General features: G+C 59.3%; 120 protein-coding genes and 4 tRNA genes (1 of these 124 cut by a window edge). 90 read left to right on the forward strand and 34 right to left on the reverse strand.

From position 1 onward, the window contains the following. Positions 1–210: 210 nt before the first annotated feature. The 49 genes from birA (at position 211) to bfr (ending at position 35,634) form a co-directional block, all read left to right on the forward strand. Positions 211–1,170, forward strand: a complete 960-nt coding sequence (gene birA / locus J1G35_RS13445) for a bifunctional biotin--[acetyl-CoA-carboxylase] ligase/biotin operon repressor BirA (RefSeq protein ID WP_223015197.1) — start codon at positions 211–213, stop codon at positions 1,168–1,170. Continuing rightward, complete coding sequence (locus tag J1G35_RS13450; protein ID WP_223015198.1) at positions 1,160–1,909, forward strand: pantothenate kinase; 750 nt, start codon at positions 1,160–1,162, stop codon at positions 1,907–1,909. Before birA ends, J1G35_RS13450 begins: the two co-directional genes overlap by 11 nt. Before the next feature lie 7 nt (positions 1,910–1,916). Beyond that, positions 1,917–2,360, forward strand: a complete 444-nt coding sequence (locus tag J1G35_RS13455; RefSeq protein WP_053138321.1) for a hypothetical protein — start codon at positions 1,917–1,919, stop codon at positions 2,358–2,360. A 142-nt stretch (positions 2,361–2,502) separates the two neighbouring features. Then, a tRNA-Tyr gene (locus J1G35_RS13460) sits at positions 2,503–2,587 on the forward strand. A 23-nt stretch (positions 2,588–2,610) separates the two neighbouring features. Continuing rightward, a tRNA-Gly gene (locus J1G35_RS13465) sits at positions 2,611–2,684 on the forward strand. 25 nt (positions 2,685–2,709) lie between these two features. After that, positions 2,710–2,785: transfer RNA gene (locus J1G35_RS13470), tRNA-Thr, on the forward strand. A 161-nt stretch (positions 2,786–2,946) separates the two neighbouring features. Further along, positions 2,947–3,022, forward strand: a tRNA-Trp gene (locus J1G35_RS13475). Positions 3,023–3,067: 45 nt separating this feature from the next. Next, complete coding sequence (secE, locus tag J1G35_RS13480; protein ID WP_053138319.1) at positions 3,068–3,436, forward strand: preprotein translocase subunit SecE; 369 nt, start codon at positions 3,068–3,070, stop codon at positions 3,434–3,436. Positions 3,437–3,445: 9 nt separating this feature from the next. Continuing rightward, positions 3,446–3,979, forward strand: a complete 534-nt coding sequence (gene nusG / locus J1G35_RS13485; RefSeq protein ID WP_053138316.1) for a transcription termination/antitermination protein NusG — start codon at positions 3,446–3,448, stop codon at positions 3,977–3,979. A 117-nt stretch (positions 3,980–4,096) separates the two neighbouring features. Then, a complete protein-coding gene (rplK, locus tag J1G35_RS13490; protein WP_003176435.1) occupies positions 4,097–4,528 on the forward strand; it encodes a 50S ribosomal protein L11 in 432 nt (143 codons plus the stop codon). After that, positions 4,528–5,223, forward strand: coding sequence for a 50S ribosomal protein L1 (rplA, locus tag J1G35_RS13495; RefSeq protein ID WP_003176434.1), 696 nt, complete (start codon positions 4,528–4,530; stop codon positions 5,221–5,223). The genes rplK and rplA overlap by 1 nt, the downstream gene beginning before the upstream one ends. Positions 5,224–5,422: 199 nt before the next feature. Beyond that, a complete protein-coding gene (gene rplJ / locus J1G35_RS13500; RefSeq protein WP_003176433.1) occupies positions 5,423–5,923 on the forward strand; it encodes a 50S ribosomal protein L10 in 501 nt (166 codons plus the stop codon). Positions 5,924–6,001: 78 nt separating this feature from the next. Then, complete coding sequence (gene rplL / locus J1G35_RS13505; protein ID WP_053138313.1) at positions 6,002–6,367, forward strand: 50S ribosomal protein L7/L12; 366 nt, start codon at positions 6,002–6,004, stop codon at positions 6,365–6,367. 219 nt (positions 6,368–6,586) lie between these two features. After that, positions 6,587–10,660, forward strand: a complete 4,074-nt coding sequence (gene rpoB / locus J1G35_RS13510) for a DNA-directed RNA polymerase subunit beta (protein WP_053138310.1) — start codon at positions 6,587–6,589, stop codon at positions 10,658–10,660. A gap of 64 nt (positions 10,661–10,724) precedes the next feature. Then, positions 10,725–14,924 carry a DNA-directed RNA polymerase subunit beta' gene (gene rpoC / locus J1G35_RS13515; RefSeq protein WP_053138307.1) on the forward strand — a complete coding sequence of 1,400 codons (4,200 nt, stop codon included), beginning with the start codon at positions 10,725–10,727 and terminating at the stop codon, positions 14,922–14,924. Between the two features lie 216 nt (positions 14,925–15,140). Beyond that, positions 15,141–15,512 carry a 30S ribosomal protein S12 gene (gene rpsL, locus J1G35_RS13520; protein ID WP_002555494.1) on the forward strand — a complete coding sequence of 124 codons (372 nt, stop codon included), beginning with the start codon at positions 15,141–15,143 and terminating at the stop codon, positions 15,510–15,512. 118 nt (positions 15,513–15,630) lie between these two features. Continuing rightward, complete coding sequence (gene rpsG / locus J1G35_RS13525) at positions 15,631–16,101, forward strand: 30S ribosomal protein S7 (protein ID WP_002555493.1); 471 nt, start codon at positions 15,631–15,633, stop codon at positions 16,099–16,101. Positions 16,102–16,131: 30 nt separating this feature from the next. Continuing rightward, positions 16,132–18,237 (forward strand): elongation factor G, encoded by a 2,106-nt coding sequence (fusA, locus tag J1G35_RS13530; protein WP_003210087.1) that lies wholly within the window; start codon positions 16,132–16,134, stop codon positions 18,235–18,237. A gap of 30 nt (positions 18,238–18,267) precedes the next feature. Then, positions 18,268–19,461: an elongation factor Tu gene (gene tuf, locus J1G35_RS13535; protein WP_027605166.1), complete on the forward strand. Its 1,194-nt coding sequence runs from the start codon at positions 18,268–18,270 to the stop codon at positions 19,459–19,461. 157 nt (positions 19,462–19,618) lie between these two features. Next, entirely contained in the window at positions 19,619–19,930 is a 312-nt protein-coding gene (rpsJ, locus tag J1G35_RS13540) for a 30S ribosomal protein S10 (RefSeq protein WP_003186070.1), read from the forward strand. Between the two features lie 81 nt (positions 19,931–20,011). Beyond that, complete coding sequence (rplC, locus tag J1G35_RS13545; RefSeq protein WP_053138304.1) at positions 20,012–20,656, forward strand: 50S ribosomal protein L3; 645 nt, start codon at positions 20,012–20,014, stop codon at positions 20,654–20,656. Positions 20,657–20,668: 12 nt separating this feature from the next. After that, positions 20,669–21,271, forward strand: coding sequence for a 50S ribosomal protein L4 (gene rplD, locus J1G35_RS13550; RefSeq protein ID WP_003176424.1), 603 nt, complete (start codon positions 20,669–20,671; stop codon positions 21,269–21,271). Then, positions 21,268–21,567 (forward strand): 50S ribosomal protein L23, encoded by a 300-nt coding sequence (gene rplW / locus J1G35_RS13555; RefSeq protein WP_002555488.1) that lies wholly within the window; start codon positions 21,268–21,270, stop codon positions 21,565–21,567. Before rplD ends, rplW begins: the two co-directional genes overlap by 4 nt. Positions 21,568–21,581: 14 nt before the next feature. Then, on the forward strand, positions 21,582–22,406 hold the full coding sequence (gene rplB / locus J1G35_RS13560; protein ID WP_003210080.1) for a 50S ribosomal protein L2: 825 nt from the start codon (positions 21,582–21,584) through the stop codon (positions 22,404–22,406). 16 nt (positions 22,407–22,422) lie between these two features. Next, positions 22,423–22,698, forward strand: a complete 276-nt coding sequence (gene rpsS / locus J1G35_RS13565) for a 30S ribosomal protein S19 (protein WP_003232420.1) — start codon at positions 22,423–22,425, stop codon at positions 22,696–22,698. 11 nt (positions 22,699–22,709) lie between these two features. After that, positions 22,710–23,042, forward strand: a complete 333-nt coding sequence (gene rplV, locus J1G35_RS13570; RefSeq protein ID WP_003103908.1) for a 50S ribosomal protein L22 — start codon at positions 22,710–22,712, stop codon at positions 23,040–23,042. Positions 23,043–23,055: 13 nt separating this feature from the next. Further along, a complete protein-coding gene (gene rpsC, locus J1G35_RS13575) occupies positions 23,056–23,742 on the forward strand; it encodes a 30S ribosomal protein S3 (protein WP_003176422.1) in 687 nt (228 codons plus the stop codon). 12 nt (positions 23,743–23,754) lie between these two features. After that, positions 23,755–24,168: a 50S ribosomal protein L16 gene (gene rplP, locus J1G35_RS13580; RefSeq protein ID WP_003232424.1), complete on the forward strand. Its 414-nt coding sequence runs from the start codon at positions 23,755–23,757 to the stop codon at positions 24,166–24,168. Beyond that, a complete protein-coding gene (rpmC, locus tag J1G35_RS13585; RefSeq protein ID WP_002555481.1) occupies positions 24,168–24,359 on the forward strand; it encodes a 50S ribosomal protein L29 in 192 nt (63 codons plus the stop codon). Before rplP ends, rpmC begins: the two co-directional genes overlap by 1 nt. Positions 24,360–24,361: 2 nt before the next feature. After that, entirely contained in the window at positions 24,362–24,628 is a 267-nt protein-coding gene (gene rpsQ / locus J1G35_RS13590) for a 30S ribosomal protein S17 (RefSeq protein WP_003176419.1), read from the forward strand. A 23-nt stretch (positions 24,629–24,651) separates the two neighbouring features. After that, positions 24,652–25,020 carry a 50S ribosomal protein L14 gene (gene rplN, locus J1G35_RS13595; protein WP_002555479.1) on the forward strand — a complete coding sequence of 123 codons (369 nt, stop codon included), beginning with the start codon at positions 24,652–24,654 and terminating at the stop codon, positions 25,018–25,020. An 11-nt stretch (positions 25,021–25,031) separates the two neighbouring features. Then, positions 25,032–25,346 carry a 50S ribosomal protein L24 gene (rplX, locus tag J1G35_RS13600; protein WP_033059465.1) on the forward strand — a complete coding sequence of 105 codons (315 nt, stop codon included), beginning with the start codon at positions 25,032–25,034 and terminating at the stop codon, positions 25,344–25,346. 22 nt (positions 25,347–25,368) lie between these two features. Beyond that, the gene (gene rplE, locus J1G35_RS13605) at positions 25,369–25,908 is read left to right on the forward strand and encodes a 50S ribosomal protein L5 (protein WP_003194642.1); all 540 of its coding nucleotides are present in this window, start codon (positions 25,369–25,371) and stop codon (positions 25,906–25,908) included. A gap of 13 nt (positions 25,909–25,921) precedes the next feature. Continuing rightward, positions 25,922–26,227, forward strand: coding sequence for a 30S ribosomal protein S14 (gene rpsN, locus J1G35_RS13610; RefSeq protein WP_003176414.1), 306 nt, complete (start codon positions 25,922–25,924; stop codon positions 26,225–26,227). Positions 26,228–26,433: 206 nt separating this feature from the next. Then, positions 26,434–26,826, forward strand: a complete 393-nt coding sequence (gene rpsH, locus J1G35_RS13615; RefSeq protein ID WP_003176413.1) for a 30S ribosomal protein S8 — start codon at positions 26,434–26,436, stop codon at positions 26,824–26,826. A 12-nt stretch (positions 26,827–26,838) separates the two neighbouring features. After that, positions 26,839–27,372 carry a 50S ribosomal protein L6 gene (gene rplF / locus J1G35_RS13620; protein ID WP_003176412.1) on the forward strand — a complete coding sequence of 178 codons (534 nt, stop codon included), beginning with the start codon at positions 26,839–26,841 and terminating at the stop codon, positions 27,370–27,372. Between the two features lie 10 nt (positions 27,373–27,382). Next, positions 27,383–27,733, forward strand: coding sequence for a 50S ribosomal protein L18 (gene rplR, locus J1G35_RS13625; RefSeq protein WP_003186037.1), 351 nt, complete (start codon positions 27,383–27,385; stop codon positions 27,731–27,733). Between the two features lie 3 nt (positions 27,734–27,736). Next, positions 27,737–28,237: a 30S ribosomal protein S5 gene (rpsE, locus tag J1G35_RS13630; protein WP_003186035.1), complete on the forward strand. Its 501-nt coding sequence runs from the start codon at positions 27,737–27,739 to the stop codon at positions 28,235–28,237. 2 nt (positions 28,238–28,239) lie between these two features. After that, positions 28,240–28,416 (forward strand): 50S ribosomal protein L30, encoded by a 177-nt coding sequence (gene rpmD, locus J1G35_RS13635; RefSeq protein WP_003176408.1) that lies wholly within the window; start codon positions 28,240–28,242, stop codon positions 28,414–28,416. 3 nt (positions 28,417–28,419) lie between these two features. Beyond that, positions 28,420–28,857 (forward strand): 50S ribosomal protein L15, encoded by a 438-nt coding sequence (gene rplO, locus J1G35_RS13640; protein ID WP_003176407.1) that lies wholly within the window; start codon positions 28,420–28,422, stop codon positions 28,855–28,857. Further along, a complete protein-coding gene (secY, locus tag J1G35_RS13645; RefSeq protein ID WP_003176406.1) occupies positions 28,858–30,186 on the forward strand; it encodes a preprotein translocase subunit SecY in 1,329 nt (442 codons plus the stop codon). A gap of 27 nt (positions 30,187–30,213) precedes the next feature. Beyond that, the gene (gene rpmJ / locus J1G35_RS13650; RefSeq protein ID WP_002555468.1) at positions 30,214–30,330 is read left to right on the forward strand and encodes a 50S ribosomal protein L36; all 117 of its coding nucleotides are present in this window, start codon (positions 30,214–30,216) and stop codon (positions 30,328–30,330) included. Between the two features lie 129 nt (positions 30,331–30,459). Continuing rightward, a complete protein-coding gene (gene rpsM / locus J1G35_RS13655) occupies positions 30,460–30,816 on the forward strand; it encodes a 30S ribosomal protein S13 (protein ID WP_024077676.1) in 357 nt (118 codons plus the stop codon). A gap of 30 nt (positions 30,817–30,846) precedes the next feature. Further along, positions 30,847–31,236, forward strand: coding sequence for a 30S ribosomal protein S11 (rpsK, locus tag J1G35_RS13660; protein ID WP_002555466.1), 390 nt, complete (start codon positions 30,847–30,849; stop codon positions 31,234–31,236). A gap of 18 nt (positions 31,237–31,254) precedes the next feature. Further along, a complete protein-coding gene (gene rpsD / locus J1G35_RS13665; RefSeq protein WP_003176404.1) occupies positions 31,255–31,875 on the forward strand; it encodes a 30S ribosomal protein S4 in 621 nt (206 codons plus the stop codon). A 22-nt stretch (positions 31,876–31,897) separates the two neighbouring features. Beyond that, on the forward strand, positions 31,898–32,899 hold the full coding sequence (gene rpoA, locus J1G35_RS13670) for a DNA-directed RNA polymerase subunit alpha (RefSeq protein ID WP_223015199.1): 1,002 nt from the start codon (positions 31,898–31,900) through the stop codon (positions 32,897–32,899). A 41-nt stretch (positions 32,900–32,940) separates the two neighbouring features. Then, on the forward strand, positions 32,941–33,327 hold the full coding sequence (gene rplQ / locus J1G35_RS13675) for a 50S ribosomal protein L17 (RefSeq protein ID WP_003176402.1): 387 nt from the start codon (positions 32,941–32,943) through the stop codon (positions 33,325–33,327). Between the two features lie 238 nt (positions 33,328–33,565). Continuing rightward, entirely contained in the window at positions 33,566–35,014 is a 1,449-nt protein-coding gene (locus J1G35_RS13680; protein ID WP_223015200.1) for a catalase, read from the forward strand. Positions 35,015–35,169: 155 nt separating this feature from the next. After that, positions 35,170–35,634 carry a bacterioferritin gene (bfr, locus tag J1G35_RS13685; protein WP_032884537.1) on the forward strand — a complete coding sequence of 155 codons (465 nt, stop codon included), beginning with the start codon at positions 35,170–35,172 and terminating at the stop codon, positions 35,632–35,634. A gap of 64 nt (positions 35,635–35,698) precedes the next feature. Here bfr and uvrA read toward each other — a convergent pair whose 3' ends face one another. Further along, entirely contained in the window at positions 35,699–38,533 is a 2,835-nt protein-coding gene (gene uvrA / locus J1G35_RS13690; protein WP_053138298.1) for an excinuclease ABC subunit UvrA, read from the reverse strand. Positions 38,534–38,711: 178 nt separating this feature from the next. Here uvrA and J1G35_RS13695 point away from each other — a divergent pair, with 178 nt between their 5' ends. From J1G35_RS13695 to tam, 4 genes are all read left to right on the forward strand, one after another. After that, the gene (locus J1G35_RS13695; protein WP_024077673.1) at positions 38,712–40,106 is read left to right on the forward strand and encodes an MFS transporter; all 1,395 of its coding nucleotides are present in this window, start codon (positions 38,712–38,714) and stop codon (positions 40,104–40,106) included. A gap of 9 nt (positions 40,107–40,115) precedes the next feature. Then, entirely contained in the window at positions 40,116–40,631 is a 516-nt protein-coding gene (locus J1G35_RS13700) for a single-stranded DNA-binding protein (RefSeq protein ID WP_003232445.1), read from the forward strand. A gap of 118 nt (positions 40,632–40,749) precedes the next feature. After that, positions 40,750–41,574, forward strand: a complete 825-nt coding sequence (locus tag J1G35_RS13705; protein ID WP_223015201.1) for a hypothetical protein — start codon at positions 40,750–40,752, stop codon at positions 41,572–41,574. 90 nt (positions 41,575–41,664) lie between these two features. Next, positions 41,665–42,426 carry a trans-aconitate 2-methyltransferase gene (gene tam, locus J1G35_RS13710; protein WP_053138292.1) on the forward strand — a complete coding sequence of 254 codons (762 nt, stop codon included), beginning with the start codon at positions 41,665–41,667 and terminating at the stop codon, positions 42,424–42,426. Positions 42,427–42,447: 21 nt separating this feature from the next. Here the strand turns inward: tam and J1G35_RS13715 are convergent, their stop codons facing one another. Then, positions 42,448–43,011 carry a cysteine hydrolase family protein gene (locus J1G35_RS13715; RefSeq protein WP_223015202.1) on the reverse strand — a complete coding sequence of 188 codons (564 nt, stop codon included), beginning with the start codon at positions 43,009–43,011 and terminating at the stop codon, positions 42,448–42,450. Between the two features lie 96 nt (positions 43,012–43,107). Between J1G35_RS13715 and J1G35_RS13720 the strand changes: the two genes are divergently transcribed. From J1G35_RS13720 to J1G35_RS13730, 3 genes are all read left to right on the forward strand, one after another. Further along, positions 43,108–44,067: a GlxA family transcriptional regulator gene (locus tag J1G35_RS13720; protein ID WP_053138286.1), complete on the forward strand. Its 960-nt coding sequence runs from the start codon at positions 43,108–43,110 to the stop codon at positions 44,065–44,067. Positions 44,068–44,238: 171 nt separating this feature from the next. Beyond that, positions 44,239–45,348, forward strand: a complete 1,110-nt coding sequence (locus J1G35_RS13725; RefSeq protein ID WP_053138284.1) for a DUF3182 family protein — start codon at positions 44,239–44,241, stop codon at positions 45,346–45,348. Continuing rightward, positions 45,338–46,093 carry an alpha/beta fold hydrolase gene (locus J1G35_RS13730; RefSeq protein WP_124408307.1) on the forward strand — a complete coding sequence of 252 codons (756 nt, stop codon included), beginning with the start codon at positions 45,338–45,340 and terminating at the stop codon, positions 46,091–46,093. The genes J1G35_RS13725 and J1G35_RS13730 overlap by 11 nt, the downstream gene beginning before the upstream one ends. A 5-nt stretch (positions 46,094–46,098) precedes the next feature. Here J1G35_RS13730 and J1G35_RS13735 read toward each other — a convergent pair whose 3' ends face one another. Genes J1G35_RS13735 through J1G35_RS13745 form a run of 3 tightly spaced genes read right to left on the reverse strand, consistent with a single transcriptional unit; the run spans position 46,099 to position 49,083 of the window. Then, entirely contained in the window at positions 46,099–47,055 is a 957-nt protein-coding gene (locus J1G35_RS13735) for a lysylphosphatidylglycerol synthase domain-containing protein (RefSeq protein WP_223015203.1), read from the reverse strand. After that, positions 47,045–48,307: a cardiolipin synthase ClsB gene (clsB, locus tag J1G35_RS13740; protein ID WP_053138278.1), complete on the reverse strand. Its 1,263-nt coding sequence runs from the start codon at positions 48,305–48,307 to the stop codon at positions 47,045–47,047. Before clsB ends, J1G35_RS13735 begins: the two co-directional genes overlap by 11 nt. After that, entirely contained in the window at positions 48,304–49,083 is a 780-nt protein-coding gene (locus tag J1G35_RS13745; protein WP_053138276.1) for an endonuclease/exonuclease/phosphatase family protein, read from the reverse strand. Before J1G35_RS13745 ends, clsB begins: the two co-directional genes overlap by 4 nt. A 188-nt stretch (positions 49,084–49,271) precedes the next feature. Here J1G35_RS13745 and J1G35_RS13750 point away from each other — a divergent pair, with 188 nt between their 5' ends. Next, positions 49,272–51,377 carry a mechanosensitive ion channel domain-containing protein gene (locus J1G35_RS13750; protein ID WP_223015204.1) on the forward strand — a complete coding sequence of 702 codons (2,106 nt, stop codon included), beginning with the start codon at positions 49,272–49,274 and terminating at the stop codon, positions 51,375–51,377. Positions 51,378–51,388: 11 nt separating this feature from the next. On the opposite strand, the gene J1G35_RS13755 is transcribed toward J1G35_RS13750, so the two are convergent. Continuing rightward, the gene (locus tag J1G35_RS13755; RefSeq protein ID WP_223015205.1) at positions 51,389–55,636 is read right to left on the reverse strand and encodes a DEAD/DEAH box helicase; all 4,248 of its coding nucleotides are present in this window, start codon (positions 55,634–55,636) and stop codon (positions 51,389–51,391) included. A 166-nt stretch (positions 55,637–55,802) separates the two neighbouring features. Between J1G35_RS13755 and J1G35_RS13760 the strand changes: the two genes are divergently transcribed. Next, a complete protein-coding gene (locus tag J1G35_RS13760) occupies positions 55,803–56,687 on the forward strand; it encodes a sugar nucleotide-binding protein (RefSeq protein WP_223015206.1) in 885 nt (294 codons plus the stop codon). 125 nt (positions 56,688–56,812) lie between these two features. Here J1G35_RS13760 and J1G35_RS13765 read toward each other — a convergent pair whose 3' ends face one another. The 5 genes from J1G35_RS13765 to J1G35_RS13785 form a co-directional block, all read right to left on the reverse strand. Continuing rightward, on the reverse strand, positions 56,813–57,511 hold the full coding sequence (locus J1G35_RS13765) for an OmpW family outer membrane protein (RefSeq protein ID WP_053138267.1): 699 nt from the start codon (positions 57,509–57,511) through the stop codon (positions 56,813–56,815). A gap of 94 nt (positions 57,512–57,605) precedes the next feature. Beyond that, the gene (locus J1G35_RS13770; protein WP_053138264.1) at positions 57,606–58,127 is read right to left on the reverse strand and encodes a DUF3299 domain-containing protein; all 522 of its coding nucleotides are present in this window, start codon (positions 58,125–58,127) and stop codon (positions 57,606–57,608) included. An 11-nt stretch (positions 58,128–58,138) separates the two neighbouring features. Next, positions 58,139–59,404 carry an ABC transporter permease gene (locus J1G35_RS13775; RefSeq protein ID WP_223015207.1) on the reverse strand — a complete coding sequence of 422 codons (1,266 nt, stop codon included), beginning with the start codon at positions 59,402–59,404 and terminating at the stop codon, positions 58,139–58,141. 1 nt (position 59,405) lies between these two features. Beyond that, on the reverse strand, positions 59,406–60,116 hold the full coding sequence (locus J1G35_RS13780; RefSeq protein WP_053138261.1) for an ABC transporter ATP-binding protein: 711 nt from the start codon (positions 60,114–60,116) through the stop codon (positions 59,406–59,408). A gap of 6 nt (positions 60,117–60,122) precedes the next feature. After that, on the reverse strand, positions 60,123–60,722 hold the full coding sequence (locus tag J1G35_RS13785) for a DUF2796 domain-containing protein (protein ID WP_223015208.1): 600 nt from the start codon (positions 60,720–60,722) through the stop codon (positions 60,123–60,125). 131 nt (positions 60,723–60,853) lie between these two features. Between J1G35_RS13785 and J1G35_RS13790 the strand changes: the two genes are divergently transcribed. Beyond that, positions 60,854–61,201, forward strand: coding sequence for a hypothetical protein (locus tag J1G35_RS13790; protein WP_053138257.1), 348 nt, complete (start codon positions 60,854–60,856; stop codon positions 61,199–61,201). Here the strand turns inward: J1G35_RS13790 and trxA are convergent. From trxA to J1G35_RS13810, 4 genes are all read right to left on the reverse strand, one after another. Then, complete coding sequence (trxA, locus tag J1G35_RS13795) at positions 61,198–62,070, reverse strand: thioredoxin (RefSeq protein WP_053138255.1); 873 nt, start codon at positions 62,068–62,070, stop codon at positions 61,198–61,200. The genes J1G35_RS13790 and trxA overlap by 4 nt on opposite strands. Positions 62,071–62,142: 72 nt before the next feature. Continuing rightward, complete coding sequence (locus tag J1G35_RS13800; RefSeq protein ID WP_223015209.1) at positions 62,143–63,144, reverse strand: Abi family protein; 1,002 nt, start codon at positions 63,142–63,144, stop codon at positions 62,143–62,145. 263 nt (positions 63,145–63,407) lie between these two features. After that, positions 63,408–64,061, reverse strand: a complete 654-nt coding sequence (locus J1G35_RS13805; protein ID WP_223015210.1) for a 50S ribosomal protein L11 methyltransferase — start codon at positions 64,059–64,061, stop codon at positions 63,408–63,410. Further along, positions 64,058–64,513 (reverse strand): YbaY family lipoprotein, encoded by a 456-nt coding sequence (locus J1G35_RS13810; RefSeq protein ID WP_112196867.1) that lies wholly within the window; start codon positions 64,511–64,513, stop codon positions 64,058–64,060. The genes J1G35_RS13805 and J1G35_RS13810 overlap by 4 nt, the downstream gene beginning before the upstream one ends. A 139-nt stretch (positions 64,514–64,652) precedes the next feature. Between J1G35_RS13810 and nrdR the strand changes: the two genes are divergently transcribed. The 10 genes from nrdR (at position 64,653) to J1G35_RS13860 (ending at position 72,181) form a co-directional block, all read left to right on the forward strand. After that, the gene (gene nrdR / locus J1G35_RS13815) at positions 64,653–65,123 is read left to right on the forward strand and encodes a transcriptional regulator NrdR (protein ID WP_027605190.1); all 471 of its coding nucleotides are present in this window, start codon (positions 64,653–64,655) and stop codon (positions 65,121–65,123) included. Next, positions 65,120–66,256 carry a bifunctional diaminohydroxyphosphoribosylaminopyrimidine deaminase/5-amino-6-(5-phosphoribosylamino)uracil reductase RibD gene (gene ribD, locus J1G35_RS13820; protein WP_223015211.1) on the forward strand — a complete coding sequence of 379 codons (1,137 nt, stop codon included), beginning with the start codon at positions 65,120–65,122 and terminating at the stop codon, positions 66,254–66,256. The genes nrdR and ribD overlap by 4 nt, the downstream gene beginning before the upstream one ends. Before the next feature lie 47 nt (positions 66,257–66,303). Then, positions 66,304–66,966: a riboflavin synthase gene (locus J1G35_RS13825; RefSeq protein ID WP_032884562.1), complete on the forward strand. Its 663-nt coding sequence runs from the start codon at positions 66,304–66,306 to the stop codon at positions 66,964–66,966. Positions 66,967–66,981: 15 nt separating this feature from the next. Further along, positions 66,982–68,073: a bifunctional 3,4-dihydroxy-2-butanone-4-phosphate synthase/GTP cyclohydrolase II gene (gene ribBA, locus J1G35_RS13830; protein ID WP_003176357.1), complete on the forward strand. Its 1,092-nt coding sequence runs from the start codon at positions 66,982–66,984 to the stop codon at positions 68,071–68,073. Between the two features lie 89 nt (positions 68,074–68,162). Further along, the gene (gene ribE, locus J1G35_RS13835) at positions 68,163–68,639 is read left to right on the forward strand and encodes a 6,7-dimethyl-8-ribityllumazine synthase (protein ID WP_003176356.1); all 477 of its coding nucleotides are present in this window, start codon (positions 68,163–68,165) and stop codon (positions 68,637–68,639) included. After that, complete coding sequence (nusB, locus tag J1G35_RS13840; protein ID WP_223015212.1) at positions 68,636–69,136, forward strand: transcription antitermination factor NusB; 501 nt, start codon at positions 68,636–68,638, stop codon at positions 69,134–69,136. Before ribE ends, nusB begins: the two co-directional genes overlap by 4 nt. Before the next feature lie 18 nt (positions 69,137–69,154). Continuing rightward, positions 69,155–70,120 (forward strand): thiamine-phosphate kinase, encoded by a 966-nt coding sequence (thiL, locus tag J1G35_RS13845; RefSeq protein WP_223015213.1) that lies wholly within the window; start codon positions 69,155–69,157, stop codon positions 70,118–70,120. A gap of 242 nt (positions 70,121–70,362) precedes the next feature. Next, positions 70,363–70,980: a GTP cyclohydrolase II gene (gene ribA, locus J1G35_RS13850; RefSeq protein ID WP_053138226.1), complete on the forward strand. Its 618-nt coding sequence runs from the start codon at positions 70,363–70,365 to the stop codon at positions 70,978–70,980. Further along, positions 70,977–71,396 carry a hypothetical protein gene (locus J1G35_RS13855; protein WP_053138218.1) on the forward strand — a complete coding sequence of 140 codons (420 nt, stop codon included), beginning with the start codon at positions 70,977–70,979 and terminating at the stop codon, positions 71,394–71,396. Before ribA ends, J1G35_RS13855 begins: the two co-directional genes overlap by 4 nt. Next, positions 71,393–72,181 carry a cobalamin-binding protein gene (locus tag J1G35_RS13860; RefSeq protein WP_223015214.1) on the forward strand — a complete coding sequence of 263 codons (789 nt, stop codon included), beginning with the start codon at positions 71,393–71,395 and terminating at the stop codon, positions 72,179–72,181. Before J1G35_RS13855 ends, J1G35_RS13860 begins: the two co-directional genes overlap by 4 nt. 18 nt (positions 72,182–72,199) lie before the next feature. On the opposite strand, the gene J1G35_RS13865 is transcribed toward J1G35_RS13860, so the two are convergent. From J1G35_RS13865 to ycaC, 5 genes are all read right to left on the reverse strand, one after another. Next, positions 72,200–74,089 carry a TonB-dependent receptor gene (locus J1G35_RS13865; protein ID WP_223015215.1) on the reverse strand — a complete coding sequence of 630 codons (1,890 nt, stop codon included), beginning with the start codon at positions 74,087–74,089 and terminating at the stop codon, positions 72,200–72,202. A 93-nt stretch (positions 74,090–74,182) separates the two neighbouring features. Further along, positions 74,183–76,081 carry a 1-deoxy-D-xylulose-5-phosphate synthase gene (gene dxs / locus J1G35_RS13870; protein WP_053138208.1) on the reverse strand — a complete coding sequence of 633 codons (1,899 nt, stop codon included), beginning with the start codon at positions 76,079–76,081 and terminating at the stop codon, positions 74,183–74,185. A gap of 110 nt (positions 76,082–76,191) precedes the next feature. Then, on the reverse strand, positions 76,192–77,079 hold the full coding sequence (gene ispA / locus J1G35_RS13875) for a (2E,6E)-farnesyl diphosphate synthase (RefSeq protein ID WP_223015216.1): 888 nt from the start codon (positions 77,077–77,079) through the stop codon (positions 76,192–76,194). After that, complete coding sequence (locus tag J1G35_RS13880) at positions 77,076–77,318, reverse strand: exodeoxyribonuclease VII small subunit (protein WP_003176346.1); 243 nt, start codon at positions 77,316–77,318, stop codon at positions 77,076–77,078. Before J1G35_RS13880 ends, ispA begins: the two co-directional genes overlap by 4 nt. A gap of 267 nt (positions 77,319–77,585) precedes the next feature. Next, positions 77,586–78,218 carry an isochorismate family cysteine hydrolase YcaC gene (gene ycaC / locus J1G35_RS13885; protein ID WP_027605204.1) on the reverse strand — a complete coding sequence of 211 codons (633 nt, stop codon included), beginning with the start codon at positions 78,216–78,218 and terminating at the stop codon, positions 77,586–77,588. A gap of 369 nt (positions 78,219–78,587) precedes the next feature. Here ycaC and J1G35_RS13890 point away from each other — a divergent pair, with 369 nt between their 5' ends. The 8 genes from J1G35_RS13890 to J1G35_RS13925 all read left to right on the forward strand — a co-directional run bounded on the left by J1G35_RS13890 (position 78,588) and on the right by J1G35_RS13925 (position 84,614). Then, the gene (locus tag J1G35_RS13890; RefSeq protein WP_223015217.1) at positions 78,588–79,169 is read left to right on the forward strand and encodes a YjfI family protein; all 582 of its coding nucleotides are present in this window, start codon (positions 78,588–78,590) and stop codon (positions 79,167–79,169) included. A 17-nt stretch (positions 79,170–79,186) separates the two neighbouring features. Next, positions 79,187–79,885: a PspA/IM30 family protein gene (locus J1G35_RS13895; protein ID WP_053138203.1), complete on the forward strand. Its 699-nt coding sequence runs from the start codon at positions 79,187–79,189 to the stop codon at positions 79,883–79,885. Positions 79,886–79,942: 57 nt separating this feature from the next. Continuing rightward, complete coding sequence (locus J1G35_RS13900) at positions 79,943–80,503, forward strand: rhomboid family intramembrane serine protease (RefSeq protein WP_223015218.1); 561 nt, start codon at positions 79,943–79,945, stop codon at positions 80,501–80,503. Between the two features lie 72 nt (positions 80,504–80,575). Then, positions 80,576–81,610, forward strand: coding sequence for an ion channel (locus tag J1G35_RS13905; protein WP_223015219.1), 1,035 nt, complete (start codon positions 80,576–80,578; stop codon positions 81,608–81,610). Further along, positions 81,597–82,271 (forward strand): DUF2491 family protein, encoded by a 675-nt coding sequence (locus J1G35_RS13910; RefSeq protein ID WP_223015220.1) that lies wholly within the window; start codon positions 81,597–81,599, stop codon positions 82,269–82,271. Before J1G35_RS13905 ends, J1G35_RS13910 begins: the two co-directional genes overlap by 14 nt. 15 nt (positions 82,272–82,286) lie before the next feature. Continuing rightward, positions 82,287–82,715, forward strand: a complete 429-nt coding sequence (locus J1G35_RS13915; protein ID WP_053138190.1) for a DUF350 domain-containing protein — start codon at positions 82,287–82,289, stop codon at positions 82,713–82,715. An 18-nt stretch (positions 82,716–82,733) separates the two neighbouring features. Next, on the forward strand, positions 82,734–83,444 hold the full coding sequence (locus tag J1G35_RS13920; RefSeq protein ID WP_223015221.1) for a DUF1190 domain-containing protein: 711 nt from the start codon (positions 82,734–82,736) through the stop codon (positions 83,442–83,444). Between the two features lie 12 nt (positions 83,445–83,456). Continuing rightward, the gene (locus tag J1G35_RS13925; RefSeq protein WP_223015222.1) at positions 83,457–84,614 is read left to right on the forward strand and encodes a glutathionylspermidine synthase family protein; all 1,158 of its coding nucleotides are present in this window, start codon (positions 83,457–83,459) and stop codon (positions 84,612–84,614) included. A 444-nt stretch (positions 84,615–85,058) separates the two neighbouring features. Here the strand turns inward: J1G35_RS13925 and J1G35_RS13930 are convergent, their stop codons facing one another. From J1G35_RS13930 to J1G35_RS13970, 9 genes are all read right to left on the reverse strand, one after another. Next, entirely contained in the window at positions 85,059–85,835 is a 777-nt protein-coding gene (locus tag J1G35_RS13930) for a S24 family peptidase (RefSeq protein WP_223015223.1), read from the reverse strand. A 214-nt stretch (positions 85,836–86,049) separates the two neighbouring features. After that, positions 86,050–86,577, reverse strand: coding sequence for an inorganic diphosphatase (ppa, locus tag J1G35_RS13935; protein WP_053138161.1), 528 nt, complete (start codon positions 86,575–86,577; stop codon positions 86,050–86,052). Between the two features lie 108 nt (positions 86,578–86,685). Beyond that, positions 86,686–87,501: a M90 family metallopeptidase gene (locus J1G35_RS13940; RefSeq protein WP_223015224.1), complete on the reverse strand. Its 816-nt coding sequence runs from the start codon at positions 87,499–87,501 to the stop codon at positions 86,686–86,688. Between the two features lie 6 nt (positions 87,502–87,507). Continuing rightward, the gene (locus J1G35_RS13945; protein ID WP_053138154.1) at positions 87,508–88,164 is read right to left on the reverse strand and encodes a DedA family protein; all 657 of its coding nucleotides are present in this window, start codon (positions 88,162–88,164) and stop codon (positions 87,508–87,510) included. Positions 88,165–88,463: 299 nt separating this feature from the next. Then, complete coding sequence (locus J1G35_RS13950; protein ID WP_053138152.1) at positions 88,464–88,922, reverse strand: GNAT family N-acetyltransferase; 459 nt, start codon at positions 88,920–88,922, stop codon at positions 88,464–88,466. 92 nt (positions 88,923–89,014) lie between these two features. Continuing rightward, entirely contained in the window at positions 89,015–89,848 is an 834-nt protein-coding gene (gene eutC / locus J1G35_RS13955) for an ethanolamine ammonia-lyase subunit EutC (protein ID WP_053138150.1), read from the reverse strand. Beyond that, a complete protein-coding gene (locus J1G35_RS13960) occupies positions 89,845–91,239 on the reverse strand; it encodes an ethanolamine ammonia-lyase subunit EutB (RefSeq protein ID WP_053138148.1) in 1,395 nt (464 codons plus the stop codon). The genes eutC and J1G35_RS13960 overlap by 4 nt, the downstream gene beginning before the upstream one ends. A 57-nt stretch (positions 91,240–91,296) precedes the next feature. After that, complete coding sequence (eat, locus tag J1G35_RS13965) at positions 91,297–92,730, reverse strand: ethanolamine permease (RefSeq protein WP_053138146.1); 1,434 nt, start codon at positions 92,728–92,730, stop codon at positions 91,297–91,299. A gap of 144 nt (positions 92,731–92,874) precedes the next feature. Next, the gene (locus tag J1G35_RS13970; RefSeq protein WP_053138144.1) at positions 92,875–94,395 is read right to left on the reverse strand and encodes an aldehyde dehydrogenase family protein; all 1,521 of its coding nucleotides are present in this window, start codon (positions 94,393–94,395) and stop codon (positions 92,875–92,877) included. 272 nt (positions 94,396–94,667) lie between these two features. On the opposite strand from J1G35_RS13970, the gene J1G35_RS13975 reads away from it, so the two are divergent. The 4 genes from J1G35_RS13975 (at position 94,668) to J1G35_RS13990 (ending at position 98,889) form a co-directional block, all read left to right on the forward strand. Further along, positions 94,668–96,563, forward strand: a complete 1,896-nt coding sequence (locus J1G35_RS13975) for a sigma-54-dependent Fis family transcriptional regulator (RefSeq protein ID WP_223015225.1) — start codon at positions 94,668–94,670, stop codon at positions 96,561–96,563. 73 nt (positions 96,564–96,636) lie between these two features. Further along, positions 96,637–97,986 (forward strand): UDP-N-acetylmuramate:L-alanyl-gamma-D-glutamyl-meso-diaminopimelate ligase, encoded by a 1,350-nt coding sequence (mpl, locus tag J1G35_RS13980; protein ID WP_053138137.1) that lies wholly within the window; start codon positions 96,637–96,639, stop codon positions 97,984–97,986. Then, positions 97,983–98,612: a flavin prenyltransferase UbiX gene (gene ubiX / locus J1G35_RS13985; RefSeq protein ID WP_017735613.1), complete on the forward strand. Its 630-nt coding sequence runs from the start codon at positions 97,983–97,985 to the stop codon at positions 98,610–98,612. The genes mpl and ubiX overlap by 4 nt, the downstream gene beginning before the upstream one ends. Beyond that, the gene (locus J1G35_RS13990) at positions 98,605–98,889 is read left to right on the forward strand and encodes a YceK/YidQ family lipoprotein (RefSeq protein ID WP_027605223.1); all 285 of its coding nucleotides are present in this window, start codon (positions 98,605–98,607) and stop codon (positions 98,887–98,889) included. The genes ubiX and J1G35_RS13990 overlap by 8 nt, the downstream gene beginning before the upstream one ends. 90 nt (positions 98,890–98,979) lie before the next feature. On the opposite strand, the gene J1G35_RS13995 is transcribed toward J1G35_RS13990, so the two are convergent. From J1G35_RS13995 to J1G35_RS14005, 3 genes are all read right to left on the reverse strand, one after another. Then, positions 98,980–99,621, reverse strand: coding sequence for an oxidoreductase (locus J1G35_RS13995; protein ID WP_053138134.1), 642 nt, complete (start codon positions 99,619–99,621; stop codon positions 98,980–98,982). 29 nt (positions 99,622–99,650) lie between these two features. Then, entirely contained in the window at positions 99,651–101,369 is a 1,719-nt protein-coding gene (locus tag J1G35_RS14000; protein WP_223015226.1) for a C13 family peptidase, read from the reverse strand. A gap of 194 nt (positions 101,370–101,563) precedes the next feature. Beyond that, entirely contained in the window at positions 101,564–102,019 is a 456-nt protein-coding gene (locus J1G35_RS14005) for a MaoC family dehydratase (protein ID WP_053138128.1), read from the reverse strand. 166 nt (positions 102,020–102,185) lie between these two features. On the opposite strand from J1G35_RS14005, the gene J1G35_RS14010 reads away from it, so the two are divergent. From J1G35_RS14010 to J1G35_RS14020, 3 genes are read left to right on the forward strand one after another with little or no spacing between them, the layout of a single operon-like run. After that, positions 102,186–102,539 (forward strand): CidA/LrgA family protein, encoded by a 354-nt coding sequence (locus tag J1G35_RS14010; protein WP_053138125.1) that lies wholly within the window; start codon positions 102,186–102,188, stop codon positions 102,537–102,539. Next, positions 102,536–103,252, forward strand: a complete 717-nt coding sequence (locus tag J1G35_RS14015; RefSeq protein WP_223015227.1) for an LrgB family protein — start codon at positions 102,536–102,538, stop codon at positions 103,250–103,252. Before J1G35_RS14010 ends, J1G35_RS14015 begins: the two co-directional genes overlap by 4 nt. A gap of 21 nt (positions 103,253–103,273) precedes the next feature. Further along, positions 103,274–103,864 carry an LON peptidase substrate-binding domain-containing protein gene (locus J1G35_RS14020; protein WP_053138119.1) on the forward strand — a complete coding sequence of 197 codons (591 nt, stop codon included), beginning with the start codon at positions 103,274–103,276 and terminating at the stop codon, positions 103,862–103,864. Here the strand turns inward: J1G35_RS14020 and J1G35_RS14025 are convergent. Then, positions 103,861–105,177, reverse strand: coding sequence for a bifunctional DedA family/phosphatase PAP2 family protein (locus J1G35_RS14025; RefSeq protein ID WP_053138117.1), 1,317 nt, complete (start codon positions 105,175–105,177; stop codon positions 103,861–103,863). The genes J1G35_RS14020 and J1G35_RS14025 overlap by 4 nt on opposite strands. Positions 105,178–105,262: 85 nt before the next feature. Next, complete coding sequence (locus J1G35_RS14030; RefSeq protein ID WP_223015228.1) at positions 105,263–105,946, reverse strand: DNA-3-methyladenine glycosylase; 684 nt, start codon at positions 105,944–105,946, stop codon at positions 105,263–105,265. A 175-nt stretch (positions 105,947–106,121) separates the two neighbouring features. Here J1G35_RS14030 and J1G35_RS14035 point away from each other — a divergent pair, with 175 nt between their 5' ends. The 6 genes from J1G35_RS14035 to rodA all read left to right on the forward strand — a co-directional run. After that, positions 106,122–107,387 carry a glutamate-5-semialdehyde dehydrogenase gene (locus tag J1G35_RS14035; RefSeq protein ID WP_053138111.1) on the forward strand — a complete coding sequence of 422 codons (1,266 nt, stop codon included), beginning with the start codon at positions 106,122–106,124 and terminating at the stop codon, positions 107,385–107,387. Continuing rightward, entirely contained in the window at positions 107,387–108,031 is a 645-nt protein-coding gene (nadD, locus tag J1G35_RS14040) for a nicotinate-nucleotide adenylyltransferase (protein ID WP_065910068.1), read from the forward strand. The genes J1G35_RS14035 and nadD overlap by 1 nt, the downstream gene beginning before the upstream one ends. Before the next feature lie 69 nt (positions 108,032–108,100). After that, positions 108,101–108,595 carry a ribosome silencing factor gene (rsfS, locus tag J1G35_RS14045; protein WP_003176298.1) on the forward strand — a complete coding sequence of 165 codons (495 nt, stop codon included), beginning with the start codon at positions 108,101–108,103 and terminating at the stop codon, positions 108,593–108,595. Positions 108,596–108,604: 9 nt separating this feature from the next. Continuing rightward, complete coding sequence (rlmH, locus tag J1G35_RS14050; protein ID WP_003176297.1) at positions 108,605–109,072, forward strand: 23S rRNA (pseudouridine(1915)-N(3))-methyltransferase RlmH; 468 nt, start codon at positions 108,605–108,607, stop codon at positions 109,070–109,072. Positions 109,073–109,087: 15 nt separating this feature from the next. Next, positions 109,088–110,986: a penicillin-binding protein 2 gene (gene mrdA / locus J1G35_RS14055; protein ID WP_053138105.1), complete on the forward strand. Its 1,899-nt coding sequence runs from the start codon at positions 109,088–109,090 to the stop codon at positions 110,984–110,986. 31 nt (positions 110,987–111,017) lie between these two features. After that, positions 111,018–111,829 carry the 5' portion of a rod shape-determining protein RodA gene (gene rodA, locus J1G35_RS14060; protein WP_051429342.1) on the forward strand. 292 nt of this gene lie beyond the right edge of the window, so only the first 812 of its 1,104 coding nucleotides appear in the window; its start codon is at positions 111,018–111,020; its stop codon lies off the right edge, out of view.

A 111,829-nucleotide genomic window follows, 5' to 3' on the forward strand; every position in this document is an offset into this window, starting at 1 on the left:
GGTAGTGTGGGGTTTCCCCATGTGAGAGTAGGTCATCGTCAAGATTAAATTCCGAAACCCCATTTGCGAAAGCAGATGGGGTTTTGTTTTGCGCGGTCGAAAAGTCCGAAGAGGCGCCTCGGGGTGGCCTTCAATGCTAAAGTTCCGCCTTTCTATGCAATGACCTTGCGCATGGCTATCATGCGTGCCTCATTGTGAGGCGATACTTGCATGCTGACGTTGTTAGAACTTTTGAAAGATGGTCGATTCCATTCCGGAGAGGCACTTGGCGCCGCCCTAGGCGTCAGTCGCAGTGCTGTCTGGAAGCAACTCCAGCACCTTGAAGCCGAATTGAATCTGCCTGTCCATAAGATTCGTGGGAAGGGATATCAATTAGCTTCGCCACTGGTTTTTTTGAGTTCTGAGCAGATTGCGCTGCATGCGCCCTCACTGGCATGGCCTATTCAGATCTACAACTCCATTGACTCGACGAATGCCGAAGCCTTGCGCCTCGTTGGGGGGAAGTGTACGGCCCCGTTTCTGGTGCTTGCGGAGCAGCAGACAGCAGGAAGAGGGCGGCGTGGTCGAAAGTGGGTTAGTCCGTTCGCCCAGAATGTCTATTACAGTCTCTTGTTGCGTGTTGAGGATGGCCTTAGACAGCTGGAGGGCCTGAGTCTAGTTGTGGGCTTGGCGGTCATGCAGGCTCTGCGAGAGTCTGGAGTGCAGGGGGCTGCTTTGAAGTGGCCAAACGACGTGCTGGTAGGGCAGAAGAAAATTGCTGGGGTTTTGCTGGAGCTTGTAGGTGATCCCGCGGATATCTGTCACGTCGTCCTCGGAATAGGTATTAACGTGAATATGCAAAAGGCTGATGAGGTTGATCAGCAATGGACTTCAGTGCAGTTGGAGACGGGCTCTTCTGTTGATCGCAATTCTTTAGTGGCGCGCTTGGGCCTGCAATTGAAAAGCTACTTGGATCGACATAGGTCGCTAGGTTTTGCGGCGTTTCAGGAGGAGTGGGAGAGCGGCCACGCCTGGCAGGGGAAAGCGGTGTCACTCATAGCTGGCGTCAATCAGGTTGATGGGGTGGTGTTGGGTGTCGATGGACACGGTGCCTTGCGTTTAAGTGTCGGTGGTGCTGAAAAAATATACAGTGGTGGTGAGTTAAGCCTGAGGTTGCGTGATGATTCTTGAGCTCGACTGTGGGAATAGCTTTATCAAGTGGCGTGTACTTGATTCGGATCAGGCAGGCGCCTGTGCAGAAGGTGTCGTTAGTTCAGACGTTGCATTAATTGAAAGCCTGGAGGCGCTGCCTGGTTTGTTATTGACGCGTTGTCGGTTGGTCAGTGTTCGTGCTCAGGATGAGACAAGCAATCTGGTTGGGGCGCTAGAGGCGGCTTTTGGTGTGGCTGTGTCCTGTGCTGTTTCTGCGAGAGAAATGGGTGGGGTGCGCAATGGCTACGAAGATTTCGAGCGTCTTGGTCTTGATCGCTGGTTGGCAATGCTGGGCGGATTCAAACTGGCGTCGGGCGCGTGCCTGGTGCTCGACTTTGGCACGGCGGCAACTGCGGATTTTATTGCTGGAGATGGTGCGCATTTAGGCGGGTTCATTTGTCCTGGTATGCCACTTATGCGTAACCAGTTGCGTACACATACACGCAAGATACGTTATGACGATGCTGCTGCCGAAAGGGCGTTAGAGTGCCTGTTGCCGGGTCGTACGACTGTAGAGGCTGTAGAGCGTGGCTGTATGTTGATGCTCAGGGGGTTTGTACTGACCCAGCTCGAACTCGCCCGAAGCTACTGGGGGGATGACTTTACTGTGTTCCTGACCGGCGGCGATGCTGATTTGGTGCAGGATGCAGTGCCGCAGGCTCGCCTGGTGCCTGATTTGGTTTTCGTTGGTCTGGCGATGGCGTGCCCTTTATCTTGAGGTGTTTATGCGTTGGCTGTTTTTGCTTTTACTGATCCTCAACGCCTTCTACTACATATGGCATCAGCAAGAAGTGCCATTGCGCGCTAAAGATGTTACCCCTCTGAGTCTCTACCGAAGCAATCAGCAAGATATTCGCCTGCTGAGTGAGTCCTCAGAGGCCGTGGTTCGCAAGGATCGCGCAAAGGCTGATGCGCAAAATACTTGTTTGTATATTGGTGGTTTTGCAGACCAGCGACAGGCGCAATCTGTCGAGCAGCGTCTCACTAGCCTGGATATAAAGGTCAAGGTTCAGTTGCTGAATACTGCTGATGCCCAGGGTTACTGGCTCCAGGTTGCCCCGGAAAGTCGGCGCGTAGCTGACGATCTGCCCTTTGAAAACCTTGCTAAGGAATTCAATGAGTTAAAACATAAAATAATGCTGTGCGAAGGCATTGCAACTCTCGAATAGTTTGCATAGAATGGCGCCCGCTTCGCAGTGAAGACCTCTAAGGCCTACAGCGTGAAGTGAAGGTCAATGCAGCTAACCTCATATTTTTAATGAGAAAATGCTTGACAGAAGGCTGGCATGATGTAGAATGCCGGCTCGCTTAGGAGGGGTTCCCGAGCGGCCAAAGGGATCAGACTGTAAATCTGACGTCTACGACTTCGAAGGTTCGAATCCTTCCCCCTCCACCATTTTAGCGTGAGCTGCAAGCTCCGCGGGTATAGTTTAGTGGTAGAACCTCAGCCTTCCAAGCTGATGATGCGGGTTCGATTCCCGCTACCCGCTCCAAGTTTGCAGGTTGTGCATGTGTTTCGCTCTTGTAGCTCAGTTGGTAGAGCACACCCTTGGTAAGGGTGAGGTCAGCGGTTCAAATCCGCTCAAGAGCTCCATATAACAAGGCAGATATGAAAATATCTGCCTTTGTTTTAACGGCTGACTCGGCTTGAAGGTTTTTTAGATCGCTTTGTTGTTCGGCGATTTCAGGTCTCTGGGGGTTGGTTGTTGTAAAGTCTTTTTCAGGTCTGCATAATGGTCGGCCTGATTTTGTTTTAGGTCAGTAGCTCAATTGGCAGAGCGACGGTCTCCAAAACCGTAGGTTGGGGGTTCGATTCCCTCCTGACCTGCCAGATTCACGTGGTGTGTCTGGCTTTCTTTTCACAGGATCTTCATAGATGACTCCTAAGGCTGAAGCTCAAAGCTCTCGTTTCGATCTGGTTAAGTGGCTCGCTGTGGTCGCTTTGGTGGTCGTAGGCGTTGTTGGCAATCAGTACTACTCTGCTTCGCCGATCCTGTACCGCGTTCTCGCTTTGCTTGCTCTTGCTGCTGTTGCTGCCTTTGTTGGCCTGCAGACTACCAAGGGTAAGTCTTTCGCAGTCCTGGTAAAGGAAGCTCGCACTGAGATCCGTAAAGTCGTTTGGCCGACTCGCCAAGAAACCACGCAGACCACATTGATTGTCGTGGCGGTTGTGCTGGTTATGGCGTTGCTGTTGTGGGGGCTCGATTCCCTGCTCGGCTGGCTTGTTTCCTTGATTGTTGGCTAAGGGTGTCCCGTGGCTAAGCGTTGGTACGTTGTGCATGCTTACTCGGGTTACGAGAAGCATGTTATGCGCTCTTTGCTGGAGCGCGTAAAGCTGGCAGGCATGGAAGAAGGTTTTGGCGAAATTCTGGTTCCCACTGAAGAAGTGGTTGAAATGCGGAATGGTCAGAAGCGCAAAAGTGAGCGCAAATTCTTCCCTGGCTACGTGCTGGTACAGATGGACATGAATGAAGGTACTTGGCACTTGGTCAAGGACACTCCTCGTGTTATGGGTTTCATCGGCGGTACTGCTGATAAGCCTGCTCCGATCACAGACAAAGAGGCAGAAGCAATTCTGCGTCGTGTCGCCGACGGTAGCGACAAGCCTAAGCCGAAGACGCTGTTCGAGCCGGGTGAGGTTGTTCGTGTCACAGATGGTCCGTTTGCTGATTTCAACGGTACTGTCGAAGAGGTTAACTACGAAAAGAGCCGGATTCAGGTCGCGGTACTCATTTTCGGTCGCTCTACTCCGGTAGAGTTAGAATTCAGCCAGGTCGAGAAGGTCTAGCTGAGTATGCATCCCAACCCCGCAGCCTTAGGCTGTGGGGTTTTGTCGTCACTGGGATAAACGCGCAAGTAACCGGGGAGCCTTTCGAGGCGTTTGAACCCGTAATTGGAGTGCCTCATGGCCAAGAAGATTACCGCTTACATCAAGCTGCAAGTGAAGGCCGCTCAGGCCAACCCAAGCCCACCTGTTGGTCCAGCACTGGGTCAGCACGGCGTGAACATCATGGAGTTCTGCAAGGCCTTCAACGCCCGTACTCAGGGTCTTGAGCCAGGTCTGCCGACTCCAGTGATCATCACTGTATATAGCGACCGTAGCTTCACTTTCGAAACCAAGTCGACCCCGGCTTCGGTTCTGCTGAAGAAAGCTGCTGGCCTGACTAGCGGTTCCGCTCGTCCTAACACCGTTAAGGTTGGCACCGTGACCCGTGCTCAGCTGGAAGAAATCGCGAAAACCAAAAACGCGGATCTGACTGCAGCTGATATGGATGCAGCCGTGCGTACCATCGCCGGTTCTGCTCGTAGCATGGGCCTTAACGTGGAGGGTGTGTAATGGCTAAGCTGACCAAGCGCCAAAAGGCTATCGCTGGCAAAATTGAAGCGGGCAAGTCCTACAATTTCGTAGACGCTGCTGCCTTGCTGACTGAGCTGTCGACTGTCAAGTTCAGCGAGTCCGTTGACGTTGCTGTAAACCTGGGTGTTGACCCGCGTAAATCTGACCAGGTCGTTCGTAGCGCTACTGTGCTGCCACACGGTACTGGTAAGACTGTTCGTGTAGCTGTCTTCACTCAAGGCCCAGCAGCTGAAGCTGCTCTGGCCGCCGGCGCCGATCGCGTTGGTATGGACGACCTGGCTGCCGAAATGAAAGGCGGCGACCTGAACTATGACGTAGTTATCGCCTCCCCGGATGCGATGCGTGTTGTAGGTCAATTGGGTCAGATCCTGGGGCCACGTGGCCTGATGCCTAACCCTAAAGTTGGCACCGTAACGCCAGACGTAGCTACCGCGGTTAAAAACGCCAAGGCTGGTCAGGTTCGTTATCGCACCGACAAAAACGGCATCATTCACACCTCCGTTGGCAAAGTCGGCTTCGACGCCGTCAAGCTGAAGGAAAACGTTGAAGCCCTGATCGCTGATCTGAAGCGTATCAAGCCGGCTTCCTCGAAAGGTATCTACGTCAAGCGCGTTACACTGAGCACCACTATGGGCCCAGGTCTGGTCATCGACCAAGGCTCGCTGGACGTATAAGACACAAATTGGCGCGAGTGATTGCGCCAGTTGAAAAATTGGGGTCCCTGCCTGGCGGGGGCTATCCAAGACCGTAGGCGACGCAAGTCTTAAACCATCAAGCCTACGCAGATGGTGCTCCCGGTTCCTTACCGAATCAGACACCAAAACGACATCCGGCTTCGGCCAGATGAAACGGTAACAAGCAGGAGTTAAACCCGTGGCAATTAATCTCGAAGACAAGAAGGCCATCGTCGCTGAAGTCAACGAGGCTGCCAAAGCTGCTCTGTCCGCTGTCGTGGCTGATGCCCGTGGTGTGACAGTAGGCGCTATGACCGGACTCCGTAAAGAGGCTCGTGAAGCTGGCGTATACGTACGTGTTGTACGTAACACCCTGCTCAAACGCGCCGTTGCTGACACTGAATACAGTGTCCTCAACGACGTGTTCACCGGCCCGACTCTGATCGCGTTCTCCAAAGATCATCCAGGCGCTGCTGCCCGTTTGTTCAAAGAATTCGCCAAGAGTCAGGATAAGTTCGAGATCAAGGCAGCTGCGTTCGAGGGCAAGTTCCTCGCAGCTAACCAAATCGACGTACTGGCAACACTGCCGACCCGCAACGAAGCCATTTCGCAGCTGATGAGCGTGATTCAAGGCGCTACCAGCAAGCTGGCTCGTACTCTGGCTGCAGTTCGCGAGCAAAAAGAAGCTGCCGCAGCCTAAGGCTGAGCAATTTCTCTCGCGTATTTTTGTTTATTTCGATGGCCGCGTAGGCCGTCCCCCAATTCAGGAAATACAGCAATGTCTATCTCCCAAGACGATATCCTCAACGCCGTAGCTGAAATGTCGGTTCTGCAGGTTGTTGAGCTGATCAAAGCTTTCGAAGAAAAATTCGGCGTTTCCGCTGCCGCTGCTTCCGCTGGCCCAGCTGCTGCTGCTGCCGTTGTTGAAGAGCAAACCGAATTCAACGTCATGCTGCTGGAAGCTGGCGAGAAGAAAGTTAACGTGATCAAGGCAGTACGTGAACTGACCGGTCTGGGCCTGAAAGAAGCCAAGGCTGTAGTTGACGGCGCTCCTGCTATGGTTCTGGAAGCAGTGACCAAAGATGCAGGCGACAAAGCCAAAGCAACTCTGGAAGAAGCAGGCGCTAAAGTCGAGCTGAAGTAAGCATCGACCTTGCGTCTCCAGCCCAAGCGTTAAGCTGAAGGCTGATGGCTGGTGGCTCTTGCCACCGGCCTTTTTCCGTTCTTGGCTGTCGACTCGGTCGCCGCCATTAACGCGCTGTAGCCACCCGATGCGGTGGTGCAAACCATGGGGTTTGCAAGATTTTCTGGCTGCTCCCGTCGGGAGGGCCAAACAAGCAGGTGACCAAGCTGGGGAACGCTGATGGCTTACTCATATACTGAGAAAAAACGTATCCGCAAGGACTTTAGCAAGTTGCCGGACGTCATGGATGTCCCGTACCTTCTGGCTATCCAGCTGGATTCGTATCGTGAATTCTTGCAGGCGGGAGCGACCAAAGATCAGTTCCGCGACGTGGGCCTGCATGCGGCCTTCAAATCCGTTTTCCCGATCATCAGCTACTCCGGCAATGCTGCGCTGGAGTACGTCGGTTATCGCCTGGGCGAACCGGCATTTGATGTCAAAGAATGCGTGTTGCGCGGTGTTACGTACGCCGTACCTTTGCGGGTTAAAGTCCGTCTGATCATTTTCGACAAAGAGTCGTCGAACAAAGCGATCAAGGACATCAAAGAGCAAGAAGTCTACATGGGCGAAATCCCATTGATGACTGAGAACGGTACCTTCGTTATCAACGGTACCGAGCGTGTTATCGTTTCCCAGCTGCACCGTTCCCCGGGCGTGTTCTTCGACCACGACCGCGGTAAGACGCACAGCTCCGGCAAGCTCCTGTACTCCGCACGGATTATTCCGTACCGCGGTTCGTGGTTGGACTTCGAGTTCGATCCGAAAGACTGCGTGTTCGTGCGTATCGACCGTCGTCGTAAGCTGCCGGCTTCGGTACTGCTGCGCGCGCTCGGCTACACCACTGAGCAAGTCCTGGACGCGTTCTACACCACCAACGTATTCAGCCTGAAGGATGAAACCCTCAGCCTGGAACTGATTGCATCGCGTCTGCGTGGTGAAATTGCCGTCCTAGACATCCAGGATGAAAAGGGCAAGGTCATTGTTGAAGCGGGTCGTCGTATTACTGCGCGCCACATCAACCAGATCGAAAAAGCAGGTATCAAGTCGCTGGACGTGCCTCTGGACTACGTCCTGGGTCGCACGACCGCCAAGGTCATTGTTCACCCGGCTACAGGCGAAATCCTGGCTGAGTGCAACACCGAGCTGAACACCGAGATCCTGGCGAAAATCGCCAAGGCTCAGGTTGTTCGGATCGAGACCCTGTACACCAACGATATCGACTGTGGTCCGTTCGTCTCCGACACCCTGAAGATCGACTCCACCAGCAACCAATTGGAAGCGCTGGTCGAGATCTATCGCATGATGCGTCCTGGCGAGCCACCAACCAAAGACGCTGCCGAAACCCTGTTCAACAACCTGTTCTTCAGCCCTGAGCGCTACGACCTGTCTGCGGTCGGCCGGATGAAGTTCAACCGTCGTATCGGTCGTACCGAGATCGAAGGTTCGGGCGTGCTGTGCAAGGAAGACATCGTTGCGGTCCTGAAGACCCTGGTCGACATCCGTAACGGCAAAGGCATCGTCGATGACATCGACCACCTGGGTAACCGTCGTGTTCGCTGTGTAGGCGAAATGGCCGAGAACCAGTTCCGCGTTGGCCTGGTGCGTGTTGAGCGTGCGGTCAAAGAGCGTCTGTCGATGGCCGAAAGCGAAGGCCTGATGCCGCAAGACCTGATCAACGCCAAGCCAGTGGCTGCTGCGGTGAAAGAGTTCTTCGGTTCCAGCCAGCTCTCGCAGTTCATGGACCAGAACAACCCGCTCTCCGAGATCACCCACAAGCGCCGTGTTTCCGCACTGGGCCCGGGCGGTCTGACCCGTGAGCGTGCTGGCTTTGAAGTGCGTGACGTACACCCGACTCACTACGGTCGTGTATGTCCAATCGAAACGCCGGAAGGTCCGAACATTGGTCTGATCAACTCCCTGGCCGCCTATGCGCGCACCAACCAGTATGGCTTCCTTGAGAGCCCGTACCGTGTGGTGAAAGACGCCCTGGTCACCGACGAGATCGTGTTCCTGTCCGCCATCGAAGAAGCTGATCACGTGATCGCTCAGGCTTCGGCCACGATGAACGACAAGAAAGTCCTGATCGACGAGCTGGTAGCTGTTCGTCACTTGAACGAGTTCACCGTCAAGGCGCCGGAAGACGTCACCTTGATGGACGTATCGCCGAAGCAGGTAGTTTCGGTCGCTGCGTCGCTGATCCCGTTCCTGGAACACGATGACGCCAACCGTGCGTTGATGGGTTCCAACATGCAGCGTCAAGCTGTACCGACCCTGCGTGCTGACAAGCCGCTGGTAGGTACCGGCATGGAGCGTAACGTAGCCCGTGACTCCGGCGTTTGTGTCGTAGCTCGTCGTGGCGGCGTGATCGATTCCGTTGATGCCAGCCGTATCGTGGTTCGTGTTGCTGATGATGAAGTTGAAACCGGTGAAGCCGGTGTCGACATCTACAACCTGACCAAATACACCCGCTCGAACCAGAACACTTGCATCAACCAGCGTCCGCTGGTGCGTAAGGGTGATCGCGTTCAGCGCAGCGACATCATGGCTGACGGTCCGTCCACCGATATGGGTGAGCTGGCTCTGGGTCAGAACATGCGCATCGCGTTCATGGCATGGAATGGCTTCAACTTCGAAGACTCCATCTGCCTGTCCGAGCGTGTGGTTCAAGAAGATCGCTTCACCACGATCCACATTCAGGAACTGACCTGTGTGGCACGTGACACCAAGCTTGGGCCAGAGGAAATCACTGCAGACATCCCGAACGTGGGTGAAGCTGCACTGAACAAGCTGGACGAAGCCGGTATCGTTTACGTAGGTGCTGAAGTTGGTGCAGGCGACATCCTGGTTGGTAAGGTCACTCCGAAAGGCGAGACCCAACTGACTCCGGAAGAGAAACTGCTGCGTGCCATCTTCGGTGAGAAAGCCAGCGACGTTAAAGACACCTCCCTGCGTGTACCTACCGGTACCAAGGGTACTGTCATCGACGTACAGGTCTTCACCCGTGACGGCGTCGAGCGTGATGCTCGTGCACTGTCCATCGAGAAGACCCAACTCGACGAGATCCGCAAGGACCTGAACGAAGAGTTCCGTATCGTTGAAGGCGCGACCTTCGAACGTCTGCGCTCCGCTTTGGTAGGCCACAAGGCTGAAGGCGGCGCAGGTCTGAAGAAAGGTCAGGACATCACCGACGAAATCCTCGACGGTCTTGAGCACGGCCAGTGGTTCAAGCTGCGCATGGCTGAAGATGCTCTTAACGAGCAGCTCGAGAAGGCCCAGGCCTATATCGTTGATCGTCGCCGTCTGCTGGACGACAAGTTCGAAGACAAGAAGCGCAAACTGCAGCAGGGCGATGACCTGGCTCCAGGCGTGCTGAAAATCGTCAAGGTTTACCTGGCAATCCGTCGCCGCATCCAGCCGGGCGACAAGATGGCCGGTCGTCACGGTAACAAAGGTGTGGTCTCCGTGATCATGCCGGTTGAAGACATGCCGCACGATGCCAATGGCACCCCGGTCGACGTCGTCCTCAACCCGTTGGGCGTACCTTCGCGTATGAACGTTGGTCAGATCCTTGAAACCCACCTTGGCCTCGCGGCTAAAGGTCTGGGCGAGAAGATCAACCGTATGATCGAAGAGCAGCGCAAGGTTGCTGACCTGCGTAAGTTCCTGCACGAGATCTACAACGAGATCGGCGGTCGTAAGGAAGAGCTGGATACCTTCTCCGACCAGGAAATCCTGGATCTGGCGAAGAACCTGCGCGGCGGCGTTCCAATGGCTACCCCGGTGTTCGACGGTGCCAAGGAAAGCGAAATCAAGGCCATGCTGAAACTGGCAGACCTGCCAGAAAGCGGCCAGATGCAGCTGTTCGACGGCCGTACCGGCAACAAGTTCGAGCGCCCGGTTACTGTTGGCTACATGTACATGCTGAAGCTGAACCACTTGGTAGACGACAAGATGCACGCTCGTTCTACCGGTTCGTACAGCCTGGTTACCCAGCAGCCGCTGGGTGGTAAGGCTCAGTTCGGTGGTCAGCGTTTCGGGGAGATGGAGGTCTGGGCACTGGAAGCATACGGTGCTGCTTACACTCTGCAAGAAATGCTCACAGTGAAGTCGGACGATGTGAACGGTCGGACCAAGATGTACAAAAACATCGTGGACGGCGATCACCGTATGGAGCCGGGCATGCCCGAGTCCTTCAACGTGTTGATCAAAGAAATTCGTTCCCTCGGCATCGATATCGATCTGGAAACCGAATAACACGTGACGCGAATCGAGAGCGGGGCCGTTTGGCCCGCTCTCTGCTCCGCCAGGAGGAAAGGCCTTGAAAGACCTACTGAATTTGCTGAAAAACCAGGGTCAAGTCGAAGAGTTCGACGCCATCCGTATTGGATTGGCATCGCCTGAGATGATCCGTTCGTGGTCGTTCGGTGAAGTTAAAAAGCCGGAAACCATCAACTACCGTACGTTCAAACCTGAACGTGACGGCCTGTTCTGCGCCAAAATTTTTGGCCCGGTAAAGGATTACGAGTGCCTGTGCGGTAAGTACAAGCGCTTGAAGCACCGTGGTGTGATCTGCGAGAAGTGCGGCGTTGAAGTTGCGCTGGCCAAGGTTCGTCGTGAGCGCATGGCGCACATTGAGCTGGCTTCGCCGGTTGCCCACATCTGGTTCCTGAAATCGCTGCCGTCCCGTATCGGCTTGCTGATGGACATGACCCTGCGTGATATCGAGCGCGTTCTCTACTTCGAGAGCTATGTCGTTATCGATCCAGGCATGACCACCCTTGAAAAGGGGCAGCTGCTGAATGACGAGCAGTATTTCGAAGCGCTGGAAGAGTTCGGTGATGATTTCGATGCCCGCATGGGTGCCGAAGCTGTCCGCGAACTGCTGCACGCTATTGACCTGGAACACGAGATTGGTCGTCTGCGCGAAGAAATTCCGCAAACCAACTCCGAAACCAAGATCAAGAAGCTGTCCAAGCGTCTGAAGTTGATGGAAGCCTTCCAGGGTTCCGGCAACCTGCCAGAGTGGATGGTGCTGACCGTTCTGCCGGTTCTGCCGCCAGATCTGCGTCCGCTGGTACCGTTGGATGGTGGTCGTTTCGCGACCTCCGACCTCAACGACCTGTACCGCCGTGTGATCAACCGTAACAACCGCTTGAAGCGCCTGCTCGACCTGTCCGCTCCGGACATCATCGTGCGCAACGAAAAGCGTATGTTGCAGGAAGCTGTCGATGCCCTGCTCGACAACGGTCGTCGTGGCCGCGCTATTACCGGTTCCAACAAGCGTCCTCTGAAATCCTTGGCTGACATGATCAAGGGTAAGCAAGGTCGTTTCCGTCAGAACTTGCTCGGTAAGCGTGTTGACTACTCTGGTCGTTCGGTAATTACCGTAGGCCCGACCCTGCGTCTGCACCAGTGCGGTCTGCCTAAGAAGATGGCACTTGAGCTGTTCAAGCCATTCATCTTCGGCAAGCTGGAAATGCGCGGTCTCGCGACCACCATCAAAGCGGCCAAGAAAATGGTCGAGCGCGAACTGCCAGAGGTTTGGGACGTTCTCGCTGAAGTGATTCGCGAACACCCGGTTCTCCTCAACCGTGCACCGACCCTTCACCGTCTGGGTATCCAGGCGTTTGAACCGGTACTGATCGAAGGTAAGGCTATCCAGCTGCACCCTCTGGTCTGTGCTGCGTACAACGCCGACTTCGACGGCGACCAAATGGCCGTGCACGTACCGCTGACACTGGAAGCCCAGTTGGAAGCGCGTGCGTTGATGATGTCGACCAACAACATTCTGTCGCCAGCCAACGGTGAGCCAATCATCGTTCCGTCGCAGGACGTTGTATTGGGTCTGTACTACATGACCCGTGAGGCGATCAACGCCAAAGGCGAAGGTCGTGTGTTCGCTGACCTGCAGGAAGTTGACCGTGTGTTCCGTGCCGGCGAAGCCGCACTGCACGCCAAGGTCAAGGTGCGCATCAACGAAACGGTCAACGACCGTGACGGCGGCAGCGTGAGCGGCACTCGTATTGTCGACACCACCGTTGGCCGTGCGCTGTTGTATCAGGTTGTGCCAAAAGGCCTGTCGTACGACGTCGTCAACCTGCCGATGAAGAAAAAGGCGATCTCCAAGCTGATCAACCAATGCTATCGCGTGGTTGGTCTGAAAGAGACCGTGATCTTCGCTGACCAGTTGATGTACACCGGTTTTGCCTATTCGACTATTTCCGGCGTTTCCATCGGTGTTAACGACTTCGTTATCCCTGATGAAAAAGCTCGCATCATCAGTGCTGCTACTGATGAAGTGAAAGAGATCGAAAGCCAGTACGCCTCGGGCCTGGTAACACAGGGCGAGAAGTACAACAAAGTGATCGACCTTTGGTCCAAGGCCAACGACGAAGTTTCCAAGGCGATGATGGCCAACCTCTCGAAAGAGAAGGTCATCGACCGTCACGGCGTCGAAGTTGACCAGGAGTCCTTCAACTCGATGTACATGATGGCCGACTCGGGCGCACGGGGTTCTGCTGCGCAGATCCGTCAGCTCGCCGGTATGCGTGGCCTGATGGCCAAGCCGGACGGTTCCATCATTGAAACGCCGATTACTGCGAACTTCCGTGAAGGTTTGAGCGTACTCCAGTACTTCATCTCCACTCACGGTGCTCGTAAAGGTCTGGCGGATACCGCGTTGAAAACCGCTAACTCCGGTTACCTGACTCGTCGTCTGGTAGACGTTGCGCAAGATCTGGTTGTAACCGAGATCGATTGCGGCACCGAGCACGGCCTGCTGATGACTCCGCACATTGAAGGCGGTGACGTTGTAGAGCCACTGGGTGAGCGCGTATTGGGCCGTGTTATTGCCCGTGACGTATTCAAGCCAGGCACCGAGGAAATTATCGTTCCTGCCGGCACCCTGGTTGACGAGAAGTGGGTCGAGTTCATCGAACTCAACAGCATCGACGAAGTGATCGTTCGCTCCCCGATCAGCTGCGAAACCCGCTACGGCATTTGCGCCAAGTGCTACGGTCGTGACTTGGCCCGTGGTCACCAGGTGAACATCGGTGAAGCGGTCGGCGTTATTGCCGCCCAGTCCATCGGTGAGCCGGGTACCCAGCTGACCATGCGTACGTTCCACATCGGTGGTGCGGCAAGCCGGACCTCCGCAGCCGACAGCGTTCAGGTGAAGAATGGCGGTACTGTCCGCCTGCACAACCTGAAGCACGTTGAGCGAGTGGATGGTCACCTAGTTGCTGTGTCGCGTTCCGGTGAGCTGGCAATCGCTGATGACTACGGTCGTGAGCGTGAGCGTTACAAGCTGCCGTACGGTGCTGTGATTTCGGTTAAAGAAGGTGACAAGGTCGACGCTGGCGCAATCGTGGCCAAGTGGGATCCGCACACTCACCCAATCGTTACCGAAATGAAAGGTACCGTGACCTACGTGGGCATGGAAGAAGGCATCACGATCAAGCGTCAGACTGACGAATTGACCGGTATGACCAACATTGAAGTACTCGACGCGAAAGATCGTCCAGCTGCCGGTAAAGACATCCGTCCTGCCGTGAAGATGGTCGATGACAACGGCAAGGATCTGTTGCTGCCAGGCACTGACGTAATCGCTCAGTACTTCCTGCCAGCCAACGCCCTGGTCGGTGTAGCGGATGGTGCGAAGATCGCGATCGGTGATGTTATCGCGCGTATCCCGCAAGAAACTTCGAAGACCCGTGACATCACCGGTGGTTTGCCGCGTGTTGCCGACTTGTTCGAAGCTCGTCGTCCGAAAGAAGCGTCGATTCTGGCTGAAGTGAGCGGCACCATCGCGTTCGGTAAAGAGACTAAGGGCAAGCGCCGTTTGGTCATTACCCCGAACGACGGTACCGATCCGTACGAAGAGCTGATTCCAAAGTGGCGTCACCTGAACGTGTTCGAAGGCGAACAGGTAAACCGCGGCGAAGTTATCTCCGACGGCCCGAGCGATCCACACGATATCCTGCGTCTGCTGGGTGTGAGTGCGCTGGCCAAGTACATCGTTAACGAGATCCAGGACGTTTACCGCCTGCAAGGCGTGAAGATCAACGATAAGCACATCGAGACCATCCTGCGTCAGATGCTGCGTAAAGTTGAAATCGCTGAATCCGGCGATTCCAGTTTCATCAAGGGCGACCAGATGGAACTGACTCACGTGCTGGTGGAAAACGAGCGTCTGGCTGGCGACGAGAAATTCGTTTCCAAGTTCACTCGCGTACTGCTGGGTATCACCAAGGCGTCGTTGTCCACTGAGTCGTTCATCTCGGCGGCCTCCTTCCAGGAGACCACTCGCGTACTGACCGAAGCAGCGGTAACCGGCAAGCGCGATTACCTGCGCGGCCTGAAAGAGAACGTGGTCGTGGGTCGTCTGATCCCGGCTGGTACCGGTTTGGCTTACCACAGCGAGCGTAAGCGTCGCCGTGATGCTGACAAGCCGTTGCGCGTAAGCGCCAGTGAAGTGGAAGCTGCACTGACCGAAGCGCTGAACTCTAGCGGTAACTGAGTTCTGCGATAAATAAGTCCGGGCCCTGGCAGCCCCATTCGTCGGATCGAGGCTATTTTGCCCTGCTTCGACGAGAGGGGAGGTCGGGGCCTTGCCTTGACTGGGGGCAAGATCCTCTTTAGACTCTTGTACCCCTAAATTTGGCGGGAATTCGTTCCTGCCATTTTGCTTTTCTTGCAAGACAATAGCGTCGCAAGACAACAGTGGAGCTAGTAGATGGCAACTATCAACCAGCTGGTACGTCAGCCGCGTAAGCGTATCGTCGAGAAATCCGACGTGCCTGCGCTGCAGAACTGCCCGCAACGTCGTGGCGTATGCACTCGTGTGTATACCACCACGCCGAAAAAACCTAACTCGGCACTGCGTAAAGTATGCCGTGTGCGTCTGACCAACGGTTTCGAGGTTTCCTCGTACATCGGCGGTGAAGGCCACAACCTGCAAGAGCACAGCGTGGTACTGATCCGTGGCGGTCGTGTAAAAGACTTGCCAGGTGTTCGTTATCACACCGTACGCGGCTCCTTGGATACTTCCGGCGTTAAAGGTCGTAACCAGGGTCGTTCGAAGTACGGTACCAAGAAGCCTAAGTAGTAGCGGCTTTTTGTAAAACTGAATCATCTTATTTTCTGAGTCGATAAGAGTAAGGTCGGAGGCGTCCCGAAAGGGCACCGATTCCGAGCGAACCTGAAGACCGTTTGAGGGCTTATCCATGCCAAGAAGACGCGTAGCAGCCAAGCGCGAAGTGCTTGACGATCCAAAATACGGAAGCCAAATTCTGGCCAAGTTCATGAACCACGTGATGGAAAGCGGCAAGAAAGCCGTTGCCGAGCGTATCGTTTATGGCGCGCTGGAAAAGGTTAAAGAACGCAAGAACAGCGACCCCCTGGAAATCTTCGAGAAAGCTCTCGACGCCATCGCTCCGCTGGTCGAAGTGAAGTCGCGCCGTGTAGGCGGTGCTACTTACCAGGTTCCGGTCGAAGTTCGCCCGTCCCGTCGTAACGCTCTGGCAATGCGCTGGTTGGTAGACTTCGCCCGTAAGCGCGGCGAGAAGTCTATGGCTCTGCGTTTGGCCGGCGAACTGTTGGACGCTGCTGAAGGTAAAGGTGCTGCTGTTAAGAAGCGTGAAGACGTGCACCGTATGGCTGAAGCTAACAAAGCTTTCTCGCACTACCGCTTCTAATCTTAGCTTCACTAATTTTGCGAGGGCTTTATGGCTCGTACTACTCCGATTAGCCGCTACCGTAACATCGGTATCGTTGCTCACGTGGATGCTGGTAAAACCACCACCACTGAGCGCGTACTGTTTTACACCGGCAAAAGTCACAAAATGGGCGAGGTGCATGATGGCGCCGCGACCACAGACTGGATGGTTCAGGAGCAGGAGCGTGGTATTACCATTACTTCTGCTGCTATTACCGCCTTCTGGAAAGGTTCCGAGAAGCAGTACAAAGATGAGCACCGCTTCAACGTTATCGATACCCCAGGCCACGTAGACTTCACTATTGAAGTTGAGCGTTCCCTGCGTGTACTCGACGGCGCTGTCGTTGTGTTCTGCGGTACCTCGGGTGTCGAGCCTCAGTCGGAAACCGTATGGCGTCAAGCCAACAAATACGGCGTTCCACGTCTTGTTTATGTAAACAAGATGGACCGTGCTGGTGCCAACTTCCTGCGCGTGATCGGTCAGATCAAGCAGCGTCTGGGTCATACTCCGGTGCCAATCCAGTTGGCTATCGGTTCCGAAGACAACTTCCAGGGTCAGATCGACCTGATCAACATGGAAGCGGTCTACTGGAATGATGCTGACAAAGGTATGGTTCCTGTTCGCAAGCCTATCCCTGCAGAGTTGCAGGAACTGGCTGACGAGTGGCGCAACAACATGGTTGAGGCTGCTGCCGAAGCCAGCGAAGAGCTGATGAACAAGTACCTCGAAGGTGAAGAACTCACCAACGTGGAAATCAAGGCCGCTCTGCGTCAGCGTACTATTGCTGGTGAGATCGTCTTGGCTGTTTGCGGTTCTTCCTTCAAGAACAAGGGTGTTCCCCTGGTTCTCGACGCCGTGATCGACTACCTGCCTGCTCCAACCGACATTCCTGCTATCAAGGGTACTAACCCTGATAACGAGGAAGAAGAGATGGAGCGTCATGCTGACGACAGCGAGCCGTTCTCGGCTCTGGCGTTCAAGATCGCTACCGACCCATTCGTGGGTACTTTGACCTTCGTCCGCGTTTACTCGGGCGTGTTGGCCTCCGGCGACGGCGTGATCAACTCGGTCAAAGGCAAGAAAGAGCGTGTGGGTCGTATGGTGCAAATGCACGCAAACGCCCGTGAAGAGATCAAGGAAGTGCGCGCTGGTGACATCGCGGCCCTGATCGGCATGAAGGACGTCACCACTGGTGAGACTTTGTGCGACGCTGCCAAGCCAATCATCCTGGTTCGCATGGACTTCCCGGAGCCGGTTATTTCGGTTGCCGTAGAGCCTAAGACCAAGGATGACCAGGAAAAAATGGGTATCGCTCTGGGCAAGCTTGCTCAGGAAGATCCATCTTTCCGCGTCAAGACTGATGAAGAGACTGGTCAAACGATCATCTCTGGCATGGGCGAGTTGCACCTGGACATCCTGGTTGACCGGATGCGCCGCGAGTTCAACGTCGAAGCCAACATCGGTAAGCCTCAGGTTTCCTATCGTGAGCGCATCACGAAGAACTGCGAAATCGAAGGCAAGTTCGTTCGTCAATCCGGCGGTCGTGGTCAGTTCGGTCACTGCTGGATCCGTTTTGCTCCTGCTGACGAAGGTCAGGAAGGTCTGCAATTCGTGAACGAAGTAGTGGGTGGTGTTGTTCCTAAGGAATACATCCCTGCTATCCAGAAGGGTATCGAAGAGCAGATGAAGAACGGTGTTGTTGCCGGCTATCCGCTGATCGGCCTGAAAGCAACCGTTTTTGACGGTTCTTACCACGACGTCGACTCCAACGAGATGGCGTTTAAGGTGGCTGCTTCCATGGCAACCAAGCAACTGGCCCAGAAGGGCGGTGGTGAGTTGCTTGAGCCAATCATGGCGGTAGAAGTTGTTACACCTGAAGACTATATGGGTGATGTCATGGGCGACCTTAACCGTCGTCGCGGCATGATCTTGGGTATGGAAGACACGGTTTCCGGCAAAGTGATTCGCGCCGAGGTTCCGTTGGGTGAGATGTTCGGTTATGCGACCGACGTTCGCTCCATGTCCCAGGGTCGCGCAAGCTACTCTATGGAATTCAAAAAATACAACACAGCTCCGGCGCACATCGCTGAAACTGTATCCAAAAAACAAGGCTGATTCAGTCCTTTAGGCAAGGAGTTAATTGTCGTGGCTAAAGAAAAATTTGATCGTTCCCTACCGCACGTCAACGTTGGCACTATCGGTCACGTTGACCACGGTAAAACCACTCTGACCGCAGCACTGACTCGCGTCTGCTCCGAAGTTTTCGGTTCCGCAGTCGTTGATTTCGATAAAATCGACAGCGCTCCAGAAGAAAAAGCTCGTGGTATCACCATCAACACCGCGCACGTCGAGTACAACTCGAAGATTCGTCACTACGCTCACGTTGACTGCCCAGGTCACGCTGACTATGTGAAGAACATGATCACTGGTGCTGCCCAGATGGACGGCGCGATCCTGGTTTGCTCGGCCGCTGATGGTCCGATGCCACAAACCCGTGAGCACATCCTGCTGTCCCGTCAGGTAGGCGTTCCGTACATCGTGGTTTTCCTGAACAAGGCTGACCTGGTAGACGACGCTGAGCTGCTGGAACTGGTTGAGATGGAAGTGCGCGATCTGCTGAGCACTTACGACTTCCCGGGCGACGACACTCCGATCATCATCGGTTCTGCTCGTATGGCGCTGGAAGGCAAAGACGACAACGAAATGGGCACCACTGCCGTTCGTAAACTGGTTGAAACTCTGGACAGCTACATCCCAGAACCAGTTCGTCTGACTGACAAGCCGTTCCTGATGCCAATCGAAGACGTATTCTCGATCTCCGGTCGTGGTACTGTTGTGACTGGTCGTATCGAGCGCGGTATCGTTCGCGTTCAAGATGCGCTGGAAATCGTTGGTCTGCGTGACACCACCAACACTGTCTGCACTGGTGTTGAAATGTTCCGCAAGCTGCTCGACGAAGGTCGTGCTGGCGAGAACTGCGGCGTTCTGCTGCGTGGTACCAAGCGTGACGACGTTGAGCGTGGCCAAGTTCTGGTTAAGCCAGGTTCGGTTAAGCCGCACACCAAGTTCACCGCAGAAGTTTACGTTCTGAGCAAGGAAGAAGGCGGTCGTCACACTCCGTTCTTCAAAGGCTACCGTCCACAGTTCTACTTCCGTACTACTGACGTGACTGGTAACTGCCAGCTGCCAGAAGGCGTTGAAATGGTAATGCCAGGCGATAACATCCAAATGGAAGTTACCCTGATCAAAACCATCGCAATGGAAGACGGTCTGCGCTTCGCTATTCGTGAAGGCGGCCGTACCGTTGGTGCTGGTGTTGTAGCTAAAATCATCGAGTAAGCGTCTCTTCTGAGATAGCTTCGATGCTTTGAAAAGCCCCCGCTCAGCGGGGGCTTTTTTATTGGGTTGACACCTATCTGGGGCGTCTATAGAATTGCGCCTCCTTTTAACGGGCGTATTGCGCTCGCTGGGAATAGCAGCCGGAGTCTGAAATCCAATGCAAAATCAGCAAATCCGTATCAGGTTGAAGGCTTTTGACCATCGCCTGATCGACCAATCCACCCAGGAAATCGTGGAAACCGCGAAACGTACTGGTGCTCAAGTGCGTGGTCCAATTCCACTGCCTACCCGTAAAGAGCGGTTCACCGTTCTGGTCTCCCCGCACGTCAACAAAGACGCGCGTGACCAGTACGAGATCCGTACTCATAAGCGCGTACTGGACATCGTCCAGCCAACGGATAAAACCGTTGATGCACTTATGAAGCTCGATCTGGCGGCCGGTGTGGAAGTACAGATCAGCCTCGGCTAAGACTCGGGTCTTAGTCGTGTAACGCTCTGAAATGGGCGGCCATAGCGGGTGAAAGCCCCGTACACTCATGAGGTTTACAACATGGCTACCAATAAAATTGGTGTAGTCGGTCGTAAATGCGGTATGACCCGTATTTTCACCGAAGAAGGTGTCTCGATTCCGGTAACGGTTATTGAGATCGAACCAAATCGTGTCTCTCAGTTTAAAACTGAAGAAACCGATGGCTATCGTGCAGTGCAAGTCACTGTCGGCGAGCGTCGTGCTTCGCGTGTGACAGCTGCTCAGGCAGGTCACTTCGCAAAAGCAAACGTTGCAGCTGGTCGTACTGTTCTGGAGTTCCGTCTTGCTGATGGCGACTACCAGGCTGGCGATCTGATCAGCGCTGAAATCTTCGCCGCTGGTCAACTGGTTGATGTAACCGGTCAGTCCAAGGGTAAAGGCTTCCAGGGTACGATCAAGCGTTGGAATTTCCGTGGTCAAGACAACACTCACGGTAACTCCGTTTCCCACCGCGTCCCGGGCTCTATTGGCCAGTGCCAGACTCCTGGTCGTGTATTCAAGGGCAAAAAAATGTCCGGTCATATGGGCGCTGAGCGCGTGACCGTGCAGTCCCTCGAAGTAGTGCGCGTCGACGCTGAACGCAATCTGTTGTTGGTCAAGGGTGCTGTTCCTGGCGCTACTGGCGGCAACCTGGTTGTACGTCCAGCGGCCAAGGCTCGCGGTTAAGGGGAAGCTGACATGCAATTAAATGTAAATGACGCTCAAGCGATCGAAGTTTCCGAACTGACATTTGGCGGCGAATTCAACGAGACGCTGGTTCACCAAGCAGTCGTGGCCTACATGGCCGGCGGCCGTCAAGGTAGCAAGCAGCAAAAGACCCGTTCCGACGTTCGTGGTGGCGGTAAGCGCCCTTGGCGTCAGAAAGGTACTGGCCGTGCTCGTGCCGGTACTATCCGTAGCCCAATCTGGCGCGGCGGCGGTACCACTTTCGCAGCTCGTCCACAGGATCACTCTCAGAAGCTCAACAAGAAGATGTATCGCGCAGCACTGCGCTCCATCCTTGCTGAACTCGTGCGTACTGATCGTCTGGTCGTGGTTCAGGACTTCGCTGTTGAAAGTCCAAAAACCAAAGATCTGCTGGGCAAGCTGAACAACATGAGCCTGACCGACGTTTTGATCGTGTCTGAAGCTGTTGATCAGAACCTGTACCTGGCTGCTCGCAACCTGCCACACGTTGATGTACGTGACGTGCAAGGTTCCGATCCAGTTAGTCTGATCGCATACGACAAGGTGTTGATCACCGTGTCGGCCGTGAAGAAATTCGAGGAGCTGCTGGGATGAACCAGGAACGCGTATTTAAAGTTCTGCTTGGCCCGCACGTTTCCGAAAAGGCTACGGTTCTGGCTGACAAGAAAGGCCAGTTCGTTTTCAAGGTTGCAACTGACGCAACCAAGCTGGAAATCAAGAAGGCCGTCGAAAGCCTGTTCAGCGTGAAAGTTGAGCGTGTTACTACCCTGAATGTTCTGGGTAAGAGCAAGCGCACTGCTCGCGGTCTGGGCAAGCGTAATGACTGGAAGAAGGCAGTTATCTCCCTTCAACCAGGCCAAGATCTCGATTTCAGCAGCAGTGCTGAGTAAGGAAGGGGTGCATCATGGCAATCGTTAAATGCAAACCGACTTCCCCTGGCCGCCGTTTTGTGGTCAAGGTGGTCAACCAGGAGCTGCATAAAGGCGCTCCTCACGCACCGCTGCTCGAGAAGAAATCGAAGACTGGTGGTCGTAACAACAATGGTCGTATTACCACTCGTCACATCGGTGGTGGCCATAAGCAGCATTATCGTCTGGTCGACTTCCGTCGCAACGACAAAGATGGCATCGCTGCCACTGTCGAGCGTATCGAATACGATCCAAACCGTACTGCTCACATCGCTCTGCTGTTGTACGCAGATGGCGAGCGTCGCTATATCATCGCGCCTAAAGGCGTGAGTGCTGGCGACCAGCTGATCGCAGGTGCTTTGGCACCGATCAAGCCGGGCAACGCTCTGCAACTGCGTAACATTCCAGTTGGTAGCACCGTACACGGCATCGAATTGAAGCCAGGTAAAGGCGCGCAAATCGCTCGTTCCGCTGGTGCTTCGGCTCAGCTGATCGCTCGTGAAGGTGTCTACGTGACCCTGCGTCTGCGTTCTGGTGAGATGCGTAAAGTGCTGGCTGAATGCCGCGCGACCCTGGGTGAGGTCTCGAACTCCGAGCACAGCCTGCGTTCGCTGGGTAAAGCTGGTGCCAAACGCTGGCGTGGCGTTCGCCCAACCGTTCGTGGTGTTGCCATGAACCCGGTTGACCACCCACACGGTGGTGGTGAAGGTCGTACCTCTGGTGGTCGTCATCCGGTATCGCCATGGGGCTTCCCGACTAAGGGCGCGAAGACTCGTGGTAATAAGCGTACCGACAAAATGATCGTCCGTCGTCGCAAGTAAATAGAGGGATACGACAGTGCCACGTTCTCTGAAAAAAGGTCCTTTTATTGATCTTCACCTACTGAAGAAGATCGAAGTGGCGGCGGAAAAGAACGATCGCAAACCAGTTAAGACCTGGTCGCGTCGTTCGATGATCCTGCCACAAATGGTCGGTCTGACCATCGCTGTACACAACGGTCGTCTGCACGTCCCAGTTCTCGTTAACGAAGACATGGTCGGCCACAAACTAGGCGAGTTTGCCGGTACCCGCACTTATCGTGGGCACGTGGCAGACAAGAAAGCCAAGCGTTAAGGGGTAAGGAAATGGAAGTAGCCGCTAAGTTGTCGGGCGCTCGAATCTCCGCCCAGAAAGCCCGCTTGGTCGCCGACCAGATCCGCGGGAAGAAGGTGGGCGAAGCGCTCAACCTGTTGGCTTTCAGCAGTAAGAAAGCCGCCGAGATCATGAAGAAAGTGCTGGAGTCGGCCGTAGCCAACGCCGAGCATAACGAAGGCGCAGACGTTGATGACCTGAAGGTCAGCACCGTTTTCGTCAACGAAGGGCGTTCGCTGAAGCGAATCATGCCACGTGCCAAAGGCCGTGCTGATCGCATCGTCAAGCGGTCTTGCCATATCACTGTCAAGGTTGCTGACAAGTAACGGAGTCGAAGAGATGGGTCAGAAAGTACATCCCATTGGCATTCGCCTGGGAATCGTCAAGGAGCACACCTCCGTCTGGTACGCAGACGGTCGGACTTATGCGGACTATTTGTTCGCTGATCTGAAGGTGCGTGAGTATCTCCAAGACAAACTAAAAAGCGCGTCCGTAAGCCGTATCGATATCCATCGTCCGGCACAAACTGCACGTATCACCATCCACACCGCTCGTCCAGGTATCGTTATCGGGAAGAAAGGTGAAGATGTTGAGAAACTGCGTCAGGACCTGACCAAGCAAATGGGTGTGCCTGTGCACATCAATATCGAAGAGATCCGTAAGCCGGAGCTCGACGGTATGCTGGTTGCGCAGAGCGTAGCTCAGCAGCTGGAGCGTCGCGTAATGTTCCGTCGCGCTATGAAGCGTGCCGTACAGAACGCCATGCGCATTGGTGCCAAAGGCATCAAAATCCAAGTGAGCGGTCGTCTCGGCGGTGCTGAAATCGCACGTACTGAATGGTATCGCGAAGGTCGTGTGCCACTGCACACCCTGCGTGCCGACATCGACTATGCCAACTACGAAGCTCACACCACTTACGGTGTGATCGGTGTAAAGGTTTGGATCTTCAAAGGCGAAGTAATTGGTGGTCGCCAAGAAGAACTGAAACCACAAGCACCAGCGCCTCGTAAAAAAGCTGCTAAGTAAGGGGTACGCCAAATGTTGCAACCAAAGCGTACGAAGTTCCGCAAGCAGATGACAGGCCACAACCGTGGTCTGGCTCAGCGCGGTAGCAAAGTCAGCTTCGGCGAGTTCGCGCTGAAGTCTGTAGCTCGTGGTCGTCTCACCGCTCGTCAGATCGAGTCAGCGCGTCGTGCACTGACCCGCCACGTAAAACGTGGCGGCAAAATCTGGATCCGTGTATTCCCGGACAAGCCGATCTCCAAAAAGCCTCTTGAGGTTCGGATGGGTAAAGGTAAGGGTAACGTGGAATACTGGGTAGCCCAGATTCAGCCAGGCAAAGTCCTGTATGAAATCGAGGGTGTAACTGAAGAGCTGGCGCGTGAGGCTTTTGCCCTGGCTGCTGCAAAGCTGCCGCTCGCCACCGCCTTTGTTAAACGGACGGTGATGTGATGAAAGCGAATGAACTTCGTGAAAAATCCGCACAGCAGCTGAACGAGCAACTGCTCGGCCTGCTGCGCGACCAGTTCAATCTGCGTATGCAGAAAGCAACTGGCCAGTTGGGGCAGTCTCATCTGCTCTCGCAAGTTAAGCGTGACATCGCTCGCGTGAAGACTGTGCTCAACCAGCAGGCAGGTAAGTGATCATGGCTGAAGCCGAAAAGACTGTCCGTACGCTGACTGGCCGTGTTGTCAGCGACAAGATGGACAAAACCATCACCGTTTTGATCGAGCGTCGCGTTAAGCACCCGATCTACGGTAAATATGTTAAGCGTTCGACTAAGCTGCACGCGCACGACGAAACCAATCAGTGCCACATCGGCGACAAAGTCACTATTCGTGAAACTCGTCCGCTGGCCAAGACCAAGTCTTGGGCATTGGTTGATGTTCTCGAACGCGCTGTGGAAGTCTAAGGACTAGGGGTCGGAGAAATTATATGATTCAGACTCAATCCATGCTCGATGTGGCCGATAACAGCGGCGCTCGCCGTGTTATGTGCATCAAGGTGCTGGGTGGCTCCCATCGTCGTTACGCTGGTATCGGTGACATCATCAAGGTTACCGTGAAGGAAGCAATTCCTCGCGGTAAGGTGAAAAAAGGCCAAGTGATGACTGCTGTTGTAGTCCGCACTCGTCACGGCGTACGCCGTGCAGATGGCTCCATTATCCGCTTTGATGGCAACGCTGCTGTTCTTCTGAACAACAAGCAAGAGCCGATCGGCACCCGTATCTTTGGGCCAGTGACCCGTGAACTTCGTACTGAGAAGTTCATGAAGATCGTCTCGCTCGCCCCAGAAGTGCTGTAAGGAGATCCGACATGCAAAAGATTCGTCGTGACGACGAGATCATCGTGATCGCCGGCAAAGACAAAGGTAAGCGCGGTAAGGTGCTGAAGGTTCTCGCTGACGACCGTCTGGTTGTTGGTGGTCTGAACCTGGTCAAGCGCCATACCAAGCCTAACCCTGCGTCGGGCGTACAAGGCGGTATCGTCGAAAAAGAAGCGCCACTGCACGCTTCTAACGTCGCCATCTTCAACGGCGAAACCAACAAGGCTGACCGCGTTGGTTTCAAAGTAGAAGACGGTAAGAAAATTCGTGTCTTCAAGTCGACCCAAAAAGCGGTTGATGCTTGAACACTGCTAGGTAGATAAGACCATGGCACGACTACAAGAGATTTACCGGAAGGAAATCGCCCCCAAGCTTAAGGAAGAACTTAAGCTCGGGAACGTGATGGAAGTTCCGCGCGTTACCAAAATCACCCTGAACATGGGTCTGGGCGAAGCGATCGGCGACAAAAAAGTCATCGAGCACGCTGTTGCTGACCTGGAAAAGATCACCGGTCAAAAAGTCGTTGTGACTTACGCTCGGAAATCCATCGCTGGCTTTAAAGTCCGTGAAGGTTGGCCGATCGGCGTCAAAGTGACTCTGCGCCGTGAGCGTATGTATGAATTCCTGGATCGTCTGCTGTCGATCTCCCTGCCTCGGGTTCGCGACTTCCGCGGCCTGAATGCCAAGTCCTTCGATGGTCGTGGTAACTACAGCATGGGCGTGAAAGAGCAGATCATCTTCCCGGAAATCGACTACGACAAGATCGATGCTCTCCGCGGTCTGGACATCACCCTGACCACCACTGCTAAGAACGATGATGAAGGTCGCGCCCTGTTGCGTGCTTTCAAATTCCCGTTCCGCAACTGATTGGAGTAGGACCATGGCCAAGATGAGCATGAAAAACCGCGAGCTGAAGCGTCAGCTCACGGTTGCCAAGTACGCCAAGAAGCGTGCAGCACTGAAAGCAATCATCGTTGATCTGAACGCAAGTCCAGAAGCGCGTTGGGAAGCTACAGTAGCCCTGCAGAAGCAGCCACGTGACGCAAGCGCTTCGCGCATGCGTAACCGCTGCCGCCTGACCGGTCGTCCACACGGCGTTTACCGCAAGTTCGGCCTCGGCCGTAACAAACTGCGTGAAGCGGCAATGCGTGGTGACGTACCTGGTCTGGTTAAAGCCAGCTGGTAAGTACTTTCAGCGTCCAGGTGGTCTGAATCGCAAGATCCTGACCGCCGGTGACCTTGAATCTGGAACAAGCCCCTTTTGGGGCTTGTTTCATTTCCGGAGTGTGTCTAAAATACGCGGCTCGCCTGAGCCCGTGTTTTTTACCCGGAGATTCTCAGCGACATATGTAGCCGCAAGGCTAATTTTTTTGTATTAGGAGCGTCTAGCCCATGAGTATGCAGGACCCGTTAGCGGACATGCTAACTCGTATCCGTAATGCCCAGATGGCTGAAAAGTCCGTCGTAAGCATGCCATCTTCCAAGTTGAAGGTTGCTGTTGCCAAAGTCCTGAAAGACGAAGGCTACATTGCGGGTTATCAGATCAGCAGCGAAATCAAACCACTGCTGTCCATCGAGCTGAAGTACTTCGAAGGCCGTTCGGTCATCGAGGAAGTGAAGCGCGTTAGCCGTCCAGGCCTGCGTCAGTACAAGTCCGCTGAAGATCTGCCGAAAGTTCGTGGCGGTCTGGGCGTGTCTATCGTCTCCACCAACAAAGGTGTGATGACGGATCGTGCTGCGCGCGCTGCCGGTGTCGGCGGCGAAGTTCTTTGCACTGTGTTCTAAGGGGGGATAAGCATGTCTCGCGTCGCTAAGAACCCCGTTAAGCTGCCAGCCGGTGTCGAAGTCAAATTCGCAGGCCAACAGCTTTCGGTGAAGGGTGCCAAGGGCACTCTTGAACTGAATATCCATTCGTCCGTTGAGATCGTTGAAGAAGCTGGTGAGCTGCGTTTCGCTGCTCGCAATGGCGATCAACAAACTCGCGCAATGGCTGGTACCACGCGTGCGTTGGTAAACAACATGGTCCAAGGCGTAAGCCAAGGCTTCGAGCGTAAGCTCCAGCTGGTCGGTGTTGGTTACAAAGCGCAAGCAAAAGGCACGGTTTTGAACCTGGCCCTTGGCTTCTCGCACCCAGTGGATTACGAACTGCCGGAAGGCATCACCGCTGAGACTCCTAGCCAGACCGATATCCTGATCAAGGGCATCGATAAGCAACTGGTAGGTCAAGTGGCTGCTGAGATCCGCGACTTCCGTCCACCAGAGCCGTACAAAGGCAAAGGTGTGCGCTACGCGGACGAAGTCGTCCGTCGTAAAGAAGCCAAGAAGAAGTAGGGCATAGCAAATGACCGACAAAAAAGTTACTCGACTGCGTCGCGCTCGCAAAGCACGCCTGAAAATGCACGAACTCGAAGTCGTGCGTCTCTGCGTGTTCCGCTCGTCGCAGCACATCTACGCCCAGGTCATCTCGGCCGACGGCAACAAAGTCCTGGCCAGCGCCTCGACTTTGGATAAAGAACTGCGTGATGGTGCCACTGGCAACATCGACGCGGCCACAAAGGTTGGCCAGCTGGTCGCTACGCGTGCTAAGGCCGCTGGCGTCTCGCAAGTGGCTTTCGACCGCTCTGGCTTCAAGTACCACGGCCGCGTTAAAGCGCTGGCTGATGCTGCTCGTGAAGCTGGGCTGGAGTTCTAAGTTATGTCAAATAACGACCAAAAGCGCGACGAAGGCTACATTGAGAAGCTGGTTCAAGTTAACCGCGTAGCCAAAACCGTTAAAGGCGGCCGTATCTTCACTTTCACCGCGTTGACCGTGGTTGGTGATGGTAAAGGGCGCGTTGGCTTCGGCCGTGGCAAGTCACGTGAAGTGCCTGCTGCGATCCAGAAGGCAATGGAAGCTGCTCGTCGCAACATGATCCAAGTTGATCTGAACGGCACCACGCTGCAGTACGCAATGAAGTCCGCTCATGGCGCTTCTAAGGTGTACATGCAGCCTGCTTCTGAAGGTACCGGTATCATCGCTGGCGGCGCTATGCGTGCTGTCCTCGAAGTTGCTGGCGTTCAGAACGTTCTGGCCAAGTGCTATGGCTCGACTAACCCGGTAAACGTGGTTCACGCCACTTTCAAAGGTTTGAAAGCTATGCAATCTCCTGAATCCATTGCCGCCAAGCGTGGCAAAAGCGTCAAGGAGATCTTCTGATCATGGCTACCGTTAAAGTAACGCTGATCAAAAGCATGACCGGTCGCATCCCTAACCACAAATTGTGCGTTAAGGGTTTGGGGCTGCGTCGCATCGGTCACACTGTAGAAGTCCAGGATACTCCCGAGAATCGCGGGATGATCAACAAGGCTTACTACATGCTGCGTGTCGAGGGTTAATCGATGAAACTCAATGATCTGAGTCCAGCGCCGGGTTCCCGTCGCGAAAAGCATCGTCCGGGCCGTGGTATCGGTAGCGGTTTGGGTAAGACTGGTGGCCGCGGCCACAAAGGTCAAACCTCTCGCTCCGGTGGCACCATCGCTCCAGGCTTTGAAGGCGGTCAACAGCCGCTGCATCGTCGCCTGCCTAAGTTCGGTTTCGTATCCCTGAAAGCCATGGATCGCGCAGAAGTGCGTCTGTCCGAGCTGGCTAAAGTGGAAGGCGACATCGTTACTGTGCAGACCCTGAAAGATGCCAACGTGATCAACGTCAACGTACAGCGTGTGAAAATCATGCTGTCCGGTGAAGTGACTCGCGCTGTCACTATCGGCAAGGGAATCGGCGCCACCAAAGGTGCGCGTTCGGCTATCGAAGCAGCTGGCGGCAAGTTCGAGGAATAAATGGCTAAGCAAGGTGCTCTCTCAGCGCTCGGCAAAGGCGGTATGTCTGAACTCTGGGCTCGTCTGCGTTTTCTGTTCCTGGCGATTATCGTCTACCGAATAGGCGCACACATCCCGGTTCCAGGTATCAACCCGGACCGACTCGCAGACCTGTTTCGACAGAATGAGGGGACCATTCTTAGCTTGTTCAACATGTTTTCTGGCGGCGCGCTGGAACGGATGAGCATCTTTGCACTGGGGATCATGCCGTACATTTCGGCATCGATCATCATGCAACTGATGACAGCCGTCAGCCCGCAGCTGGAGCAGTTGAAGAAGGAAGGTGAAGCTGGTCGTCGCAAGATTAGCCAGTACACCCGCTACGGCACTGTCATCCTCGCCCTGGTTCAAGCTATCGGCATGTCCGTTGGCTTGGCGGGGCAGGGTGTTGCGTTCACTGGTGACTTTGGCTTCCATTTCGTCGCGGTATCCACGTTTGTGGCTGGTGCGATGTTCATGATGTGGCTGGGTGAGCAGATTACTGAGCGTGGTGTTGGTAACGGTATCTCGATGTTGATTTTCGCAGGTATCGTCGCCGGTCTTCCGAGAGCAATTGGGCAGTCTTTCGAGTCTGCACGTCAGGGTGATATCAATATTTTTGCCTTGGTTGCCATCGGTTTGCTGGCAGTAGCGATTATCGGTTTTGTGGTGTTCATTGAGCGTGGTCAGCGTCGTATTGCTGTTCACTACGCCAAGCGTCAGCAGGGCCGTAAGGTTTTTGCTGCGCAGACCAGCCACTTGCCGCTGAAAGTGAATATGGCCGGTGTTATTCCGGCAATTTTCGCGAGCAGCATTTTGCTGTTTCCGGCTTCGTTGGGTACCTGGTTTGGTCAGTCTGAAAATATGGGCTGGCTGCAGGACCTCTCTCAGTCGATCGCTCCTGGTCAGCCGTTGAATATTCTGCTGTTTAGTGCAGGGATTATTTTCTTCTGCTTCTTCTATACGGCGTTGATGTTCAATCCGAAAGACGTAGCGGAAAACCTGAAGAAGTCCGGTGCCTTTATTCCGGGTATTCGTCCAGGCGAGCAGTCTGCGCGCTACATTGATGGCGTTCTGACTCGCTTGACCCTGTTCGGTGCTCTATATATGACGGCCGTGTGCTTGTTGCCCCAGTTTCTGGTGGTTGCAGCAAACGTTCCGTTCTACCTTGGCGGGACCTCGTTGCTGATCGTGGTCGTGGTTGTGATGGACTTCATGTCCCAAGTACAATCGCACCTCGTTTCGCACCAGTACGAATCCCTGATGAAGAAAGCCAACCTGAAGGGTTACGGCAGCGGCATGTTGCGCTGAGTACCCATAAGGTTCGAGGAGTTGGTGATGAAAGTTCGTGCATCGGTGAAAAAGCTGTGCCGTAACTGCAAGATTATTCGCCGCGAAGGTGTTGTTCGAGTAATTTGCAGCGCGGAACCGCGTCACAAACAGCGCCAAGGCTGAGTGTGATCCGCTTGAAGCCCGGCAGCTAGTGCGCTGCCGGGTTGATTATTTGTTATTACAGCGATATTATCTCGCGCCCTATTTCTTGGCTTCCGGGGCGTAGGTAGCTGTCAATTGGAGTCCCACTGAATGGCCCGTATTGCAGGCGTTAACATTCCAGATAACAAGCACACTGTTATCTCGCTGACCTACATCTATGGTGTTGGTCGCACTACTGCGCAGAAAATTTGCGCAGTCGCTGGGGTAAACCCAGCCGCTAAGATCAAGGATCTGAGCGACGAGCAGATTGAATTGCTGCGTGGCGAAGTGGCGAAGTTCACCACTGAAGGTGACCTGCGTCGCGAAATCAACATGAAAATCAAGCGTTTGATGGACCTCGGTTGCTATCGCGGTCTGCGTCATCGTCGTGGTCTTCCAGTACGCGGTCAGCGTACCAAGACTAACGCGCGTACCCGTAAAGGTCCGCGTAAGCCGATCCGCAAGTAATCGCCCCAGCGAATCGACAGGAAAATTATCATGGCAAAACCTGCTGCTCGTCCTCGTAAAAAAGTTAAAAAGACAGTGGTTGATGGCATCGCCCACATCCATGCATCTTTTAACAACACCATCGTGACCATCACCGACCGTCAAGGTAACGCGCTTTCTTGGGCTACCTCCGGTGGTTCGGGTTTCCGCGGTTCCCGCAAGTCCACGCCGTTTGCTGCTCAAGTAGCTGCTGAACGTGCTGGTCAAGCTGCGCTGGAATATGGCCTGAAAAACCTCGACGTTAACGTCAAAGGTCCAGGTCCAGGTCGTGAGTCTGCTGTCCGTGCTTTGAACGGCTGTGGCTATAAGATCGCCAGCATCACCGACGTGACGCCAATCCCGCACAACGGGTGCCGTCCGCCGAAGAAGCGCCGCGTGTAATCCAGGAGATTGTAAAGAATGGCTCGTTACATTGGTCCAAAATGCAAACTCGCTCGTCGCGAAGGCACCGATCTCTTCCTGAAGAGCGGCGTGCGCGCGATCGAATCGAAGTGCAACATTGAAGCAGCACCTGGTATCCACGGCCAACGCCGCGGTCGCCAGTCCGATTACGGCACCCAACTGCGTGAAAAGCAGAAGGTCCGTCGTATTTACGGCGTTCTCGAGCGTCAGTTCAGCGGCTACTACAAAGAAGCTGCTGGCAAGAAAGGTGCAACCGGTGAAAACCTGCTGCAACTGCTCGAATGCCGTCTGGACAACGTTGTATACCGTATGGGCTTTGGTTCGACTCGTGCCGAATCCCGTCAGCTGGTATCGCACAAGTCGATCAGCGTTAACGGTCAGACCGTAAACGTTCCGTCCTACCAGGTTCGTGCTGGTGACGTGGTCGCAGTCCGCGAGAAAGCAAAAAACCAACTTCGCATTGTCCAAGCTCTCGATCTGTGTGCCCAACGTGGCCGCGTAGAATGGGTAGAAGTAGACACTGAGAAGAAGTCGGGCGTTTTCAAGAACGTTCCTGCTCGCAGTGATCTGTCCGCCGACATCAACGAAAGCCTGATTGTCGAGCTCTACTCCAAGTAAGGGCTAGAAAATAGGTGCATCCATGCAGATTTCGGTAAATGAGTTCCTGACACCCCGCCACATTGATGTGCAGGTTGTCAGTCCAACCCGCGCCAAGATCACTCTCGAGCCTCTCGAGCGTGGTTTTGGCCACACCCTGGGCAACGCGCTGCGCCGCATCCTGTTGTCCTCAATGCCCGGCTGTGCAGTAGTCGAGGCCGAGATTGACGGTGTGCTCCACGAGTACAGCGCCATCGAAGGTGTACAGGAAGACGTAATTGAAATCCTGTTGAACCTTAAAGGTCTGGCTATCAAGCTGCACGGCCGTGACGAAGTTACGCTGACCTTGTCGAAGAAGGGTTCGGGGGTGGTTACCGCTGCCGATATTCAGCTGGATCATGATGTCGAGATCGTTAACCCCGATCACGTAATCGCTAACCTGGCGTCTAACGGCGCCCTGAACATGAAGCTCACCGTAGCTCGTGGTCGTGGTTATGAACCGGCCGACTCGCGTCAGAGCGATGAAGACGAAAGCCGCAGCATTGGTCGCTTGCAGCTTGACTCTTCGTTCAGCCCGGTTCGCCGTATCGCATACGTGGTGGAAAACGCCCGTGTCGAGCAGCGTACTAACCTGGACAAGCTGGTTATTGATCTGGAAACCAACGGTACTCTGGATCCTGAAGAGGCTATTCGCCGCGCTGCAACCATTCTGCAACAGCAGTTGGCTGCGTTCGTCGACCTCAAAGGTGACAGCGAACCAGTGGTAATCGAGCAGGAAGACGAGATCGATCCGATCCTGCTTCGCCCGGTTGACGATCTGGAACCGACTGTACGTTCGGCTAACTGCCTTAAGGCGGAAAACATTTACTACATCGGCGACCTGATTCAGCGTACCGAAGTAGAACTGTTGAAGACTCCGAACCTGGGCAAGAAATCCTTGACTGAAATCAAGGACGTTCTGGCCTCCCGCGGTCTGTCCCTCGGCATGCGCCTCGACAACTGGCCGCCTGCAAGTCTTAAGAAGGACGACAAGGCGACTGCCTGATCGTCGTAATCACCGAACGTGAGTTTGGTAAGGAATGAACCATGCGTCATCGTAAAAGTGGTCGTCACCTGAGCCGTACCAGCTCGCACCGCAAGGCCATGTTTCAAAACATGGCGGTGTCGCTGTTCGAGCACGAGCTGATCAAAACTACACTGCCGAAAGCTAAAGAACTGCGTCGCGTTGCTGAGCCGCTGATCACTTTGGCCAAGACAGACAGCCTGGCTAACCGCCGTCTGGCTTTCGACCGTACTCGTTCGAAAGCTATCGTTGGTAAGCTCTTCAACGACCTGGGCAAGCGTTATGCTACCCGTGAGGGTGGCTACCTGCGCATCCTCAAGTGCGGTTTCCGCGCTGGCGACAACGCGCCTATGGCGTACGTCGAGTTGGTTGATCGTGCTACTGCTGGCGAAGCTGTAAGCGCCGAGTAAGACGACAAGCTGTAACGAAGAACCGGGCCTAGTGCCCGGTTTTTTTGTGCGCGTAACAAAAGCACGATTTGTACAAGCTTCCACGGGCAGCGCTTGACACTATATGCGCTGGAGGGGTGTTAGTTATTTTCTATTGATGCTTACAATTTAATGAATTTGTGGGTGTCATGTTGATAGTCAATACTCCCTCCAAGCCGATTAGCCGGCAGTTCCAAGTCCGACCTGAGGAAAATTGAGCATGAGCCAGAATAAAATCCTTACTACCGCCAGCGGCGCTCCCGTTGCGGACAACCAGAATTCCCGCTCCGCCGGCCCGCGTGGTCCTTTGCTGCTCGACGACTTTCACTTGATCGAGAAGCTCGCTCATTTCAACCGTGAAAACATCCCTGAACGTCGGGTGCACGCCAAAGGTTCAGGTGCATACGGTACGTTCACCGTCACCCAAGACATCACCCAATACACCAGCGCCAAGTTGTTCGAGTCCGTCGGTAAGCAAACTCCAACTTTCCTGCGCTTCTCCACCGTGGGTGGCGAGCGTGGCTCGGCGGACACCGAGCGCGACCCACGTGGCTTCGCCTTGAAGTTTTACACTGAAGAAGGCAACTGGGACATCGTGGGCAACAACACCCCGGTGTTCTTCATACGCGACCCTCTGAAATTCCCAGACTTCATCCACACTCAAAAGCGACTGCCGCAAAGCAATCTAAAGAGCGCGCAGATGATGTGGGACTTCTGGTCGCACTCCCCAGAGGCGCTGCACCAGGTCACCATCCTGTTCTCGGACCGTGGCATTCCCGATGGGTACCGTCACATGCACGGCTTCGGCAGCCACACCTACAGTTTGATTAACGCGAGGGGCGAGCGGCACTGGGTGAAATGGCACTACAAGACCAAGCAAGGTATCAAGAATCTGGCGCCTGCTGAGGCTGCACGTTTGGCCGGTACTGATCCCGACTATGCCCAGCGCGATCTGTTCGGTGCTATCGAGCGTGGTGACTTCCCGAAATGGCGCGTCTGCATCCAGATCATGACCGAGGCCCAGGCGAACGCTCATTACGAGAATCCGTTTGATGTGACCAAAACCTGGTCGCAGAAAGAATTCCCGCTGATCGAAGTAGGCGAGCTGGAGCTTAACCGTAACCCGCAGAACTACTTCGCTGAAGTCGAGCAGGCTGCATTCGGCCCGAGCAACATGGTTCCAGGCGTTGGCCTGTCGCCAGACCGCATGCTGCAGGGGCGCGTTTTCGCTTACGCAGATGCTCACCGGTACCGCGTGGGTACCAACCACCAGCAACTGCCGGTGAATGCTCCACGCAGCCCGGTGAACAGCTACCAGCGTGACGGCTCGATGGCATTTGGCAGCAATGGTGGTGCGACTCCGAACTACGAGCCGAACAGCTACGCCGAAGCACCCAAGCAAGCGCCTCAGTACGCCGAGCCTGCGTTGGCTTTGAGCGGTGCAGCTGATCGTTACGATCACCGCGAAGACACTGATTACTACAGCCACGCAGGTGCGCTGTTCCGCCTGATGAATGATGAGCAGAAAGCACTGCTCACCAATAACATCGCGGGCGCAATGACCGGTGTTTCCAGTGATGTGGTCCAGCGTCAACTGCAGCACTTCTATAAGGCAGATCCAGCTTATGGAGACGCAATCGCAAAGGCACTGGGTGTATCGCTTAACTGACTCTAAACGATAAGCAGAACCGCCCTCATTTGGGCGGTTTTTGCGTTATTTCAGCTATTTTTCTCCGGAAATCTTCACTTTTCTGCCATTAGTCCCGTGACCTCCAAGTCATCATGGTTCAAACTACAGACTTTCAAGCAGGGAGATGTAGGGCGATGCAAGGTCACCCCGACGTAATCGATTACCTCAACACGTTGCTGACGGGCGAACTGGCAGCTCGTGACCAATATTTCATCCACTCGCGCATGTACGAAGACTGGGGTTTTACCGAACTCTACGAGCGTATCAACCACGAAATGGAAGAAGAGGCACAGCACGCCGACGCACTGATGCGCCGTATCCTGATGCTCGAAGGCACGCCACGTATGCGTCCCGACGACTTGGACGTGGGCACCAGCGTACCTGACATGCTCGCAGCCGATCTTCGCCTTGAGTACAAGGTGCGTGCCGCGCTCTGCAAGGGCATTGAGCTCTGCGAGCAGCACAGCGACTTCGTTACTCGTGAAATCCTGCGAGTGCAGTTGAACGATACCGAAGAAGATCACACCTACTGGCTCGAAAAGCAGTTGGGTCTGATCAAGCTGGTTGGCTTGGAAAACTACCTGCAATCGCAGTTCTGATTTCCGGCCACTAAAAAGCCCCTGTCACCGTAAGGTGTCAGGGGCTTTTTCATTGCCCAATAGATCAGGCGCGATCGCGCTCCAGCAACGGCTTCAAATAGTAACCGGTGTGAGATTGCGACATTTCGGAGACCTGCTCCGGCGTACCCACCGCGATGATCTGGCCGCCCTTGGATCCACCTTCCGGCCCTAGATCGACCAGCCAGTCGGCGGTCTTGATCACATCGAGGTTGTGCTCGATCACCACCACGGTGTTGCCGTGGTCTCGCAAGCGGTGCAACACGTCCAGCAACTGCTGAATATCCGCGAAGTGCAGACCGGTTGTTGGTTCATCCAGGATATACAAGGTCTTGCCAGTATCGCGTTTGGACAGCTCGCGAGACAGCTTCACCCGCTGCGCCTCACCACCGGACAACGTCGTCGCCGACTGCCCCAGCTTGATATACGACAGGCCCACATCCATCAGTGTCTGCAGCTTGCGCGCCAACGCCGGAACCGCATCGAAGAACACCCGGGCTTCCTCGATGGTCATCTCCAGGGTTTCATGGATGCTCTTGCCCTTGTACTTGATCTCCAGGGTTTCACGGTTATAGCGCTTACTCTTGCATACATCGCACGGCACGTAGATGTCTGGCAGGAAGTGCATCTCTACTTTGATCAGGCCGTCGCCCTGGCACGCTTCGCAGCGCCCGCCCTTGACGTTGAACGAGAACCGCCCTGGCCCGTAGCCACGCGAGCGCGACTCTGGTACCCCGGCGAACAGTTCGCGAATGGGTGTAAACAGCCCGGTATAGGTCGCCGGGTTGGAGCGCGGTGTGCGGCCAATCGGGCTCTGGTCGATATCGACCACCTTGTCCAGGTGTTCCAAGCCCTTGATGCTGTCGTGCGCCGCTGCTTCCAGGGTGGTCGCGCCGTTCAAGGCGGTGGCACTCAGGGGGAACAGCGTGTTGTTGATCAGCGTCGACTTGCCTGAGCCGGAAACACCGGTCACGCAGGTCAGAAGCCCCAGGGGGATTTCCAGGTCAACATTGCGCAAATTGTTGCCGCGCGCGCCCTTGAGGTGCAATGCCATCTTCTTGTTGCGCGGTGTGCGCTTGGCTGGCACTGCGATCTTCACGCGGCCAGACAGGTACTTGCCGGTCAACGAGTCGGGATGTGCCATTACCTCGGCAGGCGTGCCCTCGGCAACAATATGCCCACCATGCACGCCGGCGCCTGGGCCAATATCGACCACGTAGTCTGCCAGGCGAATCGCGTCTTCATCGTGCTCGACCACGATCACCGTGTTGCCGATGTCCCGCAGGTGTTTCAACGTGCCCAACAGGCGATCGTTATCGCGCTGGTGCAAACCAATCGATGGTTCATCGAGGATGTACAACACCCCCACCAGGCCGGCACCAATCTGGCTGGCCAAGCGAATCCGCTGCGCTTCACCGCCGGACAAGGTGTCGGCGCTGCGGTCCAGGGATAGATAGTCCAGGCCTACGTTAACCAGGAACTGCAAGCGCTCGCGAATTTCCTTGAGGATCTTGTCGGCAATTTCCCCACGTCGTCCGGTCAGCTTCAGTACACCAAAGTATTCGCAGGCATCGCCGATCGGCAGGTTGGTCACCGCGGGCAAGGTTTTCTCGCCGACCCACACATGCCGTGCTTCACGACGCAGGCGAGTGCCCCGGCAATCCGGGCAGGGTTGGGTACTGAGGAATTTCGCCAGCTCTTCTCGCACGCTCGCCGATTCAGTCTCACGGTAGCGCCGCTCCAGGTTCGGTACGATGCCTTCGAACGGGTGGGAACGCTTGACGATGTCGCCACGGTCGTTCAGGTACTTGAAGTCGACGTTCTGCGAACCACTGCCATTGAGGATGACTTTCTGCTGGTCTGCCGGCAGTTGGTTGAATGGCACTTCAAGGCTGAACTTGTAGTGCGACGCCAGCGACCCCAGCATCTGGAAGTAGTACACGTTACGCCTGTCCCAGCCGCGTATCGCCCCCTCTGCCAAGGTCAGGTCACCATTGACCAGGCGCTTGATGTCGAAGAATTGCTTCACGCCCAGGCCATCGCAGGTCGGGCAGGCGCCGGCCGGGTTATTGAAGGAGAACAGCTTAGGCTCCAGCTCGCTGATGGCATGGCCACAGATAGGACAGGCAAACCGCGCGGAGAAGATGATCTCTTCGCCCGGCTCGTCATCCATTGGCGCCACCAGGGCAATCCCGTCCGCCAGCTTCAACGCGGTTTCGAACGATTCCGCCAGACGCTGCTGCAGGTCGGCACGCACCTTGAAGCGATCGACCACGACATCAATCGAGTGCTTCTTCTGTTTATCGAGCTTCGGCGCTTCGTCCAGTTCATAGAGCTTGCCGTTGATGCGCGCACGCACGAAACCTTGCGCACGCAGCTCTTCGAATACAGAGAGATGTTCACCCTTGCGCTCGCGAATGACCGGCGCCAGCAGCATCAGCTTGGCGCCTTCGGGCTGGGCCAGCACCAGGTCGACCATTTGGCTGACGGTCTGGGCTTCCAGCGGAATGTCGTGGTCCGGGCAGCGCGGGATGCCTACCCGCGCGTACAGCAGGCGCAGGTAGTCGTAGATTTCGGTGATGGTGCCCACGGTGGAGCGTGGGTTATGGGAGGTCGACTTCTGTTCGATGGAAATCGCCGGCGACAGGCCTTCAATGGTGTCGACGTCAGGCTTTTCCATCATCGACAGGAACTGACGGGCGTAGGCCGACAGCGATTCCACATAGCGACGCTGACCTTCGGCATACAGCGTGTCGAACGCCAGGGACGATTTGCCGGAGCCGGACAAGCCGGTGATGACGATCAGTTTGTCCCGGGGCAGGGTCAGGTCGATGTTCTTCAGGTTGTGGGTTCTAGCCCCACGAATCAGGATCTTGTCCAAGATGGCCTCGCACGGCGGGCGTAAATAATGCAGGAGTATACGGCTAAAGACTGGATGAATATACACTGTCAAAGTGCCGGGTGCAGCCTTACATGAAAGCTGCGCGGCAAAGCGCCGCATATACCCTCTCAATCGATGGGACTGGTAGAATCGCCGCCGGTTCACACGAGGTTTTTCCATGCACGATCCCCACAGCGAACGCATGAGTAGCGGCGAGACCCGAGCAGCAAGCGGTCTGGCCCTGGTGTTCGCGTTCCGTATGCTTGGCATGTTCATGGTGTTGCCGGTACTGGCGACCTATGGAATGGATCTGGCAGGCGCGACCCCCGCATTGATCGGCCTGGCAATTGGCGCCTATGGCCTGACCCAGGCGATTTTTCAGATTCCATTCGGGATCATTTCCGACCGTATTGGCCGTCGTCCAGTGATTTACCTGGGCCTGATCGTCTTCGCCCTCGGCAGCGTGCTCGCGGCACAATCCGATTCGATCTGGGGCGTGATCGCCGGACGCATCCTGCAAGGCGCCGGGGCGATATCCGCTGCCGTCATGGCGCTGCTCTCCGATCTGACCCGTGAGCAACACCGCACCAAGGCCATGGCCATGATCGGCATGACCATCGGCCTGTCGTTTGCCGTGGCCATGGTCGTGGGCCCGTTGCTAACGCGCGCCTTTGGCTTGCACGGCTTGTTTCTTGCCACCGGCGGCATGGCATTGTTCGGGATCGTGATCGTGGCCTTTATGGTGCCGCGCTCCACCGGCACCTTGCAGCACCGTGAGTCGGGCGTCGCACGCAAGGCGCTATTGCCGACGCTCAAGCACCCGGACCTGTTGCGCCTGGACTTAGGTATCTTCGTATTACACGCAATGCTGATGTGCAGCTTCGTCGCCTTGCCCCTGGCCCTGGTGCAAAAAGCCGGGTTGCCCAAGGAGCAGCACTGGTGGGTCTACCTAACAGCCTTGCTGATCTCTTTCTTTGCCATGATCCCGTTCATCATCTATGGCGAGAAGAAACGCAAAATGAAACGAGTTTTACTCGGTGCCGTCGCGACATTGATGCTCACTGAACTATTCTTCTGGCAGTTCGGCGACAGCCTACGGGCGCTGGTTATCGGCACGGTGGTGTTCTTCACCGCGTTCAACCTGCTGGAGGCATCATTGCCTTCGCTGATCAGTAAAGTTTCACCGGCCGGCGGCAAAGGCACGGCGATGGGGGTGTATTCCACCAGCCAGTTCCTTGGCTCGGCGCTGGGCGGCATCATGGGCGGCTGGATGTTCCAGCATGGCGGTTTGTCGGTTGTGTTCCTCGGATGCGCCGGGCTGGCTGCACTTTGGTTGGCCTTTGCTGTTACCATGCGCGAACCTCCCTACGTCACAAGCCTGCGTTTGCCGCTATCGCCTGAGGCGATCCGTGAAAGCGGTCTGGTAGAGCGCCTGAAGGCAGTCGTAGGGGTAACAGATGCAGTCGTGGTCGCTGAAGAGGCGGCCATTTACATCAAATTGGACACCGAATTATTGGATCGCGCGACGCTCGAGCAACTGGTCAACCCAGTGCCGACAGCGCGCCCAGCATAGGAGAACGTTATGGCCCGTGGGGTTAACAAAGTCATATTGGTCGGTACATGCGGCCAGGATCCCGAAGTTCGCTACTTGCCTAACGGTAACGCCGTGACCAACCTGAGTCTGGCGACCAGCGAACAGTGGACTGACAAGCAAACCGGCCAGAAGGTCGAGAAAACCGAATGGCACCGTGTGTCGATGTTCGGCAAGGTCGCAGAGATCGCCGGTGAGTACCTGCGCAAAGGTTCGCAGGTCTACATCGAAGGCAAACTGCAAACCCGCGAGTGGGAAAAAGACGGCATCAAGCGTTACACCACTGAAATCGTGGTCGACATGCAAGGCACCATGCAACTGCTGGGCGGCCGTCCACAGGGCGACCAACAGGGCCAGGGTGGCATGTCCAACTCGGCACCGCGTCCACAGCAGTCGCGCCCGCAGCCAAGCCAGCAGCCACAGCGTGAGTCGCGTCCAGCACCGCAACAGGCCGCTCCGCAACCGGCTCCGGATTTCGACAGCTTTGATGACGATATTCCGTTCTAGGATACCGCTCGGAGCAATCCGTAAAGCTTTCCCGAAAAGCCCCGTGAGCCCCGCTCTCGGGGCTTTTTTAAAGGTTCGCACGCAGAACCGCTGATCAACACAATCATGGAAGAACACCGTGTCGAACAAACTGTTCCGCAGCCTACTGGCACTTGTTTTCGCGTCCGGCTGCACCTCGCTACACGCTGACTCAAACACTTCCGCGACGCTCGCCAGCGACAAACGCTTGATTGTCGGTATCTGGGCTATGCAGGCATTGAACGAAGGTCAAACGACGGTGGCTGAGTTCAAGCCCGATGGCCAATTGTTGATGCACGCGTTCGATTGCGTGAAATCAACCCGGGCGCCGACGAATGTGGTCGCGTATTCGGTGTCCGACGATGGCCAGGTGATCAACATGATATTGCCGACAAAAACCATCGAGCTGAAGGTATTGACCTTCTCGCCCCAGGCTATGCAGTTCACCTCCCGAACGGACGGCATGGAGATCAGGTACGACTTGGAAAAAGTCGATAAGGTCGACGCCGTGTGCGACCGCTACCCTCAGTTGAAGGCTGAACAGGCGCGGATGACGCCCTACAAGGCCAGTGATTTCATCGCCGACCCAACCATTCCCGCCCATCCGGATATGGACCGCTACGTCGGTAAGTGGAGTTCCAGCAATTTCGTGATGTATGAAATTGCACGAGATGTGAACGGCGGTTTTTACCTGACTACACCCCGGGACAAAAACTGGCATTACCTTTACAACGACGTCCATTGGGTCGGCAATGCACTGCATTTCCAGCTGTATACCTACTCGGATCATGAAGAGGCGTTTCGTCTCCCCAAGCACAAATTACTCATCCCCACGAGTCTTGAGCCCATGCTTGACGGCCGGATGCGCGAGGACTTCATCCTGAATGGCGATCCGTACATGAGTTTTCTGAAACGGATGAAATGACGGCATGGAAGATCGCCGGCCCTGGCATTTGTCCTTGCGGGTCACACGATTTAGGCTATCACCCACTTCCGAAGAACTAGGAGAGCCGCGATGACCTGGTCTGCCAAGCAATACACGATGTTTGAACAACAACGCACTCGTCCGGTCCGTGACCTGGTCGCGGCCATCCCGAATACCGATGTGCGCACAGCGGTCGACCTGGGTTGCGGCCCTGGCAACTCCACCGAAGTACTGGCCGAGCGTTTCCCCCAGGCGCATGTGACGGGGGTGGACAGTTCCGACGATATGCTGGTCGACGCCCGCAAGCGCCTGCCCGCGCTTAACTTTGAGCTGGCGGACATCGGTGCCTGGAATCCGCCGCAGACATTCGACGTGATCCTCGCCAACGCCTCGCTGCAATGGCTGCCGAACCACGCCACGCTGTATCCGCATCTGGTCGACCAGCTGGCGCCTGGCGGCACGCTCGCCGTACAAACCCCGGACAACCTCAATGAACCTGCCCACCGGCTGGCGCGTGAAGTGGCGGCAGATGGCCCATGGGCGGCAAAGATCAGTACGTTTCAACACAATGAGCGCCACTCGGTGAGCTACTACTACGAGTTGCTGAGCAAACACTGCAGCACCGTGGATATATGGCGAACCACCTACCAGCACCCGTTGGCGGATCATGGGGCTGTGGTGGAATGGTTCAAGGGCTCGGGCTTGCGGCCATTTCTCGCGCCACTGACCGATAGTGAGAAAGCCGCCTTCCTACAGGAATACCAGGCGCGGATTACCCAGGCTTACCCAGCTCTGGCAGATGGCACCGTATTACTGCCATTCCCGCGCCTGTTTATCATCGCGACCCGCTAACGGCATCCAAGTAAGCAGCGGTTACGCCGCTGCTGCTTGCGCCTTCAAATACTCATCCGCCGACACCACACCCGCGTAGCCAAACGCCAACGACGCCATATACGCGCCATGCACCTGCGCCGCTGGAATTACCTGCCCGTTGAACTCCAGATCGCGGGTGGCACATGCGTCATGAATCACCGTGACCTTGTAGCCCAGGTCCGCTGCGGCCCGCACCACCGCATCGATGCACATATGGCTCATGCTGCCGACCACCACCAGTTCGGTGATGCTGCGCTGCTCCAGCAAGGCGCGCAGATGGGTTTCGCGAAACGCATTCACGAAATGTTTAAGCACCACCGGTTCGCTGTCCTCGTTCAGCACCTTGGGGTGCAAGTAAGCGCCCTCGGAGCCAGGTGTGAAGAACGGCGCATCCTCGGACGTGAATTCATGGCGCACGTGAATCACTGCATCACCGTTCTGGCGAAAGGCCTGGAGCACCTGCGCCGCCTTGTCCGCAGCGGCCTCCACGCCATCGAGCGGCCACTTGCCTTGAGGGAAGTAGTCGTTCTGGATATCGATTAGGATGAGCGCTTGCTTGGCCATGGGTATTGCCTCGTGATGGGTTGATGGGGCCAGTATCTTAGCTGGCGCCGACGCAGGGCATTGGCTGCACCGACAATAACAGGGGGAAAACTGACAATGGCCGTTGTTGAACTGGGCGTGCTGATCTATCAGGGCGCGCAACTGGCCGCCGTGCACGGCTTGACCGACCTGTTCGGCGTGGCCAACCGGATCGCCGCCGAGCATCAGTCTGCGCAGTTGCCGTTGTTGCGCGTCAGCCATTGGCAAGTGGACGCCAGTGGCCAACCGGTCCGGGGCTTCGACAGCCATCCCGGCCCTGATCAACCGATGATGGCCGTGCTGGTGCCACCGTCGATTGGCGAGTTCAGCGAAGAGCAGGCGCCCCCTGCATTGTTGGCGTGGATTCGCCAGCAACACGCGGCCGGCACCGTACTCGGCGGCGTGTGCATCGGCTCGATCATGCTGGCGCGCAGTGGGTTGTTGGATGGACGTAGCGCCACTACCCATTGGTCTTCCGCCAAGTCCTTTGCCGCACGTTACCCTGCCGTGCGCCTGGAAGCGGATAAGCCCATCGTCGATGACGGCGACCTGATTACCACCGCCGGGCTGATGGCCTGGTCCGAGTTGGGCCTACGCCTGGTCGACCGCCTGATGGGGCCGAGCATCGCCGCTGACACCGCGCGTTTCCTGGTCATCGAACACAGCGACAGCGCCAGCCAATGCGGCAGTAACTTTGCGCCGATCCTCAGCCATGGCGACGCGGCCATCCTCAAGGTCCAGCATGGATTGCAAGCCCGCGGCGCAGTGGACGTGTCTGTCGCCGCCATGGCGCTGGAGGCGGGGTTGGAGGAGCGCACCTTCCTGCGACGTTTCCGTAGTGCGACCGGCCTGAAGCCCACCGAATACTGCCAGCACCTGCGCGTGGGCAAGGCGCGGCAGATGCTGGAATTCACCAACGCCACCATCGACCATATCGCCTGGACCGTGGGCTACCAAGACCCCAGCGCCTTTCGCGCCATTTTCAAGAAAATCACCGGGCTGGCCCCCAGCGACTACCGCAGCCGTTTTGGCGTGTGAATCGTGCAGAACGCCGTGCGTTCAAGGCGGCGTCGTGCAGAATCAGGCAGGCCAACTGCCATCGCCTTTTCGGCAACGGCTTGATTTTAAAAGCATCCTCTTGGAAACAACCTTGGCGTGATACCTGCAGCCTTCCCCTCACACACATGGCGGGATGGCCAAGGGGGACGCATGACCCCGATTCAACGCAAAAAATGGATCGTCGCTCACTCCACGCGAGAGGGCGCGCCCCAGCATGAAGTCGAAACCAACCGCGCCTTGGCCCGTTGGCTGGCGCAGATCCTGGGGCTCAAATTCGGCGGCAGTTACGACCCACAAAAGCATGCCGACCGTGACCTCTACCTGCTACCCACACAAACGCTGGTAGGCCCTGCCCAGGCCCGCGAACTTCACGTCAACGGCCCGGCGGACCTGTGGGGCGGTTACGTCGATCACGACTTTATCTGCACCAAGGCCATCAGCCATGGGCTGCTAAGCCCCGAAGCGAAAGCCCCCGAGGGCTGGTCGCCGTTATTCTGCGAGCGTGTACGCGATGTTGTTCTAGCGGGGCTCAGCGTATTTGCCTTGGCGGATGCACGACCTGCCGCCGAACGCCTGCTTTACAGCGGGCCGATTCGCCTGAAACCCGTGCATGCCTGCGCTGGGCGCGGCCAGGAAGTTATCCACAGCCTTGATGCATTCGAGGCCGTGCTGGCGCGTCCGGAAGCGGCCCAGATGTTCAGCGAGGGCGTGGTGCTGGAACAAGACCTTCACGATGTGGTCACCCATAGTGTGGGCCAGAGTTTTATCGGTGATCACGTGTTCAGTTACTGCGGCGAGCAATACCTGACCCAGGACGGGCAGGGCGAAGAGGTCTATGGCGGCTCCAACCTGCTGGTGGTGCCGGGCGGCTACGAAGACTTGCTCACGCTCGACCTGCCCGACGGCGTGCGCCAAGCCATCGAACAGGCCCAGGTCTTCGATGCGGCCGCCGATGAGGCTTACCCTGGTTTCTACGCTTCCCGGCGCAACTACGACATCGCCCAGGGCCTGGACAGTCACGGCCAGCGTTGCAGTGGCGTACTCGAACAGTCCTGGCGCATGGGGGGCGCCAGCAGCGCGGAAGTCGCGGCGCTGCAAAGTTTTATCAACCATCCCGGCCTCAAGGCCATTCATGTGTCTTCGGTAGAAACCTACGTGGACCAGGCGCTGCCGGCGGACGCTATCGAGGTGTACCGAGGCCCCGCCGAAAACAGCGACTTTCTTCTCAAGTACGTGACGGTTAAATCTTATGACGGCTAGAAGCGAAAGCATTGCGATCGACATCGATGACGAACAGATGAGCGGCACGTTCCTCAGCCCCAAATCGAAGGTGCCAGGGGTGTTATTCGTGCACGGCTGGGGCGGTAGCCAGGAGCGTGACCTGGAGCGCGCCAAAGGTATCGCCGGCCTGGGATGCGTGTGCCTGACGTTCGATCTGCGTGGCCACGCGGGCACGGGTATCCCGCTGTCCCGCGTCACCCGTGAAGACAACCTGCGCGATCTGCTGGCGGCCTACGACCGACTGCTCTCGCACCCGGCCATCGACACCTCGGCGGTGGCGGTGGTGGGCACCAGCTACGGCGGTTACCTGGCGGCGATTCTCACCTCTTTGCGCCCGGTGCGCTGGCTGGCGCTGCGCGTGCCGGCGCTGTACCGCGATCAGGAATGGCTCAAGCCCAAGCGTGACCTCGATAAGGCCGACTTGATGGATTACCGCAGCACGCTGGTGCATGCCGAAACCAACCGCGCGCTGCATGCCTGCGCGCAATTTACCGGTGATGTGCTGATCGTCGAATCCGAAACCGACGACCATGTGCCCCATGCCACCATCATGAGTTACCGCGCGGCGTGCCAGCAGACCCATTCGCTGACGCACCGCATCATCGACGGTGCCGACCATTCCCTCAGCGATCCGGTGTCCCAGCAGGCCTACACGTCGATCCTGGTGGACTGGATCACCGAGATGGTGGTGGGCGAGCGGTTGAGCATCATCCAATCCCAATAACGCGATCAAGCGGGTGTCTTCTTCACCCGCAACGCCTTCGCCTTGGCCTCGACCCCCAGGTACATCACCAGCGCGATAAGCAGCGGGCAAATAAAATAGATCGCCCGGTAGGCAATCAGTCCCGCCAGCAAACTGCCCCGTGACGCCTCGTGCTGCAGCAGTGCAATAAACACCGCCTCGAGTACGCCAAGGCCAGCCGGGATATGAGTGACCACCCCGGCAATTGCGCTGATCAGCAATACGCCGAGTACCAGCGGATAGTCCAACTTGGCGGGCAGCAGGGTAAAAATCACCGCCGCCATCAGCGACCAGTTCAGCGCGCCCAGCGCCAGTTGCAAGCACGCCATGCGCAGCGACGGCAGGTTGATCTCGATCCCGCGAATCGACCACGCGCGTTTTTTCGAAAACTGACACGCCGCCAGGTAACCCAGGCTGGCCAGTATCAGCAACACGCCGACCCCTTGCAGTGCGCCGCTGCTGAGCTTCCAACCCGGTGGCATCGTCACCAGCCCGCTGCTGAACACCACCCCGGCCAATGCCATATAGCCAAACCAATTGGTGGCCAGGCTCAGGCCGAGAATCTTGGCGATATTGCTGGTGCTCACCCCCAGCCGCGAATACAGGCGGTAACGCATGGCGATCCCGCCGACCCAGGCGCTGAGGTTAAGGTTGAACGCGTAGCTGATGATCCCGACCGGCAGGATCTGCTTCCAGCCCAGCGGCTGGCGGATGTAGGTGCGGCCGATCAGATCGAAGCTGGCGTAGACGAGAAAGCTGCACAAGGTCAGCGTGCTGGCGATAAACAAGGTGCGCAGCTTGAAGTCGCCCAGGGTCTCAACCACTTCGCTCCAATCAATGCGCCGAGCCAGCAGGGTGAACAGCACGATCAGCGCGAGGAAGAAGGCGATGGTCAGCGGTTTTTTCCAGCGCTTGAAGCGTGATCCGTTGTTTTCAGACGTCATGGGCCTGACTCTCGAAGGGTTTCAAGCGTGGCTTGTGCGCCGGCAACCAGCCCGTCAGCGCGGGGAAGTGGCGCATCACATGGAACACCAGGAATCCGACGGTCAATCGCCATAGCCACAGGCGTGGCTTGCGGTTTTCCGGCATGGTCTGGCAATGCTCCTTGGCGAGTACGTCCAGGCGTTCGTATAGCTGCTGATTGAACGCGCGGTCACGAATCAGTACGTTGGCTTCCAGGTTCAGCGACAGGCTCAGCGGGTCGAGGTTGCTCGAACCCACCGTGCTCCACTCGTCATCCACCAGCGCGACCTTGCCGTGCAGCGGGCGCTGGCAATACTCATGAATCACCACGCCGTCCTTGAGCAGGTAGTCGTAGAGCATGCGCGCGGCCAGCTTGGCCAGCAGTACGTCGGGCTGGCCCTGCATGATCAATTGCACGTGCACCCCTCGGCGTGCGGCGTTGCGAATTTCGCGCAGCAGGCGGTAACCGGGGAAGAAGTAGGCGTTGGCAATCACCGCGCGTTGTTGGGCTTTGCTCAAGGCATGGATATACGCCTCTTCAATGTCGTCGCGGTGTTGCAGATTGTCGCGGTAAATCAGGCGCACCCAGCCGTCGCCTTTATCGGACGACCAAGCCGAAGGCCTTTGCTGGCGGCGCCGCCACCCGCGTCGCGTGCGCACCTGGCGGCCGCTTTGTGCGAGGGCGAAATGATGCAGGTCGGCCACCGCCGGGCCAGTCACCTGCACCGCGTAATCCTGCTTGGCCTCGGGGCCAAAGTCCCCCAGGTGATCGGCAGAAAAATTGATCCCGCCGATAAACGCCACGGCGGCGTCCACCACCACGATCTTGCGGTGCAGGCGGCGGAACCAGTTGGTCCGAATACCCAGGGTCTTGGACGCCGGGTCAAACATCTGTACGGCCACTCCGGCCTCGGCCAACTCTCCGAGAAAAGCGGGGCTCAGCTCGCCGCAGCCAAAACCATCCAGGCTGACCACCACCTTGACCCCACGCTGCGCCGCTTCGATCAAGATGCGTTGCAGCTCGTGGCCGACCTTGTCTTCGAAGAGGATAAAGGTCTCCAGCAGGATCTCCCGCTGCGCCCCACGCAAGGCCTCGAACACTTTGGGAAAGTACGCCTCGCCGTTCTCCAGCAACTCGACCTGATTGTCAGGCTGCCAGCCGTAATCGAGGTCGCGGGCCTTGGCTTCATCCGGCGGTTGATCGGTAGCAATGTGCTCGACGGCAATGTTCATAGCTCAATCTCCACCGACAGCGGTACGTGGTCTGACAGATGGGACCAGGGGCGGGAGGTCAGCACCCGGGGGTTATGAATCTTCAAGTTGCGCACATAAATGCGGTCCAGCGGCAGCAGCGGCAGGCGGGCAGGGAAGGTCCGCGCCGGTTTGCCGAGGGCGTGCACGAACACTTCCGTAAGGCCGCTTTGGCTCAGGTCGGCGCGCTGGCGCCAGTCATTGAAATCGCCGGCAACTACCAACGGCGCATCCGCCGGGATCTCGCTGATACGCTGCTCCAACAAGCGCAATTGCTGCTGGCGATGCACTTCACGCAAACCCAGGTGGATACAGATCGCATGCACTTCCTGCCCGGTCCCCGGCAGACGCAGCACACAATGCAGCAGGCCACGGTTTTCATGGCCGCTTTGGGAGATGTCGAGGTTGTCGTAACTCACAATCTGGAATTTCGACAGCAACGCATTGCCATGGTCGCCATGGGGGTAGACCGCGTTGCGCCCGTAGGCAAACTGCGGCCAGATGCTGTCGGCGAGGAACTCGTACTGCGGCATGTTCGGCCAGTCGCTGTAGCGCTGGGGATGGCGCTCGTGGGTGCCGTGGATTTCCTGCAGAAACACCATATCAGCGCCCACACTGCGCACCGCTTCGCGCAGCTCGGGCAGGATGAAGCGTCGGTTCAAGGCGGTGAAGCCCTTGTGGATATTGACCGTCAGCACCGTGAAGCGAGTGATGGCGACGCTAGGGGTGATGGGCACCCAGTCGGGGATCGCAGCCATGATTGCTCCTGTGAAAGGGTGGGGGCCTGACCCCCGTTTATGGCTGACTGCGATTTTTGGCCGAAAGTTTCCATCGTCCTACGGGCGGCATAAACCCATTTGGATCAGTGCCCGGCAATCAAGCAGGGGAACGATCCAGGCGCAAACCCGTCAGTTCCTTACAGACCCTTCTGAAGGAGCCCGGTGTTTTGCTGAATCTAAAGACTGCATTACTGCTCGGCGCGCTGCTGTTTTGCGGCAGCGGCGCACTGCAAGCCGCGGCCACCGCGCCGGAACCGGAAGCGCCGGCCAAGCCGGAACTGCTGGTGGAGGGCGGACTGCTCGGTGCCATCAGTTCCAGCATCGATGATGTGCAGAACAAGCTCGACCTCAATCAGAATCTCGTTGACGCCTGGCGCCTGCGCGCGGACCGCGCGGCGGATGAGGTCGGCCGGCTGGTTGACCAGACATCGGAGCGTTCGCCGTGGAGCGTAGCCGGCGATTTCCTGCTGCTGTCCGGGGTGTGGGCCGGTGCCTTTGCGCTGTTGACGCTGCTGGGACGTTTTATCGTGCGGCGCCTGAGTCGTCGCCCTTTCGTCGAACGGCGCAGGCGCCTGCAAGGCGTGCTGGGTTACGTGGTTCCCTACACGATCCCGGCGCTGATCTGCCTGCCGTTGACGCTCTACGTCAGCCACTTTTTACCCTCCTCGATAGGTCGTGCGCTGGCGCTGTGTTTTGCCTACGCCACCAGCAGCGGGATCTTTTCCACCTCCATGCTGCTGTGCGTCATCGTCATGTTCAATGTCGGCCACAAGCGACCGGCGGTGCAGATCATTCGTGACTACTGCCCCAAGCCGCTGTTCCTGATCGGCTTCCTCGCCGCCCTCAGCGACGCCCTCACCAGTCCGCAAATCGCGCGTCAGCTCGGCGGTAATATCACCAGCAGCATCGCCGTATTTACCGGCCTGTTCGCGGCGGTCATCTTTGGCGTGCTGGTGGTGCGCCTGCGCCGTCCCGTGGCCCACCTGATCCGCAATCGACCACTGGCCCAGCGCCTTAAACACCCGGCATTACAGCAATCGCTGCGGGTGTTTTCCGGGCTGTGGTATTGGCCGATCCTGTTGATGGTGCTGGTCTCGGCGATCAACCTGATCGGCGCCGGCGACGACAACCAGAAGGCCCTGCGCTGCGCGCTGTTCACCACCATTCTGTTGATTGGCACGGTATTCCTGAGCACGGTGCTGCAACACCTGTTCAGGTCCCGCAGCCAGGTGGCGATCCAGCGCAGCAGTGCCTACAAGGAACGCTTTCTCAGCCTGTTGCATGCGATCTTGCGCATCGTCATGGCGATTGCCTTTATCGAAATCCTCGGGCGCATATGGGGCATATCGCTGTTCGAATTTGCCCAGCGCAACTCAGTGGGCCGCGCGATCAGCGACTCCCTCAGCAGCATCGGCCTGATCCTGCTGATGACCTGGTTGTTCTGGGTGGTACTCGACACGGCGATCCAGGAAGCGCTGAAACCGCCGGTGAACAAACGCTCCAGCCGCCAGCCCAGCACCCGGGTGAAAACCATCCTGCCGCTGCTGCGCAATGCGATCAAAATCATCCTGGTGGTGATCTGCGCAATCACCACCATGGCCAACCTGGGCATCAACGTTGCGCCGCTGCTGGCGGGGGCCGGTGTGGTTGGCCTGGCGATTGGTTTCGGTTCCCAGCAACTGGTGCAGGACGTGATCACCGGCCTGTTCATCATCATCGAAGACACGCTGTCCATCGGCGACTGGGTGGTGCTCGATTCCGGCCACGCCGGCACCGTCGAAGGCCTGACCATCCGCACTCTGCGCCTGCGCGACGGCAAGGGCTTTGTGCATTCGGTGCCGTTCGGGCAGATCAAGGCGGTCACCAACCAGTCGCGGCAATTTGCCTATGCGTTCTTCTCGGTGCAGTTCACCTACGACACCGATGTGGACAAGGCCGTGGAGCTGATCCGCGAGGCCGGGCAGTCGATTCGCGACGATGTGTTCCTCAAGTACAACCTGCAAGGGCCGCTGGAGGTGTTTGGCGTCGACAAGATGGACCTTAATGGCGTGGTGCTCACGGCGCAGTTCCGTACGGTGTCCGGTGGGCAATATGCGGTCAGCCGTGCGTTTAACCAGCGTTTGAAAAAGCTTGTGGATAACTGTGATGAGGTGCACTTCGCGCAGACTTATCCACAGCAGGTTTTGCTGCCAAAGCGTAACGCCCAGGTGGATGAGCCGGATGAAGAGATGCCAGCGTCGGTGGTGTTGACGGAGCAGCCCAGGCCTCAATGAGGCCTTCAACTTCAATGCCTGATCAGCTTCTCCTGCACCGCCTGCTGATCAACATCAAGCAACACCTGCTGCTTGCCGGCGACCCTCACCGCCGCCGGCAACCCATCCCGATACACCACCCGATTCCCACTCACCGCCGGCACCTTGCTGCCCGGCAACAGTGTGCCCACCAGGTTCAGCGGGTCAGCCCCACACACGGCAATCAAACTCCCGTCATGGGGCCGACGCCGCACTTCGCGCAGCAACGGGATCGCCTCCGGCAACGCAAACTGCTCACCCGCCAACCCGCTGACAAACCGTCCACCGCGAATCTCACCCCGTGCCTCCAGCCGATGGAATGTGCGCAGCAATTCGCGCCAACTCGGCAACCAATCCGCCTCGCGCTCCAGCAAGCGCCAGAACACCACGCCATAACGGCGCAGCAAGGTCATCGCCACATGTTCCAGGGTTTCGGCCGAGTGCGGGCCGGCGGCGGTCGATGGGCGGCGAATCAGCGCCCAGCGCCCGGCATCGTCCATGCCGCCGATAAACGCCCCACGCCCGCGCCGACTGCTGCGCGCCTGGCGCTTGCTGGCCGGGGTGGTCAGCGCGCGCAGCCCGGCAAAGCTGTCGGCATTCACCAGGCCGGCGCCGACCAGCTCCTGCAAGGCGGTTTCCAGTTCGCTGCGCAGCAGATGGGCCTCGTGCACGAGCTCATCGAAAAACAGCGCGCCGTGTTCACGCAGGGCCAGGTGGACCTTCTGCGCCTTGGGCGACAGGGTCGTGCTGTCGGTGGGTTCGGTCAGTCCGCTCCACAGCGCCACCTGGGCGCGCGGTAACAGCACCACCGGCGTGCTGCGCAGGGCAATGGCGCTGGCCTTAGTGCTCAAGCGCGTCCACACCAGCTTGCCGCTGCGGCACAGGTCGTCGAGCCAGGTTGATGAGTAATCCTTGATCCGTGCACTGAGCAGGTCACTGTCCCAGGCCGACGTGGCGGCGGCATACCCTTCGAACTGCCCGACAATCTGCGGCAACATCGCGCTGCCCTGGCCGCGCGTGCTGTCGGACAGGTGCTGCCAATCAAACAGGAAACGCATGAAATCCTGCAGCGCCACCGGCTCGATTTCCCGGCGCAGGCGTTTGACCGTGTAGCGATGAATGCGCGCGAGAAGATGCCGTTCGCACCATTGTTCCTCGAGTGCGCCGGGGCTGAAGCGACCGCGCAGCACGTAGCCTTCCTGCTCCAGGCGGGCCAGCGCCTGGGTGACGTCGGTCACCGGTAAGGCCAGCGGCGCAGCAATCTCGATCAGGTGCTGCGGGCCGAAGCCACCGAGGCGCGCGCGCAGCACCTCGACGAGTGCGTCATCAAAGGTCCAGGGCTCATCGAAGCCGGGGAGCAGTGGCAAATTGTGGGGATAGATCGCCTGCAAACACCCCAGGCGTTCCACCGCTACCCACAGGCCATTGGGCAATTGAAAGGCGCGGCCAGCCTTGGCCAAGGCGTTCAGCCACTCGGCCCATTGCGCCGTGACTTCGTGGCTGGCGATGCACGCCAGGCTCATCAGCGCCTCATGCATTTCATCCACGCCATGGGGCGCCGGCCAGGCCTCTTCGCACACGCCGGCGATGGCGTCCGCATCCAGTGCGCCGAGGTCGTCGGTGCTCTGCGGATCGCTCCAACGGCGGTTGAGCACGGCCTGGGTGCGGCGTTCTTCCAGCGGTGCATCGTCGAGAAAGGTGTAGGGGCGCGCGCTGAGGATTTCGGCGGCCATGGGCGAGGGCGCCGGCAGGTCGCGGCTGATCAAGCGCACTTCGCCGCGCTCCATGCGCCGCAGCAAGACAAGCCAGGCGTCGCTGTCCATGGCTTCGTGCAGGCAATCGTCGAGGGTTTGCTCCACCAGCGGGTGCTCGGGCACTTCGCGTTCGCCGGCGAGGTTTTCCAGGCAGGCGATCTGGTCGGGGAACACACTGGCGATCAGGTCTTCGCTCTTCATGCGCTGGATCTGCGGCGCCACTTTGCGCCCGGCGGTAAAGCGCGGCAGCGCCAGGGCCACGCCGGCGTTCCAGCGCCAGCGCACGCCGAACAGCGGCGCATCCAGCACCGCCTGGATCAGCAGGTGTTCAGCACTGTTGCTGTTGAGGTAACGCCATACCTCATCCAGCTCGAAACTGTGGCTGGTGGACAGCGACAGCACGATCGCATTTTCACTGGCCGCCGCTTGCAGCTCAAAGTTGAAGGTGCGGCAAAAACGCTTGCGCAAGGCCAGGCCCCAGGCCCGATTGACGCGGCTGCCGAACGGCGTGTGGATGATCAGTTGGGTACCGCCGGACTCGTCGAAAAACCGCTCCATGATCAACGTGTCCTGGGACGGCAACGCGCCGAGGGTCAGGCGCGCGCGGGCCAGGTAATCGAGGACCTGTTCGGCGCTGGCGCGGTTCAGGCCGAGGGTGCCGGTGAGCCAGTCTTGCGCGGGTTGCAGGTCGCCGGGGCTGGCGCTGAGCAGGCTGTCGAGTTGCCCCTGCAAACGCGCGACCGCAGCGGATAACTCATTGCTGCGCCCCGGCGCTTCGCCGAGCCAGAACGGAATGGTCGGCGGCTGGCCATGGGCGTCTTCGACCCGCACTTTGCCGGCTTCGACCCGCAAGATCCTGTAGGACGTATTACCGAGCTGGAAGATGTCGCCCGCGATACTTTCCACCGCGAAATCTTCGTTGACGCTGCCGATGTTCAGGCTTTGGGGTTCGAGCAACACGCTGTAGTCGGCGTTGTCGGGGATGGTGCCGCCGCTGGTCACGGCGGTCAGCTTGGCGCCACGCCGGCCGCGCAGGGTGCGGGTCAGGGCGTCGCGGTGCAGGTACGCGCTGCGGATACCCTGGCGCCCGTTGTAGCCCTCGGCGAGCATCTGCAGCAACGCCTGGTAGTGGCGTTCATCCAGGGTGGCGTAGGGCGCGGCGCGGTGGATCAGGTCGAGCAGGGCTTGTTCCGGCCACTCCTGGGCACTGACCTCGGCGATGATCTGCTGGGCCAGCACGTCCAGCGGCGCCACCGGGATCTGCAAGGTGTCCAACTCGCCCCGGCGTACACAATCGAGCAGGGCGGCGCATTCGATCAGGTCGTCGCGGGTCGTGGCGAACAGGCGCCCCTTGGGCGTGCCTCCGACCTGGTGCCCGGAGCGGCCGACCCGCTGCAGAAAGCCGTTGATGGAGCCCGGCGAAGCGATCTGGCACACCAGGTCGACATCGCCGATATCAATCCCCAGCTCCAGGGAGGCGGTGGCGATCAGCACTTGCAACTCGCCGGCCTTGAGCCGTTGCTCGGCGTCCAGGCGCATCTCCTTGGCGAGACTGCCGTGGTGGGCGGCGACGGCGGTCTTGCCCAGGCGCTCGCTCAAGTGCCGGGCCAGGCGTTCGGCCAGGCGCCGGGTGTTGACGAAGATCAGCGTGGTGCGGTGCTCACGGGCCAGTGCAGCGAGGCGGTCGTAGACCAGCTCCCAGACATCGTTGGCCATCACCGCCGACAGCGGCACCGGGGGCACTTCGATATCCAGGTCGCGAGCGCGGGCATGGCCGATGTCGACGATGTCGCAGGTCCGCTCGGTGCCCACCAGAAAGCGCGACACCGCTTCGATGGGTTTTTGCGTGGCCGACAAACCGATGCGGGTCAGCGGCTCGGCACACAAGCCTTGCAGGCGCTCCAGGCTCAAGGCCAGGTGGCTGCCGCGCTTGCCGGCGGCGATGGCGTGGATTTCATCGACGATCACCGTGCGCGTGCTGGCCAGCATCTGCCGGCCGGAGTCCGAGCCCAGCAACACGTAGAGCGATTCCGGCGTGGTCACCAGGATATGCGGTGGGCGCTTGCGCATCAGGGCGCGGTCTTTTTGCGGGGTATCGCCGGTACGCACGGCGGTGCGAATCACCAGCGGTGGCAGGCCCAGGCGCTGCAAATGCTCGGTGATCCCGGCCAGCGGGGTTTGCAGGTTGATCTGGATATCGTTGGACAGCGCCTTGAGCGGCGACACATACACCACCAGTGTCTCGTCCGGCAGTTGCCCGCCGTTGGCCAGGCCCTGGTGAACCAAGTCATCCAGCACCGCGAGGAACGCCGTCAGCGTCTTGCCGGAGCCGGTCGGCGCCGCGATCAGCGTCGAGCGGCGCTGGCGGATCAGCGGCCACGCCTGGGCCTGGGCGCTGGTCACCGAGGGGAAGGTGTGGCGGAACCAGGTGCTGACGGCGGGGTGGAAGCCGTTCAACACCGAGTCGGTTGATTCAGGAAGGTTCATGCCTAAGTTATGCGGTCCACTCCAACAAGTTGCAACCCCGCACTTTATCCGTGACGGTTGCGCTACAAACCCGCAAAATGCAAGGATTCTGGAATAACCCTACGGCATGCCTCACCCGCCTGCCGACAATAACCATCGTTCCAAACAGACCGGGCCTGCTCAATCTATGCGAATGCGCCTTATGTTACTGGGCGGCGGGAATGCCCTCGGGCAGGCGCTGATTCGCCTCGGTGCAGAGGAAGACATTGGTTTCCTCGCACCCAAACCGCCCCAAGACGGCTGGGATGCCGCGAGCCTCACCCAATTGCTCGACGACACCCGTCCCGATGCGTTGATCAACCTCGCCTACTACTTCGACTGGTTCCAGGCCGAAGCCGTCAGCGAAACCCGCCTGGCCGCCCAGGAGTTCGCCATCGAACGCCTGGCCGAACTGTGCCAGCACCACAACATTACCTTGCTGCAACCGTCCAGCTACCGCGTGTTCGATGGCTCCCGCGCCACTGCCTACAGTGAAAAGGATGAGCCGGTGCCCCTGGGCCTGCGCGGCCAAGCGTTGTGGCGTATCGAACAGAGCGTGCGCGCCACTTGCCCGCAACACGTGTTGTTGCGTTTTGGCTGGCTGCTGGATGACAGCGTCGACGGCACCCTCGGGCGCTTTCTGGCGCGGGCCGAAAAACCGGATGAGTTACTGATGGCGGATGACCGGCGCGGTAACCCGACGCCGGTGGACGACGCCGCACGGGTGATCATCTCGGTACTCAAGCAACTCGATTGCGCGGCGCCGCTGTGGGGCACTTACCACTACGCCGGGCATGAGGCGACCACGCCGTTGGCGCTGGGCCAGGCGATCCTGACCGAGGCGCGCAGCTACCACTCGCTGGCCATCGAAGCCCCCACCGCCCAGGCCCACGCGGCACGGCCGGATGCGGCAGACGAACCGCAGCATGCGGTGCTGGCCTGCAAGAAAATCCTCCACACCTTCGGCATCAAGCCCCGGGCTTGGCGGGCAGGGTTACCGGCGTTGCTCGACCGGTTCTATCGCCACAGCTGATACAACACAAAACCAAATGTGGGAGGGGGCTTGCTCCCGATAGCGGTGTATCAGTCAATGAATCTGTTGACTGACACGCTGCTATCGGGAGCAAACCCCCTCCCACATGGGTTATGCAGTGTTGCTTAGAACTTGTAGCCGATACCCACCATGTAAACCATCGGGTCCACGTCCACATTGACCTTGGCACGGGTGCCAGGTGCCACGGCGTTGTTTTCCACGGTGGCCTTGGTGCTGATGTCGATGTAGCGGGCCTGGGCGTTGATCATCCACTTGTCGTTGATCATGTAGTCCGCGCCGATCTGCGCAGCCCAACCCCAGGAGTTCTCGGCCTTGAAGTTGCTGAAACCGGCTTCGGAGGCGCGGCTGCCGACGTGTTCGTCGTAGATCCAGGTGTAGTTGATACCGGCGCCTACGTACGGTTGGAACGGGGATTTGTTGTCCAGTGGGTAGTACACGACGCTCAGGGTCGGCGGCAGGTGTTTCAGCGTACCGAGCTTGCCGTTGGCGGCGCCGAGGGCGGTGCCCTTGATTTTTACGTCATGCTCGAACGGTGTGGCGGCCAGCAGTTCGATACCGACGTGGCTGGTCAGCATGTAGGCGAAGTTCAAGCCCAGTTGGGTGTCGCTGCTCATGGTCGCCTTGCCGCCCAGATTGGCGCCGGCCAGTGGGCCCTGGTCAACCTTGACGGTGCTGCTGTCTGCCTTCGGGTTCACGGTGATTGCACCGGCACGAATCAGAATGTCGCCCGCTTCGTGAGCGTGGGCAACCGGGGCGACGAGGGCGAGCGCGAAGAGGGACGCGCCGAGCAGGGACTTGTTCATGGGAGCTCCAGAGGACGTTTAAAAGTTGTACGTCCAATGGTAAAGATCGTTCCGTCCGGTCTTTTGACTCAGCTCAATGAAAGGGCGATCAGCGTTATTCCGGCAGTTCGTAGATATAAATCTTTTCGGCATCCATCTGGTAACCGGCGTCGGCCAGTTCACTGGTGGACGGTTTGACCTGCATCGCGCCCTCGATCCAGTACGGCTGGTAGAGCTCGTCGAGCTTCACCCCGACTTCACTTTTCACATGCACGATCTGGTTCGATGGCGGCGGCGGTACGTGGATGCACGCGCCGAAATACGGCACCAGCAAGAACTCGGTGGTGCGGCCTTCTTCGCTGACTTCCAGCGGCACGATATAGCCGGGCAGGCGGATGTGCTGGCCATCGAGGCTCTGCACCACCGGCGCATTGGGCAGATCCTGCTTGGCCGCTGGCGCCGCTTCGACGGACAAGGCATCGGCCATGTTCGACAGGTTGTGCAGCGGTTTCATGTTGGGGATTTCCGGCGGCGCGTCCGGCGGGATCATCTCCTGCCAGGACAGGTCCTTGGGCTGATCCTCCGCCCAGGCGGGCACCGCCACCAGCAGCAATAACGCAAACAGAACGCGACGCATCGAAGCCTTCCTCATAAACGTATGGACAGGCCATCGGCCAGGGATTGTCGGTAGGCGCGCCAGGCGGGCACGCTGCCCATCAACAGCGCTGCGGCGAGGATACCGGCGAGCAGGGTCCATTCATATTCGCTGGGCCACGACATCGGCAGGTCCAGGCCGTAATTGGCCTGCAGATACCCGCGCGAGGCGGCGATGCACACGTACAGCAAGCCCACGCCTGCGATCACGCCGGACAGGGCCAGGGCGAAGGCTTCGAAGATCAGCAGCGTCGCGATATGCCACGGCCGTGCGCCCACCGAACGCAGGATGGCCATTTCGCGGCGGCGTTCGTTGAGGCTGGTGAGAATCGCCGTGAGCATGCCGATCAAGCCGGTCAGCACCACGAACAGCGAGATCACGAACAGGGCTTTTTCGGCGGTACCCATCATGCTCCACAGCTCTTGCAGCGCCACGCCGGGCAGGATCGCCAGCATCGGCTCGCCGCGGAATTCGTTGATCTCCCGCTGCAGGGAGAAGGTGGAAATCTTGTTGTTCAGGCCGAGCATAAAGGCCGTGATGGCCTGGGGGGTGAGGTCCATGTTGCGCGCCTGGTCGGCACTGATGCGGCCTTTGCCCTGGGCCGGTACGCCGTTGTGCCAGTCGATATGGATCGCCTCCATACCGCCGAGGCTGATATGCAGCGTGCGGTCCACCGGCGTGCCGGTACGCTTGAGAATACCGACCACGGTGAACGGCTTGTCATCGTGCTTGACCAGGCTGACCACCGCCACACCGTGGGCCAGCACCAGCTTGTCGCCAAGCTTGTAGTGCAGGGCATCGGCGACTTCGGCGCCGAGCACCACTTCGAACGGGTCGGTGGCGAAGGCACGGCCGCTGGCCAGTTCCAGGTTCTGTTTGCGCCCGTACTGGTAGTGCTCGAAGTACGACTCGTTGGTGCCCATTACCCGGTAGCCGCGATGGGAGTCGCCGAGGGAAATCGGGATCGCCCATTTCACCTGGGGGCTGGCGGCGAAGTGCTCGTAGCTGTCCCAGCGAATGTTGTTGGTGGCGTTGCCGATGCGGAACACCGAGTACAGCAGCAGGTTGACCGAACCGGAGCGCGCGCCGACGATCAGGTCGGTGCCGCTGATGGTGCTGGCGAAACTGTTGCGCGCCTCAACGCGCACGCGTTCCACCGCCAGCAGCAGGCACACCGACAAGGCGATGGCGAAGGCGGTGAGGATCGCGGTAAAGCGGCGGTTAGCCAGGCTGGCCATGGCTAGACGAAACAGATACATCTCAAACCTCTGCGGGCGTGGCGGCGCGATTGAGTTCGGCCAGCGACAGGTTGCGGTCGAACAGCGGCGCCAGGCTCTGGTCATGGCTGACAAACAAAAGGCTGGCGCCGGCTTCGCGGCATTCGGCGAACAGCAGTTGAATGAAGGCTTCGCGGGCGTCGTAGTCCAAGGCGGAAGTGGGCTCGTCGGCGATCACCAGCTCCGGTTGGCCGATCAGTGCACGGGCGGCGGCCACCCGTTGCTGTTGGCCGATGGACAACGAGTCGGCACGGCGCTCCAGCAGGTCTTTGTCCTTCAAACCCAGGTGCGCCAGCAAGGTCGCGGCGGCCTGGTCGACGCTGCCGTGGCGTTGGATCGCCCGTTGCGCGCGCAGCTTGGAAAAGTGGCAGGGCAACTCGACGTTCTCGCGCACCGACAGGAACGGCAGCAGGTTGAACTGCTGGAATATATAGCCGGTGTGGTCAACGCGAAAGCGGTCCCGCGCACCGGCCGAGAGTTCGGTCAGCTCCTGGCCGAGCAGGCGGATGCTGCCGCGGCTGGGCTTCTGTACGCCGCCGAGCAGGCCGAGCAAGGTGGTTTTGCCACTGCCGCTCGGCCCCTTGAGAAACAGGGTTTCCCCCGCTTCCAGGCGGAACGCGGGGATGTCCAGTAACTGTGGGTGACCGGGCCAGTTGAAGCCCAGGTCAGACAGTTCGATCAATGCGTGGGTCATGGGGACTCAGAACTTCAGGGTGGCTGCTGTGGCCGTCGCTTCAACGCCTTGCTGGCCGCTCGGGCCGATCAGTTGTACCTGAATTTTCTGGGTGGCGGGGAAGGTCTTGAACACCTGGGTCAGGTCCAGGTTGCTCAGCGCGGTCGGCGTGGCACAGGTGAATTGGTAGTGGGCGTGGATTTCACTGTGATCGTGATGATGCTCGTGGGCGCCGTCTTTGGCGTCGTGGTCATCATCGTCATCGTGGTCGGCTTCCGGTTTGTCGCCGAACAGCGGGCTGTTGAGCTCCTGGCTGCTGATCACGCAACCGGCGGCCTTGGGCAGGCTGAACAGGGTCAGTGGGTTCTCCAGCTGTTTGCGTGCGGCGGCGACCTTGGCTTTGTCGGCAGCGGTGGTGGCGATGTGTTCGAAGCCCACCAGGTTCATCGCCGGGCTATCCAGTTCAAGCTCCAGGGCCTGGCCGTCGAGTACCGCGTTAAGGCGGCCGACGCCATGTTCGTGGGCGCCGAGGCTGCCGTGTTCGTGATCGTGGTCATGCTCGTCGGCGGCGTGAGCAATGGCGAGTGGCAGCAGGGCAAACGGCAAAGCAAGCAACAGACGGCGCATGGGAAAGCTCCAGGAGATGAAAGTTTTGTTATGTGATCTTATAACAATAGTGCCGAGAGTTTGACCGCCCGCTTGGCGTTGCGCAAGCCGCATGGGAGCATGCTCGTCAGAAAAATGCAGGAGTAAGGACGATGTTGCGAATTCGTGGAACCATCGGCGACCTGCCGGTGGACTTGACCCTGGAGCTGGACGACGGCGATTGGGCGCGACTCGGCGCGCAGTTGCAGGCAACGCCCACGGCAAGCGCGCCCGCCGCGCCCGTAGCGCCGGTCAAGCACAATGATGATCTATGGCAGAGCGCCCAGGACCTGTTGCGCAACGCCGGGCAACTCAGCGGCCTGGAACTGCTTGATCGACTGGAAGGTTTGGCGGGGGATGCCGCGGCGGGCAAGCGCCTGTTGGTGCGCCTGCGCCACAGCGCCAAGGTGAAAGTGGCCAGCGGCGGGGATACGCCGCTGTACAGCTGGATCGGCGATTAGTACAGCGCGGCGAACAACTTGCGGCGGTACACGGTCACCAGCGGGTGATCATTGCCCAGCAGTTCGAACACCTGCAGCAAGGTCTTGTGCGGCAGGCCTTCGCTGTAGCTGCGGTTGCGGATAAACAGCTTGAGCAAGCCTTCCAGCGCCGCGTCGTATTGCTGGCGCGCCAGTTGCTGGATGGCCAGTTGATAGGCGGCTTCGTCGTCCTGCGGGTTTTGTGCCAGGCGGCTTTTCAGCTCGGCGGCGTCTGGCAGGTCGGCGGCTTGGCGCAGGAAGGTGATCTGCGCCTTGGCCCCGGCGAGGGCGGCTTTGTGGGTGTCGCTCTTCACCGCATCGAGCACGGTTTGGGCTTCACCCAACTCACCGCGCTCGGCCAGGCAACGCGCGTACAGAATCAACGCGGCGGCGTTGGTGTTGTCTTCACCCAGCAGCGCCACCAGCACGGTCTCGGCTTCGCTGATGCGGCCGTCAGCGAATAGCGTCTGCGCCTGTTCCAGAGGGTCGGCCGCAGCCGGTGGCGGCATCTTCACATGCGGTTCCAGCATCGCCCGCACCGCCGACTCCGGCTGCGCCCCGGCAAATCCATCCACCGGCTGGCCATCCTTGAACAGCACCACCGTCGGTAGGCTTTGAATGCCAAAGCGCGCGACGATGTCCTGTTCGGCCTCGCAATCGACCTTGGCGAGCAGCAACTCGCCCTGATAACTCTCGGCAATCTGCGCCAGCATCGGCATCAACGCCTTGCACGGCGCGCACCACTCGGCCCAAAAATCCACGAGCACGGGTTTTTCGAAGGAATTCTGGATCACGGCCTGGTCGAAGTTGGCGCTGGTGACGTCGAAGATGTACGGCGTGGGCTCACTCATGGGGCGTCTCGAATAAAGCGGGAATGGGGCAACTATAAGGGCTGGCGAAGGCTACCGGAAGCCGCATGGTGCTCAGGTGCTGGACGCATGCCAAAAAGGGTCTTTATACCAATCGAGAGGGAAGCCCATCGCTTTCAGGCTAACTTCGGGAAATTCGCAAGTCAGTTGATGCAGGCGTTGGTCCCAGTGGCTGTTGGGGCTCAATTGATGCATAAAGTGATTGAGGATGCAGAGCGCTGCAAAAATGCGGGTGTGCGGCCCTGGCTGAAAGAGATGTCCCGGCCATAAGAAGTTGGCGCTCTTCGGAAGTTCGGGACGAATGCCTAGCTCCCGGTTCCACAGTCGCGAATGATGGGCACACATGTTGCGAATGGTAGTCAGGGTGTGCAGCCAAGACTGCATCAGGGGCGCCGCAAGTCCCAGGCGCTTGGCAATGGCTTTTTTGTCCGCGTCTTTCGCCAAGCCTTTATATAAATGGGATAAATCACCCAGCGTCAGTTCTTCCAACATGGCCCAGCCTGGCATAAGAGGTGGATGGGCGTATGTAACGGTGTAGTGGCGGGCGTAGCTTTCTTTTGCCCTTTGGCGTTTAAGCAGGCTTTTTCTCATGTCGTCGGCGCGCGATCTATCGATGCGCTCGCATTCCCGCTGGAAGTCACGCATGGCTGTGGATTGCTTGGTGGACAGCGTCGTAAGCAGCCGCTGATGATCGAACGCTTCGTGGAACATCAATGGGTTGATATACCAGTGACTGCCATGGGCGGGCCCCATGTGGTTGCTGATGACGGAGCGCGATGCGATTTCGACTCTCTCGATGGCATCCATGGTGAGTAAACGAAGCCGTCGATCAAAGTCGTAAAGACGAGTTAGCTGACGAAACTGACTGCCGTCACGAAAGCGATGGTTGACATCCTCCGGCTGCTGGAACGGCCGCATATAGGGGCTGAGTCGAAAGAAGCTGACCGATTGTAAAAAAGACTCGGCGCGAACCTCGTCCTGAACATTCAACCCACGGTGCTTGAGCAGCTGCAGCTGAGCTGAAACGTCAATTGCGGGCTTGCTGAATGTCTTCATGCCTAAAAAACACCGGGCATAAAAAACCCGCACAATTTGTGCTTGGTTACTGACGCAACCAGAGGCATGGCGGGTGTATTGCCGCAGAGATTAGGTAGCTGCGTGCCTTTTTGCAAGGCCTTTATGGGGCGGCCACTGAGCGGAATTGTCTGGAAAAACATGCGGGTGGATTGCCCTGGATTCATGCGGAGGGAGGGCATTTTCCACAGCCACTCTTTTTCTGTCTCAGCCAACTTATTGCCAGAAATTTGTAACGCGCGGGCTTACCGCCGCGAATGGTACAGGCTCACCTTGCGAAACTCCCAAGGCTCGGCCAAGTCCGGCAACGTCAGTGCATCGAGTATCTCCAGCCGCCGATAAGCCGGGTGCTGGAAGTCCCGCACGCGCGAGTCCGCCACCAGCGCTTCGCGGCCTCGGCTGAGGAAGTGGTCGAGCAACGGCAGGTTGGCGCGGTCGTAGAGCACGTCGGCGACCAGGATCAGGTCGAAGCGGTCGGCTTCGGCGAAAAAGTCTGCCGAGTAGCGCAACTCCACTCCATTGAGTTCGGCATTCGCCCGGCAGGACGCTAACGCCAGCGGGTCGAGGTCGCAGGCAACCACTTCCAACGCACCCGCTTTAACCGCCGCAATTCCGGCCACACCGGAGCCGGCGCCGAAATCCAGTACGCGCTTGCCTTTCACCCATTGCGGGTTCGCCGCCAGATATCGCGCCAGCGCCAAACCACTGGCCCAGCAAAAACTCCAGTAGGGCGGTTCATGCAGGATGCGTCGGGTTTCCTCGGGGCTGAAGGCGCGGTCCATGTTGTCCGCATCCAGCAGCCACAATGAAAGCTCGGTGTCCGGCAGCGGGCAGGGCACGAGTTGGGCGTCGCCGATCAGCGCGCTCAGGGCGCGCTGCAAGTCCAACGGTGGCGTCATGGTGCCTTGACGAGTTCCAGGGGGCCGGTGGTCTGGGTGATCGCCTGGGTGATGCGTACCGCAGGCAGGTGCAGGATCAATTGGCCGGACTGGCTGGCGCGGCCACGCAATTCAACCCGCGCGCCGGCCGGGAACGCCTCGGGGTTGAAGCGCAGGCGGAAAGCCAGGGGCTTGCCGTTGCCGGTCAGCACACTGCTGGCGAGCAATTGTTGCGGGCGCGAACGGTCATCGATCACCAGCAGGGCCATCTCGACTTCGGCGCCGGCCGGCACATTGGTCAGGCTGCCATTGATTTCACGCTGGTAGGCCGGCAGGGGACCGAGGTCTTCAATACCTGGGACTTTTTTCTCCTGCGCGGGCGCAGGTTGGGGCGTGGACGGCTTGGGGGCTTCGCTGCTGCAGGCGACCAGGACACTGAACAGGGTGAGCAAAACAAGTGGTCGTAACTGCATGTACGGCTCCAGAAAGGACAAAATCCGTGGCTTGAAATATAAGAAACATATAGGCCTGCCTATATACCGTAAAGGCTATGGCTTGTCTTGCCACGGGGATGCGCTACCATGGCCCTCCCTTTTTTTGTTGCCTGCCACCATGCACTGTCCCTTCTGCGGTGCCAACGACACCAAGGTCATTGACTCGCGTCTGGTCGCCGAGGGCGATCAAGTGCGTCGCCGGCGCGAATGCCTGGCCTCTGGCTGCGGTGAACGTTTCACCACCTTCGAAACCGCCGAACTGGTATTGCCACGTCTGATCAAGTCCGACGGCAGCCGCCAGCCTTTCGACGAAGAAAAACTGCGCGCCGGTATGCAGCGTGCCCTGGAAAAGCGCCCGGTGAGTGTCGAGCGGCTGGAGGCGGCGCTGGCGCATATCAAGCACAAGCTGCGCGCGACCGGCGAGCGCGAGGTCAAGAGCCTGGTGGTGGGAGAGTTGGTGATGGGCGAGCTGCAAAAGCTCGACGAAGTCGCCTATATCCGTTTCGCCTCGGTGTATCGACGCTTCCAGGACCTCAATGAGTTCCGTGAAGAGATCGACCGCCTGGCCCGTGAGCCGGTCAAAGAATGAACCCACTTTCTGCTGAACAGGCTGTGCTGGACGCCCATTACATGGCCCGCGCCCTCGAACTGGCGCGCAACGGCCTGTACACCACTCACCCCAACCCGCGTGTGGGCTGCGTGATTGTCCGCGATGGGCTGATTGTCGGCGAAGGCTGGCATGTGCGCACGGGCGAGCCCCATGCGGAAGTGCATGCCTTGCGGGCTGCCGGTGACAAGGCCCGCGGCGCCACGGCGTACGTAACCCTTGAGCCCTGCAGCCACTACGGCCATACCCCGCCATGCGCCGATGCACTGGTCAGTGCCGGGCTGGCGCGGGTGGTTGCGGCGATGCAGGACCCTAACCCGGAAGTCGCCGGACGCGGTATGCAGCGCTTGGCCCAGGCCGGGATCGAAATACGCAGCGGCGTGCTCGAAGGCGAAGCGCGGGCCCTGAACAAGGGCTTCCTCAAGCGTATGGAGCATGGCCTGCCGTTTGTGCGGGTCAAGCTGGCGATGAGCCTGGACGGTCGCACCGCCATGGCCAGCGGCGAAAGCCAATGGATCACCGGCCCTGCCGCGCGTGCCGCCGTACAACGCCTGCGCGCCGAGGCCAGCGTGGTGCTGACCGGCGCCGACACCGTATTGGCCGACGGTGCGCGCCTGACCGTACGCGCCGCCGAACTCGGCCTGGATGAAGCCACCACGGCCCTGGCTATGTCGCGTCCGCCGTTGCGTGTGCTGATCGATGGCCGTTTGCGCGTGCCGCTCAACGCACCCTTCTTCAAGGCCGGCCCGGCGCTAGTCATCACCTGCGTCACCGCCGAAAACCAGTTCCCCCGTGGCCCTGAATGCCTGGTGGTACCGGGTGTGGACGGCCAGGTCGATCTGCGCTCGGCGCTGGTGGCCCTGGCCGCCCGTGGCGTCAACGAAGTCTTGGTGGAAGCCGGCCCAAGCCTGGCGGGCGCATTTGCCCAGCAAGGCCTGGTGGACGAATACGTGATTTTCGTCGCCGGCAAGTTCCTCGGCTCCGCTGCCCGGCCTTTACTCGACTGGCCGCTTGAGAAACTTAGCGAAGCCCCCCAACTCAAGATCACTGAAATGCGCGCTGTTGGCGACGACTGGCGAGTCACTGCCATCCCTGTGCCAGTAGCGAGCGTATAATTCTGACCGGGCGCTCAAGTGCCCGCCCCGTTTTCCAGGAGAAGGCCATGTTCACCGGCATTATCGAATCCATCGGCAGCATCCGCGCCATGACCCCCAAGGGGGGCGATGTGCGCCTGCTGGTTGAAACCGGCAAGCTCGACCTCGGCGACGTCAAGCTGGGCGACAGTATTGCCGTCAGCGGCGTGTGCCTGACCGTCATCGAACTGCCGGGCAACGGCTTTGCCGCCGACGTCAGCCGGGAAACCCTGGACTGCACCGCGATGAACGACCTCAAGGCCGGCAGCCCGGTCAACCTGGAAAAAGCCCTGACGCCGACCACCCGCCTGGGTGGCCATTTGGTCAGCGGCCACGTCGACGGTGTCGGCGAAGTGGTGGCTCGCAGCGAAAATGCCCGCGCTGTGGAATTCCGCATCCGTGCGCCCAAGGAGCTGGCCAAGTACATCGCCCACAAAGGCTCGATCACCGTCGATGGCACCAGCCTGACCGTGAACGCCGTGAACGGCGCCGAATTTGAACTGACCATCATTCCCCACACCCTGAGCGAAACCATCATGGCGTCGTACCAGCCTGGTCGCCGGGTGAATCTGGAAGTCGACTTGCTTGCCCGTTACCTGGAGCGCCTGCTTATGGGCGATAAGGCCGCAGAGCCTGCAACCGGGAACATCACTGAGAGTTTTTTGGCCGCTAACGGCTACCTGAAATCCTGACCAAGGGGGTGCCCTGTGGCGCTCAATAGCATCGAAGAACTGGTTGAAGACATCCGCCAAGGCAAGATGGTCATCCTGATGGATGACGAAGACCGCGAAAACGAAGGCGACATCATCATGGCCGCCGAGGCCTGCAAGCCTGAGCACATCAACTTCATGGCCAAGCACGCCCGTGGGCTGATCTGCATGCCCATGAGCCGAGAGCGCTGCGAGTTGCTCAAGCTGCCGTTGATGGCGCCGCGTAATGGTTCGGGATTCGGCACCAAGTTCACCGTATCGATTGAAGCGACCACCGGCGTCACCACCGGCATTTCCGCCGCTGACCGTGCCCGCACCGTGCAAGCCGCTGCCGCCAAAGACGCCAAGGCCGAAGACATTGTCAGCCCAGGCCACATCTTCCCGTTGATGGCTCAACCGGGCGGCACCCTCGCTCGCGCCGGCCACACCGAAGCCGCCTGCGACCTGGCGCGCATGGCCGGTTTCGAGCCCAGCGGTGTGATCTGCGAAGTGATGAACGACGACGGCACCATGGCCCGTCGCGCCGAACTCGAAGCCTTTGCTGCCGAACACAACATCAAGGTCGGCACCATTGCCGACCTGATTCACTACCGGATGATCCACGAACGTACCGTTCAGCGGATTGCCGAGCAGCCGCTGGACAGCGAACTGGGCCAATTCAATTTGGTGACCTACCGTGATTCGGTGGAAGGCGACGTGCACATGGCCCTCACCCTGGGCACCATCTGCGCCGACGAACCGACCCTCGTGCGTGTACACAACATGGACCCGCTGCGCGACCTGCTGATGGTCAAGCAACCGGGCCGCTGGAGCCTGCGCGCCGCGATGGCTGCGGTGTCCGAGGCAGGCAGCGGTGTGGTGCTGCTGCTGGGTAACCCGGTGGATGGCGACGTGCTACTCGCGCATATTCGCGAAACCGCCGAGCAGACCCAGGTGAAAACGCCGACCACCTACAGCATCGTCGGTGCCGGTTCGCAGATCCTGCGTGACCTCGGTGTGCGCAAAATGCGCCTGATGAGCGCACCGATGAAATTTAATGCGATATCCGGATTCGATCTGGAAGTTGTAGAATACGTGCCCTCCGAATAAAGGCCGGCGCTTTTTGCCCCCTTGTTCGCGGTTAAATCATCACTGAGGGACGCACTTTTCGCGTCCCGGCTCTTTAAGAGATTTGTCGAATGACCCTGAAGACCATCGAAGGTACCTTCATCGCCCCCAAAGGCCGCTACGCCCTGGTGGTTGGCCGCTTCAACAGCTTCGTGGTTGAAAGCCTGGTAAGCGGTGCCGTGGATGCCCTGGTTCGCCACGGTGTGAGCGAGAGCGACATCACTATCATCCGCGCCCCTGGCGCCTTCGAAATTCCACTGGTTGCGCAAAAAGTTGCTCAGCAGGGTGAATACGCGGCGATCATCGCCCTGGGCGCGGTCATTCGTGGCGGTACTCCGCACTTCGAATACGTGGCCGGCGAATGCACCAAGGGCCTGGCCCAGGTGTCCATGGAGTTCGGCGTGCCAGTCGCTTTCGGCGTACTGACCGTGGATTCCATCGAACAAGCCATCGAGCGTTCCGGCACCAAGGCCGGTAACAAAGGCGCTGAAGCTGCCCTGTCCGCGCTGGAAATGGTCAGCCTGCTGTCGCAGTTGGAGGCCAAGTGATTTCCGACGAGAGCGATCGTTTCAACCCACGCGATGAGCGTCCAGCGGACGCCGGCAAACCTTCGAAAAGCGAAAAGCGCCGTGCTGCCCGTCAGCTCGCCACCCAGGCGCTGTACCAGCGTCATATGGCCGGCACTTCGCTGAACGAAATCGAAGCGCAGTTTCGCGTCGATAACGACTTCACGTTTGCCGACCAGAGCTACTTCCACGACATCCTGCACGGTGTGCCGGCCAACCTGCACGAGATCGATGCCGCATTGTCGCCGTGCCTGGACCTGACCCTCGAAGAGCTGGACCCGGTTGAACTGGCCGTACTGCGCCTGTCCACCTGGGAGCTGCTCAAGCGCGTCGACGTGCCGTACCGCGTGGTGATCAACGAAGGCATCGAACTGGCGAAAGTCTACGGTTCGACCGACGGTCACAAGTTCGTCAACGGCGTGCTCGACAAGCTGGCTCCGCGCCTGCGTGAAGCCGAAGTGAAGGCGTACAAGCGCTAACCTGCGCTTGAGTCCTGAATGGGCGAGTTTGAGCTGATCCACAATTACTTCGCCGCCGCGCCGTGTGCGCAGGGCGGCGAGGGTATTGCCCTGGGGATCGGCGACGACTGCGCCTTGCTGGCGCTCCCCGCCGGGGAGCAGTTGGCAATTTCCACCGATACCTTGGTGGCCGGCGTGCACTTTGCCGACCCCTGTGACCCGTTCCTGCTCGGCCAGCGCTCGCTGGCCGTGGCGGTGAGCGACCTGGCTGCCATGGGCGCCCACCCCCTCGCGTTTACCCTTGCCCTGACCACGCCGACCGTCGATGCCGATTGGCTGCAACGCTATGCCCAGGGTTTGAACGCCATGGCGCAAAACTGCGGCGTGGGCCTGGTGGGTGGCGACACCACGCGTGGCCCGCTGAGCCTGACCCTGACCGTGTTTGGTCGTGTACCGACCGGTCAAGCGTTGAAGCGCAGCGGCGCACAGCCGGGCGACCTACTGTGCGTGGGGGGCGAGTTGGGCAATGCCGCCGGTGCCTTGCCGCTGGTATTGGGGCAGCGCAGCGCCGACGCAGCGATTGCCGACCCGCTGCTGGCCCATTACTGGTCGCCGCAACCGCAGTTGGCGTTGGGGCTGGCGCTGCGGGGCAAGGCGACGTCTGCGATGGATATCTCCGACGGGCTTCTGGCCGATTGCGGGCATATCGCCAAGGCCTCGGCTGTCAGTCTGTTGATCGAGCGCCAGGCGCTGCCGTTGTCCCAGGCCTTGCTGGCGTTTGTCGGGGATGACGCGGCGCGGGTGGCCGCCCTGAGCGGTGGTGACGACTACGTACTGGCGTTCACCCTACCGCCCCTGGAGCTTGCGCCATTGTTGGCCGGCGGCTGGCCGATCCACGTGATCGGCCGGGTCGAAGCGGGGCAGGGTGTCACGTTGCTCGACGCCAACGGGCAGGACATCACCCCGACCATGCGTGGCTATCAGCACTTTCGCGAGACGCCCTGAATAGGCTGCCGCGCTACCCTGTAGGAGCGAGCTTGCTCGCGAAAAGCGCCAGGACACCGCGTTCACCCAGAATACCTGCGTCATCGCTGACGATTTTCGCGAGCAAGCTCGCTCCTACATAGAATCAACACGAAGGCCAATCAAACCGATTGATCTTTAACAGCGATAATTCAGCTTAAGCGTCTGTAGGAACGTGCTGTTACAATGGCCCCCTTTGTAAAAACTGAAATCAGGAGCACACGGTGCCCGTCGTTTTCGTCGCTGCTTCCAAGCTGCCTACCCCTTTTGCCACGTTCACCATGAATGGCTTTCTCGAAGAAGCCACCGGGCGCGAACACGTTGTGCTCAGCCTCGGCGAGATCGCCGATGGCGCACCGGTTCTCGGTCGCGTGCACTCCGAGTGCCTGACCGGCGATGCGCTGTTCAGCCAGCGCTGTGACTGCGGCTCGCAACTGGAAGCGGCGATGCGCGCCATCGCCCGTGAAGGCCGTGGCGTGCTGCTGTATTTGCGTCAGGAAGGCCGTGGCATTGGCCTGCTGAACAAGATCCGCGCCTACGAGCTGCAAGACGGCGGCGCCGATACCGTCGAGGCCAATGAGCGACTGGGCTTCGCCGCCGACCAGCGTGACTACGCGATCTGCCTGCCGATGCTGGAGCACCTGGGCGTGAAATCCCTGCGCCTGATGACCAACAATCCGCGCAAGGTCAAAGCCTTGACCGAGATGGGCATCACCGTGGCCGAGCGCGTGCCGCTGCACACCGGGCACAACCCGCACAACAAACTCTACCTGGCGACCAAGGCCAGCAAGCTCGACCACATGATGGGCAATGAGCATCAAGGCGAGGTCGACCGCGCGTGACCCGTGGCCAGGTGAAACGACGACTGTCCTTCAACTGGTGGCAGTACCTGGCCCTGGCGCTGTTCCCGCTGTTCGTGATCAACCTGGTGTTTGGCCAGGCCGAGCCTTTGCTGCCGGTGCTGGCCATGCCGTTCTTTATCGCCGGCGTGGCCTCGATGTTCCTCAGCCTGCGCTACTTCAACGGTTATAAACACGCCCTGATCGCCACTTCCAAAGCCCTTGATACCGCTGAAGAGCCGGCCGCCTGGATCACCCTGGCGGCCCGTCGGCGCACGGCCTTGATGGTGGCGGCGGTGCCGGCGTGGGTGGGCGCATTGGCGGTATTCGTCGGCCTGGAGGCGGTGCCGCTTTTCCTGTTGGCGCTGTCGACGATGGTGCTGTTTTACCTCTACCGCATCCCGCGTCAGTTGGGATGATGCGCCGCTGGCTGGCGATGCTGTTGCTGGCATTCAGTGCCCAGGCCCTGGCGGTCGAGCGTGTCGTCAGTCTGGCGCCTTCACTTTCTGAAATCGTGGCTGAACTGGGTGCTGCCGACCTGTTGGTGGGCGTGCTCGATGGCGGCGACCGGCCGACGGCGCTGGCAAACGTGCCGTCGGTGGGGCGTTACGGCCAGCTCGACATGGAGCGCCTGCTGAGCCTCAGGCCCGACCTGATCCTGCTCTGGCCCGGCAGCGTCGGCCCGGCCCAGCGCGAGCAGCTGCAGCGCCTGAATATCCCGGTGTATGTCGCCGAACCCCATAGCCTTGAACAACTCACCACTCAGGTCCAGGCCATCGCCGAGCAACTGGGCCGCGCCGACGCCGGCCGGCAATTGGCGGCGCAACTGCGCCAGCGCCTGGCGCAGTTGCGTCAGCGTTATCAACGTGCCGAACCGTTGCGGGTGTTCTACCAGGTGTGGAATCAGCCGCTGTACACCGTGGGCGGCGGCCAGATCATCAGCGACGCGCTGAGCGTGTGCGGTGCGCGCAACGTGTTTGACGACCTGAAGCTACCCGCGCCGCAGGTCAGCATCGAGTCGGTATTGCAACGTAATCCTGAGATGATTCTGGTGGGCGATCAGGTGCAGAGGGAAGCCTGGAAGGCCTGGCCAACCATGGCGGAGCGAGTGCGGCTGGTTCCGGACAAAGGCCTGGAACGGCCCAGCGGGCAGATGCTGGAAGCGCTGGCGCGGCTGTGTCAGGTGATTGCTCCGAGCCGCTGAGACCAGTCCAGGCGACAATCAGATTTCAGGTGTCCAGGTCACGCCAAACATCCACACCCGGCCTTCTTCACGGTAATCGTGATTGTTGACGAATGCCGGATCGTCGTAGCTGTAGCGCGCCCGCGCATAGGACTTGTCCAGCAGGTTATCGACCTTCAGCGACAACGCCACTTCCCGCGCCACCGCCCATCTGCCACGCAACCCTAGTAACCCATAGCCGCCCAGGCGCTGCGTGTTGTCTTCATCGTCATAGCTGCGGCTGATCGCCTGCCAACTGGCGCCCACGCCCACCTGATCGAATTGCCGGTCCAGGTCCAGGCTCAATGTGCGCCGCGCCCGGCGGGCCAGGGTGTGGCCACTGTCGCGGTCGCGCGGGTCGATGAGTGACAGCCCGAGGTTGCCTTGCCAGCCGAACAGGTCCTGCTTGAGTGCCGCCTCAAAACCGTTGATGCGTGCCGACGCCACATTCTGTGGCTTGCCGGTTTGGTCGAGAATGATCGCATCGCTCAAATCGGTGCGGTACAGCGAGGCCTCCAGGCGCGTGCTGTCACTCAACTGGCTGCGCCACTGCAGTTCGTAGCTCTTTGATGTTTCGGGCTGCAGGTTGGGGTTGCTGTACTTCGTGTCCGGATAATAGAGGTCGTTGAAGGTCGGCGCGCGGAAGCCTTCGCTGTAGCTCAGCAGCACGTCATTGTCGGGGTTGACCGGCAAGGTCAGGGTGCCGCTCCAGCTGTTCTGCCCGCCGAACTGCTGGTTCTGGTCGTGACGCAGGCCCAGTTCGGTGGAAAACCACTCGCTGTGAAAGCGATGCTGCACAAAGGCGGCGCGGTTCCAGCGGCTGTTTTCGGTAAACGTGGTGGAGCCGTGGAAGCGGTCTTCGTACCAGTCGCCGCCGAGGATCAGGCTGTTCTGGTCGTCCAGGGCCAGGTCGTTTTGCCAGTTGATCGAGTCGCGGTAGGTGTTGAACACGCTGAAATCATTGCTGAGGGTGTCGCGCTTGGTGTCGCGGTTCTCGCTGTGGCCCAGTTCCAGGCGCGATTGCCAGCGCTCATTGAGCCTGGCGTCGATATAGCCGCTGGCACTGCTCACGGCGTAGTCGGTGTAGGGTTTCTGCCCGACGGTTTGCCCGGTGGCGGTGTCGTAGCGGCCGAAGCTGTTGTCGTACTCCGACTTGCCGCGGTTATCCAAGAGATTGAAGCCCACCTCCAGTTCATCACTGAAGGAGTGGCTGAGGTTCAGGCTCACGGACTGGTTGCGATAAGCATCATGGTCACCGTCGCTGGGGAACGACTGGTGGGTGGAGTTGATGCCGGCAGTGTCATCCAGGCTCGCCCCCAGGTTGAAGCGTGTCTGTTCGTCACCACCCGAAAGGCCGAGGCTGCGCTGCCAGGTGTTATGGCTGCCGAACCCCAGCTTCACGCGCGGTTGCACGCCCTGCTCGGCATTGCGCCGGGTGAATACCTGGATCACCCCACCGATCGCGTCGCTGCCGTAGATTACCGAGCGCGAGCCGCGCAGCACTTCCACCCGCTCAATCTGATCGACATTGAGGTATTGCAGGCCGCTATCGCCGGACGTGGTGTTGGCGATGCGCTGGCCGTCGACCAGCACCAGGCTTTGGGCCGACTTGGTGCCCCGCAGGTAGATGCCCGGCAAACTGCCACGGCCACCGGAGGGTGCGACTTGTACACCGGGCACACGGCTGAGCAGGTCGGTGAGGCTGGTGGGTTGCAGGCGGTCGATGTCGTCGCGGGTGAACACGGTGTTGGCGGCGCTGCTGTCGTTGCGTGCCTGGACCTGACGGTTGGCGCTGATGACGACGTCGGGGAGTTTCAGGGCGTTGTCGCGGGTGTCGGCGAGCAATTCAGGGGAGGGCAGAAGCAGCAGGGCAAGGTACAGGTGTTTCATGGGCTGTCCATAGCGTTGAAGATGGCACCAATCAAATGTGGGAGGGTGCGAGTCGAATCGTCGCACCGCCCCTCCCACATTGGGTCCCGGTTTCTACTGGGCCAGCAGCGCTAGGCGCTCGCGCACCGAAGCCTCGATCCCAGCTTCATCCAGCCCGCACTCGGCCAGCATCTGCGCCGGTTTGGCGTGTTCGACATACGCATCCGGCAAGCCCAGGTGCAGCACCGACTTGAGGATATTTTCCCGCGCCAGGAACTCACTGACTGCCGCACCGGCACCGCCCATGATGGCGTTTTCTTCGACGGTCACCAGCAGCTCATGGCTAGCGGCGATTTCGCGGACCAGGGCTTCATCCAGCGGCTTGACGAAGCGCATGTCGACCACGGTGGCGTCGATCTTCTCGGCCACCTTGAGCGCTTCGGCCAATTGCACGCCAAACACCAGGAATGCAGCCTTGCTGCCCTGGCGACGCACAATGCCCTTGCCGATTTCAATCGGTTCCAGGTCTTTCTCGATCAGCGCATTCGGGCCATTGCCCCGTGGGTAACGCACGGCGGCCGGGCCGTTATACAGGTGGCCGGTGCTGAGCATCTTGCGCAGTTCGTTTTCGTCGCTCGGCGTCATCACCAGCATGCCGGGGATGCAACGCAAGTAGGACAAGTCGAAGCTGCCCGCGTGAGTCGGGCCGTCTTCACCGACTAAACCGGCGCGGTCGATGGCAAACAGCACGTCGAGGTTCTGCACCGCGACGTCATGCACCAACTGATCGTAACCGCGCTGCAGGAACGTTGAGTAGATCGCCACCACCGGCTTGGCGCCTTCGCAGGCCATACCGGCCGCGAACGTGACAGCGTGCTGCTCGGCAATGGCCACGTCGAAATAGCGCAGCGGGAAACGCTCGCTGAACGCCACCAGGTCGGAGCCTTCCTTCATCGCCGGGGTAATGCCCACCAGGCGCGGGTCGGCGGTGGCCATGTCACACAGCCATTCGCCGAACACGCCGGAGTACTTCGGCCCGCTGGCTTTTTTCGGCGCAGCGGCGGGGGCGTCCACCGGTTCCAGCTTGGTGATCGCGTGGTAGCCGATCGGGTCGACTTCCGCCGGCGCGAAGCCTTTGCCTTTCTTGGTGACGATATGCAGGAACTGCGGGCCCTTGAGGTCGCGCATGTTGCGCAGCGTGGCAATCAGGGTCGGCAGGTCATGGCCGTCGATGGGGCCGATGTAGTTCCAGCCCAGTTCTTCGAACAGCGTGCCGGGGACCAGCATGCCCTTGGCATACTCTTCGGTACGCCGGGCAATTTCCCACGCGCCAGGCAGGCGGGAGAGCACTTTCTTGCTGCCTTCGCGCATGCTGGCATAGGTGCGGCTGGAGAGAATCTTGGCCAGGTAATTGGACAGTCCACCGACATTGCGCGAGATCGACATGTCGTTGTCGTTCAGGATCACCAACATGTTGGCGTTCACTTCCGGCGCATGGTTCAGCGCTTCGAAGGCCATGCCGGCGGTCAGCGCGCCATCACCGATCACGGCAATCGCCTTGCGGTCGCTGCCTTGCAGGCGGGCGGCAATCGCCATGCCCAGCGCTGCGCTGATCGAGGTGCTGGAGTGGCCGACGCCAAAGGTGTCGTACTCGCTTTCCGAGCGGCGCGGGAAGGCGGCAACACCGTCTTTCTGGCGCAGAGTCGCCATGCGCTCGCGGCGGCCCGTGAGGATCTTGTGCGGATACGCCTGATGGCCCACGTCCCACACCAGCCGGTCATCCGGGGTGTCGAACACGTAGTGCAGCGCGATGGTCAGCTCGATGACGCCCAGGCCGGCACCGAAATGCCCACCGGTCTGGCCGACCGTGTAGAGCAATTCCAGGCGCAACTCATCGGCCAGGGTTTCCAGCTCGGCTTCACCCAGACGACGCAGGCCGTCCGGCGTGGCAGCACGGTCGAGCAGGGGCGTGGACGGGCGCTTGCGGGGAATCTCTTGAAACGTCGTGGGCATCAGGCGAATCGTTATAGGTATAGAAGAGGCGGCAGTTTACCTCAAGCATCGCAAACTGCCCACGCAGAGCGCCGAACTTGGCTGATATGCGGCTGCAATGGCCGCCGTAATCAGTGGCGGCGTTCGACGATATACCGCGCCAGGTCACGCAGCGGCTCGGCCGCCGCGTCGAAAGGTCGCAGGGCATCCAGCGCTTGATCGCGTAGTTCGATGGCGTAGGCCTTGGCGGCTTCCAGTCCGAGCAGTGCAGGATAAGTCGGTTTGTCCCGTGCGATATCGGCACCTTGGCGTTTGCCCAGGGTCGCGGTATCGCTTTCCACGTCGAGAATATCGTCCTGCACCTGGAACGCCAGGCCCACGGCCCGGGAATAGGTCTGCAGCGCCGTGAGTTGCGCGGTTTCGGCACGCCCGCTGGCCAGGGCGCCCAGGTGGACGGCGGCTTCGATCAGCGCGCCGGTCTTGTGGCGATGCATGTGTTCAAGGGCCTTTTGATCCAGCTTGAGGCTGACCGAACCCATGTCGATCGCCTGTCCGCCGACCATGCCCGCAGGGCCGGCAGCCAGGGCCAGGGCCGTGACCATGCGCAGGCGGATCTCGGCGTTGACGCTGCTCAAACGTGGGTCCAGCAACGCGCTGAACGCCAGGCTCTGCAAGCCATCACCGGCCAGGATCGCATAGGCTTCATCAAAGGCTTTATGGGTGGTGGGCTGGCCGCGGCGCAGATCGTCATCGTCCATCGCCGGTAAATCGTCGTGTACCAGGGAATACGCGTGAATCAACTCGACCGCACAGGCTGCACCGTTGGCCTGCTCGGCCGGCGCGCCCAGCGCTTCACAGGCCGCATAGGCCAGCAATGGGCGCACACGCTTGCCGCCATTCATCACGCTGTAGCGCATGGCTTCATAGAGGCGCTTCATTTCCGGGCTTGGCGCAACAAACAAGGGCTCCAGCGCCGCATTCACCCGGGCTTGGCTACTGGCCTGATACGCGTCGATCATTCCGGCTGTTCCGCATCGAAAGGTTCTTCGGCCAACTCCCCGTCACGCTCCAGCAACACCTGGACCTTCTGCTCCGCCTGCGCCAACGCGCTCTGGCAGTCACGGGTCAGGCCGATGCCTTGCTCAAACGCCGTCAGCGAGTCCTCCAGCGACAACTCGCCGTTCTCCAGACGCTCGACCAATGTTTGCAGGTCGGCGAGGGATTGTTCGAAATCGAGTGCAACTTTTTTGCGGGCCATGGCGGCTATTCCGGTAGACGGTAAACCGGCGCGACACTAGCAGACATGGGGATTCTGGGCAAATGAGCGGGCAAATGAGTGGGGTGTCACTCGCCCCCTGTATTGACCTGATAACGCGTGCTGCGGCCGCCTACGGGGAGACGGAATCTGCGCCATGGCCTGCTGCACGCTGCGTAACAGGGTTTTAAGGAACCACTCGAGTTGGACGCTCGGTTGAATAACGAAAGCCTGCTTTTCAGGGCAGGCTTATCGCGAATCTCGGCTGGCTTACTTCTGGTGAGCCGTCAGCGCCGCATATCCATTCATCAAGTTGCGATAGTTGGGAATGCGCTGGGACAACAGATTGCCCAGGCCTTCGATATCGTTGCGCCAGTCGCGGTGCAGCTCACACGCCACCGAGAACCAGTTCATCAACTGCGCACCGGCCTGGGTCATCCGGCTCCACGCGGCCTGCTGCACCGTGGTGTTGAACGTGCCGGAGGCATCGGTCACCACAAACACCTCAAACCCTTCCGCCAGCGCCGACAAGGTCGGGAACGCTACGCACACATCCGTGACTACACCGGCAATGATGATCTGCTTGCGGCCGGTGGCCTTGATCGCCTTGACGAAGTCTTCGTTGTCCCAGGCATTGATCTGGCCTGGGCGGGCGATGTACGGCGCGTCCGGGAACATCTCTTTCAACTCAGGTACCAGCGGGCCGTTGGGGCCTTGTTCGAAGCTGGTGGTGAGGATGGTCGGCAGGTTGAAGAACTTCGCCAGGTCAGCCAGGGCCAGCACGTTGTTCTTGAACTCGTTGGGCGAGAAGTCCTGGACCAGGGAAATCAGACCGGTCTGGTGGTCGACCAGCAGAACTACGGCGTCGTCTTTGTTCAAGCGGTTGTAGGTTGGAGTGCTCATGGTTGAATCCTTTTTTGTTTAGGTTGGTTGGGCGTTGCGTTCAACATGGGCACAGATTAATGGGTGGGTGCTGGGGGATAAATCGGCTGGAAAGGGTAATACCGTCAACTCAAATGAGACAATTCATGAATTGTCAGTAGGACTGATCTTTTTAGCGCTCGGGAAAGTAAGTCAAAAAATCTCACGCGTGAGCTATTGAGTGTGGCAAAAAATGCCTGTAGATTTTCTCACGCGTGAGTTTTTCACAGCGAGGTCAGTACCATGAAAAGCAGCTCTCCATCGAGCCCGTCCGCCGGGACCGATATCGATTCAACAAGCATTCAGGGAGAGCGCTCGAAGCCGTCCGCCAAAAAGCCATCGAGCTTTTACATGAAGCAGATGCGTGCAGGCCTGGCGGCCGCCGGCTATGTGAAACACGAGACTTGGGTGCTTCCCGAAAACCGAAGCTTGCTCAAGCAGATGGAGAAACAGCTTCGCCAGCCGATTCTGGCTGGCTCATTCATGTCGGAGAATTTCATGAGCGCAGGTACCAACTGGAATATCGAAAGCCTCTTCACCGCTCTTCAGGCCCTGGACGACGTGGTGTCCAAGGACATTACGCTTTCTCTCGTGCAAGGCTCCGAGTCCAGCATCAAGCTGGAAATGAACGACTTCGGCGGCTTGCCGATTTACATCGCGGTGGTGGGTGAGCAGATCATCGTTGACACCGTTCTGGTCGATGTCGAGTCCATCAACGATGTCGCAAAATTCAATGACGCGGTGTTGCGCAGCCGGGAAATGTTCCCGCTGTCCTCCATCGGTATCGAGTCCATGCCTAACGGGCAAGTGGTCTACAACATGTTCGGTGCGTTGAGCTCCGACTCCAGTCTGACCAATATCGTCACCGAGGTGAAAACCCTGGTCGACAACGTGCAGCGCGCCAGCGAAGCCTTCGAACGTTTCTTCAATTAAGTATTCGGGAGTATCCAATGACTCAGTCCATCTGGAGCAAATTGTTCACCGCGCTGCGTGGCGGTGCCAACGAAGTCGGCGAATCGATCGTCGACCAGCAGGCCCTGCGCATCCTCGATCAGGAAATTCGCGATGCCGACACCGCGCTGGCCAACGCCAAGCGTGAGTTGGTCAGCATTATGGCCAAGCACAAATTGGCGACTGATCGCGTCAACGAGTACGACGCCAAGATCAAGGACCTGGAGTCCAAGGCAGTGGCTGCCCTGCAGGCCAATCGTGAAGACCTCGCCCTGGAAGTGGCCGAAGCCATTTCGAGCCTGACCAACGAGCGGGATGTCGAGCATAAACAAGCCACCGAGTTCGGTGGCTATGCGGAAGGCATGCGCAAGGACATCACCAAGGCTGAAAGCCGGATCAAAAGCCTGCGCCAGCAAGTGGATATGGCCAAGGCGCGCGACAGCGTACAGAAGGCCCAGGTCAGCGCCTCCATCGCCAGCGGTGGTGCCAACGGCAAGCTGGAAACTGCCGTCGGTACGCTCAACCGTTTGCAGGCCAAGCAGCAGCAACGCGCCGCTGAGCTGCAAGCCCAGGATGAGTTGGCAGATGCATCGACCGGGACCGACCTGGAGCGCAAGCTGCGCGACGCCGGCATCACGCCGAACGAAGGCAGCGCCAATGCGATTCTGGAGCGTCTGAAGCAAAAGTCGGCGGAGTAAGCAACGTCGCCGCAGGAAGGGCAGTGTCTGCCCTTCTTTTTTTACGTCGAGGTCAGGATGGACGCCCTGAAGGGTTTCAAGACAATCGCAGGCCTGGCCCTCTTCATGGTCGCGCTGCAACTGCTTAATGTGGCGACCGGTTACAGCCTCATGGCGTTCGGCCTGATCCCGAGAACGCTGCAGGGGCTGCCCGGCATCCTCACCTCGCCGTTTTTGCATGGGTCGTTCGCTCACCTGAGCGCGAACCTGGTTGCCTTTTTGATCCTGGGCACCCTGGTGATTATCGAAGGGCTCAATCGGTTCGTTACCGTCAGCGCGATCATTATCCTGCTGGGCGGTTCGTTGGTCTGGCTGTTCGGGTTTGCGGGCATACACGTGGGGGCCAGCGGTTGGGTATTCGGACTATGGGCCTATTTGTTGTCTCGCGCCTGGTTTCACAGGAGCTGGAGCAACCTGATTACGGCCGCTGTCGTGGCGGTGCTGTATGGCGGCCTGATCCTTGGCTTCCTGCCTCGTCAGGGTGTTTCCTTCGAGGGGCATCTGTTTGGTGCATTCGCCGGATTTATTGCAGCCAAGGTACTTCTCTCCAAGCCACGCAGCAGGTTTAATGCCGGCTGAACGCACTTGAGCATCCAGACGTCGATGCGGTGGCGTCATCGGGAATCAAGTACCCAGGGAGTCAGGGACGGAATGTCGATTTTTCTTTTGCTGCGCATGTACGCCTCCTCCCTCTTTCACCGTTTCGGCTGGGCAGGCCTGGTCGTTGCCTTGGGTGTACACCTGAGCACGGCTTATCTGGGCCTGGTGTATCTGGGCGAGCAACACCTCACCGCTCCCGCCACGTTTGTTTACTTCTATCTCACCACCACGCTGACCGTCGGCTATGGCGATCTTGCGCCACAGACCTCGGCGGGGCGCGTGTTTGTGGCAACCTGGGTCATGCTCGGGGGCATTGCGCTGCTGACGGCAGCCATCGGCAAAACCACCAGCACTGTCATCGATGCATGGAGAAAAGGCATGAAGGGCAAAGGCGATTTCACCGGCAAGGTTGGCCATACCGTGCTCATTGGCTGGGAGGGCGCGTCCAGTGAACGGGTCATCGAGTTGTTGCTTCAAGACGAAACCTCGAACGACAACCTGATCGTCATCTGCGATTGCACCCTCGACGAAAACCCGATGCCGGGCAAAGCGGCGTTCATCCGTGGTGAAAGCCTGTCCTCCACAGCGTTATTGCTGCGTGCCGGTGTGCCCGGCGCCGAGCGTGTGCTGGTGCGAACCCCGTCTGATGATCTGACGCTGGCCACCGTGCTGGCGGTGAATCAATTGAGTCCGGTCGGGCATGTGGTCGCCCACTTCAATGAAAGTGAAATTGCCGCACTGGCCAGTTCCTACGCCCCCAGTCTGGAATGCACGTCAAGCATGGCCATCGAGATGTTGGTGCGCGCCTCTCAGGATCCGGGCTCGTCGGTGGTCATTAATGAGCTGCTGTGCGTGGGGGAGGGTGCCACCCAATACCTGATGAAATTGCCCGAGGTCTTTGAGGCCACGTTCGGCGATCTGTACACCCAAATGAAAGAACGCCACAACGCCACCCTCATCGGCTATCGCGCCAAAGGTGCCCAGCAACCCTCGATCAACCCGCCCAGCGCCACGCGCGTTGAAGGTGGCGAACTCTTCTACATCGCCTCCACCCGCCTCAAGGAAATCTCCAATGGGATGGTTTAAACAGTTGATGGGGCTTGAGGCCCCGCAAGCGAATACGCACTCGAAAGGCGCCGCCGCCGAACCCCTGCCGACCACCGGGCCGCTGGGCCTGGCTCCGGGCAAAGGCGTGATATTCGACACGACCCTGAAGTTGTTGCTCGACGGGAAGACTACGGTGGTTATCCCCGGCTCCCAGGAAATCTGGAGCAACGGCACCGTTGACCTCGGGCAGTCGACCTGGCTGTCGCGCTACTACATGAACGACGAAGACTACTGGTTGCAGGTGCACACCACGGGCGACATCGCCGGGCAGGTCGAGTCAGTGATCCTGTTCAACTACCTCAGTTACGTCCCCGTCAGCAGCGAAGCCGAGCTGCGCCGGCTGGCGGGGCCGCAGAGTCAGATCGGTTTGCCGACCTACACCCACAATGGCGTCGAGTACACGCGCGTGTGGGGCAGCGAGGATGGCCAGACGGAATTGGTGGCCATGAGCGAGCACGTGATAAACCCCGAGGACTCCTACAGCGTCGAGCACCGTTCGATGCTATATGCCCGTGACACAGGCCTGACCGATCGACGCGAGTTTCTGCTGTTCTCTGTCGAAGAAGACGCTGAAGGCACCGTCAGCCTGAGCACGTCGCTGGGCATTTCGCTGTACACAACCGACTTGAATGCGCTCTAAAAAAGGAAGAAGTCCATGCTAGAAGCTCTCTCCATCTCCCTAAACAAAGCTGCGGTGTTCGGGTTTGTCACCTACATCCTGGGGGCCGCAGTGGTGTTTGCGCTGTTCCAGTTCATCTACACCCGCGTCACCCCGCACAAAGAGTTCGAACTGATCCGTGCCGGCAACGTTTCCGCAGCAGTCGCCCTGGGCGGCGCCATCATTGGTTTCGCCATTCCGGCCAGCAACGTGATTGCCTACTCGATCAGCATCCTCGACTTCGTCGTCTGGGCGGTGATCGCAGCCGTCGTCCAACTGTTGGCGTTTCTGCTGACCAGCCTCGTGCTCAAAGGCACTTCCGAGCGCATCAAGAGAGGCGAGCTCGCAGCGGGCATCTACGTGGCCGCCGTGGCCATCAGCGTCGGCATGTTGAATGCCGCCTGCATGACGCCTACCCAGAACTGATTGCGCACGGAGCTCCCGATGAAACGAAGCAAGTACGTCCAGCTTTCGCTGGCAGCGTCGGTCGCCATGGCGATATCCGGCTGTGGGCCGACGGAAAAAACCTACGATTTGCAGAAAAAGTACAACTTCCAGTCGGTTCAGCAATGTGCCGATGAAAAACTTCCGGTGGACGTCTGCTCGGACGCCTACATGACCGCCATGGCCGAGCATCGCCGCATCGCCCCGGTATACGCGAGCCAGGCCGATTGCGATGCCGATTTTGTCGCCGGCTGGTGCCAGTTGGACTCCAATGGCCAGTTCATTCCCAAGCTGGGCGGTTTTGAACTGACCGCTGAAGGCCAGGTGACACAATCCCAGGTCGACGCTGCCAACGCTCAGGCGGGTAACTCTCAGGCAAGCAGCGGCGGCTCCGGCTTCTCCACCAGCAGCCTGCTGACCGGGCTGCTGATCGGCAACATGCTGAGCAACAATCGCAACAGCTACCGCTCTGAGCCGGTGTACCGCTATCGCGATGATCGCGGTGAGTACGGCAACTCGACGCTCAATCAGCGTGTCTCCAATGGCGCGACGTTTGGCCGCTCGAATCAAGCCCGGTACGGCAGCAGCAATTACACCAACACGCTGCGCACCTCCAGCAAGTCGAGCTCCGTAGCGTCGGCCACCTCCCGTGGCGGCTTCGGCAGCAAGGCCAGCGCACGCAGCGGCTGGGGCGGCGGGTCAAGCAGTTAAGGAAACCGGGTCATGAAGAAAATCCATTGCGCAGAGCGTGATGACTGGAAACAGACGGCTGAAAACCTTGGCTTTCTGTTCCATACCATCGACGACGAACCCTACTGGGACGAGAGCGCGTATTACCAGTTCACGCTCAAGCAAATTGAGCACGACCTCGAAGACCCGACCACCGAGATCCACGACATGTGCATGGACCTCGTCTCCCGCGTGGTCCAGAGCGAAGAACTGCTCGAACGCCTGAGCATTCCCGCGCCCTTCTTCGACATGATCCGAACCTCCTGGCTCGAAGGCCACCCGCACCTGTACGGGCGCATGGACTTCTCCTACAACGGCACCGGGCCCGCCAAACTGCTGGAACTCAACTACGACACCCCCACCAGCCTCTACGAGGCGGCTGCGTTCCAATGGGGCTGGCTGGAGCAATGCATCGAACGCGGCCTGCTGCCCAAGCATGCCGACCAGTTCAACAGCATCGACACCAAGCTGCACCAGGCTTTCGCTCAACTGCAGGTCAACCAGCCTTTCTACTTCGCCTCGATGAAAGACTCGGTCGAAGACAAAGGCACCACCGACTACCTGCGCCTCGTCGCGGAAAAAGTCGGCATCGAATCGCGCCACATCGACATCGAAGACATCGGCCTGACCAGCGAAGGCCGCTTCGTCGACCTCCAGGATCGCTGGATTCCCCACCTGTTCAAACTGCACGCCTGGGAGTTCATCTTCCACGAGCCCTTCGGCGCCGCGATTGCCGAGAGCGACACCCAGTTTTTCGAGCCTGCGTGGAAATCCATCATTTCCAACAAAGGCATCCTGCCGCTGCTGTGGGAATTCAACAAAGGCCACCCGAATTTGCTCGCGGCCCACCTGGATACCGACCTGGGCAAAGCCGTGCCAAAGGGCTGGGTGCGCAAGCCGTTTTTCTCGCGGGAAGGGGCGAACATCGAGCTGCAAACGGCTGATGGGCTGATTGTGAAAGAGGACGGGCCCTACACGGATGCGCCGTTTATCCTTCAGGAGTTCGCACCGCTGCCGCGGTTTGGGGACAGCTATACGTTGATTGGGTCCTGGGTGATTGGGGACCAGGCGGCGGGGATTGGGGTGCGGGAGGATAATAGTTTGATTACCAAGGATTCGAGCCGGTTTTTGCCGCATTTGATATTGGATTGAGGCTGGAGCTTAAAGGGTCAGCAGGGCTGATCTCTCTGTGCGCATTGAATCGATGGTGCGCCTCGGGTGGCTGTATTGCCTTTATTGTAGAAATGACGCAATTGGTGGCGGATTGTGCTCTTGGGGCATACAGCATAGATAATGCCGCTGAGAGACAGACGAGGCGATAGCCTGCCCGTTTTGGCTATTCAATGATCCAACAGCTGTTGGATCATTTTGGTTTGTGGTTCTTGTGGGCATTAAAAAGCCGGCTTGTGGCCGGCTTCTCTGTGACTGCCTCAGCTTGTTTTTGACAAACCTCAGCAGCCTTCAAATCGCTCAGCCCACATTGCGTCGGGCTGAATAGTAGGGGCATCCGCGGGAACTCCTCCGCATCGCCGAGCAGGGTGGATAGCGCAACGCAACCCCCTGCCAAATGTGCGGCGCATGATACCCACATTCGCCTCAGTTGCCCACCTCCGGTTCCGATTTAGAGCCTTCCCAGCTCAAAAGATGCTCATCCAGCGGCACGGGTGGGCGGCGGTTGTTGAGGGTGGACCACCAGAACACCCACCCCACGATCTGGAAGTTCTGCTCAAACCGTTGTTCGTGCGTCAGGTATTCATCCGGGTGTTCGCCGGCGTTGTGGCTGCGCATGCGCAAACCACCCCCTGGGCGGTTGTAGAGGTATTTGATGCGTAGCATTCCATCGTGTTCGACGGCGTAGATTTCGCCGTCGATGATTTGGGTGCGGCCTTTGTCGATGGCGAGGGTGGCGCCTTGTTGAATGATGTCGATCATGCTGTTGTCGACCATGTAGGCGCCCAGTGCACGGTCGGGGTTTACGTTGAGGGTTTCGAGGGTGTGCAGGGAGACGCGGATGCGTTCGGTTGAGGTGAAGGTGGGGTGGAGGGGGATCTCCACGTCGATTTTTTCCGGGGAGCAGGCGGGGCCTGAGAGGTATTTGCCGCTTCCTTCGCGGGTGGTGGGCAGTCCTTTTCTGGTTTCCGGGCCTTCGAGCAGGAAGTTGGCCGGTGGGTGTTTGGGGCCTTCGCCGGTGCGCAGCCAACGGTTGGAGACGCATAGCAGTTCTGCGATCTCGTTGAGTCGGCCCATGGGCACGCCGCGTTTGAACCAGTTGTTCACGTGTTGGGGCGTGACACCACGGTTCTTGGCGAAGTCGGAGGCGGAAAGATGAACTTCCCGTAATAGTGCTTTTAAACGATCACCTGATGTATTCATAAACGCAGAGTTTACTGGCCAAGAAATCTAATCAAATAAACCATGCGTTGAATTGCGCGTGTAGGTTTTGGCTTAGTTGTGGCCTGATCTTTCAGTTGTTCTGCTTAGTTCAACGTTGCGTGTTAATCGGTGAACTTTATGTTTAATTTTTCCCACAAAAAAAGCCCCGAATAATCGGGGCTTTTTCAATTGCCGAGGCAATGAATAGCAGGTATCAGCCTTTGTAGGCCGCAACCGACTTCAGGATCTCGGCGCGGGCGGCGTCTGCGTTGCCCCAGCCTTCGATCTTCACCCATTTGCCTTTTTCGAGGTCTTTGTAGTTCTCGAAGAAGTGCTTGATCTGTTCCAGCAGCAGTGCCGGCAGGTCGGTGTATTCCTTCACGTCCACGTACAGCTGGGACAACTTGTCGTGAGGCACAGCGATAACTTTGGCATCGCCGCCGCCGTCGTCGGTCATGTGCAGGATGCCGACCGGACGGGCGCGAATAACCGAGCCTGGGGCAACCGGGTAAGGGGTTACGACCAGCACGTCGAGGGGGTCACCGTCGTCGGCCAGGGTGTTAGGGATAAAACCGTAGTTGGCCGGGTAGAACATCGGGGTGGCCATGAAACGGTCAACGAACAGGCAGTCGCTGTCTTTGTCGATTTCGTATTTGATCGGCGCGTGGTTGGCCGGAATCTCGATGGCGACGTAGATGTCGTTCGGCAGGTCTTTGCCAGCCGGAATCTTGCTGTAGCTCATTGGGCGTTGCCCCCGTAGTTGGCCATATGACATGACCGGATTGGCCTAAAAGTGGCGGCGATTATAGGCATATTCTGACGGCGATGCCATGCGCCAGACGTCGTACAGTCATTCGCCTTGTGGCTGATAGCGCGGGTCGTGCGCTTGCAGTTGGGTCAGGCGGGCCAGGGGATCCTGGCGATAAAAGCGGCTGAGTTGGGCGTACACCTGAGGATAACTATTGACCAGTAAATCCGGGGCGCTGAAAAAATATTCGCTGGTGACAGCAAAGAACTCCGCCGGATTTTCCGCCGCGTAGGGGTCTATCTCCGTCTCGGCATCGGGATTGGCGTCCAGTTGGCGATTGAGGTCGTCATAAGCACCCTGCATCACACTGGCCCACTCTTGCACACGCATGTCGTGGTGCAGCGGCGGCAGACCGTTCGCGTCGCCGTTGAGCATGTCGAGCTTATGCGCCAGTTCGTGGATCACCAGGTTGTAGCCTTCCCACTGACCGCTGGCCAGTACGCCGGGCCAGGCGAGGATCACCGGGCCTTGCTGCCAGGCCTCGCCGCTGTGTTCGCCGTCCCACTCGTGTTCGATGCCGCTGCTGTCGCGGTGGCGCTGAGGGCTGAGGAAGTCGTCGGGGTACAGCACGATTTCATGGAAACCCTGGTACCAGTCGAGGTCGCCGAGGTTCATCAGCGGCAATTGCGCCTGGGCGGCGAGCAGCAGGCGTTGTTCCTGGTGCAGGTCGACGCCGGGGAGGGCGGTGAGGTGTTTTTCGGCGAGGAACACCACGCTGGCTTCGCGCAGCCACTGGTCCTGCTCGGCGCTGATGCCGTCGAGGAAGGTCAGGTGGTGGCGCACCCGCTGCCAGGTGTCATCGGCAATCGGGTGCTTGGCCAGCAGGCGCCGGCGACGCCAGGCGCTGAGGGACCACATGCCGGGTTACTGCGGCTTGGCTTCTGAAGACGTGCGACCAAAGCGGCTGCGGAACACGCCAATGATCATCGGCACCAGCGACAGCAGGATGATGAACACCACCAGCAGCGAGAGGTTTTTCTTGATAAATGGCACGTTGCCGAAGAAGTAGCCGAGGGTCACCAGGCCGCCGACCCAGAGGATAGTCCCCAGCACGCTGAAGCCAAAGAAACGTGGGTATGGCATTTTCGCGATGCCGGCGACGAACGGTGCAAAGGTACGCAGGATCGGCAGGAAGCGCGCCAGGGTCACGGTTTTGCCGCCGTGCTTGTCATAGAAATCGTGGGTTTTTTGCAGGTAGTCGCGGCGGAAGATTTTCGAGTTCGGGTTGCTGAACAGGCGTTCTCCCGCCGTTCGCCCGATCACGTAATTGGTACTGTCGCCGAGAATCGCCGCCAGCATCAGCAGGCCGCCCAACAATACCGGGTCCATGCCGCCGCCCGCAGCGACGGCGCCGGCGATAAACAGCAGCGAATCACCCGGCAGGAACGGCATGACCACCAGGCCGGTTTCACAAAAGATGACCAGGAACAGAATGGCGTATATCCACGGACCATAGTTGGTTACCAGCATGTCGAGGTACACGTCGAGATGCAGGATAAGGTCGAGCGGGTTGAAATCCATGGATGGCACCTGTGTGAACGGCCCGACTCGGCAGGCCTGTGCGGAAGCTCGGGTAATAAGGCTACACGTTTATGTAGTGTTTCTTACAACCCTGAAAGGTCCGCATTATACGGATTGAGAGGTGAAAAGCGTGTTGGTTTTGTAGCGGGGGATGTCGCAGTACACGGTGCGCTGGGCGCCTCATAACCCACTGTGGGAGGGGCTTGCTACCGATGAGGCCGTGTCAGTTATAAATAGTCTGACTGAACAGCCGCTATCGGGGGCATGCCCCTCCCACAGGGAGTCTACGTGTAAGGGAATCAGTCTTCGCTGATCGGCAAGGTGTAGTTCTTGAACTCGGTGTCTTCACGAAACCCGATTGACTCGTACGTCTTCTGCGCCACTTGGTTATCACTGCTGGTCGATACCCGCAGCCGCACCGCGTGAGTCTCCTTGGCCATCTTCTTCGCCGTGCGCATCAAGTTATCCGCCACCAGTTGCCGGCGCGCGTCTTCGGCCACATAGATGTCGTTGAGGATCCACACACGTTTAAGCGACAGCGAGGAAAAGCTCGGGTAAAGCTGGCAAAACCCGAGCAGGCGTTTGTCGTCGTCATCGGCCAGGGCCAGGTAGATCACCGACTCCTTGCGGCGCAGGCGCTTTTCCAGGAACGCCCGTGACGAATCCGGAAAGGGCAGCGCGCCATAAAACTCGCGGTATTTGACGAACAACGGAGTCAACAGGTCCAGGTGTTCCAGGGTCGCTTGAGTAATCCGCATGCCAGGCCTCAACTTCCAAATGGGGTATGACCACACGAGCGGCCGTGACTTGATGCTGCCTAAAGACGCTAAAAAGCGCAATCGTGCCGGGATCAGTCGGTGGGTGGGCTAAGCAGGAAATTGCCCTTCATCAGGTCCGGGTCGTCGGATTCGATCGTCTGAAGCTGGGCCTCGTCCTTCAGGTTGACCCCCGACAGCTGCCGGCGACACGCCTCTCGCATCAAGTACAGCAAGCGATGGGCCGCCATGCCATAGCTCAAGCCTTCCAAGCGCACATTGGAGATGCAGTTGCGATAGGCATCGGTGAGGCCGACCTTGGGGTTATAGGTGAAATACAGGCCCAGGCTGTCCGGCGAACTGAGCCCCGGCCGCTCACCGATAAGGATCACCACCATCTTGGCGCCGAGCAGTTGCCCGATTTCGTCGGCCACTGCCACGCGGCCCTGTTCCACCAGGATCACCGGCGACAAGGACCACCCTTCGGCGTGGGTCTGTTCTTCCATGCGCGTAAGAAACGGCAACGTATGTTTATGCACCGCCAGCGCCGACAAACCATCCGCCACCACGACCGCCAGGTCCATGCCGCCAGGATGCGCAGCCGCGTAATCCCGCAGGCTTTGGGCCGACTCGTCACTCAAGCGCCGCCCCAAATCCGGACGTTGCAGATAGCTATGCCGGTCGGTTGCCGCGCTGTGCAGCAACAGGCTATCGCGCCCACGCTCGGCCAACTGACTGCTCAGGCCGGCATGGTCGAAGGGCAGGTGCACCGCGTCCCGCGCCTGGGCGTGGGCAAATTGAAAATCCAGCTGTGCGTTGGTGGGAATGCTGGTACCGGTGCGGCCCAGCGCAATCCGCGCCGGGGTCAGGCGGCGCAGTTCCAGCCACGGGTTTTCAGGCAGGTCGAGTTGCACAGGCGGCTCCTTCATCCCAATTGCGCCAAAGCGTGGCGAAACGCCGGTGGCAGGCTGTTGCCAAAATGCACCTTGCCGTCGGCCTGCGTAAAGATGCCCATTTTTGCCAGCCACTGTTCAAACTCCGGCGCCGGTTTTAAACCCAATGTTTGGCGGGCGTATAAGGCGTCGTGGAACGAGGTGGTCTGGTAGTTGAGCATGATGTCGTCGGAGCCGGGGATACCCATGATGAAGTTGATCCCGGCGACACCCAGCAGGGTCAGCAGGGTGTCCATGTCGTCCTGGTCGGCTTCGGCGTGGTTGGTGTAGCAGATGTCGCACCCCATGGGCACGCCCAGCAGCTTGCCGCAAAAGTGGTCTTCAAGGCCCGCGCGGATGATCTGCTTGCCGTTGTACAGGTACTCGGGGCCGATAAAACCGACCACGGTATTCACCAGGAACGGCTTGAAATGCCGAGCCACCGCATAGGCGCGGGTTTCGCAGGTTTGCTGGTCGACGCCAAAATGCGCGTTGGCCGACAAGGCGCTGCCTTGGCCGGTTTCGAAATACATCAGGTTCTGCCCCAAGGTGCCCCGCTTCAGGCTCAAGCCCGCCTCGTAACCTTCCTGCAGCACGCTCAGGCTGATGCCGAAACTGGCGTTGGCCGCTTCGGTGCCGGCAATCGACTGGAACACCAGGTCCAGCGGCACGCCGCGGTTGATGGCTTCGATGGAGGTGGTGACGTGGGTCAGCACGCAGGCCTGGGTGGGGATTTCGTAGCGCTGGATGATTGCGTCGAGCATCTCCAGCATGGCGCAGATCGAGGCGATGCTGTCGGTGGCCGGGTTGATGCCGATCATGGCGTCGCCGTTGCCGTAGAGCAGGCCGTCGAGAATGCTCGCAGCGATGCCCGCCGGCTCGTCGGTCGGGTGGTTGGGTTGCAGGCGGGTCGACAGGCGCCCGCGCAGGCCCATGGTGCCGCGAAACTGAGTGACCACACGGATCTTTTGCGCCACCAGCACTAGGTCTTGCACGCGCATGATCTTGGACACGGCCGCGGCCATTTCCGGTGTCAGCCCCGGCGCCAATGCGCGTAAGGATTGTTCATCGGCAGCGTCGCTGAGCAGCCAGTCGCGCAGGCCGCCGACGGTCAGGTGGCTGACCACGGCGAAAGCCTGCTTGTCGTGGGTGTCGATGATCAGCCGGGTGACTTCATCGCTTTCATAGGGGATCAGCGCTTCTTCGAGGAAGTGTTTCAGCGGGATATTTGCCAGCGCCATTTGCGCCGCCACCCGCTCACCGTCGTTCTGCGCAGCGACGCCGGCGAGAAAGTCCCCGGAACGTGCGGGACTGGCCTTGGCCATTACGTCCTTGAGGCTGTCGAAGCGGTAGGTCTGTGCACCGACCGCGTGGGAAAAGCTTGCCATACAGTGTCTCCTTGACGACGCGGGCAGGAGAGGAACCCGCGTCGAGGTTTACGGCAGTTAGTGCAAGGCGGCCTCTGCGGCCTGGATCGCGGCGAATTCTTCTTCGGGCGTGCCTGCTACCAAGTGATGCCGGCTGTAGAAAGCAAAGTAAGCAATTAATACTCCATAGATGATTGCGGCGCCAATCACCACCCGTGGATCCACCAAAAAGCCCGCAACGACGGCCACGCAGGCCAGTACCAGGGCCACCCCGGACGTGAAGATGCCGCCCGGCGTGCGATAAGGACGGTCCATTTTGGGGCGACGAATGCGCAGGGTGATGTGCGCGGCCATCATCAGCACGTAGGAAATGGTCGCGCCAAACACCGCCACCAGGATCAACAAATCCCCCTGGCCGGTCAGCGACAGGCCGAAACCGATAATGCCGGGGATCACCAGCGCCAGTACCGGTGCCTTGCTCTTGTTGGTCTGGGACAGTTTGCGCGGCAGGTAACCAGCACGGGACAAGGCGAAGATCTGCCGCGAATAGGCGTAGATAATCGAGAAAAAGCTCGCGATCAAACCGGCCAGGCCGACCAGGTTGACGAAGCTGCCCATCCAGGTTGATCCGCCATAGGACAGCGCCAGCGCTTCCACCAGCGGGTTACCCGACTTGATCAGCGCATAGGTGCCCGCGCCGCCCGGTGCGATCACCAGGATCAACAGGGCAAAGCTGGTCAGCACCACAATGGCGCCGATCAGGCCCCGGGGCAGGTCGCGCTTGGGGTTCTTGGTTTCTTCGGCGGCCAGCGGCACGCCCTCTACGGCGAGGAAAAACCAGATCGCATAAGGGATCGCCGCCCACACGCCGACGTAGCCAAACGGCAGGAAGGTACTGGCGCCCTTGGCCTCGCTCACCGGGATATCCAGCAAGTTGGCGACATTGAAGTGCGGCACCATCGACACCAGGAACACGCCCAGCGCAATCGCGGCGATGGCGGTGATCACGAACATCAGCTTCAAGGCCTCACCGACGCCAAAGATATGGATGCCGATAAAGATGATGTAGAACGCCAGGTAGATCATCCAGCCGCCGATGCCGAACAGCGACTCGCAATAGGCACCGATAAACACCGCGATGGCGGCGGGGGCGATAGCGTATTCGATCAGGATGGCGGTGCCGGTGAGGAACCCGCCCCAGGGCCCGAAGGCACTGCGGGCAAAACCGTAGCCACCGCCGGCGGTGGGGATCATGGAAGACAGTTCGGCCAGGGAAAAGCACATGCACAGGTACATGGTGGCCATCAGCAATGTGGCGAGGAACATACCGCCCCAGCCACCCTGGGCCAGGCCGAAGTTCCAACCGGCGTAGTCGCCGGAGATCACGTAGGCAACGCCAAGGCCAACCAGCAGCACCCAGCCGGCGGCGCCTTTTTTAAGTTCGCGTTGTTGGAAGTATTGGGAGTCAACTTTTTCGAAGTCGACAGAAGATCCAGTCGGTTCGCTAGGCATGAAGAAGTACCTTTCATTGTTATTGTTTTTAACTCGGCCTCTGTGTGCCGAATGCAATTCGCAAGTACTTATGAAGATCTAAGTATGGGAGGGGCAAGCTCCTCCCACACTTGATTGCATTTGAACTGTGGGAGGAGGGGTTAGTTAGAAGAAGCCCAGCGGATTAATGTCGTAACTCACCAGCAGGTTCTTGGTCTGCTGGTAATGATCCAACATCATCTTGTGGGTCTCACGGCCCACGCCGGACTTCTTGTAACCGCCAAACGCGGCATGCGCCGGGTACAGGTGGTAGCAGTTGGTCCACACGCGGCCCGCCTTGATCGCACGGCCCATGCGGTAGGCGCGGTTGATGTCGCGGGTCCACACGCCAGCGCCCAGGCCGAACTCGGTGTCGTTGGCAATCGCCAGGGCTTCGGCTTCGTCCTTGAAGGTGGTGATGCTCACCACCGGGCCGAAGATTTCTTCCTGGAACACGCGCATTTCATTGGTGCCCTTGAGCAGGGTCGGCTGGATGTAATAACCGCCGGCCATATCGCCCGTGAGTTGTTCGACCTTGCCGCCGGTGAGCAATTGCGCGCCTTCGCCCTTGGCAATTTCCAGGTAGGACAGGATCTTGTCGAACTGCTGCTCGGACGCCTGGGCGCCGACCATGGTGTCGGTGTCCAGCGGGTCGCCGCGTTTGATCTGCTCGACTTTCTTCATCACTACTTTCATGAAATCGTCGTAGATCGACTCTTCCACCAGCGCACGGGATGGGCAGGTGCACACTTCGCCCTGGTTGAAGAACGCGAGCACCAGGCCTTCAGCGGCTTTTTCGATGAACGACGGTTCGGCTTTCATGATGTCGGCGAAGAAGATGTTCGGCGACTTGCCGCCCAGCTCAACGGTGGACGGAATGATGTTCTCGGCCGCCGCATGCATGATGTGCGAGCCCACCGGGGTGGAGCCGGTGAAGGCGATCTTGGCGATACGCTTGCTGGTGGCCAGGGCTTCGCCGGCTTCTTTGCCGAAACCGTGCACTACGTTCAGCACACCCGGTGGCAGCAGGTCGCCGATCAATTCCATCAGTACGTTGATGCCCAGCGGCGTTTGCTCGGCAGGCTTGAGCACCACGCAGTTACCGGCGGCCAAGGCCGGGGCGAGTTTCCACGCGGCCATCAGCAGCGGGAAGTTCCACGGGATAATCTGGCCGACCACGCCCAGTGGCTCATGGAAGTGGTAGGACGCGGTGTGTTCGTTGATTTCGGCGCTGGTGCCTTCCTGGGCGCGGATGCAGCCAGCGAAGTAGCGGAAGTGGTCGGCCGCCAGTGGGATGTCGGCGTTGAGGGTTTCACGCACGGCCTTGCCGTTGTCCCAGGTTTCGGTGATGGCCAGCAGTTCGAGGTTCTGTTCGATGCGGTCGGCGATTTTCAGCAGCACCAGCGAGCGGTCCTGGGCCGAGGTCTTGCCCCAGGCGTCAGCGGCAGCGTGGGCGGCGTCCAGCGCCTTGTCGATGTCTTTGGCAGTGGAACGCGGGAATTCGGCGATAGGCTTGCCGTTGACCGGCGAGGTGTTGGTGAAATAGTTGCCATCGACCGGGGCAACGAATTCGCCACCAATGAAGTTGCCGTACTTGGCCTTGAACGAAACGATCGCGCCTTCAGTACCGGGGTGTGCGTAACGCATGGTGGGTATCTCCTGGCTTTTATGTTTATTGGAGTGCAGCGCGCAAGCGCTTGGTAAAGCGTAGAGCAAAGGTTGGGCCAGTGCTTTGCAGGCCAGGTAAATCAAGGGCTTGGGGTTTGTTGCCAGGTCTCGTTGTGACACGTGTGGTACAGCGGCAGTGACAGTTTGTGCGATAAACGGTACAGGTCGTGACCGGTGGGTCGGCCCGGGATTGCATTGATCGGAGGGCTGGGGGATGCTGGACGCTCTCACGCAGGGAGAATAATAAGAAGATGCATAACGATCATTTCAGTCGCCATGCCCAGCAAGTCCTTACCGTGGCGCGCGGGCGCGATCCGTCCAGCGATCCGTCCATCGCCCGTTCCTGGCTGCGCTGCCTGGAGGATTACCACCTCGACCCTGCGCAAACCATTGCCCCTACGGTGCTTGAGCACGGTCGCCTGCTGGAAAGTCGCGAGCGCCTGCAACAGGTGCTGCATATTGCCGGCAGCGAGATGAACAGCCTGCACCAGCAGCTTTCCGGGGCAGGCCATGCGGTGCTGCTGACCGATGCGCGCGGGGTAATCCTCAACTGTGTCACGGCGCCGTCCGAGCGCAAGATTTTCGAGCGTGCCGGGTTGTGGCTGGGTGCCGATTGGAGTGAAGCCTGCGAAGGCACCAACGGCATCGGTACCTGCCTGGTGGAGCGCCAATCGTTGACCATTCATCGCGATGAACATTTCCGTGGCCGCCACACCGGGCTGACCTGTTCGGCGAGCCCGGTGTTCGACCCCCATGGCGAATTGCTGGCGGTGTTGGATGTGTCGTCGGCCCGGGAGGCGGTCTCGCGCCAGAGCCAGTTTCACACCATGGCGCTGGTCAACCTGTCGGCGAAGATGATCGAGAGTTGTTATTTCCTGCGCCACTTCGAAAACCATTGGCTGCTGCGCTTTCACTTGCAGGCCGAGTCGGTGGGGTTGTTCAGCGAAGGGTTGCTGGCGTTTGACGGCGAAGGGCGGATTTGTGCTGTCAACCAGAGCGCACTCAACCTGCTGGGGCAGGTGCGTGGTGGTTTGTTGGGGCAACCGGTGGAGGCGTTTTTCGAGTGTTCCCTGGACCAATTGCTCGGTCGCGCCAGTGCCAATGCCACCGCCAGTTGGCCATTGCGCACGCGAGATGGCCGGCACTTGTTCGCGGCCTTGCGCGGACAATCGCGCAGTGTGCCGGCGCCCATCGCCCAGCCTGCGCCGGTACGCCTGGCCGGTATCTGCCTGGGCGATCCGGCGCTGCAAAGTGACTTCCGTAAAGCGCTGCGGGTATTCGAGCGGGATGTGCCGTTACTGATTAATGGCGAAACCGGCAGCGGCAAAGAGGCCTTCGCCAAGGCGGTGCACCAGGCCAGCCAGCGCGCTGATCAAGCCTTCGTTGCGCTCAACTGCGCCGCCATCCCGGAAAGCCTGATCGAAAGCGAATTGTTCGGCTATCGCGGCGGCAGCTTTACCGGCGCGCGCAAGGACGGCATGCAGGGCAAGTTGCAACAGGCCGACGGCGGCACGTTGTTCCTCGATGAAATCGGCGACATGCCGTTGGCGCTGCAGACGCGTCTGTTAAGGGTGCTGGAGGACCGCATGGTGGTGCCCATCGGCGGTGAGCCCCAGGCGGTTGATGTCAGAATTATCAGCGCCACTCACCGGAATTTGCTGGAACGTGTGCAGGACGGCAGTTTTCGTGAAGACCTGTATTACCGGCTCAATGGTCTGGAAGTCGGCTTGCCACCGTTGCGTGAGCGCAGCGATAAGTCTCAGTTGCTGGACTTCCTGCTGGTGCAGGAAGCCGGCGGGCAGAGCGTACAACTCGACCCGGCAGCGCGTTCGGCGCTGTTGACCTTCGCCTGGCCGGGCAACGTTCGGCAACTGCGCACGGTGTTGCGTACGCTGGCGGCGCTGTGTGACGACGGGCGGGTCGGTCTTGAGGATTTACCGGCGGCGATCCGCCAGGCTCGGCCGCAACCGGTCGCCGAGGCCAGGCTTGCGGAGTCGCCCCTGGGCGACGCCGAGCGGCTCGCCTTGCTCACGGCTCTGGAGCAACAACGCTGGCACATGACCCACACGGCGGAGCAGTTGGGGGTCAGTCGTAATACGCTGTATCGAAAGCTGCGCCGGCACGGTATTGCACGGGCGGCTCCATAGATCGGTCCTACAGCTAAAGAGTGCGATTTTCGCCCCCCTGCGCTAACCTGCCTCGATGTTTACGAGGTCGACTATGCACATTCATATTCTTGGTATCTGCGGCACATTCATGGGCTCGATGGCGGTTCTGGCCAAAGAACTGGGCCATCACGTAACAGGCTCCGATGCCAATGTTTACCCGCCCATGAGCACGCAGCTTGAGGCCCAGGGCATAGAACTGACCCAGGGTTACGACCCGGCGCAATTCGACCCGGTGCCGGACCTGGTGGTGATCGGCAATGCCATGTCTCGTGGCAATCCGGCTGTCGAATACGTACTCAACAAAGGCTTGCCTTACGTGTCCGGCCCGCAATGGCTGGCCGATCATGTGCTGCAAGGTCGCTGGGTACTGGCCGTTGCCGGCACCCACGGCAAGACCACCACCAGCAGCATGCTGGCCTGGGTGCTGGAGCATGCGGGCATGAGCCCGGGCTTCCTGATCGGCGGCGTGCCGCAGAATTTCTCGGTGTCGGCGCGCTTGGGCGATACGCCTTTCTTCGTGATTGAAGCCGACGAGTACGACAGTGCGTTCTTCGACAAGCGCTCCAAGTTCGTCCACTACCGTCCACGCACGGCGATCCTCAATAACCTTGAGTTCGATCACGCCGACATCTTCCCAGACTTGGCGGCCATCGAGCGGCAGTTCCACCATTTGGTGCGCACCATTCCGAGCGAAGGCCTGGTTATCCACCCGACCACCGAGCCGGCCCTGCAGCGCGTGATCGAGATGGGCTGCTGGACCCCGGTGCAAACCACCGGTGCGGGTGGGCAATGGCAGGTCAAGTTGCTCAGTGAAGACGGTTCCCGGTTTGAGGTGCTGTTTGAAGGCGAGGCGCAAGGCATCGTCGAATGGGACATGACTGGCCAGCACAACGTCGCCAATGCCTTGGTCACCCTGGCGGCCGCGCGGCATGTGGGCGTGGTGCCGTCGATGGGCATTGCTGCCTTGAGCGCATTCAAGAGCGTGAAGCGCCGTATGGAAAAGGTCGCCGACGTGAATGGGATTACCATCTACGACGACTTTGCCCACCACCCAACGGCCATTGCCACCACCCTCGACGGCCTGCGCAAACGCGTTGGCGATGCCCCTATCATTGCTATTGTCGAGCCGCGCTCAAACTCCATGAAGCTCGGCGCACACCGCGACGGCCTGCCGGAAAGCGTGAACGATGCCGACCAGGTGGTGTGGTATGCCCCGGCCAATCTTGGCTGGGACTTGCCAGCGATTGCGGCGCAATGCACGGTGCCGTCGAAAGTATGTGATTCCATCGAGGGCATCATTGCGTTCGTCAAGCACCAGGCCAAGCCTGGCACCCATGTGGTGGTCATGAGCAACGGCGGCTTCGGCGGCTTGCACGGCAAACTGGCCGAGGCGTTGAAATGAGTGGACCCGAGCGCGTCACCCTGGCGATGACCGGCGCATCCGGCGCGCCGTATGGCCTGCGCCTGCTGGATTGCCTGGTGCGTGAAGACCGCGAGGTGCACTTCCTGATCTCCAAGGCCGCGCAGTTGGTGATGGCCACCGAGACTGATGTCGCGCTGCCGCCCAAGGTGCAGATGATGCAGGCCTTCCTCACCGAGTACACCGGTGCGGCGGCGGGGCAGATCAAGGTCTACGGCAAGGAAGACTGGATGTCGCCGGTGGCATCGGGCTCCGGCGCGCCAGCGGCAATGGTGGTGGTGCCGTGCTCCACCGGGACGTTGTCGGCGATTGCCACGGGCGCTTGCAACAACTTGATCGAGCGTGCTGCCGACGTGACGTTGAAGGAACGTCGCCAGTTGATCCTGGTGCCGCGTGAGGCGCCGTATTCGAGCATTCATCTGGAACACATGCTCAAGCTGTCGAATATGGGGGTGACCATCCTGCCGGCGTCGCCCGGCTTCTATCACCAGCCGCAGACCATCGATGACCTGGTGGATTTCGTGGTGGCGCGCATTCTCAACCTGTTGAATATCCCTCAGGACATGCTGCCGCGTTGGGGCGAACACCATTTGAGCAGCGATGAATAAGGCATTGTTGGTGATACTGGCGCTGCAGCTGGCCGGCTGTGCCACCGCGCGTACCCTGGACGCCGCGCAGCCCGGCGCGCCGGTGGTGTATGCCGGCACGCGGTTGGATTTGTATGCAATGAACGGCGGTTGCTGCGCCAAGGACCGGTTTGGTGCCGAGGCGCCGAGCTATCCCGGCGTCGACCTGCCAGCCAGCGCGTTGCTCGACACGCTTTTATTGCCGTTGTCAGTGTTGACGGTGCTGGGAGTAGGGTTTAACGCGACGGGCGGGCTCTAGCGCTGACGTGAAAGCACCACAAAACCAATGTGGGAGGGGCGGTGCGACGATTCGACTTTCCCCTCCCACATTTTTGCTTTGTGTTCGGCTTTATTTACCGAGCTTGCGCAGTTCGTCCGACTCCACCACCCGCACCCCATCCTGCTCTTCCAGCGCCAGGCGCCACATGGCCCGGGCCAGTTCGCAGACTTCAATGCCGTGGTATTTCCCCGGAATCAATCGTGACAGCGGCCCGGCCAGTTGCTCGGCCAAACGTGGCTCCAGCCGCTCCCCGAGCAGCAACGAAGGCCGCACGATGGTCAACTGCGGCCAGTCTTGAGCCTTCAATGCCTGTTCCATTTCGCCTTTGACCCGGTTGTAGAACACCGAGGATTTCGGGTCGGCGCCAATCGCGCTGATCACGATCAGGTGCCGCGCGCCCATTTCCCGTGCGCGCTTGGCGAAGGCCACGACCATATCCAGGTCAATCGCGCGAAAGGCTTCTTCCGATCCGGCTTTCTTGATGGTGGTGCCCAGGCAGCAGAAGGCGATATCCACCCGACCGCTCAGTTGCGGCAGGAACACCGCCGGATCGCCCACCGGGTTTTCCAGGTGCGGATGCTCGGCCAGTGGCTTGCGGCTTGGCGCGAGCACACGGGTCACGGTGGGTTCGTTGAGCAGGCGGTCGAGCAGGTGTTCGCCAGTGAGGCCAGAGGCCCCTGCGAGCAAGATATGCTGAGGTGTCAGGTACATGGTGTTTCCCCCTTGTTACACGTTACAGCTTAGTTGCCTTTGGCTTCCTTGCTATTCATTGAGACGCTTTCGAGCGCCTTTCGTGCCTGCTGCTTGCGTAATAATTGCCAATGGGCGATCACGCCTTTGGGGGCCCAGATCTGCGGTTCGGATGCTTCGAAGTTGTCCGCCTGTTCGCGTTCGCTCACATGCAACTGCGCGAGCTTGAAGGCTTGCTGCAAATCGTCGGTCTGGTTGAAGGCTTGGGCGAAGAGGGCATCGCCGAAGTAGGTGAAGTCGGCCTCTTCGGAGCAACCGAAGGACACGCGGTCGGCGCGCGAGGCGGTCATGATCAGGGTGCGTTCGTCCTTGAGCGCCGGGATGAAGCCGCCGGAGTAGCAGGCCGAGATCACGACGATCTTGTCGCGGTTTTTCAGCGGCGCCAGCACCGCGGCCAGCTCATCGGCGGGCAGGTCGGCCAGTTCCATGCGTGGTTGGTCCAGCACCAGTTCGTGTTCGTGGGTGCCGTGGCTGGTCAGGTAGATAAACACCAGGTCTTCCGGTCCAGTGCGCTCGGCCAGGGTCTGCACGGCACGGCGCAGGCTTTCGCGGGTGGCAAGTGGCCGGTCGGCGATATGGTCGCGGTGGTTGACCAGGCGGATCTGCCCACGGGCGCCGAAGCGGGTGGCGAGCATATTGCTGACGTAATCGGCTTCGCGCAGGAACACGCTTTGTTTGCCGTCGCCGGCCACGGCCAGGGTGTACAGCTCCACTGCGGAGGTGGACGCTGGCACGGCGGCGAGGGCAGCGTCCAGCAGGCGGCCCTGGGCCAGGACGCCGATCTCCAGCGGGTCGGGCAACAATGCGCCGTCGGCGTCACGCACGCGCATGCCGTTGACCCAGGTGCCGGCCAGCACGGTGCCGTCGGTGAGGACGAGGGTGCCCTTGCCCTGGTAGCTGTCGCTGTCGAAGCCGCCAATATAGAAGCTGCCATCGGTCAGGTTCAGGCGGCCTTCGCCGGTAAAGCGCCAATCGCTGAACTGGCCGACGTAATGGCTGCCATCCACGCCGATCAACTCACCCTTGCCGCTGAGTGCGCCTTCCTTGAACTGGCCGATCCACACGTCGCCATCGGCGTTTTCATAGCGGCCCTTGCCGTTGAGCTGGTTCTGCTTGAACTGGCCGACATAGATATCGCCGTCGGCGCTGTTGAACGTGCCGTTGCCCTCCAACTGGCCGTCGACGAAGTGGCCGCTGAACTGGTTGCCGCTGTCGTCATTGCGCTGGCCTTCGCCATTCGGCTTGCCGTGGGCGAACTGGCCTTGATACTGGCTGCCGTCGGCCAGCTCCAGGCGACCGAGGCCGGAATACTGGTCGTCTTTGAATTCGCCGCGATAGGTCATCTGCCCCTCTTTGAGGGTGCCTTCGCCGTTGCGCCGGCCGTTCTTGAACCCGCCCACATAATGGCTGCCGGCCGTGGTCAGGCTGCCCTGGCCATCGAACAGGCCCTGCTGGAACTGGCCTTTATAGACTTCGCCGTTGCTGCCATGCCACTCGCCCTGGCCGTGCCACTGGCCCTTGTCGAACTGCCCGGCGTACCAACTGCCGTTGGGGTAGTCCACGCGGCCCTGGCCTTGCAGCAAACCATTGACCACATCGCCCCGGTAACGGCCGCCGTCGGGCAGGCGCGCATCGGGCGGCAACAGCGATTCGCCATCTCCGCAAGCGGTGAGCAACAGGACAAGGGCAAGGGGAGCGAGTGGGCGCATAGCGGGATCCGGATAATTAAGCGCCGAGTATGCCGCAGCGAGGGAGCCATACCTAGTGGTCTATGGGCTAATAATGACCTGTAGGAGCCGGCTTGCCGGCGAGGGTCGTCAACGCGGATGCTGGCATTCAGGAGGAACGCGGCGCCTGGGCGTTTTTCGCTGGCAAGCCAGCTCCTACAGTGGGCGGTTGTGTATTAAACGAAGTAGAGCGACAACGACTCGGCCACGTAGGCGGGTTTTTCCTGGCCTTCGATTTCCAGGGTAGCGGTGGCCTTGAGCAGCCACTGGCCGGGTTTTTTCTCGGTGACATCGGTGAGCGTCACGTTCAGGCGCACGTTGGAATTGACCTTCACCGGCTGGATAAAACGCACGCTGTCCAGGCCGTAGTTGACGGCCATCTTCAGGCCTTCGGGCACGATCAGGATGTCTTCCATCAGCTTGGGCATCAGTGACAACGACAGGAAACCGTGGGCGATGGTGCTGCCGAACGGCGTCTGTGCAGCCTTGACCGGGTCGACATGAATGAACTGATGATCGCCGGTGGCTTCTGCGAACAGATTGATACGGGCCTGATCGATGGTGAGCCATTCGGAACGTCCCAGTTCCTTGCCGACATAGTCTTTGAGCTGCGCTACGGGTACATAGGGCATTGCGTCTCTCCTTGGTTCATCGGTTCTGTTTTTTGGGGTTACAGAGAACCAATGTAGATCATCATGGCCAACCAGCCCGGTCAACCCACCATGCTTTTGGCGAATGCCGGTGCATAGGGCGGGCATGCTTATAATGCGGGCGAGCTCAAGAGGGGGGAGAGAACGGATGCTGTTACGCGGTCTGACATGGCTGGTGCTGTTTCAGTTGATCGGCACGGCGATCAATCATTTGCTGCTGCCGGTACTGCCGGGGCCGATCATCGGCCTGTTGCTGATGCTGGGTTACCTGGTGTGGCGCGGTGAAGTCGGCGAGCCCTTGAGCCTGGCGGCCAGCAGCCTGCTGCGTTACTTGCCGTTACTGCTGGTCCCGCCGGCGGTGGGGGTGATGGTCTACGCCAAGGATATTGCCGCTGATTTCTGGGCCATCGTCGGCGCGCTGGTGTTGTCGCTGGTGATTGCCATGGGCGTGGTCGGGCTGTTGATGGAGCACATGGTCAAGCGCAAGGAGAAGGATCAATGATCTTCGACTGGCAAGGCGCATGGACGGCGGTGATTCATCATCCTTTGTTCGGCATCGGAATCACCCTCGGGGCCTATCAGTTGGTGCTGGCGGGGTTCGAGAAAACCCGCTGGATTTTCCTGCAGCCGGTGTTGGTCTCGATGTTGCTGGTGATCGGCGTGTTGCTCACGTGCGGCCTGAGCTATGCCGAGTACCGCAAGAGCACCGAGATCATGGGCATCCTGCTGGGCCCGGCCACCGTTGCGCTGGCCGTGCCGCTCTATCTGAACCTGCGGCGGATTCGCCAATTGTTCTGGCCGATTTTTACTACGCTGGTGATAGGCGGGGTGCTGGCCACCGGCCTGTGCGTACTGTTGGGGTGGGGGTTCGGCGCCGAACACATGATGCTGATGACCATGGCGCCCAAGTCGGTGACGTCGCCGATTGCCATGCTGGTGGCCGAGCAGATCGGCGGTGTGGCAGCCTTGGCGGCGGTGTTTGTGCTGATCACCGGGGTGGTGGGCGCGATGGTTGGCCCGGCGTTACTTTCGCGTCTGGGGGTGCACAGCCCCGAGGCGCGCGGCATGGCCTTGGGCATGACCGCCCACGCCGTCGGCACTTCGGTGGCCCTGCAGGAAAGCGAAGAGTGCGGTGCCTTTGCGGCGCTGGCCATGAGTCTGATGGGCGTGGCGACGGCGGTGTTCCTGCCGCTGGCTGTGTCAGTGATTGTTTAAACCGGGTTTAAGGAAACCTTTATGAGTCTGGCGCTGTTCCCGCTCAATACCGTGCTGTTCCCAGGCTGCACCCTCGATCTGCAACTGTTCGAGGCGCGCTATCTGGATATGATCAGCCGTTGCCTGAAAAAGGGCGAAAGCTTCGGCGTGGTATGCATCCTTGATGGCAAGGAAGTCGGCATGGCCCCGGATGGCTACGCGTTGATCGGCTGCGAAGCGTTGATTCGCGACTTCAAGCAGCAGGACAACGGTCTGCTGGGGATTCGCGTCGAAGGCGGGCGTCGCTTCCGCGTGCGTGACGCCGGTGTGCAGAAGGACCAGTTGCTGGTGGCCGAGGTGCAATGGCTGGAAGAACTGCCGGACCAGGCGCTGGAAGAAGAGGATGCCGACCTGCTGGCTTTGCTCCAGGCCCTGGCCGAACACCCGATGGTCGCCTCGTTGGACATGGGCACCCATGCCGATGGCCAGCAGGCCTTGGGCAATCAACTGGCTTATCTGTTGCCATTCACCGAGGCTGACAAGATTGATCTGCTGCAACTCGATGACCCGCAGCAGCGGCTGGATGCGATCCAGATGCTGCTCGACGAGTTGCAGGGTGAGTTGTTCACTTAATAGGCATACCGCAGCAAGGCATGGGGCGTGCCGGTGAGTGCGATAAAACTCAGCACCGCCAGCAGTGCCGGCAGGAGCAACCACCAGGTTTTTTTCGGCATGGCCGGCAATGGGCTTCGATACTGGCTGACGCCCAGGCTGAACGCGCACACCGTCATTGCCAGCAATGTGCCTGCCAGGATGTCGGTAGGCCAGTGGGCGCCCAGGTAGACCCGTGACAGTGCGATAAAGGCGGCGGGAATACAGCCCAGCAGCATCCAGGTCAGGCGCAGCCGTGTCGGTTGGCCGCGGCCGGCCAGTACCGCCAAGGCCAGGAAAAACGCGAAAGCACCGGACGCGTGGCCGCTGGGCATGCTGAAGCTGGTCAGTGGGTCGGTGAGGATTTCCGGGCGGCCGCGTGCGAAGAACAGCTTGGTGCCGGTGTTGATCACGGCCGCCCCGGCCAGTGTCGCGCCGACAAACAGCGCATGGCGCCACTGCCGAGCCAGTAACAAAAGGCCAGTGAACACGGCGCTGGCGAAGAACATTTTCTTGAACTCGCCCAGTTGGGTGATCATCACCATGGTCTGATCCAGCCAGGCGCTGCGATGTTCCTGCACCAGTGCGCTCAGGCCCTGGTCAAAGTCGTCCAGGTGCGGATAACCGATAAACAGGGCGATCAACAAGGTCAGGCTGGCGCAGCCTATCCACAAGGTGGCACGGCGATGGCCGCGCAGACTGGTGTTCAGGCTCAATCCCAACACGACCGCCAAACAAGCGGTGACAATCCCCGCCTCAGGCCAGAACCCTTCCGGCAATGGCAGGCGGAATGCAGCGCCGGTCGCCCAGCCCGGCAGCAGATAGGCGACCGACCAACCGGCTGCCGCGAGAACGCTGACCAGGGCGAAGCGCACGAACGGCATGTCGCACATCCCTGCCACCATGGGCAGCATCGGCCGCAATGGCCCGATGAAACGTCCTACCAGCAGGCTGGCGATGCCGTATTTGTGGAAGTAGGTTTCGGCGCCGTTCATCCATTCGGGGTGGTGGCGCAGGCCAGGCAGGCGGCGGATGTTCTGATGGAAGTGGCGGCCCAGGAAGTAGGAAACCCCGTCGCCCAACAAGCCTCCCAGGAACCCCATCAGCAGGGTTTCACTCAGGGACAACGCGCCGCTGCCAGCCAGTGCGGCAATGGCAAACAGCAACACCGTGCCTGGCACGATCAGACCGGCAATGGCCAGGCATTCCACGCACGCGACAATAAACACCGCCACCGCCAGCCATTCCGGGTTGAGGGTCAGCCAGCCGGTAATGCTATCGAGCCATTGGCCCATAAAACGTCACTCCCTCTATGTAATACATAACGCGAAACGCTGTAGATCCCCTGTGCGAGGGATCAACTGTCTGCGGCACCAGTGTTCAAATCAGAAAATAATCCCGGCCTTCGACCTGGCCCCGGCGCAGCGGGTTCCGTGTGCAATAGGGCGCATAGCCAGCATCGACGAAGCGATACATCAAGTGCTCGTCACGGCCGCTGGGGATGCCCAGGCGAGTGGTCTGGATGATGTGTGTCGGTGTCTGGTCGACGTCCTCAACGTAGAGCAACTCTTGATCAAAACGCTTGGCATCCCACATCGGCACCTTCAGGCCCAACGCCTTGCACAGCAAGGTCTGGCCGGCACACAGCTTTTGCGAGGGGCGGGGGCTGCCATCGGCATTCGGGTTGTTCAGCAGCATCTGCGCGAGACTGGCGGGCCCGGAGGTTTCATCGACCCAGGGATAGGCCGATTTGATCAGCACGGCATTGCCCGGTCCCTGCGCGCTGAAGTTCAGCGAATCGCCGCCACGGGAGTAGTACATATAGATATGCCCACCATCCAGAAACAAAGCCTTACGCTTTTCTGTGTAGCCGAGTGAAGCGTGGCTGCCTTTTTCGGCCACGTAATAGGCTTCGGTTTCAATAATGCGCGCTGAAAGCCAGATATCGCCGACGCGATGGCGGATGACTTTTCCGAGCAAATCACGCGCGAGTATTTGCGCATCACGGTCGAAGAAGCTGTCGGGCAGGGCGCTGGCGGGGCGTTGGGGGGTAGAACTGGGCATGGCGGTCTGGGGTTAATACGGCTAAATGTGACGGAATAATAACAACTCCCACCTTAATTACCGCTGAACCCCGGGTTTTTACAGTTCATTTCGACCATCCGCCCCTCACCGCTGTCCGTAGGGCGGCGTCACAGCTATAATCTGCCGCTTTCCTCTTTGCCAAGACTCCCTGACCATGACTGAGTCCGTTCTTGACTACATGACCCGCCTGGGTCGCGCTGCCCGTCAGGCCTCGCGGTTGATCGCCCGTGCGAGCACCGCGCAGAAGAACCGTGCCCTGTTGGCCGCCGCCGATGCTCTGGACGCTTCGCGCTCCGAGCTGACCGCCGCCAACGAACTGGACCTGGCCAACGGCCGCGCCAATGGCCTTGAGCCGGCCCTGCTGGACCGCCTGGCGCTGACCCCGGCACGCATCGACGACATGATCGAAGGTTTGCGTCAGGTGGCCAAGCTGCCTGACCCCATCGGTGAAATCCGCGACATGCGTTACCTGCCGTCCGGTATTCAGGTCGGCAAGATGCGCGTGCCTCTAGGCGTGATCGGCATCATCTATGAGTCGCGCCCGAACGTGACCATCGACGCCGCGAGCCTGTGCCTCAAGTCCGGCAATGCCACCATCCTGCGTGGCGGTTCCGAGGCGATCAATTCCAACCGCGCCATTGCTGCCTGCATCCAGCAGGGCCTGGCCGTGGCCGAGTTGCCGGCCGAAGTGGTGCAAGTGGTCGAAACCACCGACCGCGCCGCCGTGGGCGCCTTGATCACCATGCCGGAATTCGTCGACGTGATCGTGCCGCGTGGTGGCAAGAGCCTGATCGAGCGCGTCAGCCGCGATGCCAAGGTGCCGGTGATCAAGCACCTGGACGGCGTCTGCCACGTGTACATCGACATCGCCGCCGACATCGACAAGGCGATCCGCATCGCCGACAACGCCAAGACCCACCGCTATGCGCCGTGCAACACCATGGAAACCCTGCTGGTACACGTCGGCATTGCCGAGCGCGTGCTGCCGCCGCTGGCAGCCATCTACCGTGACAAGGGCGTGGAACTGCGCGGTTGCGAACGCACCCGTGCCCTGCTGGGCGCGGACGTGATCGAAGCCACCGAAGAGGATTGGTACACCGAGTACACGGCGCCGATCCTGTCGATCCGCATCGTCGACGACCTGGACCAGGCCATCGAACACATCAACAAATACGGCTCCAAGCACACCGACGCCATTGTTTCCGAGCATTTCAGCGATGCCCGGCGTTTCCTCACCGAAGTGGATTCCGCTTCGGTGATGATCAACGCCTCGACGCGCTTTGCCGACGGCTTCGAGTATGGCCTGGGGGCGGAGATCGGCATCTCCACCGACAAGCTCCACGCACGCGGCCCGGTTGGCCTGGAAGGCCTGACCAGCGAGAAGTACGTGGTGTTCGGCGACGGTCATGTGCGCACTTGATGGCTAAACGCATCGGGCTGCTCGGCGGTACCTTCGACCCCGTGCACATCGGCCATTTGCGCAGTGCCCTGGAGGTCGCGGATGCCCTGGCGCTGGATGAACTGCGCCTGATCCCTAATTTTCGGCCGCCCCATCGCGATACCCCGCAGGTGTCGCCGCAGCAACGCCTGGAAATGGTACGCCTGGCTGTAGAGGGTATACCGCCGCTGGTGGTGGACGACCGCGAGCTCAAGCGCGATAAACCGTCCTACACTGTCGACACCCTGGAACTGATGCGCGCCGAGTTGGCCGCGGATGACCAGTTGTTTCTGCTTTTGGGCTGGGACGCATTTTGCGGCCTGCCCTCTTGGCATCGCTGGGAGGAACTCCTCCAGCATTGCCACATCCTGGTTTTGCAACGCCCGGATGCCGACAGCGAACCGCCGGATGCCTTGCGCAACCTGCTGGCCGCGCGGTCGGTAAGTGACCCCTTGGCCCTGACCGGGCCGAACGGGAATATTGCATTCGTCTGGCAGACCCCGCTTGCGGTGTCTGCCACCCAGATCCGTCAACTGCTGGCCAGCGGGAAGTCGGTACGTTTCCTGGTGCCTGACGCGGTCCTGGCCTACATCGATGCGCACGGGCTTTACCGTGCGTCGAACTGAAAAGGCGCGCTTGAACGCACGAAAAGTCGTGCAGCGAGCGCCCGAACATACGAGCAAAACGAGTTTTTTATGACGAACAAAGACGTAAGCAAAGTAAAACGCAAAGGCACGTTCAAAAGCGCCCCGCTGCCGGTTGAAGCCCACGTTGGCCCGGAACTGGCTGGCGAAGAGCTGGTAAAAGTCGCCGTTGCCGCCCTGGAAGACGTGAAGGCCCAGGACATCCAGGTCCTGGACGTACGCGACAAGCAGAGCATTACTGACTTCATGATCATCGCCACCGGTACCTCAAACCGCCAGATCGGCGCGATGCTGGACAAGGTTCGCGAAGCCGTCAAAGCCCAAGGCGTGAAGCCACTGGGTGAAGAAGGCAAGGGCGACAGCGACTGGGTGCTGCTGGACATGGACGACGTGATCGTTCACATGATGACCTCCAACGCCCGTCAGTTCTACGACCTGGAGCGTCTGTGGAAAGGCGCCGAGCAGAGCCGTGCCGCTGATGGCAAGCACCACAGCCCGGAAGTGGGCCACGCGCACTTCGACAAGCTCAATAAAGACCAGGAATAAGGAACGGCTGTGCGCCTGCGTCTGATTGCTGTCGGTTCACGCATGCCCAAGTGGGTGGAAGAAGGCTGGCACGAGTATGCCAAGCGTCTGCCCGCCGAGCTGTCGCTGGAACTGGTAGAGATACCGCTCAACACCCGCGGCAAGAATGCCGACGTGGCGCGCTTTATCCGTCAGGAAGGCGAAGCCATGTTGGCCAAGGTCGGCCCCAACGAGCGCATCGTCACCCTTGAGGTGCACGGCAAGCCCTGGAGCACCGAGCAACTGGCGGTGGAGCTGGATCGCTGGCGCCTGGACTCGCGCACCGTCAACTTCATGGTCGGCGGCCCCGAAGGGCTGGCGCCGGAAGTCTGCGCGCGGGCCGACCAGCGCTGGTCGCTGTCGGCGCTGACGCTGCCGCACCCGTTGGTAAGGATCCTGATCGGTGAACAGCTGTATCGCGCCTGGACAGTCCTGTCCGGGCACCCTTACCACAAATAATCTGCGCCCCTCCCGATGACCCAGCCGATCCGCATCAAGGACCACGAGAAAGACGCACGTCTTGTACGCGCGCGCGTGGTGTTTGGTGCTTTTATGGTGGTGGGGTTGATCGGGGTACTGATAGCGCGCCTGTATTTCCTGCAGGTGATCCAGTACGACTATCACTCCACGCTGTCGGAAAACAACCGCGTGCATGTGCAGCCGATTCCGCCGACCCGTGGGCTGATCTTCGACCGCAATGGCGTGGTGGTGGCGGATAACCGGCCCAGCTTCAGCCTGAGCATGACCCGCGAACGTTCCGGCGATTGGCAGCAGGTCCTCGATGTGATCGTCGAGGTGCTGCAACTGACCCCGGAAGACCGGGTGATCTTCGAGAAACGCATGAAGCAGGGGCGTCGGCCATTCGAGCCGGTGCCGATCCTGTTCGAGCTGACCGAAGAGCAGATCGCGCGGATCGCGGTGAACCAGTTTCGCCTGCCGGGTGTGGAAGTGGTGGCGCAGTTGGTGCGCCACTACCCGCAAGGGCCGCACTTTGCCCACTCCGTCGGCTATATGGGGCGGATCAACGAGAAAGAGCTGAAAAGCCTCGATCCCGTCAATTACAGCGGCACCCACCATATCGGCAAGACTGGCATCGAGCGCTTCTACGAGCCCGAGCTGCACGGCCAGGTGGGTTACGAAGAAGTCGAGACCAATGCCCGTGGCCGCGTGCTGCGGGTGCTCAAGCGTACCGATCCGGTGCCGGGTAAGGACATTGTGCTGAGCCTGGACATCAAGCTGCAGGAAGCGGCCGAGATGGCCCTGGGTGGCCGGCGTGGCGCGGTGGTGGCGCTGGACCCGAAGACCGGCGAAGTCTTGGCCATGGTCAGCCAGCCGAGTTTCGACCCCAACCTGTTTGTGACCGGGATCAGCTTCAAGGCCTACGCCGAGCTGCGTGACTCCATCGACCGGCCGCTGTTCAACCGCGTGCTGCGCGGCCTGTACCCGCCCGGTTCGACGATCAAGCCGGCGGTGGCGATTGCCGGCCTGGACGCGGGCGTGGTCACGGCGTCCAGCCGGGTGTTCGACCCGGGCTACTACATGCTGCCCAACTACGATCACAAATACCGCAACTGGAACCGTACCGGTGACGGCTATGTCGACCTGGATACCGCGATCATGCGTTCCAACGACACCTATTTTTACGACCTGGCCCACAAGCTGGGGATCGACCGCTTGTCCGCCTACATGGGCAAGTTCGGCCTCGGTCAGAAAGTCTCCCTGGATATGTTCGAAGAATCCCCTGGCCTGATGCCATCGCGGGAGTGGAAGCGTGCGACCCGCCGTCAGGCGTGGTTCCCGGGCGAAACCCTGATCCTCGGCATTGGCCAGGGCTATATGCAGGCCACGCCGCTGCAACTGGCCCAGGCCACCGCGCTGGTGGCCAACAAAGGCATCTGGAACCGCCCGCACCTGGCCCGGACCATCGAAGGCGAAAAGCCTGTGGATGAAAATCCGATCCCGGACATCGTGCTGCGCGACGCGTCGGACTGGACCAAGGTCAACCACGGCATGCAGCAAGTGATGCACGGCGCACGCGGTACCGCGCGCAAGGCGGCAATCGGCGCCCAATACCGTATCGCCGGCAAGAGTGGTACCGCCCAGGTGGTCGCGATCAAGCAGGGCGAGAAATATGACCGCACCAAAGTCCAGGAGCGCCACCGTGACCACGCCTTGTTTGTCGGCTTTGCGCCGGCGGACGACCCGAAAATCGTGGTAGCGGTGATGGTCGAGAACGGCGAGTCCGGCTCCGGTGTGGCAGCACCTGTTGTGCGCCAGGTGATGGACGCCTGGTTGCTGGCCGACGACGGCCGACTCAAGCCCGAATATGGCGGCCCCCCTTCAATCCCCGAGGTTACGGCCAGTGAAGAGTAATTTTGACCGCATCCTCTCCAGCGAGGATGTGATGCGTCGCCGCGCGACGTTGCTGCAGCGCATGCACATTGATGGCCCGCTGCTGATCCTGCTGCTGACCCTGGCGGCCGGCAGTCTGTTCGTGCTGTATTCGGCCAGCGGCAAGAACTGGGACTTGCTGATCAAGCAGGCGTCGTCGTTCGGCCTGGGCCTGCTGTCGATGGTGGTGATCGCCCAGCTGGAGCCGCGTTTCATGGCGCGCTGGGTGCCGCTCGGTTATGTGGCCGGGGTGTTGCTGCTGGTGGTGGTGGACGTCATGGGCCACAACGCCATGGGCGCGACCCGCTGGATCAATATTCCGGGGGTGATTCGCTTCCAGCCGTCGGAATTCATGAAGATCCTGATGCCGGCCACCATCGCCTGGTACCTGTCCAAACGCACCTTGCCGCCCCAGCTCAAGCATGTGGGTATCAGCCTGATCCTGATCGGTATCCCCTTTGTGCTGATCGTGCGCCAGCCCGACCTCGGCACCTCGCTGCTGATCCTGGCCGGTGGTGCGTTCGTGCTGTTCATGGGCGGATTGCGCTGGCGCTGGATCCTCAGCGTACTGGCCGCCGCCGTGCCGGTGGCCGTGGCGATGTGGTTCTTCTTTATGCACGACTACCAGAAGCAACGGATCCTGACCTTCCTCGATCCCGAAAGCGACCCGCTCGGCACCGGCTGGAACATTATCCAGTCGAAGGCTGCCATCGGCTCCGGCGGTGTCTTTGGCAAGGGCTGGCTGCTGGGCACCCAGTCGCATTTGGACTTTTTGCCCGAGAGCCACACTGACTTCATTATTGCGGTAATGGGCGAGGAGTTCGG

Source organism: Pseudomonas sp. SH10-3B, assembly GCF_019891415.1.
Classification (GTDB): Bacteria; Pseudomonadota; Gammaproteobacteria; order Pseudomonadales; family Pseudomonadaceae; genus Aquipseudomonas.

Coding starts and splice junctions, on each gene's coding strand:
- rplR (WP_003186037.1), top strand. CDS start 27,383: ATGACCGACAAAAAAGTTACTCGACTGCGTCGCGCTCGCAAAGCACGC.
- rpmC (WP_002555481.1), top strand. CDS start 24,168: ATGAAAGCGAATGAACTTCGTGAAAAATCCGCACAGCAGCTGAACGAG.
- dxs (WP_053138208.1), bottom strand. CDS start 76,081: ATGCCCACGACGTTTCAAGAGATTCCCCGCAAGCGCCCGTCCACGCCC.
- nrdR (WP_027605190.1), top strand. CDS start 64,653: ATGCACTGTCCCTTCTGCGGTGCCAACGACACCAAGGTCATTGACTCG.
- J1G35_RS13770 (WP_053138264.1), bottom strand. CDS start 58,127: ATGCGTCGCGTTCTGTTTGCGTTATTGCTGCTGGTGGCGGTGCCCGCC.
- rplQ (WP_003176402.1), top strand. CDS start 32,941: ATGCGTCATCGTAAAAGTGGTCGTCACCTGAGCCGTACCAGCTCGCAC.
- rpsN (WP_003176414.1), top strand. CDS start 25,922: ATGGCCAAGATGAGCATGAAAAACCGCGAGCTGAAGCGTCAGCTCACG.
- J1G35_RS13760 (WP_223015206.1), top strand. CDS start 55,803: ATGCGAATGCGCCTTATGTTACTGGGCGGCGGGAATGCCCTCGGGCAG.
- J1G35_RS13755 (WP_223015205.1), bottom strand. CDS start 55,636: ATGAACCTTCCTGAATCAACCGACTCGGTGTTGAACGGCTTCCACCCC.
- J1G35_RS13925 (WP_223015222.1), top strand. CDS start 83,457: ATGAAGAAAATCCATTGCGCAGAGCGTGATGACTGGAAACAGACGGCT.
- rsfS (WP_003176298.1), top strand. CDS start 108,101: ATGACGAACAAAGACGTAAGCAAAGTAAAACGCAAAGGCACGTTCAAA.
- eat (WP_053138146.1), bottom strand. CDS start 92,730: ATGCCTAGCGAACCGACTGGATCTTCTGTCGACTTCGAAAAAGTTGAC.
- J1G35_RS13920 (WP_223015221.1), top strand. CDS start 82,734: ATGAAACGAAGCAAGTACGTCCAGCTTTCGCTGGCAGCGTCGGTCGCC.
- J1G35_RS13800 (WP_223015209.1), bottom strand. CDS start 63,144: ATGAAGACATTCAGCAAGCCCGCAATTGACGTTTCAGCTCAGCTGCAG.
- J1G35_RS13950 (WP_053138152.1), bottom strand. CDS start 88,922: ATGCGGATTACTCAAGCGACCCTGGAACACCTGGACCTGTTGACTCCG.
- J1G35_RS14015 (WP_223015227.1), top strand. CDS start 102,536: ATGATCTTCGACTGGCAAGGCGCATGGACGGCGGTGATTCATCATCCT.
- J1G35_RS13910 (WP_223015220.1), top strand. CDS start 81,597: ATGGGATGGTTTAAACAGTTGATGGGGCTTGAGGCCCCGCAAGCGAAT.
- J1G35_RS13775 (WP_223015207.1), bottom strand. CDS start 59,404: ATGTATCTGTTTCGTCTAGCCATGGCCAGCCTGGCTAACCGCCGCTTT.
- rpsQ (WP_003176419.1), top strand. CDS start 24,362: ATGGCTGAAGCCGAAAAGACTGTCCGTACGCTGACTGGCCGTGTTGTC.
- J1G35_RS14025 (WP_053138117.1), bottom strand. CDS start 105,177: ATGGGCCAATGGCTCGATAGCATTACCGGCTGGCTGACCCTCAACCCG.
- J1G35_RS13905 (WP_223015219.1), top strand. CDS start 80,576: ATGTCGATTTTTCTTTTGCTGCGCATGTACGCCTCCTCCCTCTTTCAC.
- rplE (WP_003194642.1), top strand. CDS start 25,369: ATGGCACGACTACAAGAGATTTACCGGAAGGAAATCGCCCCCAAGCTT.
- rpsM (WP_024077676.1), top strand. CDS start 30,460: ATGGCCCGTATTGCAGGCGTTAACATTCCAGATAACAAGCACACTGTT.
- J1G35_RS14020 (WP_053138119.1), top strand. CDS start 103,274: ATGAGTCTGGCGCTGTTCCCGCTCAATACCGTGCTGTTCCCAGGCTGC.
- J1G35_RS13745 (WP_053138276.1), bottom strand. CDS start 49,083: ATGGCTGCGATCCCCGACTGGGTGCCCATCACCCCTAGCGTCGCCATC.
- J1G35_RS13970 (WP_053138144.1), bottom strand. CDS start 94,395: ATGCGTTACGCACACCCCGGTACTGAAGGCGCGATCGTTTCGTTCAAG.
- rplB (WP_003210080.1), top strand. CDS start 21,582: ATGGCAATCGTTAAATGCAAACCGACTTCCCCTGGCCGCCGTTTTGTG.
- rplF (WP_003176412.1), top strand. CDS start 26,839: ATGTCTCGCGTCGCTAAGAACCCCGTTAAGCTGCCAGCCGGTGTCGAA.
- J1G35_RS14030 (WP_223015228.1), bottom strand. CDS start 105,946: ATGCCCAGTTCTACCCCCCAACGCCCCGCCAGCGCCCTGCCCGACAGC.
- rplW (WP_002555488.1), top strand. CDS start 21,268: ATGAACCAGGAACGCGTATTTAAAGTTCTGCTTGGCCCGCACGTTTCC.
- ispA (WP_223015216.1), bottom strand. CDS start 77,079: ATGATCGACGCGTATCAGGCCAGTAGCCAAGCCCGGGTGAATGCGGCG.
- J1G35_RS14000 (WP_223015226.1), bottom strand. CDS start 101,369: ATGCGCCCACTCGCTCCCCTTGCCCTTGTCCTGTTGCTCACCGCTTGC.
- rplD (WP_003176424.1), top strand. CDS start 20,669: ATGCAATTAAATGTAAATGACGCTCAAGCGATCGAAGTTTCCGAACTG.
- trxA (WP_053138255.1), bottom strand. CDS start 62,070: ATGAGTGAGCCCACGCCGTACATCTTCGACGTCACCAGCGCCAACTTC.
- J1G35_RS13455 (WP_053138321.1), top strand. CDS start 1,917: ATGCGTTGGCTGTTTTTGCTTTTACTGATCCTCAACGCCTTCTACTAC.
- rpsH (WP_003176413.1), top strand. CDS start 26,434: ATGAGTATGCAGGACCCGTTAGCGGACATGCTAACTCGTATCCGTAAT.
- J1G35_RS13915 (WP_053138190.1), top strand. CDS start 82,287: ATGCTAGAAGCTCTCTCCATCTCCCTAAACAAAGCTGCGGTGTTCGGG.
- ubiX (WP_017735613.1), top strand. CDS start 97,983: ATGAGTGGACCCGAGCGCGTCACCCTGGCGATGACCGGCGCATCCGGC.
- rplX (WP_033059465.1), top strand. CDS start 25,032: ATGCAAAAGATTCGTCGTGACGACGAGATCATCGTGATCGCCGGCAAA.
- J1G35_RS13720 (WP_053138286.1), top strand. CDS start 43,108: ATGGCCGTTGTTGAACTGGGCGTGCTGATCTATCAGGGCGCGCAACTG.
- J1G35_RS13680 (WP_223015200.1), top strand. CDS start 33,566: ATGAGCCAGAATAAAATCCTTACTACCGCCAGCGGCGCTCCCGTTGCG.
- J1G35_RS13900 (WP_223015218.1), top strand. CDS start 79,943: ATGGACGCCCTGAAGGGTTTCAAGACAATCGCAGGCCTGGCCCTCTTC.
- rplK (WP_003176435.1), top strand. CDS start 4,097: ATGGCCAAGAAGATTACCGCTTACATCAAGCTGCAAGTGAAGGCCGCT.
- J1G35_RS13860 (WP_223015214.1), top strand. CDS start 71,393: ATGATGCGCCGCTGGCTGGCGATGCTGTTGCTGGCATTCAGTGCCCAG.
- J1G35_RS13765 (WP_053138267.1), bottom strand. CDS start 57,511: ATGAACAAGTCCCTGCTCGGCGCGTCCCTCTTCGCGCTCGCCCTCGTC.
- J1G35_RS13990 (WP_027605223.1), top strand. CDS start 98,605: ATGAATAAGGCATTGTTGGTGATACTGGCGCTGCAGCTGGCCGGCTGT.
- J1G35_RS13880 (WP_003176346.1), bottom strand. CDS start 77,318: ATGGCCCGCAAAAAAGTTGCACTCGATTTCGAACAATCCCTCGCCGAC.
- ribD (WP_223015211.1), top strand. CDS start 65,120: ATGAACCCACTTTCTGCTGAACAGGCTGTGCTGGACGCCCATTACATG.
- rpsL (WP_002555494.1), top strand. CDS start 15,141: ATGGCAACTATCAACCAGCTGGTACGTCAGCCGCGTAAGCGTATCGTC.
- J1G35_RS13890 (WP_223015217.1), top strand. CDS start 78,588: ATGAAGCAGATGCGTGCAGGCCTGGCGGCCGCCGGCTATGTGAAACAC.
- J1G35_RS13865 (WP_223015215.1), bottom strand. CDS start 74,089: ATGAAACACCTGTACCTTGCCCTGCTGCTTCTGCCCTCCCCTGAATTG.
- rpsK (WP_002555466.1), top strand. CDS start 30,847: ATGGCAAAACCTGCTGCTCGTCCTCGTAAAAAAGTTAAAAAGACAGTG.
- ycaC (WP_027605204.1), bottom strand. CDS start 78,218: ATGAGCACTCCAACCTACAACCGCTTGAACAAAGACGACGCCGTAGTT.
- J1G35_RS13450 (WP_223015198.1), top strand. CDS start 1,160: ATGATTCTTGAGCTCGACTGTGGGAATAGCTTTATCAAGTGGCGTGTA.
- birA (WP_223015197.1), top strand. CDS start 211: ATGCTGACGTTGTTAGAACTTTTGAAAGATGGTCGATTCCATTCCGGA.
- rpmJ (WP_002555468.1), top strand. CDS start 30,214: ATGAAAGTTCGTGCATCGGTGAAAAAGCTGTGCCGTAACTGCAAGATT.
- J1G35_RS13790 (WP_053138257.1), top strand. CDS start 60,854: ATGTTGCGAATTCGTGGAACCATCGGCGACCTGCCGGTGGACTTGACC.
- J1G35_RS13725 (WP_053138284.1), top strand. CDS start 44,239: ATGACCCCGATTCAACGCAAAAAATGGATCGTCGCTCACTCCACGCGA.
- mrdA (WP_053138105.1), top strand. CDS start 109,088: ATGACCCAGCCGATCCGCATCAAGGACCACGAGAAAGACGCACGTCTT.
- J1G35_RS13700 (WP_003232445.1), top strand. CDS start 40,116: ATGGCCCGTGGGGTTAACAAAGTCATATTGGTCGGTACATGCGGCCAG.
- rpoB (WP_053138310.1), top strand. CDS start 6,587: ATGGCTTACTCATATACTGAGAAAAAACGTATCCGCAAGGACTTTAGC.
- rpmD (WP_003176408.1), top strand. CDS start 28,240: ATGGCTACCGTTAAAGTAACGCTGATCAAAAGCATGACCGGTCGCATC.
- J1G35_RS13785 (WP_223015208.1), bottom strand. CDS start 60,722: ATGCGCCGTCTGTTGCTTGCTTTGCCGTTTGCCCTGCTGCCACTCGCC.
- rplO (WP_003176407.1), top strand. CDS start 28,420: ATGAAACTCAATGATCTGAGTCCAGCGCCGGGTTCCCGTCGCGAAAAG.
- thiL (WP_223015213.1), top strand. CDS start 69,155: ATGGGCGAGTTTGAGCTGATCCACAATTACTTCGCCGCCGCGCCGTGT.
- J1G35_RS13810 (WP_112196867.1), bottom strand. CDS start 64,513: ATGCAGTTACGACCACTTGTTTTGCTCACCCTGTTCAGTGTCCTGGTC.
- rplC (WP_053138304.1), top strand. CDS start 20,012: ATGGCTACCAATAAAATTGGTGTAGTCGGTCGTAAATGCGGTATGACC.
- J1G35_RS13945 (WP_053138154.1), bottom strand. CDS start 88,164: ATGGATTTCAACCCGCTCGACCTTATCCTGCATCTCGACGTGTACCTC.
- J1G35_RS13805 (WP_223015210.1), bottom strand. CDS start 64,061: ATGACGCCACCGTTGGACTTGCAGCGCGCCCTGAGCGCGCTGATCGGC.
- J1G35_RS13930 (WP_223015223.1), bottom strand. CDS start 85,835: ATGAATACATCAGGTGATCGTTTAAAAGCACTATTACGGGAAGTTCAT.
- rpsD (WP_003176404.1), top strand. CDS start 31,255: ATGGCTCGTTACATTGGTCCAAAATGCAAACTCGCTCGTCGCGAAGGC.
- rpsJ (WP_003186070.1), top strand. CDS start 19,619: ATGCAAAATCAGCAAATCCGTATCAGGTTGAAGGCTTTTGACCATCGC.
- J1G35_RS13825 (WP_032884562.1), top strand. CDS start 66,304: ATGTTCACCGGCATTATCGAATCCATCGGCAGCATCCGCGCCATGACC.
- eutC (WP_053138150.1), bottom strand. CDS start 89,848: ATGAAGGAGCCGCCTGTGCAACTCGACCTGCCTGAAAACCCGTGGCTG.
- J1G35_RS13695 (WP_024077673.1), top strand. CDS start 38,712: ATGCACGATCCCCACAGCGAACGCATGAGTAGCGGCGAGACCCGAGCA.
- J1G35_RS13735 (WP_223015203.1), bottom strand. CDS start 47,055: ATGACGTCTGAAAACAACGGATCACGCTTCAAGCGCTGGAAAAAACCG.
- rplN (WP_002555479.1), top strand. CDS start 24,652: ATGATTCAGACTCAATCCATGCTCGATGTGGCCGATAACAGCGGCGCT.
- fusA (WP_003210087.1), top strand. CDS start 16,132: ATGGCTCGTACTACTCCGATTAGCCGCTACCGTAACATCGGTATCGTT.
- J1G35_RS14005 (WP_053138128.1), bottom strand. CDS start 102,019: ATGCCCTATGTACCCGTAGCGCAGCTCAAAGACTATGTCGGCAAGGAA.
- tam (WP_053138292.1), top strand. CDS start 41,665: ATGACCTGGTCTGCCAAGCAATACACGATGTTTGAACAACAACGCACT.
- J1G35_RS14035 (WP_053138111.1), top strand. CDS start 106,122: ATGACTGAGTCCGTTCTTGACTACATGACCCGCCTGGGTCGCGCTGCC.
- J1G35_RS14010 (WP_053138125.1), top strand. CDS start 102,186: ATGCTGTTACGCGGTCTGACATGGCTGGTGCTGTTTCAGTTGATCGGC.
- secE (WP_053138319.1), top strand. CDS start 3,068: ATGACTCCTAAGGCTGAAGCTCAAAGCTCTCGTTTCGATCTGGTTAAG.
- ribE (WP_003176356.1), top strand. CDS start 68,163: ATGACCCTGAAGACCATCGAAGGTACCTTCATCGCCCCCAAAGGCCGC.
- bfr (WP_032884537.1), top strand. CDS start 35,170: ATGCAAGGTCACCCCGACGTAATCGATTACCTCAACACGTTGCTGACG.
- rplP (WP_003232424.1), top strand. CDS start 23,755: ATGTTGCAACCAAAGCGTACGAAGTTCCGCAAGCAGATGACAGGCCAC.
- rpsG (WP_002555493.1), top strand. CDS start 15,631: ATGCCAAGAAGACGCGTAGCAGCCAAGCGCGAAGTGCTTGACGATCCA.
- rplV (WP_003103908.1), top strand. CDS start 22,710: ATGGAAGTAGCCGCTAAGTTGTCGGGCGCTCGAATCTCCGCCCAGAAA.
- J1G35_RS13960 (WP_053138148.1), bottom strand. CDS start 91,239: ATGGCAAGCTTTTCCCACGCGGTCGGTGCACAGACCTACCGCTTCGAC.
- rpsC (WP_003176422.1), top strand. CDS start 23,056: ATGGGTCAGAAAGTACATCCCATTGGCATTCGCCTGGGAATCGTCAAG.
- J1G35_RS13995 (WP_053138134.1), bottom strand. CDS start 99,621: ATGTACCTGACACCTCAGCATATCTTGCTCGCAGGGGCCTCTGGCCTC.
- nadD (WP_065910068.1), top strand. CDS start 107,387: ATGGCTAAACGCATCGGGCTGCTCGGCGGTACCTTCGACCCCGTGCAC.
- rpoA (WP_223015199.1), top strand. CDS start 31,898: ATGCAGATTTCGGTAAATGAGTTCCTGACACCCCGCCACATTGATGTG.
- J1G35_RS13730 (WP_124408307.1), top strand. CDS start 45,338: ATGACGGCTAGAAGCGAAAGCATTGCGATCGACATCGATGACGAACAG.
- rplA (WP_003176434.1), top strand. CDS start 4,528: ATGGCTAAGCTGACCAAGCGCCAAAAGGCTATCGCTGGCAAAATTGAA.
- rpsE (WP_003186035.1), top strand. CDS start 27,737: ATGTCAAATAACGACCAAAAGCGCGACGAAGGCTACATTGAGAAGCTG.
- secY (WP_003176406.1), top strand. CDS start 28,858: ATGGCTAAGCAAGGTGCTCTCTCAGCGCTCGGCAAAGGCGGTATGTCT.
- J1G35_RS13975 (WP_223015225.1), top strand. CDS start 94,668: ATGCATAACGATCATTTCAGTCGCCATGCCCAGCAAGTCCTTACCGTG.
- J1G35_RS13780 (WP_053138261.1), bottom strand. CDS start 60,116: ATGACCCACGCATTGATCGAACTGTCTGACCTGGGCTTCAACTGGCCC.
- clsB (WP_053138278.1), bottom strand. CDS start 48,307: ATGAACATTGCCGTCGAGCACATTGCTACCGATCAACCGCCGGATGAA.
- J1G35_RS13940 (WP_223015224.1), bottom strand. CDS start 87,501: ATGTGGTCCCTCAGCGCCTGGCGTCGCCGGCGCCTGCTGGCCAAGCAC.
- J1G35_RS13715 (WP_223015202.1), bottom strand. CDS start 43,011: ATGGCCAAGCAAGCGCTCATCCTAATCGATATCCAGAACGACTACTTC.
- J1G35_RS13895 (WP_053138203.1), top strand. CDS start 79,187: ATGACTCAGTCCATCTGGAGCAAATTGTTCACCGCGCTGCGTGGCGGT.
- rplL (WP_053138313.1), top strand. CDS start 6,002: ATGTCTATCTCCCAAGACGATATCCTCAACGCCGTAGCTGAAATGTCG.
- ppa (WP_053138161.1), bottom strand. CDS start 86,577: ATGAGCTACAGCAAGATTCCGGCTGGCAAAGACCTGCCGAACGACATC.
- mpl (WP_053138137.1), top strand. CDS start 96,637: ATGCACATTCATATTCTTGGTATCTGCGGCACATTCATGGGCTCGATG.